The organism is Pseudomonas sp. 22490 (genome assembly GCF_052044465.1).
Classification (GTDB): Bacteria; Pseudomonadota; Gammaproteobacteria; order Pseudomonadales; family Pseudomonadaceae; genus Pseudomonas; species Pseudomonas aeruginosa.
This window is the reverse complement of sequence record NZ_JBQENS010000009.1, coordinates 1-111,475: the sequence shown is the minus strand read 5'-3', so window position 1 is coordinate 111,475 and position 111,475 is coordinate 1. Positions and strand designations below refer to the sequence as shown.

The 111,475-nt window shown below is 68.3% G+C and carries 102 protein-coding genes and 2 pseudogenes (1 of these 104 cut by a window edge); 61 read left to right on the top strand and 43 right to left on the bottom strand.

Going from position 1 to position 111,475, the window contains the following annotated elements; translation table 11 throughout:
• Positions 1-158 carry the 3' end of a bifunctional diguanylate cyclase/phosphodiesterase gene (locus ACTJJX_RS12565; RefSeq protein ID WP_003120255.1) on the top strand. Its footprint begins 2,437 nt before the window's first position, so only the last 158 of its 2,595 coding nucleotides appear in the window; the start codon falls outside the window, past its left edge; it ends in the stop codon at positions 156-158.
• Between the two features lie 160 nt (positions 159-318).
• Positions 319-522 (top strand): annotated as a pseudogene (locus ACTJJX_RS12560) (nitrilase-related carbon-nitrogen hydrolase); the annotation flags it as partial.
• Positions 523-550: 28 nt separating this feature from the next.
• On the opposite strand, the gene ACTJJX_RS12555 reads toward ACTJJX_RS12560, so the two are convergent.
• Together ACTJJX_RS12555 and ACTJJX_RS12550 are read right to left on the bottom strand one after the other, a co-directional pair.
• Positions 551-2,212: a hypothetical protein gene (locus ACTJJX_RS12555; protein WP_003142545.1), complete on the bottom strand. Its 1,662-nt coding sequence runs from the start codon at positions 2,210-2,212 to the stop codon at positions 551-553.
• A gap of 176 nt (positions 2,213-2,388) precedes the next feature.
• Positions 2,389-2,598: a hypothetical protein gene (locus tag ACTJJX_RS12550; protein WP_003088759.1), complete on the bottom strand. Its 210-nt coding sequence runs from the start codon at positions 2,596-2,598 to the stop codon at positions 2,389-2,391.
• A 513-nt stretch (positions 2,599-3,111) separates the two neighbouring features.
• On the opposite strand from ACTJJX_RS12550, the gene ACTJJX_RS12545 reads away from it, so the two are divergent.
• Positions 3,112-4,014 (top strand): LysR family transcriptional regulator, encoded by a 903-nt coding sequence (locus ACTJJX_RS12545; protein ID WP_004343377.1) that lies wholly within the window; start codon positions 3,112-3,114, stop codon positions 4,012-4,014.
• Positions 4,015-4,050: 36 nt separating this feature from the next.
• Here ACTJJX_RS12545 and ACTJJX_RS12540 read toward each other — a convergent pair whose 3' ends face one another.
• From ACTJJX_RS12540 to kynB, 5 genes are all read right to left on the bottom strand, one after another.
• Positions 4,051-5,955, bottom strand: a complete 1,905-nt coding sequence (locus ACTJJX_RS12540) for a 10S-dioxygenase (protein ID WP_003114857.1) — start codon at positions 5,953-5,955, stop codon at positions 4,051-4,053.
• Positions 5,956-5,994: 39 nt separating this feature from the next.
• A complete protein-coding gene (locus ACTJJX_RS12535; protein ID WP_003114856.1) occupies positions 5,995-7,869 on the bottom strand; it encodes a (7S,10S)-hydroperoxide diol synthase in 1,875 nt (624 codons plus the stop codon).
• 285 nt (positions 7,870-8,154) lie between these two features.
• On the bottom strand, positions 8,155-9,561 hold the full coding sequence (locus tag ACTJJX_RS12530; protein WP_003114855.1) for an amino acid permease: 1,407 nt from the start codon (positions 9,559-9,561) through the stop codon (positions 8,155-8,157).
• A 155-nt stretch (positions 9,562-9,716) separates the two neighbouring features.
• On the bottom strand, positions 9,717-10,967 hold the full coding sequence (gene kynU / locus ACTJJX_RS12525) for a kynureninase (RefSeq protein WP_003114854.1): 1,251 nt from the start codon (positions 10,965-10,967) through the stop codon (positions 9,717-9,719).
• 3 nt (positions 10,968-10,970) lie between these two features.
• Positions 10,971-11,612, bottom strand: a complete 642-nt coding sequence (kynB, locus tag ACTJJX_RS12520) for a kynurenine formamidase KynB (protein WP_003114853.1) — start codon at positions 11,610-11,612, stop codon at positions 10,971-10,973.
• Positions 11,613-11,744: 132 nt separating this feature from the next.
• Here kynB and kynR point away from each other — a divergent pair, with 132 nt between their 5' ends.
• From kynR to ACTJJX_RS12455, 13 genes are all read left to right on the top strand, one after another.
• Positions 11,745-12,221 (top strand): kynurenine pathway transcriptional regulator KynR, encoded by a 477-nt coding sequence (gene kynR, locus ACTJJX_RS12515; protein ID WP_003088777.1) that lies wholly within the window; start codon positions 11,745-11,747, stop codon positions 12,219-12,221.
• Between the two features lie 201 nt (positions 12,222-12,422).
• On the top strand, positions 12,423-13,697 hold the full coding sequence (locus tag ACTJJX_RS12510) for an aromatic ring-hydroxylating oxygenase subunit alpha (protein ID WP_003142518.1): 1,275 nt from the start codon (positions 12,423-12,425) through the stop codon (positions 13,695-13,697).
• Between the two features lie 87 nt (positions 13,698-13,784).
• The gene (gene asnB, locus ACTJJX_RS12505) at positions 13,785-15,617 is read left to right on the top strand and encodes an asparagine synthase (glutamine-hydrolyzing) (RefSeq protein WP_016851683.1); all 1,833 of its coding nucleotides are present in this window, start codon (positions 13,785-13,787) and stop codon (positions 15,615-15,617) included.
• A 27-nt stretch (positions 15,618-15,644) separates the two neighbouring features.
• Positions 15,645-16,154: an aromatic-ring-hydroxylating dioxygenase subunit beta gene (locus ACTJJX_RS12500; protein ID WP_003105327.1), complete on the top strand. Its 510-nt coding sequence runs from the start codon at positions 15,645-15,647 to the stop codon at positions 16,152-16,154.
• A 10-nt stretch (positions 16,155-16,164) separates the two neighbouring features.
• A complete protein-coding gene (locus tag ACTJJX_RS12495) occupies positions 16,165-17,067 on the top strand; it encodes an alpha/beta fold hydrolase (protein ID WP_003105331.1) in 903 nt (300 codons plus the stop codon).
• Positions 17,064-17,720 carry a hypothetical protein gene (locus tag ACTJJX_RS12490; protein WP_003118518.1) on the top strand — a complete coding sequence of 219 codons (657 nt, stop codon included), beginning with the start codon at positions 17,064-17,066 and terminating at the stop codon, positions 17,718-17,720. Before ACTJJX_RS12495 ends, ACTJJX_RS12490 begins: the two co-directional genes overlap by 4 nt.
• Positions 17,704-18,552 (top strand): class I SAM-dependent methyltransferase, encoded by an 849-nt coding sequence (locus tag ACTJJX_RS12485; protein ID WP_003105335.1) that lies wholly within the window; start codon positions 17,704-17,706, stop codon positions 18,550-18,552. The genes ACTJJX_RS12490 and ACTJJX_RS12485 overlap by 17 nt, the downstream gene beginning before the upstream one ends.
• 91 nt (positions 18,553-18,643) lie before the next feature.
• On the top strand, positions 18,644-21,295 hold the full coding sequence (locus tag ACTJJX_RS12480; RefSeq protein WP_003118516.1) for a TonB-dependent receptor: 2,652 nt from the start codon (positions 18,644-18,646) through the stop codon (positions 21,293-21,295).
• Between the two features lie 12 nt (positions 21,296-21,307).
• On the top strand, positions 21,308-22,387 hold the full coding sequence (locus ACTJJX_RS12475) for an LLM class flavin-dependent oxidoreductase (protein WP_003118515.1): 1,080 nt from the start codon (positions 21,308-21,310) through the stop codon (positions 22,385-22,387).
• Positions 22,384-23,664: an MFS transporter gene (locus ACTJJX_RS12470; RefSeq protein WP_003118514.1), complete on the top strand. Its 1,281-nt coding sequence runs from the start codon at positions 22,384-22,386 to the stop codon at positions 23,662-23,664. The genes ACTJJX_RS12475 and ACTJJX_RS12470 overlap by 4 nt, the downstream gene beginning before the upstream one ends.
• Complete coding sequence (locus tag ACTJJX_RS12465) at positions 23,651-24,844, top strand: MFS transporter (RefSeq protein WP_003118513.1); 1,194 nt, start codon at positions 23,651-23,653, stop codon at positions 24,842-24,844. Before ACTJJX_RS12470 ends, ACTJJX_RS12465 begins: the two co-directional genes overlap by 14 nt.
• A gap of 102 nt (positions 24,845-24,946) precedes the next feature.
• On the top strand, positions 24,947-25,456 hold the full coding sequence (locus ACTJJX_RS12460; protein WP_003107976.1) for a sigma-70 family RNA polymerase sigma factor: 510 nt from the start codon (positions 24,947-24,949) through the stop codon (positions 25,454-25,456).
• Entirely contained in the window at positions 25,453-26,409 is a 957-nt protein-coding gene (locus tag ACTJJX_RS12455; RefSeq protein WP_003118512.1) for a FecR family protein, read from the top strand. The genes ACTJJX_RS12460 and ACTJJX_RS12455 overlap by 4 nt, the downstream gene beginning before the upstream one ends.
• 1 nt (position 26,410) lies before the next feature.
• Here the strand turns inward: ACTJJX_RS12455 and ACTJJX_RS12450 are convergent, their stop codons facing one another.
• The gene (locus ACTJJX_RS12450) at positions 26,411-27,256 is read right to left on the bottom strand and encodes a CmcJ/NvfI family oxidoreductase (RefSeq protein ID WP_003107935.1); all 846 of its coding nucleotides are present in this window, start codon (positions 27,254-27,256) and stop codon (positions 26,411-26,413) included.
• A gap of 148 nt (positions 27,257-27,404) precedes the next feature.
• Complete coding sequence (locus ACTJJX_RS12445; protein ID WP_016851682.1) at positions 27,405-28,439, bottom strand: AraC family transcriptional regulator; 1,035 nt, start codon at positions 28,437-28,439, stop codon at positions 27,405-27,407.
• A gap of 146 nt (positions 28,440-28,585) precedes the next feature.
• Between ACTJJX_RS12445 and ACTJJX_RS12440 the strand changes: the two genes are divergently transcribed.
• From ACTJJX_RS12440 to ACTJJX_RS12430, 3 genes are read left to right on the top strand one after another with little or no spacing between them, the layout of a single operon-like run.
• Positions 28,586-30,061: a flavin-containing monooxygenase gene (locus ACTJJX_RS12440; protein WP_016851681.1), complete on the top strand. Its 1,476-nt coding sequence runs from the start codon at positions 28,586-28,588 to the stop codon at positions 30,059-30,061.
• 10 nt (positions 30,062-30,071) lie between these two features.
• The gene (locus tag ACTJJX_RS12435) at positions 30,072-31,001 is read left to right on the top strand and encodes an alpha/beta hydrolase (RefSeq protein WP_003142502.1); all 930 of its coding nucleotides are present in this window, start codon (positions 30,072-30,074) and stop codon (positions 30,999-31,001) included.
• Complete coding sequence (locus ACTJJX_RS12430) at positions 30,986-31,744, top strand: SDR family oxidoreductase (protein ID WP_016851680.1); 759 nt, start codon at positions 30,986-30,988, stop codon at positions 31,742-31,744. The genes ACTJJX_RS12435 and ACTJJX_RS12430 overlap by 16 nt, the downstream gene beginning before the upstream one ends.
• Positions 31,745-32,148: 404 nt before the next feature.
• Here ACTJJX_RS12430 and ACTJJX_RS12425 read toward each other — a convergent pair whose 3' ends face one another.
• On the bottom strand, positions 32,149-32,547 hold the full coding sequence (locus tag ACTJJX_RS12425) for a four-helix bundle copper-binding protein (RefSeq protein ID WP_003113280.1): 399 nt from the start codon (positions 32,545-32,547) through the stop codon (positions 32,149-32,151).
• 170 nt (positions 32,548-32,717) lie between these two features.
• Between ACTJJX_RS12425 and ACTJJX_RS12420 the strand changes: the two genes are divergently transcribed.
• Positions 32,718-34,490: a thiamine pyrophosphate-requiring protein gene (locus tag ACTJJX_RS12420; protein WP_003088823.1), complete on the top strand. Its 1,773-nt coding sequence runs from the start codon at positions 32,718-32,720 to the stop codon at positions 34,488-34,490.
• An 18-nt stretch (positions 34,491-34,508) separates the two neighbouring features.
• Here the strand turns inward: ACTJJX_RS12420 and ACTJJX_RS12415 are convergent, their stop codons facing one another.
• From ACTJJX_RS12415 to ACTJJX_RS12390, 6 genes are all read right to left on the bottom strand, one after another.
• Positions 34,509-34,985, bottom strand: a complete 477-nt coding sequence (locus ACTJJX_RS12415; protein ID WP_003106158.1) for a DUF4142 domain-containing protein — start codon at positions 34,983-34,985, stop codon at positions 34,509-34,511.
• Positions 34,986-35,052: 67 nt separating this feature from the next.
• Positions 35,053-35,994, bottom strand: a complete 942-nt coding sequence (locus ACTJJX_RS12410; RefSeq protein ID WP_003142496.1) for a biotin-dependent carboxyltransferase family protein — start codon at positions 35,992-35,994, stop codon at positions 35,053-35,055.
• Entirely contained in the window at positions 35,991-36,704 is a 714-nt protein-coding gene (locus tag ACTJJX_RS12405) for a 5-oxoprolinase subunit B family protein (RefSeq protein ID WP_003102104.1), read from the bottom strand. The genes ACTJJX_RS12410 and ACTJJX_RS12405 overlap by 4 nt, the downstream gene beginning before the upstream one ends.
• Complete coding sequence (locus tag ACTJJX_RS12400) at positions 36,701-37,444, bottom strand: 5-oxoprolinase subunit PxpA (protein WP_003113623.1); 744 nt, start codon at positions 37,442-37,444, stop codon at positions 36,701-36,703. Before ACTJJX_RS12400 ends, ACTJJX_RS12405 begins: the two co-directional genes overlap by 4 nt.
• A gap of 32 nt (positions 37,445-37,476) precedes the next feature.
• Positions 37,477-38,706 (bottom strand): OprD family porin, encoded by a 1,230-nt coding sequence (locus ACTJJX_RS12395; protein WP_009876361.1) that lies wholly within the window; start codon positions 38,704-38,706, stop codon positions 37,477-37,479.
• Positions 38,707-38,730: 24 nt separating this feature from the next.
• On the bottom strand, positions 38,731-40,002 hold the full coding sequence (locus ACTJJX_RS12390; protein WP_003102111.1) for an MFS transporter: 1,272 nt from the start codon (positions 40,000-40,002) through the stop codon (positions 38,731-38,733).
• A gap of 254 nt (positions 40,003-40,256) precedes the next feature.
• On the opposite strand from ACTJJX_RS12390, the gene ACTJJX_RS12385 reads away from it, so the two are divergent.
• On the top strand, positions 40,257-41,210 hold the full coding sequence (locus tag ACTJJX_RS12385) for a LysR family transcriptional regulator (protein WP_003102114.1): 954 nt from the start codon (positions 40,257-40,259) through the stop codon (positions 41,208-41,210).
• 106 nt (positions 41,211-41,316) lie between these two features.
• Positions 41,317-42,114 carry a putative hydro-lyase gene (locus ACTJJX_RS12380; RefSeq protein WP_009876362.1) on the top strand — a complete coding sequence of 266 codons (798 nt, stop codon included), beginning with the start codon at positions 41,317-41,319 and terminating at the stop codon, positions 42,112-42,114.
• Here the strand turns inward: ACTJJX_RS12380 and ACTJJX_RS12375 are convergent.
• The gene (locus ACTJJX_RS12375; RefSeq protein ID WP_016851678.1) at positions 42,099-43,079 is read right to left on the bottom strand and encodes a hypothetical protein; all 981 of its coding nucleotides are present in this window, start codon (positions 43,077-43,079) and stop codon (positions 42,099-42,101) included. The genes ACTJJX_RS12380 and ACTJJX_RS12375 overlap by 16 nt on opposite strands.
• Positions 43,080-43,270: 191 nt before the next feature.
• On the opposite strand from ACTJJX_RS12375, the gene ada reads away from it, so the two are divergent.
• Positions 43,271-44,347, top strand: coding sequence for a bifunctional DNA-binding transcriptional regulator/O6-methylguanine-DNA methyltransferase Ada (gene ada, locus ACTJJX_RS12370; RefSeq protein ID WP_003122790.1), 1,077 nt, complete (start codon positions 43,271-43,273; stop codon positions 44,345-44,347).
• 167 nt (positions 44,348-44,514) lie between these two features.
• Here the strand turns inward: ada and ACTJJX_RS12365 are convergent, their stop codons facing one another.
• The 4 genes from ACTJJX_RS12365 to bsrA form a co-directional block, all read right to left on the bottom strand.
• Complete coding sequence (locus ACTJJX_RS12365) at positions 44,515-44,754, bottom strand: DUF2790 domain-containing protein (RefSeq protein ID WP_003117330.1); 240 nt, start codon at positions 44,752-44,754, stop codon at positions 44,515-44,517.
• A 125-nt stretch (positions 44,755-44,879) separates the two neighbouring features.
• Positions 44,880-45,980, bottom strand: a complete 1,101-nt coding sequence (locus ACTJJX_RS12360) for an NAD(P)-dependent alcohol dehydrogenase (protein WP_003113628.1) — start codon at positions 45,978-45,980, stop codon at positions 44,880-44,882.
• A 332-nt stretch (positions 45,981-46,312) separates the two neighbouring features.
• Entirely contained in the window at positions 46,313-46,741 is a 429-nt protein-coding gene (locus ACTJJX_RS12355) for a nuclear transport factor 2 family protein (RefSeq protein WP_016851677.1), read from the bottom strand.
• A gap of 147 nt (positions 46,742-46,888) precedes the next feature.
• Positions 46,889-47,794: a LysR family transcriptional regulator BsrA gene (gene bsrA / locus ACTJJX_RS12350; RefSeq protein WP_016561855.1), complete on the bottom strand. Its 906-nt coding sequence runs from the start codon at positions 47,792-47,794 to the stop codon at positions 46,889-46,891.
• A gap of 125 nt (positions 47,795-47,919) precedes the next feature.
• Here bsrA and ACTJJX_RS12345 point away from each other — a divergent pair, with 125 nt between their 5' ends.
• The 4 genes from ACTJJX_RS12345 (at position 47,920) to ACTJJX_RS12330 (ending at position 53,237) form a co-directional block, all read left to right on the top strand.
• Positions 47,920-49,056: an SRPBCC family protein gene (locus ACTJJX_RS12345; protein ID WP_016851676.1), complete on the top strand. Its 1,137-nt coding sequence runs from the start codon at positions 47,920-47,922 to the stop codon at positions 49,054-49,056.
• Between the two features lie 36 nt (positions 49,057-49,092).
• Complete coding sequence (locus ACTJJX_RS12340; protein ID WP_003102145.1) at positions 49,093-50,025, top strand: LysR family transcriptional regulator; 933 nt, start codon at positions 49,093-49,095, stop codon at positions 50,023-50,025.
• Positions 50,026-50,129: 104 nt separating this feature from the next.
• The gene (locus tag ACTJJX_RS12335) at positions 50,130-51,767 is read left to right on the top strand and encodes a GMC family oxidoreductase (RefSeq protein ID WP_016851675.1); all 1,638 of its coding nucleotides are present in this window, start codon (positions 50,130-50,132) and stop codon (positions 51,765-51,767) included.
• A 21-nt stretch (positions 51,768-51,788) separates the two neighbouring features.
• Complete coding sequence (locus tag ACTJJX_RS12330) at positions 51,789-53,237, top strand: aldehyde dehydrogenase family protein (RefSeq protein WP_016851674.1); 1,449 nt, start codon at positions 51,789-51,791, stop codon at positions 53,235-53,237.
• 35 nt (positions 53,238-53,272) lie between these two features.
• Here ACTJJX_RS12330 and ACTJJX_RS12325 read toward each other — a convergent pair whose 3' ends face one another.
• Genes ACTJJX_RS12325 through ACTJJX_RS12315 form a run of 3 tightly spaced genes read right to left on the bottom strand, consistent with a single transcriptional unit; the run spans position 53,273 to position 55,561 of the window.
• Positions 53,273-53,908, bottom strand: coding sequence for an IbrB-like domain-containing protein (locus tag ACTJJX_RS12325; RefSeq protein WP_003088853.1), 636 nt, complete (start codon positions 53,906-53,908; stop codon positions 53,273-53,275).
• A complete protein-coding gene (locus ACTJJX_RS12320; RefSeq protein ID WP_003102153.1) occupies positions 53,826-54,338 on the bottom strand; it encodes a GNAT family N-acetyltransferase in 513 nt (170 codons plus the stop codon). The genes ACTJJX_RS12325 and ACTJJX_RS12320 overlap by 83 nt, the downstream gene beginning before the upstream one ends.
• Complete coding sequence (locus ACTJJX_RS12315; protein ID WP_014602965.1) at positions 54,335-55,561, bottom strand: phosphoadenosine phosphosulfate reductase; 1,227 nt, start codon at positions 55,559-55,561, stop codon at positions 54,335-54,337. The genes ACTJJX_RS12320 and ACTJJX_RS12315 overlap by 4 nt, the downstream gene beginning before the upstream one ends.
• Positions 55,562-56,414: 853 nt before the next feature.
• Here ACTJJX_RS12315 and ACTJJX_RS12310 point away from each other — a divergent pair.
• The 8 genes from ACTJJX_RS12310 (at position 56,415) to ACTJJX_RS12275 (ending at position 65,375) form a co-directional block, all read left to right on the top strand.
• Positions 56,415-56,966 (top strand): fimbrial protein, encoded by a 552-nt coding sequence (locus tag ACTJJX_RS12310; RefSeq protein ID WP_003120281.1) that lies wholly within the window; start codon positions 56,415-56,417, stop codon positions 56,964-56,966.
• Positions 56,967-57,053: 87 nt separating this feature from the next.
• Positions 57,054-57,800, top strand: coding sequence for a fimbrial biogenesis chaperone (locus ACTJJX_RS12305; protein ID WP_003088863.1), 747 nt, complete (start codon positions 57,054-57,056; stop codon positions 57,798-57,800).
• Positions 57,784-60,402 carry a fimbria/pilus outer membrane usher protein gene (locus tag ACTJJX_RS12300; RefSeq protein ID WP_003102159.1) on the top strand — a complete coding sequence of 873 codons (2,619 nt, stop codon included), beginning with the start codon at positions 57,784-57,786 and terminating at the stop codon, positions 60,400-60,402. Before ACTJJX_RS12305 ends, ACTJJX_RS12300 begins: the two co-directional genes overlap by 17 nt.
• Positions 60,399-61,760 carry a fimbrial protein gene (locus tag ACTJJX_RS12295; RefSeq protein WP_016851673.1) on the top strand — a complete coding sequence of 454 codons (1,362 nt, stop codon included), beginning with the start codon at positions 60,399-60,401 and terminating at the stop codon, positions 61,758-61,760. The genes ACTJJX_RS12300 and ACTJJX_RS12295 overlap by 4 nt, the downstream gene beginning before the upstream one ends.
• Positions 61,750-62,463, top strand: coding sequence for a fimbrial biogenesis chaperone (locus ACTJJX_RS12290; RefSeq protein ID WP_003113635.1), 714 nt, complete (start codon positions 61,750-61,752; stop codon positions 62,461-62,463). The genes ACTJJX_RS12295 and ACTJJX_RS12290 overlap by 11 nt, the downstream gene beginning before the upstream one ends.
• Entirely contained in the window at positions 62,460-63,317 is an 858-nt protein-coding gene (locus ACTJJX_RS12285; protein ID WP_003109869.1) for an EAL domain-containing protein, read from the top strand. Before ACTJJX_RS12290 ends, ACTJJX_RS12285 begins: the two co-directional genes overlap by 4 nt.
• Positions 63,318-63,457: 140 nt before the next feature.
• The gene (locus ACTJJX_RS12280) at positions 63,458-63,982 is read left to right on the top strand and encodes a DUF4142 domain-containing protein (protein ID WP_003088871.1); all 525 of its coding nucleotides are present in this window, start codon (positions 63,458-63,460) and stop codon (positions 63,980-63,982) included.
• Positions 63,983-64,010: 28 nt separating this feature from the next.
• Entirely contained in the window at positions 64,011-65,375 is a 1,365-nt protein-coding gene (locus tag ACTJJX_RS12275; RefSeq protein ID WP_003142470.1) for a cation:proton antiporter, read from the top strand.
• On the opposite strand, the gene ACTJJX_RS12270 is transcribed toward ACTJJX_RS12275, so the two are convergent.
• Both ACTJJX_RS12270 and ACTJJX_RS12265 read right to left on the bottom strand, forming a co-directional pair.
• Positions 65,353-65,802, bottom strand: coding sequence for a DUF421 domain-containing protein (locus ACTJJX_RS12270; RefSeq protein ID WP_003102168.1), 450 nt, complete (start codon positions 65,800-65,802; stop codon positions 65,353-65,355). The two genes, ACTJJX_RS12275 and ACTJJX_RS12270, sit on opposite strands and share 23 nt — an antisense overlap.
• A 25-nt stretch (positions 65,803-65,827) precedes the next feature.
• Positions 65,828-66,352: a hypothetical protein gene (locus ACTJJX_RS12265; RefSeq protein WP_003088874.1), complete on the bottom strand. Its 525-nt coding sequence runs from the start codon at positions 66,350-66,352 to the stop codon at positions 65,828-65,830.
• 248 nt (positions 66,353-66,600) lie between these two features.
• On the opposite strand from ACTJJX_RS12265, the gene ACTJJX_RS12260 reads away from it, so the two are divergent.
• From ACTJJX_RS12260 to ACTJJX_RS12235, 6 genes and pseudogenes are all read left to right on the top strand, one after another.
• Entirely contained in the window at positions 66,601-66,990 is a 390-nt protein-coding gene (locus ACTJJX_RS12260; protein WP_003102170.1) for a response regulator, read from the top strand.
• A 17-nt stretch (positions 66,991-67,007) separates the two neighbouring features.
• On the top strand, positions 67,008-69,530 hold the full coding sequence (gene ligD, locus ACTJJX_RS12255; protein WP_016851671.1) for a DNA ligase D: 2,523 nt from the start codon (positions 67,008-67,010) through the stop codon (positions 69,528-69,530).
• A 75-nt stretch (positions 69,531-69,605) separates the two neighbouring features.
• Positions 69,606-69,821 (top strand): PLDc N-terminal domain-containing protein, encoded by a 216-nt coding sequence (locus ACTJJX_RS12250; protein ID WP_016851670.1) that lies wholly within the window; start codon positions 69,606-69,608, stop codon positions 69,819-69,821.
• Between the two features lie 19 nt (positions 69,822-69,840).
• Entirely contained in the window at positions 69,841-70,080 is a 240-nt protein-coding gene (locus tag ACTJJX_RS12245) for a metallothionein (RefSeq protein ID WP_003100805.1), read from the top strand.
• A gap of 10 nt (positions 70,081-70,090) precedes the next feature.
• Positions 70,091-70,638: pseudogene (locus tag ACTJJX_RS12240) on the top strand (CinA family protein).
• The gene (locus ACTJJX_RS12235) at positions 70,635-71,495 is read left to right on the top strand and encodes an SDR family oxidoreductase (protein ID WP_003100806.1); all 861 of its coding nucleotides are present in this window, start codon (positions 70,635-70,637) and stop codon (positions 71,493-71,495) included. Before ACTJJX_RS12240 ends, ACTJJX_RS12235 begins: the two are co-directional and overlap by 4 nt.
• 19 nt (positions 71,496-71,514) lie before the next feature.
• Here the strand turns inward: ACTJJX_RS12235 and ACTJJX_RS12230 are convergent, their stop codons facing one another.
• On the bottom strand, positions 71,515-71,703 hold the full coding sequence (locus ACTJJX_RS12230) for a hypothetical protein (protein WP_003088902.1): 189 nt from the start codon (positions 71,701-71,703) through the stop codon (positions 71,515-71,517).
• Positions 71,704-71,945: 242 nt separating this feature from the next.
• Between ACTJJX_RS12230 and ACTJJX_RS12225 the strand changes: the two genes are divergently transcribed.
• Entirely contained in the window at positions 71,946-72,233 is a 288-nt protein-coding gene (locus tag ACTJJX_RS12225; RefSeq protein WP_003100808.1) for a DUF2513 domain-containing protein, read from the top strand.
• Positions 72,234-72,285: 52 nt separating this feature from the next.
• Complete coding sequence (locus tag ACTJJX_RS12220) at positions 72,286-74,724, top strand: glycogen/starch/alpha-glucan phosphorylase (RefSeq protein ID WP_016851669.1); 2,439 nt, start codon at positions 72,286-72,288, stop codon at positions 74,722-74,724.
• 6 nt (positions 74,725-74,730) lie between these two features.
• Here the strand turns inward: ACTJJX_RS12220 and ACTJJX_RS12215 are convergent, their stop codons facing one another.
• Positions 74,731-75,129 (bottom strand): hypothetical protein, encoded by a 399-nt coding sequence (locus ACTJJX_RS12215; RefSeq protein WP_003100818.1) that lies wholly within the window; start codon positions 75,127-75,129, stop codon positions 74,731-74,733.
• Positions 75,130-75,214: 85 nt separating this feature from the next.
• Complete coding sequence (locus ACTJJX_RS12210; RefSeq protein WP_003160214.1) at positions 75,215-75,379, bottom strand: hypothetical protein; 165 nt, start codon at positions 75,377-75,379, stop codon at positions 75,215-75,217.
• 248 nt (positions 75,380-75,627) lie between these two features.
• Between ACTJJX_RS12210 and ACTJJX_RS12205 the strand changes: the two genes are divergently transcribed.
• The 9 genes from ACTJJX_RS12205 to glgB all read left to right on the top strand — a co-directional run bounded on the left by ACTJJX_RS12205 (position 75,628) and on the right by glgB (position 87,530).
• The gene (locus ACTJJX_RS12205; RefSeq protein ID WP_003088912.1) at positions 75,628-75,795 is read left to right on the top strand and encodes a general stress protein; all 168 of its coding nucleotides are present in this window, start codon (positions 75,628-75,630) and stop codon (positions 75,793-75,795) included.
• An 80-nt stretch (positions 75,796-75,875) separates the two neighbouring features.
• Positions 75,876-78,005: a catalase HPII gene (katE, locus tag ACTJJX_RS12200; RefSeq protein ID WP_003144291.1), complete on the top strand. Its 2,130-nt coding sequence runs from the start codon at positions 75,876-75,878 to the stop codon at positions 78,003-78,005.
• 96 nt (positions 78,006-78,101) lie between these two features.
• Positions 78,102-78,236, top strand: coding sequence for a PSPA7_2676 family Cys-rich small protein (locus tag ACTJJX_RS12195; protein WP_003088917.1), 135 nt, complete (start codon positions 78,102-78,104; stop codon positions 78,234-78,236).
• Entirely contained in the window at positions 78,233-78,724 is a 492-nt protein-coding gene (locus tag ACTJJX_RS12190) for an MgtC/SapB family protein (RefSeq protein WP_003088919.1), read from the top strand. Before ACTJJX_RS12195 ends, ACTJJX_RS12190 begins: the two co-directional genes overlap by 4 nt.
• Before the next feature lie 13 nt (positions 78,725-78,737).
• Positions 78,738-78,980 (top strand): hypothetical protein, encoded by a 243-nt coding sequence (locus tag ACTJJX_RS12185; protein WP_003088922.1) that lies wholly within the window; start codon positions 78,738-78,740, stop codon positions 78,978-78,980.
• 22 nt (positions 78,981-79,002) lie between these two features.
• Positions 79,003-79,884, top strand: coding sequence for a non-homologous end joining protein Ku (ku, locus tag ACTJJX_RS12180; RefSeq protein WP_016851668.1), 882 nt, complete (start codon positions 79,003-79,005; stop codon positions 79,882-79,884).
• A 143-nt stretch (positions 79,885-80,027) separates the two neighbouring features.
• On the top strand, positions 80,028-82,022 hold the full coding sequence (locus ACTJJX_RS12175; RefSeq protein ID WP_003120192.1) for an alpha-1,4-glucan--maltose-1-phosphate maltosyltransferase: 1,995 nt from the start codon (positions 80,028-80,030) through the stop codon (positions 82,020-82,022).
• Positions 82,023-82,032: 10 nt separating this feature from the next.
• Positions 82,033-85,335: a maltose alpha-D-glucosyltransferase gene (gene treS / locus ACTJJX_RS12170; RefSeq protein ID WP_003088929.1), complete on the top strand. Its 3,303-nt coding sequence runs from the start codon at positions 82,033-82,035 to the stop codon at positions 85,333-85,335.
• Positions 85,332-87,530, top strand: a complete 2,199-nt coding sequence (glgB, locus tag ACTJJX_RS12165) for a 1,4-alpha-glucan branching protein GlgB (RefSeq protein WP_003113646.1) — start codon at positions 85,332-85,334, stop codon at positions 87,528-87,530. Before treS ends, glgB begins: the two co-directional genes overlap by 4 nt.
• A gap of 1 nt (position 87,531) precedes the next feature.
• Here the strand turns inward: glgB and ACTJJX_RS12160 are convergent, their stop codons facing one another.
• The 12 genes from ACTJJX_RS12160 to glgA form a co-directional block, all read right to left on the bottom strand.
• Entirely contained in the window at positions 87,532-88,527 is a 996-nt protein-coding gene (locus ACTJJX_RS12160) for a lysylphosphatidylglycerol synthase domain-containing protein (RefSeq protein ID WP_003113647.1), read from the bottom strand.
• Complete coding sequence (gene clsB / locus ACTJJX_RS12155; protein ID WP_004343467.1) at positions 88,524-89,729, bottom strand: cardiolipin synthase ClsB; 1,206 nt, start codon at positions 89,727-89,729, stop codon at positions 88,524-88,526. The genes ACTJJX_RS12160 and clsB overlap by 4 nt, the downstream gene beginning before the upstream one ends.
• The gene (locus ACTJJX_RS12150; protein WP_003118105.1) at positions 89,726-90,463 is read right to left on the bottom strand and encodes an endonuclease/exonuclease/phosphatase family protein; all 738 of its coding nucleotides are present in this window, start codon (positions 90,461-90,463) and stop codon (positions 89,726-89,728) included. The genes clsB and ACTJJX_RS12150 overlap by 4 nt, the downstream gene beginning before the upstream one ends.
• Positions 90,460-91,398 (bottom strand): DUF72 domain-containing protein, encoded by a 939-nt coding sequence (locus tag ACTJJX_RS12145; RefSeq protein ID WP_004343473.1) that lies wholly within the window; start codon positions 91,396-91,398, stop codon positions 90,460-90,462. The genes ACTJJX_RS12150 and ACTJJX_RS12145 overlap by 4 nt, the downstream gene beginning before the upstream one ends.
• A gap of 3 nt (positions 91,399-91,401) precedes the next feature.
• Positions 91,402-92,649, bottom strand: a complete 1,248-nt coding sequence (locus tag ACTJJX_RS12140; RefSeq protein ID WP_003088939.1) for a zinc-dependent alcohol dehydrogenase — start codon at positions 92,647-92,649, stop codon at positions 91,402-91,404.
• Positions 92,650-92,715: 66 nt separating this feature from the next.
• A complete protein-coding gene (locus ACTJJX_RS12135; RefSeq protein WP_003088942.1) occupies positions 92,716-93,132 on the bottom strand; it encodes a CBS domain-containing protein in 417 nt (138 codons plus the stop codon).
• Between the two features lie 99 nt (positions 93,133-93,231).
• Positions 93,232-95,382, bottom strand: a complete 2,151-nt coding sequence (gene glgX / locus ACTJJX_RS12130; protein ID WP_016851667.1) for a glycogen debranching protein GlgX — start codon at positions 95,380-95,382, stop codon at positions 93,232-93,234.
• Between the two features lie 12 nt (positions 95,383-95,394).
• Entirely contained in the window at positions 95,395-95,700 is a 306-nt protein-coding gene (locus tag ACTJJX_RS12125) for a DUF2934 domain-containing protein (protein WP_003113653.1), read from the bottom strand.
• Positions 95,697-98,477, bottom strand: coding sequence for a malto-oligosyltrehalose synthase (locus ACTJJX_RS12120; RefSeq protein WP_016851666.1), 2,781 nt, complete (start codon positions 98,475-98,477; stop codon positions 95,697-95,699). Before ACTJJX_RS12120 ends, ACTJJX_RS12125 begins: the two co-directional genes overlap by 4 nt.
• Positions 98,470-100,524: a 4-alpha-glucanotransferase gene (gene malQ, locus ACTJJX_RS12115; protein ID WP_003120183.1), complete on the bottom strand. Its 2,055-nt coding sequence runs from the start codon at positions 100,522-100,524 to the stop codon at positions 98,470-98,472. The genes ACTJJX_RS12120 and malQ overlap by 8 nt, the downstream gene beginning before the upstream one ends.
• The gene (gene treZ, locus ACTJJX_RS12110; RefSeq protein WP_016851665.1) at positions 100,517-102,268 is read right to left on the bottom strand and encodes a malto-oligosyltrehalose trehalohydrolase; all 1,752 of its coding nucleotides are present in this window, start codon (positions 102,266-102,268) and stop codon (positions 100,517-100,519) included. The genes malQ and treZ overlap by 8 nt, the downstream gene beginning before the upstream one ends.
• Positions 102,268-103,809: a glycogen synthase GlgA gene (glgA, locus tag ACTJJX_RS12105; protein ID WP_003115521.1), complete on the bottom strand. Its 1,542-nt coding sequence runs from the start codon at positions 103,807-103,809 to the stop codon at positions 102,268-102,270. The genes treZ and glgA overlap by 1 nt, the downstream gene beginning before the upstream one ends.
• 367 nt (positions 103,810-104,176) lie before the next feature.
• On the opposite strand from glgA, the gene ACTJJX_RS12100 reads away from it, so the two are divergent.
• The 9 genes from ACTJJX_RS12100 to ACTJJX_RS12060 all read left to right on the top strand — a co-directional run bounded on the left by ACTJJX_RS12100 (position 104,177) and on the right by ACTJJX_RS12060 (position 109,834).
• Positions 104,177-104,542, top strand: coding sequence for a DUF3509 domain-containing protein (locus ACTJJX_RS12100; protein WP_003113659.1), 366 nt, complete (start codon positions 104,177-104,179; stop codon positions 104,540-104,542).
• 328 nt (positions 104,543-104,870) lie between these two features.
• A complete protein-coding gene (locus ACTJJX_RS12095) occupies positions 104,871-105,968 on the top strand; it encodes a DUF3182 family protein (protein ID WP_016851664.1) in 1,098 nt (365 codons plus the stop codon).
• Positions 105,965-106,741 carry an alpha/beta hydrolase family protein gene (locus ACTJJX_RS12090; RefSeq protein ID WP_003113660.1) on the top strand — a complete coding sequence of 259 codons (777 nt, stop codon included), beginning with the start codon at positions 105,965-105,967 and terminating at the stop codon, positions 106,739-106,741. Before ACTJJX_RS12095 ends, ACTJJX_RS12090 begins: the two co-directional genes overlap by 4 nt.
• A gap of 125 nt (positions 106,742-106,866) precedes the next feature.
• Positions 106,867-107,319, top strand: coding sequence for a PA2169 family four-helix-bundle protein (locus tag ACTJJX_RS12085; RefSeq protein WP_016851663.1), 453 nt, complete (start codon positions 106,867-106,869; stop codon positions 107,317-107,319).
• 26 nt (positions 107,320-107,345) lie between these two features.
• A complete protein-coding gene (locus tag ACTJJX_RS12080; RefSeq protein ID WP_003113662.1) occupies positions 107,346-107,555 on the top strand; it encodes a PLD nuclease N-terminal domain-containing protein in 210 nt (69 codons plus the stop codon).
• Positions 107,556-107,629: 74 nt separating this feature from the next.
• Positions 107,630-108,100, top strand: coding sequence for a hemerythrin domain-containing protein (locus tag ACTJJX_RS12075; RefSeq protein ID WP_016851662.1), 471 nt, complete (start codon positions 107,630-107,632; stop codon positions 108,098-108,100).
• 3 nt (positions 108,101-108,103) lie between these two features.
• Complete coding sequence (locus ACTJJX_RS12070) at positions 108,104-109,180, top strand: M42 family metallopeptidase (protein WP_003088971.1); 1,077 nt, start codon at positions 108,104-108,106, stop codon at positions 109,178-109,180.
• A gap of 26 nt (positions 109,181-109,206) precedes the next feature.
• Positions 109,207-109,557: a YgaP family membrane protein gene (locus ACTJJX_RS12065; protein ID WP_003088973.1), complete on the top strand. Its 351-nt coding sequence runs from the start codon at positions 109,207-109,209 to the stop codon at positions 109,555-109,557.
• A 55-nt stretch (positions 109,558-109,612) separates the two neighbouring features.
• Positions 109,613-109,834, top strand: coding sequence for a hypothetical protein (locus ACTJJX_RS12060; RefSeq protein ID WP_003113664.1), 222 nt, complete (start codon positions 109,613-109,615; stop codon positions 109,832-109,834).
• A gap of 33 nt (positions 109,835-109,867) precedes the next feature.
• Here the strand turns inward: ACTJJX_RS12060 and ACTJJX_RS12055 are convergent, their stop codons facing one another.
• Together ACTJJX_RS12055 and ACTJJX_RS12050 are read right to left on the bottom strand one after the other, a co-directional pair.
• A complete protein-coding gene (locus ACTJJX_RS12055) occupies positions 109,868-110,176 on the bottom strand; it encodes a hypothetical protein (RefSeq protein ID WP_003144276.1) in 309 nt (102 codons plus the stop codon).
• Between the two features lie 261 nt (positions 110,177-110,437).
• Entirely contained in the window at positions 110,438-111,469 is a 1,032-nt protein-coding gene (locus ACTJJX_RS12050; protein ID WP_074183340.1) for a methyl-accepting chemotaxis protein, read from the bottom strand.
• Positions 111,470-111,475 lie beyond the last annotated feature (6 nt).

Sequence of the window (111,475 nt, the reverse complement as noted above, 5' to 3'; positions counted from 1 at the left end):
TGCATATCCTGCGCGACGAGCAATGCCACGAACTGCAAGGGTTCCTGCTCAGCCGGCCGCTGGATGCGCAGCGCCTGCGCGATCTGCTGGAGCGCGAGGCGGGGCAGACCCAGGCGCCACAGGTTTCCGCCGAAGGCCATGCTGCGCGCCGGCCTTGAGAGGGAGTCAGAAGGGCGCACGCGGTGCCTCGGCGGCCCTCGGTTCAGCGATCGCCCTGCGTATGGTTCAGAAAATGCTGAACTGATTATTTGACCTGACTGATTCCCTTCCCGTCTTCGCTTGCCGACACTCCGTCCTTCCCATGGCCTTGTGCCAGGGCCAGCGCCGGTGGTCGCTACCCGCTTCGGGCGAATCGCGGTGATGGTCTGCTGCGACCTGGAGTTTCCCGAATGGGTGCGCCTGCCGGCGCTGTCCGGCGCACAACTGCTCTGCGCACCGGTGAACTGGCCGGCGGCACCGCGTCCCGAGGGCGAGCGGCCAGGCGCGGCTGGGCGAATGAAAAAGGGCGCGGACCAGTATCGGCGCCGCGCCCTTTTGCCGGAGGAGAACCTTATTCCAGTTCGGCTGCGCTCTCTTCCTGGCGTTTCAACCCGGTATGACTGATGGCGTGCAGAGCGGTATTGAACTGCACGGTCTCGTTGAAACCCTTGACGATCTGCGCCAGCTTCTCGCGGGCGCTTTCCAGCTTCTTGAAGCGCTCGCCGAGTTCCAGGCTGCGCTGCTGGACGCTGGCTTCGCGCTTTTCCAGTTCGGCCTGGCGCAGGTTCTGCTGGCTGCGCAACTCTTCGAGGCGTTCCTGCTCGATCTGCAGTACCTCGGCTCGCCGCGCGCTGCTGCGCTCGCGGGCTTCGACGCTTTCCGCGAGTTGTTGCAGGGCCGCGCTGCGCTCGGCGAGGAGACGGTTGCTCTGCTCGGTTTCCCGCTCCAGCGCCTGGCGGTCGTCCTGCAGGCGCTTGTGCCACTGCCGGAGCTGCTTTTCCTTTTCCTGCAATTGCCGCTCCTTCTCGTGCAGTTGCGTCTGGAGCGACTCCAGCGACTCCTGCTGCTTGAGCGCTTCCTGCTTCTGCTGGCTCAGTTGCTGGGCCATGCCGGCGAGGTCGGCCAGGGTGCCCTGCACGTCCTGTAGCAGATGCTCGGTATCGTTGCCGATATCGAGCGCGGTATCCGTATCCACGTGGGCTTCATCCTCGGGTTGGCGAATGACGGCGGCGGCCTGGGTGGGCGCCTCTCTGGCGTTGGCCCCGCCCTCGGCGCCGGCCAGGCGTGCGGGCGGCACCCGGAGGCGCAGCGACAGGCTGGGGACCCTGGCCGATACCGGTTCCGGCGCGGGTGCGGCGAGGGGGGAGGGGCTCGGGGGCATGGAGGATTCCTCGGCGGCGTCTGGAGACGGAAGGTTGGCGCTGCCCGTGGCGTCGGCGGCGTGCAGCGCGGGGTGGAGCATCTGCGCCAGGTCGGCAAGCTCCTCGCGAAGATGACTGGCGTTGTCGACGAAGGCGCCGATGGCCTCGGCATCCGCTACCTTGGCGGACTGCTCCGCTTTCGCCGCGAACTCGGCTGGCGCCCCACCCTCGGGCGCTGCCGTTTCCGCCTCCGGCCGCGGCTCGGGCTCGACGCATCCGGCCTCGGTGACGGTTTCGTCTTCCGCCGCCTCGGGCTCGTCGATGGGCTCCGCCGGCCCGTCCGTGGTCTCGTCCGCATCGTCTTCGGCGAGGACATCGGGAGCGGCGTCTTCGAAAAGGGCCTCCTGGACGAGCGGCGGGACTTCCGCGCAGGGTTCCTCGCCATCCAGGGCGGGGCCGTAGCCATGGGGGGACTCGAAGGTGACGAGCTTCATCACCCATTCGCGTTCGAGCACCAGGGAGCGGTGTTCTTCCCGCCGCGAGGGGGCGATGGCCGCGTCCTGCAGGTCGATGAGGTGGTAGGCCAGATCGCTGGTCCGGCGGTTGCCGGTGGTGGCTTCGCGGACCAGTTGGCGGAACACCTGGATGGCCGCCTCGCAGGCCTCGTCGGTGTCGAGACGGCCCAGGCGGAAGCCGTCGTCGGTCTTGAACAGGGAGGCGATGTAGACGCGCGAGTCGTTTTCGTCGACCTGTTCGTTGAGGCTGTAGGCGATGAAGTTGCGGTCGCTGGCGGGAATGGCGAAACCACACAACAAGGCCGCATTCAGTTCCGTCTGCTCGGCAGTTTCCACACTGATGGTTCGAAGAAGCATAAGCCCTGGAGATCCCGTTGGTGCTTGAAAGGTGTAACGGGCAAGGGTACCGGGAGCTATGGGCGAGGTAACTTGGACGAGTCCTATTGCCTTGTAAGAAAAATCTTGAAGATTTTACTGCGTGCCGTGCCCAGCGCACCGCGCAGGCTCGTCCGCTCGTACGGGGCCGGCGCGCTTCAGCGATCCGCCATCAGGACGACGATGGCCTCGGCGACGAAGTCGGCGTTGCGCTCCAGGGTCTGCAGGTGGTTCATGACGACATCGTAGGTTTCGCCGCCTTCATGGCGCTTCGCCCAGATCGCCAGCTCCTCCAGGGCCATGCCGAGGGCACTCTGGTTCTGGTTGAGACGGCAGAGCAGGGCGACAGTCAGGTCGTGATCCAGCATGGCGGTACTCCTGATCCTGAAAAACTCAGCGTAGCCCCCCTGGCGCTCCGCCGACACGGAAGCGGTTCACGAAAAGACGAAACGGTTCAGCCGCTGCCGACGGGGTGGCCTGCGTTCGTGGCCGGTGCCCACGGCGCAGCGCTTTCGATAGCCCCCGGCAGCTTCGGACCGACCTGGCAAGGGGACCTATCCGAACGGCGAGGGTGGCCCGCGGTGGTGGCGCGCCGCATGGCCAGTTCCCCATGCCGCCTGGCTATACTGGCGGCGCGGGAACAAGACGCCGTCCATGAAGAGCGTCCCGGACCCGAACGTCGCGCTTCCTGTCATCTCCGCTACCTATCTTTCGTTCTTCTGCCGCGAAACGGCTTTCGGATGAAGGCGGCCGGCGGTCGCTCGTCGCGCCGTCCCGGGGTTTCCCTGTCCGTGCCGATCCGACCCGTGTTGCCAGCGAGGGGTATGTACGCAATGTCCGTGACCGATGCCAGTTTCCCGATCATCAATTGGTCGAAGGCGATGCCTTCGTTGCGCCAGCTGATGTATTTCGCCTGTGTCGCCGAGTACGGCAGCATCGGCCAGGCCGCCGAGGTGCTGCACGTTTCGCAGCCGTCGCTGTCGCGGCAGATCCAGGCGCTCGAAGTGCACATCGGCGAGGCGCTGTTCGTCCGCGGTCCGGCCGGGGTGAGCCTGACCGAAGTGGGCAGGGTGGTGCATTGCCGCGCGGTGAAGATCATCGCCGAGGCCAAGACGCTGACCCGCGACATCGGCGACGGCGACGACCGCCAGTTGCACATCGGTTTCAGCCGCTACCTCGATCCCGGCTGGTCCGGCGAGCTGGCCCGGCAACTGAAGGAAGCGCGGGTGTGCAGCGCCGTTTCGCCATCCTGGGCGCCATCGCTGGACCTGCTCAGCCTGGTCCGCGAGTCGTCCCTGGACGCGGCGATCATCGGCGCGCCGCCGAAGGTGGTGCGCGAATACGAGCTGATGGAGATCGGCAGCTACGAGCACGTCATCGCCCTGTCGGAAACCCTGCACCGGCGACTGGCGCCCGACTGGTCGCTGAACGACCTGATTGGCGAGCCGCTGCTGGTACCGAAGGACTCGCTGTTTCCCGCCTACAGCCAGTTCATGAACGATGCGATGGATGCCGCCGCCTTCGCGCCCCGGCGCAGCGTGCGGCCGAACGACCTGAGCATTCTCCTGGCCCAGGTCGCCAGCGGCGACGGCTTCGCCTTCCTGCCGTTGTCGCTGACCAAGTTCGCCTATCCGGGGGTGGCCTTCACCGCTCTGCCGGCGGCGGTCAACGAAGGCTTCCGCCTGCCGGTGGGGCTGGCGGTGTCGCCGACTTCGCGGCTTCGCGCCAGCGACACCCAGTTCGAATGCTTCGTCGAGACCGCGCGGCGGGTCGCCGCCGGTTGAGGGACGCGGCCGGGAGCGCCGGCCGCGCGAGGGGCTTCAGAGGGTCTTCATGTACTCGACCAGGGCGCGGCGCTGCTGCTCGTTGAACTGCGCGTTGCCGTAGTCGTGGCCGCCATTGGCGTTGCCCGGCTTGCCGCTGTCGAAGAGGAAGCGGTTGGCGCCGCCGGCATCGGTGATGTAGCCGACGTTGACCGGGTCGAACTCGACGCTGCCGGTATAGAAGGTCCGCGGCCGCAGGTCCGGCGGCAGCAGCAGGTCGTAGAGGGTCGCCACCGAGCCGTTGTGCAGGTAGGGCGGGCTGGCCCAGATACCGTTCAGCGGGCGCGCCTTGTAGGCCATCAGGTCGCTGGTCATCGCCAGGCACTGCTCCAGGCGCCGGGCCTTGTCGCTGTCGGCCGCGACGTTTTCGGCCAGGAGCAGGGCGCCTGGCGCGTCCGCGGCGGTCGCTTCGGCGCTGTCGGCGTCGGGGCTGTCCGGCACCGGACTGATCAGCGGCGGCAACTGCCCGTCGAAGATGCCCAGGGCGGCGGTCTGGAAGGCACCCAGGGCGACGCTCAGGCCGCGCGCGGCCAGGGCCTGGACCACCACTTCCTGGAGCACGTCCACCGCATAGGCCTGCTTGCCGTAGAAACCGCGCTGGCCGGTGCCGACGAAGGACAGGTAGGGCTTGCCGCGCACGTAGCCGGTCTTCAGTTGGGCGATGCTGTTGCAGGCGGTCCACGGGTCGGTGCCGATCGGCGCGACCTCGCCGCGCGCCTGCAGGTGGGTGAGCACGGTCTTCACCGGGGTCCGCAGGTCGTTGCGGTCCAGCGGCGTGTGGCAACTGGAGCAATGTTGCCGGTACAGCTCGCGGCCCTCGGCGACCCTGGTCGGCTCCGGGGCGCCGAACAGCTGGTTCGGCCAGGCCGGCGGCTTCAGTTGGCCGAGCTGGTCTTCGATGCGGATCAGGTTGTCGACGTTGATGCTCGACGGGTAGCCGATGTGCAGCGCCGACTGGATCGGGCTGAGCACCTTGACGTCGGCGAATACCCCGACCGCCTCGCCGGCGTTGCGCGCCAGGGCGCCGACGTCGAACTTGCGGTTGTCGATGTCGACCACGTTGATGTGGTTCGGGTTGAAGCCGGTCCACTGCACGCGGTCCAGCTGCGGTACGTTCCACAGGAACGGATAGCTCACGGGGGCGTCCTCGGCGCCGTAGATCTGCTCGTCGGCGTGCAGTTCGTAGCCCACCGAGTTGAAGATCGAACCGATGGCGTCCAGGCGGCCCGGGCCGAACTCGGGATCGTGCGGCAGGTTGAAGTGCGAGCCGTCGCGCAGGCGCACGATGGTGGCGTCCAGGGCTGCCTGCAGGCGCGCCTTGTTGGCGTCGTTGTAGCCGCTGACCAGGCCGTCGGCGCCGAGCACCTTGCGGGCGAAGCGCTCGAACTTGGCGGTGTCGGCGCGGGTGCTCTGCAGGGCGCCGAGGATCTCCAGCTGGAAGCCGGCGAGGTCGCCCATGGTCTGCCCGCCGTAGACGGTCAACTGGGTGCCCTGGTAGCTGATGTGCGAGGTGTGGCACATGCTGCAGGTCGGTCCGACCCAGGGTTCCCTGGAGCCCTGCAGGGCTTTCCAGCGCAGCTTGGTGAAGGTCAGGTCGCTGTCGTCGCTGCGGTCGACCGCGTAGCCCTGCACCACCTTCACGCTGGAACCGCCGAGGGTGTGCGGGACATAGCCGTACTGGCGGATCAGCGCATCGGACATCAGCGGTTCTTCGCTGGCGCGCTGCTCCAGCGCCACCAGCCAGGCCAGCGGCAGCATCCGCGAGCCCTGGCCGGCTTCCAGCCAGGCGGTCTTCTGGGTCTGGTTCCAGCCCTGGTCGAGGTCGACGCCGCTGTCGTCGGCGAATGCCGGGGCACCGGCGAGGACGGAAAGGATGGCAAGGCTGAGTCGCGATAGGGTCATCGGGCGGTTCTCTCTATTGGGCATGTGGGCGGGGCCGGCTCACAGGGTCTTGAGGTATTCGAGCAACGCCAGGCGCTGGCTTTCGTCGTACTCGCGGGCGAAGTCGTGGCCGGCGTTGGAGTTGCCTTCCAGGTGGGTGTCGAAGAGGAAGGCGTTGTCCGGGCCGGGCGCGGTGAGGTAGCCGACCCGGCTCGGATCGAACTCGTGGCTGCCGGTGTAGAAGGTGGCCGGCCGTTGCTCCTGGGGCAGCAGCAGGTCGTACAGCGACGGCACCGAACCGTTGTGCAGGTAGGGTGCGGTGGCCCAGATGCCGTTCAGCGGGCGAGCGATGTAGCCGAGGAATGGATGCTCGGTATTCAGGCAGTAGTCCTTGCGCGCACTCTTGTCGGTGGGGACTTCGCCGGCGGCGAGGCTCTGCGCCTGGCTGTCGGCAGGGGCGGCGCCGGCCAGCAGCAATTGTCCGGCGGGCACCGCTTGCAGGCTGTCGGAGCCGGGCAGGGTCTGCTGCCCGGTGACGATGGCGTGGATGATCTCGGCGATGCCGTCGGCCAGCTGGCCTTTCTTGCCGAGCATGATCTGGAACACCTCGGGGACCTGCATGTCGGCGATCTTCGAAGTCCGCCCGACGATGCCGACGCCGCTGGGGGTGCCGAGGGACGGTCGGAACAGGCCGAAGTAGTTGCCGCTGGGGCTGCTGAAGGTGAAGGTGTTGCAGGCCATCCACGGGTCGGTGCCGATCGGCGCGTCGTCGCCATGGGCCTTCAGGCGCACCTGGCGGACCTTGATCGGGGTTTGCAGGTCGTCGCGGCCGATGCTCGCATGGCAGGCCGCGCAGTTCTCCTCGTAGAGGCGCTTGCCCTGGGCCAGCCTGGCGCTGTCCGGGGCGCCGAACAGCTGGCTCGGCCAGGCCGGCGCCTTGAGCTTGTGGATCAGGCCCTCGACACGGGTCAGGTTGTCCACGCGGATGCTCGATATATAGCCCTCCAGGCCGGACAGCGGATGGCTGACCACGTCGCCGTAGTCGCCCTGGACCACGCCGATGTCGCCGGCCAGGTAGCCGAGGTCGAAGACCTGGCCGTTGAGGTCGAGGACCTTGACGTTGGGCACGAATCCGCTGGATTGCAGCTTGTCCATCTGCAACGTGTGCCACAGTGCCGGGAAGCTGGTCGGCGCGTCGGTCGGGTTCGCTTGCAGATGGCGGGCGCCGGAGTTGATTGCCGCGCGGTTGAGTGACTGGCCGGTGGCGTCGAGGCGCCCCGGGCCGGGTTGCAGGTCGGTCGCGGACATGCTCAGCAGGGTGTCGATCAGCGCCGCGCGTTTGACCAGGGCGGCCTTCAGCAGCTCGCGGTTGGCCGGGCTGTCCTCGCTGCCGAGGACGTTGCCGGCGAAGCGCGCGAACTTGTCGCCGTCGTCGCTGGTGCGGCGCAGCGCGGCGAGCACTTCGTCGAAGATCGCCTGGACGTTGGCCAGGGTGGCGCCGGCGTCGACGGTCAGTTCGCTGCCGCGGTAACTGATGTCGGTGGAGTGGCAGCCGGCGCAATTCAGCCCGACCCAGGGTTCGCTGGACGACTGGCGGGCTTTCCAGCGCAGGCGGGTGTCGGAGAACTGGCTGTCGTCCTGCTGGTCGAGGGCGAAGCCGCGCGGCAGGCGCAGTTCGCCGCCTTGCCAGTTGCGCAGGGGAAAGCCGAGGCGCCGGGCGTTGTCTTCGGAGAACAGGCGCTCCTCGCTGTCCGGACGCTCCAGCGCCTGGGCCCAGGCCAGCGGCAGCAGCCGTGAACCGAGCGAGGCGTCGTACCAGGAGGCGCGTTGCTCGGCGTTCCAGCCTTGCTCGAGCTGGATTTCGGTGGCGACGGCAGGGCTGCCGGCGGCGGCCAGTGCGGCGGCCAGCAGGACCCGCGAAAAGGTCGGATGCATCGTGTTCCCCTCATGGCTGACGACGTCTGCGTCCCCACAGGGCAGAGCGATGCAGTGCGCTCGATGGCTGGGCGTGCCGCCACTTCGTCCCTGACGGGAGCGCGCCGGCCGCGGCGCGCCGCGGGCCGGAACGTCCGGTTGGGCACTACGCTACGGAGTCGCGGCGGCCGGCGGGTAATGCTTTTTGTGCGACGGAAAAGGTATGGGAAACGGAACCGCCCGGTCCGGAAAGGGCGCGCCGGTCGGGCTTCGCCGTGCGCGCCAGGTTCGCAGGGCGGAGAGCGCCTAGGGCGTTGCCCGTTCTATCGGACAATCCCTGCCGGGCTTGCGGACGAAGACCAGGTAGAGTGCGCTGAGCAGCGCGAGGAACGGCACGCCGAAGACCAGGGTCATGCGGAACGCCTCGGTGAAGAAGGTGGTGACCAGGATCGCCGCCATCAGCGCCAGGCCGAGCAATGTCGACCAGGGCGCCAGGCGCATGCGGAAGGCCAGCGGCGCGCCGCCGTGGCGGGCGCGGTGGCGGCGGAAGCAGAGGTGGGTGAAGAAGATCATCAGCCAGGTGAAGAGGGCGCCGAACATCGACACCGCCATCATCAGGGTGAAGGACTGCTCGGGGTAGACCAGGTTGAGCAGGGTCGCCAGGGCGATACCGACGCTCGACAGCAGCAGCGCGTTCAGCGGCACGCCCTGGCGGCTCAGTTCGCCGAGGCCCTTCGGCGCGTGCCCCGCGCGCGACAGGCTGAACATCATCCGGGTGGTGATGTAGAGCTGGCTGTTCATCGCCGACAGCGCGGCCACCAGCACCACGAAGTTCATCACCCCGGTGGCGCCGGGCAGGCCGATCGCCTGCATCACCGTGACGAACGGGCTCTGGCTCTGCCCGGCCTGGTCCCAGGGGACGATGGCGAGCATCAGCGCCAGGGTCAGCAGGTAGAACACCACCAGGCGCACGATGGTCGAGCGGAACGCCGACCTCACCGCCTGTTCCGGATGTTCGGCCTCGGCGGCGGCGACCGCGATCATCTCCACGCTGAGATAACTGAAGATCGACACCACCACGGCGATCCACATGCCTTTCAGGCCGTGCGGGAAGAAGCCGCCGTGGGCGCTGTAGTTGTGCACGCCGTAGGCCGGGTTGGCGGAGCCGAACACCAGGTAGGCGCCGAGCAGGATGAAGGCGACGATGGCGGCGATCTTCAGTGTCGAGAAGCAGTATTCGAAGTTGCCGAAGGCTTTCACGCTGCTGGCGTTCAGGCCGATCAGCAGGGTCGAGAAGGAGATGATCCAGACCCATTCCGGGATACCGGCGAACCAGTACTTCATGTACATGGCCACCGCCGTGACCTCGGTGCCCACCGCCAGGACGATGGCCGCCCAGTAGGCGTAGCGCACCAGGAACCCGGCCAGCGGGCCGACGTAGTGCTCGGCGAAGGCGCCGAACGAGCCGGGGGTGGCATGGGCCACGGTCATTTCCGCCAGGCAGCCCATCAGCAGCAGGGTGATCAGCGCGCCGATGGCGTAGCTGAGCAGGACGCTGGGGCCTGCGAAACCGATGGCGAAGGCGCTGCCCATGAACAGGCCGGTGCCGATGGCGCCGCCGATGGCGATCATGCTCATCTGCGCGGCCGAGAGCCGCCGTTGCAGGCCCTGTTCGCGGCGCGAGATGGCCTCGAAGCCCTGGGGGTCGTTCATCTGGATGTCCTCTGGAATCTTATTGGGGTTCTTATGAATTGCCGAGGGAACGTCGGTGGCGATGTGCGGGTGCCGGTCGCGGGCTCCTGTGCGCGAGAGCGGTGGGTGCTCGCGGGCCGCCCCGGGAATACCGGCGCGGTCCGCGCGGGCGGGACTCAGGTCACCTTGTGCCGGACCTGGTAGCGCGGCTCTTTCCAGGCTTCGCTCTGGAGGATTTCCAGCAACGCCTGCACCGCATCCCAGACCTCGACGAAGCGGGTGTAAAGCGGGGTGAAGCCGAAGCGCAGGATGCCCGGCTCGCGGTAGTCGCCGATTACCCCCCGGTCGATCAGGGCCTGGACGATGGCGTAGCCCTGGGCATGCTCGAAGCTGACATGGCTGCCGCGCCGGGCATGCTCGCGCGGGGTCACCAGGGTCAGGCCGAAGCGTTCGCAACGGCTTTCCACCAATTCGATGAACAGATCGGCGAGGGCCAGCGACTTGTCGCGCAGGCGCTGCATGTCGGTCCGGGCGAAGATATCCAGGCCGCATTCGACCAGGGCCAGCGAGGTGATCGGCTGGGTGCCGCAGAGGAACCGGGTGATGCCTTCGCCGGGCTGGTAGCGCGGCTCCATGGCGAACTGGCGGGAATGACCGAACCAGCCGGACAGCGGTTGCCAGACACGCTCGCGCAGGCGCGGCGCGACCCACACGTAGGCCGGCGAGCCGGGGCCGCCGTTGAGGTACTTGTAGGTGCAGCCGATGGCGTAGTCGGCGTCGGCCGCGTGCAGGTCCAGCGGCAGCGCGCCGGCCGAGTGGGCCAGGTCCCAGATCGCCAGGGCGCCGTTTTCGTGGACCAGGCGGGTGACCTCGCGCATGTCGTGCAGGTAGCCGGTCTTGTAGTTGACATGGCTGAGCATCACCACCGCGGTATCCGCGTCGATCGCCGCCGGCAGTTGCTCCGGGTCATCTACCAGGCGTAGCCGGTAGCCGCGCTGGAGCATGTCGGTAAGGCCCTCGGCGATGTACAGGTCAGTGGGGAAGTTGCTCGATTCGGAAACGATCACCTTGCGCCCTGGCGCGTCTTCCTCCTGGATCCGCAGGGCGGCGCTGAGCACCTTGAACAGGTTGATCGATGTGGTGTCGGTGATCACCACTTCGCCGGCGCGCGCGCCGATCAGGGGCGCCAGCTTGTCGCCGAGGCGCTCCGGCAGGCCGCGCCAGTCGGCGCTGTTCCAGCTGCGGATGAGCCCCTCGCCCCATTCCGCGGCGACCACTTCGGCGGCGCGCTCCACGGCGGCCCGGGGGCGGGCGCCGAGGGAGTTGCCGTCGAGGTAGATCACGCCGTCGGGCAGGGCGAACAGTTGGCGCAGGTCGGCCAGGGGATCGCCGGCGTCGAGCGCCAGGCAGTCGTCACGAGTGGTCATCGGTTACTCCGCGGTAGGCAGGGCGCGCAGCACGGCACGCACCGGGCTGGCATCGAGGTGGGTGAATTTCAGCGGCAGGGCGAGCAGTTCGTAGTCGCCGGCGGGCACGTCGTCGAGGACCACGCCTTCGAGGATCGCCATGCCGTGGCGGCCCACCGCGTGGTGGGCGTCGAGGGTCTTGGAGTGCTGGGGGTCGAGCGACGGGGTGTCGATGCCGACCAACCTGACGCCGCGCTCGGCGAGGCACTCGATGGTGGCCGGAGCGATAGCGCAGAAGCCTTCCGGCCAGTTCGCCGGGACCCGTTCGAAGGTCCGTAGCAGCACCCGCGAGGGCAGGTCGTCGAGCTGGCCGGCGAGGTGTTCGGGGGTCACCAGCGGGTTAGCGCCGATACAGTGGATCACCCGGCACGGTCCCATGTAGATGTCCAGCGGCACCTGGCCGATGGGCAGGCCGTCGGCGCGGTAGTGCAGGGGGCCGTCGACGTGGGCGCCGGTATGCGGCGAAAGGGTGATCCGGCCGACGTTGACCGGGCACTGCTCGTCCAGCCGCGCCGCCCATTCCTGCTGGAACGGCGTGTCGCCGGGCCAGGTCGGCGTGTTCGGGTCGAGGGCGGGACTGATGTCCCAGTAGCGGAGCGAAGTCATTGTTTTTCTCCGGAAGTCCAGCGAATGATAATGAACGAGATTTCGGAGAATTTTCGTGCGAAATGCAAGGTCGCATGGCAATCTGTTCGCACAAAATTCGAAGATAGCTATTAATTCTGATAGGAATTGCACATGTCCCTGGACGCCATCGATCTGCGCATTCTCCGTCACCTGCAGCAGGACGGGCGGATGAGCAACCAGGACCTGGCGGAGAAGGTCTCCCTCTCGCCATCCGCCTGCCTGCGCCGGCTGCGCCTGCTGGAAAGCGAGGGGATCATCCGCGGCTACTCGGTGGAACTGGATGCCGAGCGACTGGGCGTGGAGCTGGAAGCCATCGTCCATGTGTCGCTGCGCCAGGACGTCGAGGGTTGGCACGAGGCGTTCATCGCCAGGGTCCGGGACTGGCCGGAGGTGGTCACCGCCTATGTGGTGACCGGCGCCACCAACTATGTGCTACGGGTCCGGGCGCGCAACCTCAAGCACTATTCGGACTTCATCGTGAACAAACTGAACCGCGCCGCCGGCGTCACCGATATCCGCTCGGAAATCGTCCTGCAGGAGATCAAGGCCGGTGCCGACCTGCTCGACCTGGTGAACCTGAAGAGTTGAACGGGGCGACCCCTCATAAAAGCATGAGTGCAATGAGCGGGAGGAATTTTCAGTCGTCGAGGGAAATAATTATTTTGTCTTTTTTCATGGGGTTACGAGTTATTAGCTAATGAATAAATAGTCTGCCGGAATTGATTTTCCCCGTGCTAGGTTTCCTCCGTCCCCGTTGCCGGGTTGTCAACGTTACACGGAGGTTAGGCGGTGAGTGAATATATCGAGACCGACGACGCAAGTTACTTCCGGGTCAGGCGCCAGGCCTATGTTTCCGCGGAACTGCACCGGCGCGAACTGCACGAGATATTCGACGACAGCTGGCTGTATGCCGCCCACCTCAGCGAACTGCGCGAGCCCGGCGACTTCATCACCCGCGACGTCGGCGGGCGCAACCTGATCATCCAGCGTCGCGCCGATGGCGAGCCGGCGGTCTACCTGAACGCCTGCGCGCACCGTGGGGCCAAGGTCTGCGCCGAGCGCCAGGGCAACAGCCAGCGTTTCACCTGTCCCTACCATGGCTGGACCTACGACAGCCACGGCAGCCTGATCGGTCTGCCGGACAAGGCCGCCTACCAGCATGCCGGGCAATGCCATCCGGAGCTGTCCCTGACACGGGTGAAACACGCGGTCTACCGCAACTTCCTGTTCATCCACTACGCCGCCCGGCAACCGTCCCTGGAAACCTACCTGGGCCAGGCGAAGGACTATATCGACCTGATCTGCGACCAGTCCGAGGCGGAACTGGAGATCATCCCCGGCGGCTTCGAGCATTCGATCAAGGCCAACTGGAAGCTGCTCGCGGAAAACGGCGTGGACGCCTACCACCTGCCGTTCGCCCACAAGCGCTACCTGGAATACCTGAATACCCTCGGCACCGATCCGGAGTCGCACAAGCGCCACGGTCGCGGCGAGGCGCTGGGCAACGGCCACGCGCTGATCATCAGCGGCCCGCCGTCCACCGGACGGCCGATCGCCTACTGGAGCCCGTTGTTCCCGGAAGCGCTCAAGCCGTCCATCGCCGCCAAGTTCGAACGCCTGGTGGAACGCTTCGGGCAGGCGCGGGCAGAGGACATCGCCCACACCAACAAAAGCCTGTTCATCTTTCCCAACCTGGTGATCAACGACATCCTCGGCCTGAACATCCGCTCGTTCTTCCCGACCGCCGCCGATGAGGTCAGCGTCACCGTATGGGGCGCCGGCTTCGCCGATGAGACCCGCGAGGAGCGGGCGGCGCGGATCAATGGGTTGATCTCGTTCATCGGCCCGGGCGGTTTCGGCACCCCCGACGACGTCGAGATCCTCGAATCCTGTCAGCGCGCCTACGCCCACGCCGCCCTCGGCTACAGCGATTTTTCCCGCGGCATGGGACCGGCAACCCGCCGCCACGTCGACGAGGAGCAGAACCGCGGCTTCTGGCGCGAGTGGAGCCGCCGGCTCGGGCAGCAGCCCGCCGCCCTGCGGCGTCTCGCCGTGGCCGTCTGAGCCGTCTTCAACCATCGCTCCCTGCAGATCCCTGCGCGCCGCCCTGGCTACGCGGGGAATAAAGGGTCACTGCAAGGAACGTCATCCATGTGTGGAATCACCGGCTGGACCGACTGGAGCCGCGACCTCGGCGAGCAGCGCAGCATCCTCGAACGCATGACCCGTACCCTGGCCCCGCGCGGGCCGGACGCCGAAGGCCTGTGGCTGTCGCGGCACGCGCTGCTCGGCCATCGGCGCCTGGCGATCATCGACCTGGAGAACGGCGCCCAGCCGATGCTTGCCGAGGCTGGCGGGCGGGTGGCGCTGACCTACAGCGGCGAGGTCTACAACTTCCGCGAGCTGCGCGCCGAGCTGGAGACGCTGGGCCAGGTCTTCCGCACCCGCTCGGACACCGAAGTGGTGCTGCGCGCCTATCTGCAATGGGGCGAGGCTTCCTTCGTCCGGCTCCGCGGCATCTACGGCTTCGCCCTGTGGGACGAGCGCGAGCAGAGCCTGTGGCTGGTGCGCGATCGCTTCGGGGTCAAGCCGCTGTACTACTACCCGACCGCCGGAGGCGTGCTGTTCGCCTCGGAACCCAAGGCGATCTTCGCCAACCCCGAGGCCAACCCGGTGCTCGACGCCAGCGGCATCGCCGAGCTGTTCGCCCTGACCACCGCGCCGACTCCCGGCCACGGCCTGTACAAGGGCCTGCGCCAGGTCCGGCCGGGCCAGGCGCTGCGCTTCGACCGCAATGGTGTGCGCGAGCTGGTCTACTGGGCGCTGCGCGCGGAACGTCACGAAGAGGGCGCCGAGGACAGCGCCGAACGCGCCGGCCAGTTGCTCCGCGAGGCAGTGGCCGAGCAACTGGTGGCTGACGTCCCGCTGGGCAGCCTGCTTTCCGGCGGGCTCGACTCCAGCGCCATCAGCGCCTTCGCGGTGGCCGCGCTGGATGGCGACGCGCGGCGCCTGCCGACCTTCTCCGTGGACTTCCCCGGCGAAGGCCGCGGCTTCGTCCCGACGCCCTGGCAAAGCAGCTGGGACGAACCCTATGCGCAACTGGCGGCGAACTTCCTCGGTACGCCGCACCGCACCGTGCTGGTCGCCCCGGAAGAGGTGCTGGAACAGGACGAGGCGGTGCTCCAGGCCCGCGACCTGCCCGGCTGGGGCGAGCTGGACGCCTCGCTCTACCTGCTGTTCCGCCAGGTCCGCGAGCACACCACGGTGGCACTGTCGGGCGAGTCGGCCGACGAGGTGTTCGGCGGCTACCCGTTCTTCCACGACCCGAGCGCCCTCGCATACGACGGCTTCCCCTGGCTGGCCGGCAAGAGCGGGCCCTGGCAACTGCTGCGGCGGGAGGTCGCCGAACGGGTGGCGGCGCCGGAATACATCCGGGCGCGCTACCGCGAGGCCCTCGCCGAAGTGCCGCGGCTGGATGGCGAGGATGCCGCCCAGCGACGCCAGCGCGAGGTCGCCTACCTGGCGCTGAGCCGCTGGCTGCCGGCGATGCTCGAACGCAAGGACCGGATGAGCATGGCGGTCGGCCTGGAAGTGCGCGTGCCGTTCTGCGACCACCGCCTGGTGGAGTACGTATGGAACCTGCCCTGGGCGCTGAAGAGCGTCGCCGGGGAAAGCAAGAGCCTGCTGCGCCGGGCCCTGCGCGGGCACCTGCCGCAGGCGATCCTGGAGCGGCGCAAGAGCGGTTTCCCGGCCAACCCCGACCCACGTTACCTGGCGCTGCTGCGCGAGCGGGTCGGCCGCCTGCTCGACGACGGCCGCTCGCCGCTGTTCGAACTGGTGGACGCCGGGCGGGTCCGCCAGGCTCTCGAACAGGGCACGCCGCTGCCCAGCCCGCGTGCCTCGGCGAGCCCGACCGCCGGCCTGGCCTACCTGCTGAACCTGGACCGTTGGCTGACCCGCCATGGGGTCGACATCAGCCTCTGAGCGGCACTTTCTTAGCGGAGGATACTCATGAGCCTTGCCTTGTCCCGTCCCGACAGCGACCTGCTGGCGCGGGTCAGCGATTTCCTCGTCGCCGAAGCCGAGCTGCTCGACGACCGCCTGCTGGATACCTGGTTCGCGCTGTTCGAGCGCGCCGCACGCTACCGGGTGCTGCCCTTGCAGGAGCAACTGGCCGGCCAGGCGCCGGAGGACAGCCTGTACATCATCGACGACGACCACGTGCGCCTGCGCGAGCGGGTCGACAGCATCCTCGGCGGGCATACCTGGATGGAGCAGCCGCGCTCGCGCACCCGCCGCCTGGTGGGCAACGTGCGGCTGAAGCGGGTCGAGGGCGAACTGGTCAGCAGCCGCAGCAACTTCGTCGTCCATCAGTTCCGCAACCGCGAGGCCTGGAGCTTCGTCGGCGAAGCCAGTCATGTCCTGCGCGACGGCCCCGGGGGCTTGCGCATCGTCTCGCGGGAGATCCGCCTGGACCACGAGACCATCAGCGCCCAGCGGCGCATCAGCATCATCCTGTGAGGCGCCGCCCATGAATACCGATCCGTTGCTGCCCGGCTTCGACTACCTGACCCTGCACACCTCCGCCGCGCGCCTCCGCGTCGCCGTGAAGGGCAGCGGCCCGCCGCTGCTGCTGTTGCATGGCTATCCGCAGACCCACCTGGCCTGGCATCGCATCGCTCCGCGCCTGGCCGAGGACTACAGCGTGGTCCTCGCCGACCTGCGCGGCTATGGCGAATCGCGGGCGCTGGACGAGGAGGGCGCCGACTATTCCAAGGCCGCGCTGGCCCGCGACCAACTGGAAACGATGGGCCAGCTAGGCTTCGAACGCTTCGCGGTGATCGGCCACGACCGCGGCGCGCGGGTCGGCTATCGCCTGGCGCTGGACCATCCGCAAGCGGTCGCGGCCTTCGTCTCGCTGACCGTGGTGCCGATCCTCGACAACTGGGCCGCGGTGAACAAGGCCTTCGCCCTCAACGCCTACCACTGGTTCCTCCTCGCCCAGCCGTACGACCTGCCGGAGCGCCTGATCGGCGCCGATCCGGAGCACTTCCTCGACTACACCCTGCGACGCATGGCCCAGGGCCGCGACATCTACCACCCGCAGGCGCTGGAAAGTTACCGCCGGGCGTTCCGCGACCCCGCCGTGCGCCATGCGATGTGCGAGGACTACCGGGCCGCGGTGGGCGTCGATGCCGACGCCGACCAGGCCGATCGCGACGCCGGCCGGCGCCTGCAATGCCCGGTCCAGGTGCTCTGGCAGGAGCGCCCCTACGCCGCCGGGCAGCATCCGCTGGAAATCTGGAAGACCTGGGCCGGGCAGGTCGAGGGCGCCGCCATCGGCGCCAGCCACATGCTTCCCGAGGACGCGCCGGACGCCGTGCTGGAGCACCTGCTGGGGTTTCTCGCCAGCCACCGGGAGGCGCTCCGATGAGCGCCGTCGAACGCGATCCGGCGGCGCAGGCGACGCTCTGGCGACAGCGGGTGTTCGAGGTGCACGCGGCGATGTCCGCCTACGTCGCCGAGCGCCATCGGCGTGAAGACCTGGGGGACTGGGTGGCGACCAGCGCGCGGATATTCGCCGATCTGCCGGCGACCGACGACCTGCGCGCCGAAGCCTGGCAGGCGGTGTTCTTCCGCGCCCAGGCGCTGATCGAACAGTTCATCGTCGCGCGCCCGGCGGATTACCGGCTCGACGACTGGGCGCGCGCCACCGCGCGGATCTATCGCGCGCTGGAACCGGCGGGGCGGGGCGATCCGGCCAGCGCCGCCGACCGTCTGGCACGCCAGGCCGCGCTCTACGGTTCGCGTTTCGAGGTGCAGGCCGAGGCTGACGGGCGCGCGGTATTCCACAACCGTCACTGCGCGATCTGGGACTACCGCGAGCGCGCCCGCGCCCGAGGCGTGCCGATCACCCTGGAGTCGGCCTGCACCTATTGCACCAAGCTGCTGTCGGCGTTCGTCGCCGCCAGCGATTGCCGCGCCGACTGGCGGCTCTACGAAGAGCCGCAAGGCCACGGCTGCGTATGGACCATCACGGCGGACAGCCTCAACCAAGGAGCAGGCGTACATGAACGCGATCATTGAACAGGCGCGCAGCCTGGACGGCTACCAGGATTCCAGCGAACTGCTGCAACGTCGCGACCAGGACTGGGTGCTCGACCGCGCCGGCATCGAGCCGCGCAGCCTGCTCGATCTCGGCTGCGGCATCGGCTCGCTGCTGCTCGGCGGCGCCCGGCGCTGGCCCGGCCTGCAACGGTTGTGGGGCATCGAACGTTCGCCGCTACGCCTGGAGCAGGCGCGCGCGCAGTTGCGCGGGGCTGGCGTCGAGGCGCGTCTGCTGGAGGGCGACCTGCTCGACCTGCCGCCGCTGGCGGAACGCTTCGAGCTGATCAGCATGACCGCCGTGCTGCACTGGCTGTATCCCGATGAAGAGCGGCTGTTCCGGTGGGTCGCGCGGCACCTTGAGGCGCAGGGGGTATTCCTGTTCACCTCGCACCATCCGTTCGCCGAGGATGGCCTCGGCGGCGAGGACGACCTGGTCGCCCAGGCCCTGGTCGAGATGGGCCTGGCTGCGCCGGAACGGGTGGCGGCGCTCTACGCGGAAGCCGGGCTGCTGCCGATGGGCACCCGCACCCGTGGCCGGGAGGCGTTGCGCGAACGCGTCGAACGACACTTCCGGGTCGACTCCATCGTCTCCCGCCCGGCGGTCCTGCGTGTCGCCGACTCCGCCGAATACCAGCGTTTCCACGCCGCCACCTTCGGCACCTATTTCGCACCGCTGGTGCCGGCGACGCGCCTGGAGGAATTCTTCGTCCGCCTCGGGCGGATCGCCGAGCGGCGCATGCAGGCCGACGGACAGGTCAGCGAAATCCCGGTCAGTGTCTGGCGCTGCCGGGCTCGGGAGGGCGAGGCATAACCTTATGCGCAATCGGTCTGCCGCGCGGCTGAAAATCGGTACGGGCAATTGCACTCGGTGGCATCCGCAACCGATCAAGGATGAACCGACCATGTCCAACCCGCGTTCGCCACGTCTTCGACTTGTCCCCGTGCTCTGCGCGGTCGGCCTGGCCTGCCTTGGCCAGCCCGGCGAGTCGGCGGCAGAGGAGGTCCGCGCCACCAGCAGCGCCGAGATCCAGCGCTTCGACATCCCGGCCGGCGAACTGGCCCAGGTACTGCTGAGCATAGTCCGCCAGAGTCGCACCCCGATCGCCTTCGACCAGCACCTGGTGGAGGGCCTGCCGGCACCGGCGATCCAGGGCTCCTACAGCGTCGAGCAGGCGCTGCAGCGGGCCTTGCAGGGCAGCGGCCTGGAATACATCCGCAGCGCCGCCGGCGTGCTCAGCCTGCAACGCGCCACGGCGCCGGATGCCGCGCTGCCGGCGGCGAAGCCCGCCGGGACCCTGGCCACGGTGGTGGTCACCGGCACCCGCAAGGCCGATGTCAAGGCCGGCGAGAGCCTGGCACCGATCGATGTGGTCAGCGCCGAGCAATTGCGCGACAGTGGCAGCGGCGACCTGCGCGACGCCCTGGTGCGCCTGCTGCCCTCGCTGTCGCGCCAGGCCCAGGCCTACAACGCTTCGGCGCTGACCAACGCGCAGTCGCTGCGCGGCCTGAGTCCCAACCACGTGCTGGTGCTGGTGAACGGCAAGCGCCGTCACGAGACCGCCAACATCAATGTCAGCGGCGGGCTGCAGAGCGGCTCCACCGGGGTCGACCTGGATACCATCCCGCTCGCCGCCATCGAGCGCATCGAGGTGCTGCGCGACGGCGCCTCGGCGCAGTACGGCTCGGACGCCATCGCCGGGGTGATCAACGTCATCCTCAAGTCGGCCGACCACGGCGGCCGGCTCGCCTACGACAACGGTCGCTACGGCGATGGCGACGGCCTGACCCAGAACGGCGGGGTGAATGGCGGCCTGCGTTTCGGCGAGAGCGGTTTCCTCAACCTCAGCGCGCAGTTCCGCGAACAGGCGCGGACCATCCGCGCCGGCATCGACCAGCGTACCGGGCACTACGGCAACCCGTCCATCGGCGACCCTTCGCTGCACCGCCAGGCGCTGGCCTACAACGCCGGCGTGGCGCTGGACGACAACGTCGAGCTGTACAGCTTCGCCACCTATACCCATCGCTCGGTGTCCTCGGCGCAGATCTACCAGTTGCCGTCCCTGGCGCCGCGACTCTATCCGAACGGCTTCACCCCGCGCATCACCAGCGACGAGGACGACTATTCGCTGACCCTCGGCGCCCGTGGCGGCGAGCTGTTCGGCGCCTGGGACTGGGACCTCAGTTCGACCTACGGTGCCGACCGCCCGGAGATCGGCATGGACCATTCGATCAACCTCGCCCTCTACGGCGAGACCGGCGATTCGCCGCGCTCCTTCGACCTGGCGCGCTACAAGGCCACCCAGTGGACCAACAATCTCGACCTGCGCCGCGACTTCGACCTCGCCTGGCTGCCGGCGCCGCTGAATTTCTCCTGGGGCCTGGAGCAGCGCCGCGAGCTCTACGAGGTCGAGGCCGGCGATCCCTGGTCCTACTACAACGGCGGTTCCAAGGCACTCCCCGGGCAGGCGCCGGCCACCGCCGGACAGTGGAGCCGCGACGTGCTCGGCGCCTATCTCGACCTGTCCATCGCCCTCGACGAGCGCTGGCAACTGGAGACGGCGGCGCGCTACGAGCACTACAGCGACTTCGGCAGCACCACCAACGGCAAGCTCGCCAGCCGCTACCGCTTCAGCCCCGAGGTATCGGCGCGGGCCAGTCTCAGCAGCGGCTTCCGCGCGCCGTCGCTGGCCCAGGAGAACTACACAAGCCTGGGCGTCTCGCCGACCATCGCCAGCGGCCTGCTGGCGGTCAACTCGCCGGCGGCCAGGCTGCTCGGCGCCGAAGACCTGGAGCCGGAAAAATCGATCAGCTACAACCTCGGCCTGGTGCTCGATCCCTTGCCGGACCTGAACCTGGCCATCGACGCCTATCGCATCGAGATCCGCGACCGCATCGTCGACGGTGCCACCTATTCCGGACAGCCGGCGATCGATGCGCTGCGCGCCGGCGGGATCAGCATCCCGGCCGGACTGACCCAGGTCAGCACCCACTACATGACCAACGGCGCCGACACCCGTACCCACGGCCTCGACCTCACCGCCAGCTACCTGACCCGGCTCGGCGAGTGGGGCCGGATCGACTGGCGCCTGGGCGCCAACGTCAATCGCACGAAGCTGGTCAGGAATCATCGCGGGCGCAACGGCCAGCCGCTGCTCAACGACCAGCAGCAGGCCTGGATCACCAGCTCCACGCCGCGCAGCCAGGTCAGCCTGCAGGCCGACTGGAGCTACCGGCGCTGGGGCCTGACCCTGCGCGAAACGCGCTACAGCAAGACGGTTTCCGAACTGGACTACTACACCGGCGAGCATGCCTATTCGACCACGGTCTTCAACCGCTTCGAGAACTCGCCCAAGTACATCACCGACGTTGCCCTGCGCTATGCGGCGAGCCGCAACCTGACCCTGAGCGCCGGGGCCAACAATCTGTTCGACGTGAAGCCCGACAAGCTGCCGGCCGAGAGCGCCTACCTCGGCTTCAACCAGTACGACACCTATGCCTCGCAGATCAGCTTCAACGGCGCCTTCTACTACCTCGGCGCGGCCTACACCTTCTAAGGAGGACGAACCATGAGCATCGAACTGCGCGGCGGCGTGCGCGCCTCCGCGGTCATCGGCGACAGTGCCTTCGCCCGCCAGGCCGCGCGTTTCCTGCCGGACACCCGCAGTCGCGCGGTGAGCGCCTTCGACATCCAGCAGAAGGCCCGCCTGGAAGAGGCGGACGGCCTCGACGGCGCGCTGTTCACCGTTTCCGCTGCCTGGCCCGACCCCTGGCTGGTCGCCGGCTGGGCTTTGGCCGCGGCGCCGCGCCTGCGCGCCACCGTCGCGCACCGACCGGGGAGCGCCCAGCCGACCGTTGCCGCGCGCGCCCTGGCCACTCTCGACGGCCTGTCCAACGGGCGCGCCGGCGTACACCTGGTGATCGGCTCCAGCGACGCCGACGTGCGCCGCGACGGCGACTTCGCCGACAAGGACGAACGCTACCGGCGCGCCGTGGAGTACCTGGAGGTTTTCACCCGCGCCCTGGAAAGCCGCGAACCCTTCGACTACCACGGCGAGTTCTACCGGCTGGAGGACGCCGGCAGCGGCTTCCTGCCGATCCAGCGGCCGCGCCCGCCGCTATCCGTTGGCGGCTCCTCGGCGCAGGCACAACGCCTGGCGGTGCGCTTCGCCGACGTCTACGCCGGCCACTTCGCCAGCCCCACGCAGACCGCGGAGCTCAAGCGCAGGCTGAACGAGGAGGCGGCGGAGCAGGGACGGCGGCTGAAGTTCTGGAAGCACTTCCAGGTGATCCTCGGCGACAGTCCGGCGGCGGCCCTGGACATCGTCGAGCACTACCGCCAGGCCGCTTTCGAACTGCTTCTGGCACGGCCCCTCGACGAACTGGCGGCATCGCCGCAGGTCGCCCGCGACGGCGAGCGCGACCGGCTCGCCCGGCTGGAGCCGGAGGCCTTGCGCGAATGGGTGGCGAATACCGTGCAGCGCAGCTTCGCCGGGGTGCTGGTGGGCAGCGTCGGCGAGGTGGCGGAACAGATCCTGGCCTTTCATCGCGCCGGCATCGAGATCGTCCAGCTCGAGGCCACCACCGAGAACGCCGAGGACATTCGCTTGCGCCGCCAACTGATCGAGCGCCTGAGGCGCGACGCATGAGCGGCGTCGCCCGCGAGGCCATGGAGGACGTCGCGCCGGCGCCTGGCGTCGGCGAGTTCGGCGTGGCCAGTTGTGGGGTGCTGCTGGCCTCGGTAGTGGGGGTGATCTTCGGCCCCACCGGGCTGGTGATCAGCAGCTTCTCGCTGTTCATCGAGCCGATCGCCGCCGACCTGGACTGGGACCGCGGCCAGTCGGCGCTGCCGGTGACCCTGCTGGGCCTGGCGGTAGCCCTGAGCAGCCCGCTGAAGGGCTGGCTGGTGGATCGCTGGGGCGCGCGCGCCCTGGTCCTGCCGCTGACCGCCGCGCTGGCCCTGTGCCTGGCCAGCCTGGCGCTGGCGCGCAGCGGCTGGCAGCTATACCTGCTGTTCGCGCTGCTCGGCCTGCTGACGCCGGGCAACATTCCCTATGCGCGGATTCTCGGCGGCTGGTTCGAGCGTCGTCGCGGCGCGGCCTACGGCATCCTCGGACTCGGCTTCGGCGTCGGCGGGCCGCTGGCGCTGTACCTGGGCAGCGCCTGCATCGACGCCTTCGGCTGGCGCGCCACCTTCCTCGTCTATGGCCTGCTCGAAGGCCTCCTGGCGCTGCCGCTGCTCTATGCGTTGTTCCGCGAGCGACCCGGCGACCTGCCGCAGGCGCGGCGCACGCCAGCCGACGCGCTGCCCGGAGCGACGCCAGGCCAGGCCTGGCGCTCGGCGGACTTCTGGCTGATCGTCGGCAACCTGATCCTCGGCGTGTTCGCCGTCACTGGCGTGATGGTGCATGGCGTGCCGCTGTTGCAGGAGCGCGGCCTGTCGCGGGAAGTCGCCACCGACGTGCTGGCGGCGCTGTGGGTCGGCATGATCGTTTCGCAACCGGCGCTGGGCTACCTGCTGGACCGCTACGACACCCCGCGCATCGCCTTGCCGTTCGCCCTGCTGGCGGCGCTCGGGCTGCTGCTCCTGCTCCTTGGCGGACCGCCGGCGCTGCTCTGGGGCGCGGTGTTCCTGATCGGCCTGGGCGCCGGCGGCGAGACCGGCACCACCCAGTACTTCGTCAGCCGCTACTTCGGCCTGCGCCATTTCAGCGTGATCTATGGCTCGATCCAGCCCTTCACCTTCGCCATCGCCATCAGCCTGGGGTCCTGGCTGCTGGGTTACTTCTACGACCGCGCGGGCTCCTACGCGGGCTCGACGCTGGTCCTGCTCGGCGCGTTCGGCGTGGCGGCAGGGCTGCTGGTCATGCTCGGGCGCTATCGCTACGCCATCGACGGGGAGGCACGCAGCCATGGGCGAGACTGAACGGAGCAGGGCGGAGGTCGGCGTCTGGCTGCTGGCCGGACTGGCCTTCGTGGTCGGCACGGTGGAGCTGGTGGTGGCCGGGGTGCTCGACGAACTGGCCGCCAGTTTCGCCGTCAGCCAGGGCCGGGCCGGATTGCTGATGAGCCTGTACGCGCTGGTCTATGCGCTGCTCGGCCCGCTGCTGGTCTACCTCAGCGCCGGTATCGAGCGCCGCCGCCTGCTGGCCGGCGCGCTGCTGGCGTTCATCGGCGCCAACCTGGCCAGCGCCGCCGCGCCGAGCTTCGCCCTGTTGCTGGCGAGCCGGCTGCTGGTGGCGGCCAGCGCCTCGGTCATCGTGGTGGTGGCGATCACCCTGGCGGTGGCCATTGTCGCGCCGGAACGGCGCGGCCGGGCGATCGGTCTGGTGTTCGCCGGCATCGTCGCCTCGCTGGTGCTGGGCGTACCGCTGGGCACCCTGATCGGCGAGTTCTGGGGCTGGCGTAGCCTGTTCCTGCTGCTCGCCGGGGTCGCGTTGCTCGGCCTGCCGCTGCTCCTGCGCCTGCTGCCGGCCATCCCCGGCGCGCCCGGCATCGCCCCGGCGGAGCAACTGCGGGCGCTGGCCCGGGGCCGGGTGCCGTTCGCCCACCTGGCATCGCTGTTGCAGATGACCGGCCAGTTCACCGTCTACACCTACATCGTGCCGTTCCTGGTCGGCAGCATGGCCCTCGACAAACCGACCATCAGCCTGGTCCTGCTGGTCTACGGGGGCGGCGGCATCCTCGGCGCGCTGCTCGGCGGACGCGCCGCCGACCGCTGGCCGGGGCCGGCCACCTTCGTCGCCTTCCTGCTCCTGCACGCACTGGCCCTGGTCCTGCTGCCGTTCGCCACCGGCGGCCTGCCGCTGCTGCTGAGCGCGGTGGTGTTCTGGTGCGTGTTCAACATGGCGCCGGGGCCGGCGATCCAGAAATACCTGGTGGAACTCAGCCCGGACACCGCGGCGATCCAGATCAGCCTCAACACCAGCGCGATCCAGCTCGGCGTGGCCCTGGGCGCCTTCATCGGCGCGATCCTGGTGGACCAGGTGGCGGTGCGCGCGCTCCCCTGGTGGGGCGCCGCGCTGATCCTCGGCGCCGCCGCCTGCGGCTGGCTGTCCGCGCAGCGGCCGGCGGGCACGGCGGACTGCCGGGAGCGCCTCGATTGATTCCCTACCGCGCGCCACGGGAACAGCCCCGGGCGCCGTTCCTCAACCTCCAGGCTCACTACCGCTATCCGTGGCGTGGCCTGCCAGCAGCGAACGCTTACCATGGATAGCCAAGGCTCCATCAAGAACACCCTGATCGCCCAGTTGTTCCAGCAGAACTACGACTGGCTGTGCAAGAAGCTGTCCTACCAGACCGGCTGTAGCCACAGCGCCGAAGACCTCGCCGCCGAGGCCTTCCTGCAGGTCTGGATGCTCCCCGACCCGGCGTCGATCCGCTCGCCGCGGGCGTTCCTCGCGACCATCGCGCAACGCCTGATGTACGAGAGCTGGCGGCGCAAGGACCTGGAGCGCGCCTACCTGCAGATCCTCGCCGAGGCGCCGGAGGCGGTGCAGCCGTCGCCTCACGAGCAGTGGATGCTGATCGAGAGCCTGCAAGCCATCGACCGCCTGCTCGACGGCCTGTCCGGGCAGGCCAGGGCAGTGTTCCTGATGAGCCAGCTGGAAGGCCTGACCTACGTGCAGATTGGCGAACGCCTCGGATTGTCCCTGGGGCGCATCCACCAGTTGATGAAGGATGCCTTGCACTGCTGCTACCGGGGATTCCAGGAATGAGCGAGAAGCCGGAACGGCAACGCATCGTCGAGGAGGCCATCGAATGGATGGTGCGCCTGCAATCCGGCGACTTCAGCGCCGCCGAGGGCGATGCCCTGGAACGCTGGAAGGCGCTGTCGAGCGAGCATGCCGAGGTGTTCCGGCAACTGCTTGGCAGCCTCGCGCCGCTACAGGACTCGCCCTGGCGCGGCCAGCCGAGCGCTACCGTGCTGCGTGCCCTGGAGCAGCCGTCGAGCCGCCGGCGCTTCGTCGGCGGCGCCCTCGGGCTGTTCGTCCTGCTCGCCGGCGGCGCCGGCCTGGAGCGCTGGGTCCAGGCCGGCATGGGTCTGCCCGGCGAACTGGCGACCGGCACCGGCGAGCGCCGCGACTGGTTGCTGGCCGACGGCAGCCGCCTGCGCCTGAACGCGCGGAGCAAGGCGCGACCGCTGCTCGACGGCGCCCAGCGACGCCTGGAGCTGCGGCGCGGCGCGATGCGCCTGGAAGTGAAGGAGGACCCGCGCGGCGCCTTCGCCCTCGACTGCGCCGCCGGACGGGTGGACTGCGCCAGCGGCAGCCTGCTGCTGGCCGAGGAGCGCGGGGCGATCCGCCTGGTGACCCTGCGCGGCAGCGCGCGGCTGACCACCGGCGAGGGACGCCAGCTGGCGGTGGCGGCACGACGTAGTCTGCTGTTCGATGCCGGCGGCCTGCTCGAACAGGGCCCGATGCAGGCCGGAGAGGATGCCTGGGCCAGCGGCTGGCTGGAGGTCCACGACCGCTCCCTGGCCTGGGTCGCGGAGGCCTTCCGGCCCTATCTGCCAGGCATCCTCCAGCTCGACGCGGAGATCGCCGGCAACCGCGTCAGCGGTCTGTTCCCGCTGGACGACATGCACACGTCCCTGGACATGCTCGGACGCAGCCTGCCGATCCGCGTGCTGCGCTACAGCGACTACTGGATCAGCCTGCGCCCCGCCTGACTCATTCGTCGAAGAACAGCAGGCAACGCAGTTCGATACTCTGCCGCGGCGGCGCATCGGCCGGGGTGCAGGGATCGTCGAAGGCGGTGTGCGCGCCGAGGCGGGCCTGCGCGTCCTCCCGCGAATCGTAGATCTTCAGCAGCAGCGCTTCCTCCGGCAGCAGGTGCGGGTAGTAGTACCAGCGGTGCTCCGGGTTGGGCTTGACCGAGTAGGTTTCGCCCACCTTGTCGCGGTACACCAGGTCACTGGCCACCAGGTCGTCGAACGCCAGGCTGCGGGCGTCCAGCAATGCCAGCGGCGCGCGCTGCGCCGGGTGGCCGAACGGACGCCACAGGTTGACGATCTGGAAGCGCCCGGCCAGGCGCCGTTCGGCGCGTTCCGCCGGCAGGTGGTCGCGGACCCGGCGCGGCGCCGAGCGCAGGGTCTGGTCGTTGTGCACGTAGCGCACCGGTTCGCGCAGGCCGCGTTCTTCGCGCCCGGCCTGGTCGACGCGCAGCGTGTGGTCGAAGATCACCGCCTCGGCGGCGCCGGTCAGGCGGCGGAGCAGGGCGATGCTTTCCGGGTAGTAGCGTTCACGAACCTGGGCTTCATCCTCGAAATCGCCCACCGCGCTCGCCTCGCGCACCAGTTGGAAACCCTCGCGCTCCAGGCTGGCCGGTTGCGCCAGCAGACGCGCATTGCGGATCGCCACCCGGGTCGGCTGCAACAGCGCGCTGCGCTGCGGCGTCCCGGCGGGGGCCGGATAGGTGTAGGCGACCGGCCGTTGGCCGTTGTCGCGGATATAGTTGACCTCGGCCTCGACCTGCTCCGGCGCGTGCGCCGGCCATGCGTGTTGCTGGCAACCCATGTGTCGTTCTCCCGTTGCCAGCGGAGATGCCTCCGCTGCCGCGCCGCCGGATGCCGCGCGTGAACGGCCAATCTAGCCGCTGGCAGGCGGCGGCGAAACGAACATCGAGCGCTGGCGTCCTGCCTTCGTGGAATAAGCCCGGAGCGGCTCAGGACATCGCGTCGAGTCGTCGCCGCTGGCGATACTGGCGCGGCGTCATGCCTTTCCAGCGCCTGAAGGCATGGATGAAGTTGGACACCTCGCCGTAGCCGAGGCGCTCGGCGATCTCCTCCAGGCGAATCGCGCCGGTGGCCAGCAGCTCTTCGGCGAGGGCCTGGCGCACCTCGTCGAGCAACAGGCGGTAGCTGCTGCCCTCGTCGTCCAGGCGGCGACGCAGGGTACGCACGGTGAGGTGCAGTTCCATGGCCAGGGTCTGCATGTCCGGCAAGTGGCCGGGCGTCCTCAGCAAGCGGTCGCGGATGCGTCCGGCCAGACCGCCGCGCACCTGGCGGCGAGCGAGCAGGGCGCGGCACTGCTCCTCGCAGGCGCGCGCCACCTCTGGATTGGCGCCGGGCAGCGGGAGGTCGAGGAAGCGCCGTTCGAAGACCACCCGGTTGTCCGCCTGGCCGAACGCCGGGCACAGGCCCAGCTCGCGCACGTAGGGCGCGGGATCGGCGGGCGGTGGGCGGCGGAAGCCGGCGCGGAGGATCGGCAGGCACTGCCCGGTGAGGTCGCGCTGGATGCGCAGCACGCCACCGGCGTCGCGTTCGAGGAGGAAAATCCGCAGGTCCTCGGGAATGCCGGCGTCGTCGAGCACCAGGTGCGCTTCATCGTCGTGTACCTCCAGGCGGATGCCATGGAAGGCGAAGGTCAGGTCGAGGTAGCGCAGGCCCAGTTGCGCGGCGCTGAGGAAGGTCGGGCTGCTGAGCAGGGCGAAGCCCCAGATGCCGTAGGCGTTGAGGTGATAGCGCAGGCCTGCCGCCAGGCCCGGCGCGCAGGCGTCGCCCAGGTGCCGGACCAGGTTGCGCACTACGCTCAGTTCCTGGGCCGCGTCGATTTCCCCGGAGGGATCGCCGAGCAGACGGATATCCAGGCCGCTACCTGCCAGGCACTGCTCCAGGCCGAGGCCGCGGTCGATGCCGAACTGGATCAGCAGGTGCGCGCTGATGGCGCTGCGGCGGGGAGACCAGGGCGGAGTGGGCATGGTGGCGTCCGAGGTTGACCGAAAATCACAACGTTATGTCCGGCCCGGCCATAACGCCAGTCGCCCCGGCGAACTAGGATGCTGCCATCCGCCGCTGGGCGGAATCGCGCCGGACGGCGTGGCAAGCAACAAACGGGAGCACAACAATGCACAACGAGTCCCGCCCTGAAGCCCCCTTGCGGGTGCTGGTGGTCGGCGCCGGCTTCGCCGGTCTCGGCTTGGCGATCCGCCTGCGACAGGCAGGCATCGACGATTATCTGGTCCTGGAAAAGGCCGCCGATGTCGGCGGTTGCTGGCGGGAAAACCGCTACCCGGGCGCCGCCTGCGACGTCCCCTCGCATCTCTATTCGTTTTCCTTCGAGCCGAAGGCCGACTGGTCGCGCAAGTTCGCCCCGCAGGCGGAAATCCTCGACTACCTGCGGCATTGCGCGGACAAGTACCGTCTGCGCGAGAAGATCCGTTTCCACTGCGAGGTGGAGGAGGCCCGTTTCGACGCCGGCAGCGGCGAATGGCAGGTGCGCTGCGCCGATGGCCAGACGCTGCGCGCACGGGCCCTGGTCTGCGCCACCGGCCAGTTGAGCCGGCCGCTGCTGCCGCGCCTGCCCGGCCTGGAGCGCTTCCAGGGTCCGGCGTTCCACTCGGCGAACTGGGACGCCGAGGTCGAGCTGGCCGGCAAGCGGGTCGCGGTGATCGGCACCGGAGCCAGCGCCATCCAGTTCGTCCCGCGGATCGCCCCGCAGGTGCAACGCCTGTCGCTGTTCCAGCGCAGCGCGCCTTACGTGATCGCCAAGCCGGACCGCACCTACGCCGACTGGGAACGCCGCCTGAAGGTGCGCTGGCCGTGGCTGCAACGCCTGGATCGGGGGCTCAAGTACCTGCACCACGAATCGCGGATGCTCGCCTTCGCGACCTTCCCGGCGCTGATGAAGGTGATGCGGCTGAGCTTCCATCGTCACCTGCACCGGCAGATCGCCGATCCGCAACTGCGCGCGCGGCTGGTTCCCGACTACCCGCTGGGTTGCAAGCGCATCCTGATCAGCAACGACTATTACCCGGCGCTGGCCAGGAGCAATGTCGAACTGGTCGACACGGGCATTCGCGAAGTCACCGAAGACGCCGTGGTCGGCCGTGACGGCCGCCGGCACGAGGTCGACGCGATCATCTTCGGTACCGGCTTCGCCGCCACCGAGTTCCTCGCCCCGATGCGCATCCTCGGCCTCGACGGACGCGACCTGCGGCAGGCCTGGGCGGATGGCGCGGAAGCCTACAAGGGCATCAGCGTCAGCGGCTTCCCCAACCTGTTCATCCTTTACGGGCCGAACACCAACCTCGGCCACAACTCCATCGTCTACATGCTGGAAAGCCAGTTCCCCTACGTGCTCGGCTGCCTGCGCCAGCTCCAGGAGCAGGGCTTGCGCTACCTCGACGTGAAGCCCGAGGTCCAGCGGCGCTTCAACCTGGAGGTGCAACAGGGGTTGCGCCATACCGTCTGGGAGCGTGGCTGCGACAGCTGGTACAAGACTGCCGCCGGCAAGAACACCAACAACTGGCCGGGCTACACCTTCGTCTATCGCTGGCGTACGCGCCGGCCGGAGCTTGCCGACTATGACCTGGCCCGCTGAAGCGCCCCTGATGTCGCCGCCGCAACGCCTGCGCGCCGGTCTCCTGCGCGGCTGCCTGCGCCTGTTGTTCCGCGGGCTGGTCCGTCCGCCCATGCCAGTGGCGCTGCAACGCGGCGTGTTGCGCGGGCTGAGCCTGGCGACGCTGGGCGCCGGCGGCGTCGTCCGCGAGCGCCGCAGCCTCGCCGGCGTGCCCTGCGAGTGGTTGCGGCCGCGCGGGGTGGAGGCGCGGCGCCGGGTGCTCTACCTGCACGGCGGCGCCTACCTGATCGGCTCGCCGGCGACCCACCGGGCGATCACCACGCACCTGGCCCGGCGCTGCGCCGCCGAGGTCTGCGCGGTGGACTACCGGCGCGCCCCGGAACATCCGTTCCCCGCCGCCCGCGACGACGCCCTGGCGGTCTACCTGGCATTGCTGGAGGCCGGCCATTCGCCGCGCCGGCTGCTGCTCGCCGGTGACTCCGCGGGCGGCCACCTGGCGCTGTCCCTGGCCCTGGAGCTGAAGGCGCGCGGCTTGCCGTTGCCGGCCGGGTTGCTGCTGTTCTCGCCCTGGACCGACCTCGGCTGCCAGCGCCTGCACACGCCGGCGGCCGGCGACCCGCTGCTGTCGCGGGCCTGGCTGGAAAGCGCGGTGCGCCTGCTGCTGCCGGCCGACGCGGAGCCAGGCTCGGCCGCCTTGTCGCCGCTGCATGCCGACCTGGCGGGGCTGCCGCCGCTGCTGGTACAGGTCGGCGAGGACGAACTGCTGCGCGACGACAGCCTGCGCCTGGCGCAACGGGCCGGTGAGCAGGGCGTCGCGGTGCGATTGCAGCGCTACGCCGGTTGCTGGCACGTGTTCCAGGCTCATGCCGGCGTGTTGGCCAGCGCCGACCGGGCGTTGGACGAGGCGGCCGCGTTCGTCGTCGAATGCAGCGCGGAGGGCGACAGGTGCAGAACATCCTGATCACTGGTGCCGCTTCCGGAATCGGCGCCGCCAGCGCGCGTCTGTTCCACCGCCGGGGCTGGCGGGTCGGTTTGCTGGACATCGATGCCGAGGCGTTGCGCTGCTTGGCCGCGCAACTGCCGGGCGCCTGGCAGCGTGCCGTGGACGTCAACGAGCCCGACGCGGTCGGCGAGGCGCTTGCGCAGTTCTGTGCCGATGGCCGCCTGCGCCTGCTGTTCAACTGCGCCGGCATCCTGCGTTTCGGCCGCTTCGAAGAGGTCGCCCTGGAGGACCACGCGCGGTTGCTGGCGATCAACCTGCAAGGCGTCCTCAACTGCTGTCACGCGGCCTTTCCGTTCCTGCGCGCGACGCCGCAGGCGCAGGTACTCAACATGGGCTCGGCATCGGGGCTTTATGGCGTACCGGAGATGGCCGTCTACTCGGCTTCGAAGTTCGCCGTGCGCGGGCTCACCGAGGCGCTGGAGCTGGAATGGCGCCGCCACGGTATTCGTGTGGCCGACCTGATGCCGCCGTTCGTCCGCACGCCGATGGTCGCCGGGCAGACCTACCGACCGCCGGTGTTGCGTCGCCTGGGGCTGAGACTGGACGCCGAGGATATCGCCGAGGCGGCCTGGCGGCAGGCGCACAGCCGGCGAGTACACCGGCCGGTGGGCGGGTTGTTCACGGCGCTGTACTGGGCTGGGCAGTTGTCTCCGCCGTGGGTGAACCGAGCGGTGATGGCGTGGTTGTCGCGGGACGAATAGGCACTTGCGTTTATCCGCCGCTTATCCGGGGTATTGGCGGATACCGCCTGTGGCTGTATTCGCCCTACAGGCCTGCGGAAACGCCGGCTGCCGCTCCAGCTCCGTAGGGCGGATAACCGCTCGCGGTTATCCGCCGCTTATCCGCGACATCGGCGGATAACGCCCGTGGCGTTATTCGCCCTACGGATCAGGACTTCGAAATGAACTCCTCTCTCAGGCTCATGGCGTCTCTCGTGGTCTTTCCCCGGCAACCCCGCACACCTGTCAGCTATGTCTCCGGTCCGTACAGACGCTTGCAAAAGGGACTCGCCTGGGAAGGCGAAACGAGAAGCCGGGGCAGGCAAGGAAATCAGCTTGCCCAGCACATTCAGACTCAACAGCACGAGGGCAGAAAGTGGCCAGCCTCAGGCCGGCAACAACGGCCGACAGGCCTCGACGAAGCGCCGGCAGGCACCCGCACATTCGCGCTCCAGCGGCTCGTCGCCATCGCAACGCTCCGCGCATGCCAGGGCATAGCGCGCCGCCAGCTCGCAGGCGGCCGGCGCCCATGGGCTGCGGCGCTCCAGTAGCAGGGCGGCGAGGCGGCAGAGGTCGGCGCAGTCGCCGGCGTGCTGGCGTTGTTCCCTGCTGGACTCGGTGCAGAGCGCCAGGTAGCGCTCGCACGCGCGGATGCAGGCCTGGGCTGCGAGCCGGCAGCGCTCTTCCGGCGCCTGGGCGGCGGCACCGCCGAGCAGGGCGTCGGCGTCGGTTTCCAGCAGGGAACCGGGGTCTTCGTTTCCGGGATCGTTGATGGCGCGGGTCATGGCGGCACCTCCTGGCGATTGCGCCCATGCGGGCCCTGTCCCTTGGGCCGGTCGCCCGCGCCGACAGTTCAGTCGATTTCGCCGTCGGCACCGCCGCTCGATTGCCTTGAACCCTCGCCTGCGGCGCCAGTCCTCATTGGTACGACCCCAGACACGACCAGGAGGCGAGAATGTCCAGCACGGTTGCCGATCAATTGCTCGAACGCTTGAGCCAGTGGGGGGTGAAGCGCGTCTTCGGCTACCCCGGCGATGGCATCAACGGGATCATGGGCGCCATGGGCCGGCGCGCCGAGGCATTCGACTATATCCGCGTGCGCCACGAGGAGATGGCGGCCTTCATGGCCGGCGCCCACGCCAAGTTCACCGGAGAGGTCGGGGTGTGCCTGGCCACCTCGGGGCCGGGCGCGATCCACCTGCTGAACGGGCTCTACGACGCGCGCATGGATCATCAGCCGGTGCTGGCCATCGTCGGCCAGCAGGCGGCTACCGCGCTGGGCAGCGACTACCAGCAGGAAGTCGATCTGCAGAGCTTGTTCAAGGACGTTTCCGCCTATGTCGAGACCGTGGTCAGCCCGGCACAACTGCTCCATGTGCTGGACCGAGCCCTGCGCGTGGCGGTCGGCGAGCGGCAGGTGGCGACGGTGATCGTGCCCAACGACGTGCAACAGATGGCGGCCCCGAAGCGCCAGCCCCACGAGCACGGCCACGTGATGTCGGCGGTGGGCTTCGTCCAGCCGCGACCCTACGCGCGCGACGCCGACCTGGAAGCCGCCGCGGCGATCCTCAATCGCGGCCGGCGCGTGGCGATCCTCGCCGGTGCCGGCGCCCTGGGCGCGCACCGGCAACTGGAAGCGGTCGCCGAGCGCCTGGCCGCCGGAGTGGCCAAGGCGCTCCTGGGCAAGGCGGCGGTTTCCGACGACCTGCCGTACGTGACCGGCTCCATCGGCCTGCTCGGCACCCGCGCCAGCAGCATGCTGATGGAGCATTGCGACACCCTGCTGATCGTCGGCAGCACTTTCCCCTACAGCGAGTTCCTACCCAAGGCCGGCCAGGCGCGGGCGGTGCAGATCGACCTGTATCCGCGCAACATCGGTATCCGCTATCCGATCGATCAGGCCTTGCTCGGCGATGCAGGGGAAACCCTGGAGCGCCTGCTGCCGCTGCTCGAGCAGAAAAAGCACGGCGCCTGGCGCCGCCGGGTCGAGCGGGCGGTGACGGCCAGTCGCGAGGAAGCCCGGCGCCAGGCCGAAGAGCCCGCCGACCCGATCAACCCGCAGCGGGTATTCCGTTCCTTGTCGGAGCAACTGCCGGACGATGCGATTCTCTGCGGCGACAGCGGCTCGCATACCAACTGGTACGCCCGCGACATCCGCATGCGCCCGGGCATGCTCGGCTCGCTGTCGGGCAAGCTGGCGACCATGGGCAGCGGCGTGCCCTACGCCATCGCCGCCAAGCTCGCCTATCCGCAGCGGCCGGTGGTGGCGATGGTCGGCGACGGCGCCATGCAGATGAACGGCAACGCCGAACTGGTCACCGTGCAGCAGTACTGGCAGCGCTGGGACTCGCCGACCTTCATCGTGCTGGTGCTGAACAACGGCGATCTCAACCAGGTGACCTGGGAGCAGCGTGCCCTGGCCGGCGACCCGGAGTTCAGCCCGGCGCAGGAAGTGATCGATTTCCCCTACGCGCGTTATGCGGACATGCTCGGCTTCAAGGGCATCCGCGTGGATCGCCCGGAGGACATCGACGCCGCCTGGGCCGAGGCCTTCGCCGCCGACCGCCCGGTGCTGCTGGAGGTGGTCACCGACCCGAACGTGCCGCCGCTGCCGCCGCACATCAGTTTCGAGCAGGCCAAGCACCTGCTTGGCGCCATGCTGCAGGACGATCCCAAGCGCTGGGGGGTGATTCGCCAGAGCGCCCGGCAGGTCCTCGCGCGGCACTGAGCAAGGCGGTCGCGGCGCTCAGTCGGCGCGGCCGCTACGCAACTGGTCGGCCAGTTCGCGGTGGTGGTAGAAGCGCGCCAGCCATTCGTCGGCGAAGCGGCGCAGGTCGGGATCGGCGGAGTCCCGGGCGATACCCTCGAAGCGTGCGACCAGACGGTCCTGCTGGCGAATCTGCGCGTCGAGGAAACCGCGCTCGTCGAAGCCGCCGGGAGCCGCGGCCTGCCGTTCGGTCTGGCGCGGCGAGGGCAGCGCCAAGGCCTTTTCCCCGGCCAGGGCGCGCAACTGATGGTCGAACTCCTGCTGTTCGGTGAGTACGCGCTTGGCATAGAGCTGCACCGCCTTGTTTTCGGAACGGCGCATGGCTTGCTCGGCTGCCTCCACCTGGGCCTGGCTGTCGGCCAGGCTGTCGGCGAGCAGGGCGCGGGTATCAGCGGGTTCGGCCTGGACGGCCAGGGGCAACAGCAGGGCGGCGATCAGTGACAGGCGACTGGGCATGGCGAACCTCCGGACGGGACGAGTGTGCGGTGGACGCTCGCCATACGGCGCCGTTCAAAAAAACCGCCTATGCGTCCCAGGCCGCCAGCACGCGTCGATGCTCGCGGTGCGCCGCCTCCTGCACCGTCGGCAGCAGCCGCACCCGCTGGCCTGGCAGGCATTGCGCCAGGCGCGCCAGCGCCAGCGGGGCGAGGGCGCCGAGACGGGGGTAGCCGCCGATGGTCTGGCGGTCGTTGAGCAGGACGATCGGCTGACCGTCCGGCGGCACCTGCACCGCGCCGAGGGCGATGCCTTCGGAAATCATCGACTGCTGCCGGCATTCCAGGCGCGGGCCGAGCAGACGTACGCCCATGCGGTCGGCGCGGGTATCCACCTGCCAGTCGCCGTTGAACGCATCGAACAGGCTCATGGCCGGGAAGTCGCCGATCTGCGCGCCGAGGATCAGCTCCAGGCGCGCTTCGCCGGTGCAGTCCATGATCCGTTCGCTGGGCAGGGGCAGCGCGCGCGGTCGCGCGCCATCGGCCAGCCAGCCGAGGCTGTCGCCTGCGGCCAGGGCCTTGCCGTCGGCGCGGGGGCCGCCCAGGCCTTCGCGGGCCACCGTGGCCAGGCTGCCCAACTGGCGCTCGCCGGCGAAGCCGCCGGGCGCCGCCAGGTAGGCGCGGGCGCCCTGGCGCGGGTGGGCGAAGGCCAGGCGCTGGCCGCCGCGCACGGCGAACGCGCCCCAGGCCGGTAGCGGCTGGCCATCGAGGGTCGCGCCGAGATCGCCGCCGGCCAGGGCCAACCAGCCGTCGGCACGGCATTCGGCGACGAAACCGCCGAGGGCGATCTCGATCACCGCGGCGTCCAGGGGATTGCCCAGCAGCCAGTTGGCCCAGCCCATGGACAGCCAGTCGAGGGCGCCGCCCTGGGTCACGCCGAGATGGCGGCAACCGAAGCGGCCGCGATCCTGCAACTGGACCAGCGGGGTGCTCTGGCACACCCGCAGGCCGCCGTGGATGGAGTCGTTCATGCCTGGACCTCCAGGGGCGTGTCGTCGCCGCCGAGGCGGACGAATTCGGCGTGTCCGATGGGTTCGAAACGCACCCGGTCGCCGGCGCGCAGCAGGCTGTAGCCGTCCAGGGTGAGGTCGAACAGGCGCACCGGGCAGCGCCCGAGCAGGTTCCAGCCGCCTGGCGAGGCCTGCGGATAGACCGCCGTCTGGCGCTCGGCGATGCCGACGCTGCCGGCGGCGATGCGTTGCCGGGGAGTCGCCAGACGGGGTGCCGCCAGGGCTTCCTCGACCAGCCCCATGAAGGCGAAGCCGGGGCTGAAACCGAGGGCGAAGACCCGATACTCGCGCTGGCTGTGGCGGCGGATCAGCTCGGCGACGCCGAGCTGCTTGCGCCGCGCCAGGGGTTCCAGGTCGGGGCCGACCCGCGGGTCGTACCAGGTCGGCAGGATGTGCAGACGGCCGCCGTCCTGGCGTTTCGGGCGCAAGTCGGACAGCGCCGCGGCGATCCGCGCGCGGGCCTCGCCAGGGTCGAGCTGGAGCAGGTCGTATTGCAGGAGCAGGGTGGTGTAGGACGGCACCAGGTCGAGCAGGGCGGCGCCGAACGCCGCCCGCAGGTTTTCCTCCGCCGCCAGCAGCCAGGGCATGTTGGCTTCGTCGATGCGCTCGAACAGGCGCAGGACGAAGCTGTCGATGGCGGCCACCTCGATGCGCGGTTGCGGTTGGCTCATGCCGCCTCCAGGGCGTCGCGGATGCGCCGCACCGCAGCCAGCGAGGCGGGGTTGTCGCCGTGTACGCAGAGGGTCTGCGCCTCCAGCGCCAGGGCGCTGCCGTCGCTGGCTCGCAGCGCCGCGCCACGGGCCAGCAGGAGGGCCTGGGCGAGCACCGTCTCGGCGTCGTGGTGTACCGCGCCGGGCTGGCTGCGCGAGACCAGGTAGCCGGCGCCGTCGTAGGCGCGGTCGGCGAACGCCTCGAACCACAGCTCGATGCCGTGGGCCTCGCCCAGCGCGCGCGCCGCGGTGTTGTCGCGGGTGCTCATCAGCATCAGCGGCAGGGTGCGGTCGTAGGCCGCCAGTGCGCGCAGCACGGCGGCGAGGATCGCCGGGTCGCGCATCATGTCCTGGTACAGCGCGCCATGCGGCTTGACGTAGCGTACCCGCGTGCCCTGGGCGCGGCAGAGTCCGTCGAGGGCGCCGATCTGGTAGAGCAGCAGGTCTTCCACTTCCTGCGCCGAGCAGGCCAGCGAGCGCCGGCCGAAGCCGACCAGGTCGGGGTAGCCGGGGTGCGCGCCGATGCGCACGCCATGCTCCACCGCCAGGGCCACGGTGCGGCGCATGGTGCCGGGATCGCCGGCGTGGAAGCCGCAGGCGATGTTGGCGCAATCGATCAGCGGCATCACCTCGGCGTCCAGGCCCATGCGCCAGGCACCGAAGCTCTCGCCGATATCGCAGTTCAACAACAGGTTGTTCATGCAGGTTCCTTCAGGTCATTGCTCGCCGGACCTCACCACAGCGTCAGGCTGTAGCTGAGGATCAGGCGATTTTCGTCGAGGTCGTTGGCGAAATTCGAACGCACCGTGGCGTTGCGCCATTTCACCCCGAGGTTCTTCAGCGGCCCGCTCTGCACCACGTAGCCGAGGTCGGTGTTGCGTTCCCATTCCTTGCCGTCGTTGGCCGCGCCGCGGGCGACGTTGTCGCCGGAGACGTAGCGGCTCATGAAGCTCAGGCCGGGCAGGCCGAGCGCGCCGAAATCGTAGTCGTAGCGCAGTTGCCAGGAACGCTCGTCGACGTTGCCGAAGTCGCCGATCTGGATGAAGTTGACCAGGTACGGGTCGCTGCCGGCGATGTAGGGATAGGGATCGTCGCCACTGATCCGCTGGTAGCCGGCGGCCACCGCGTGGGCGCCCAGGCGCAGGCTGAAGAGGGCGCCGAAGGCGCGGTTGTCCAGTTCGCGGAAGCCGCCGTCCTCGCTGGCCCGGGCGAAGCGCAGGTCGCTCTTGAGCGAACGCTGTCCGCCGAGGTCGAGGGTGTGTACCAGGCCGGCGAAGGTCTGCCGGTAGATGTCCCTGAGCCGACCCTGGTGCAGGCTGGCGGTCAGCGCCGGGGTCAGGCGATAGTCGCCGCCGGCGAAGTCGAAGGCATCGCTGCGCCCGCCGATGCGGTTGGCGCTGAACACCTGGTAGTCGCTGGAGCTGTTCAGCTTGTTGCGGTCCAGGTGCGCGCCGCGTAGGGTCAGGCCGTCGATCTCCTGCACGTCGAGCAGCGCGCCACGGAACAGTTCCGGCAGCAGGCGGGTGTCGTTGGCCGAGACCAGCGGGCTCTTGAAGTGCAGCGCGCCGACCTTGAGCAGGCTGTTGGAGACCCGCGCCTTGGCGGTCAGGCCGAGCTTGGCGTAGTCATCCTGGGAGCCGCCGGCGGAGCCGTCGGCCGGCAGCAGCCCGGTTCCTCCGCTGCCGCTGCCGGAGTCGAGCTTGAAGCCGAGCAGGCCGATGGCGTCGACGCCGAAGCCGACGGTGCCTTCGCTGAAGCCGGACTCCAGGCGCAGGAGGAAGCCCTGCGCCCATTCGTCGGCGTTGTCGCGCGCGCCGCTCTGGCGGAAGTCGCGATTGAAGTAGAAGTTGCGCAGTTCGAGGCTGGCGTGGCTGTCCTCGACCAGGTCGGCCTGGGCGAGCAGCGGCCAGCCCAGCCCGCTGCCGGCGAGCAGCGCGGCAGCCAGGCGGGGAGTGGGATGCATGCTGGGATTTCCTCGGTCGACGGCTCAGAGTTCCAGTTGCTTGCCGCGGGTTTCCGGCAGGCTGAGGGCGGCGAGGATCACCACGCCGTAGGAGACCGCGGCGAAGGCGCCGATCCCCAGGCCCAGCGAGAGCTTCTGGCCGAGCATGCCGATCAGCATCGGGAACAGCGCGGCGATGGCGCGCCCGGCGTTGTAGCAGAAGCCCTGGCCGGAGCCGCGGATGCGGGTTGGGAACAGTTCGGTGAGGAACGAGCCCATGCCGCTGAAGATGCCCGAGGCGAAGAAGCCGAGCGGGAAGCCGAGCCAGAGCATGGCGCCGTTGCTCACCGGCAACTGGGTGTAGAGCAGGACCACGGTGAAGGAGCCGACGGCGAACAGGACGAAGTTCTTCTTGCGCCCGATCAGGTCGGTGAGGAAGGCACTGACCACGTAGCCGACGTAGGAGCCGAGGATCACCATCGCCAGGTAGCCGCTGGTGCCGAGCACGGTCAGCCCGCGTTCGGTCTTGAGGAAGGTCGGCAGCCAGGCGGTGATGGCGTAGTAGCCGCCGAGCGCGCCGGTGGTCAGCAGCGAGGCGCGCAGGGTGATGCTGAGCATCCCGGGGGCGAAGATCTCGTAGAAGCTGACCTTGTCGGCGCCCTGGTTGCGTTGCCTGGCCTCGCGGTAGATCTCCGGTTCCTTGACCAGCCGGCGTACCACCAGGACGAACAGCGCCGGCAACAGGCCGAGCATGAATAGCGCGCGCCAGGCCTCTTCCGGTGGCAGCAGGCTGAACATCAGCGAGTAGAGGATGGCGGTGAGGCCCCAGCCGATGGCCCAGCCGGACTGCACCAGGCCGACCGCCTTGCCGCGGTCGCGGGCCTTGATCACTTCGCCGATGAGTACCGCGCCGGCGGTCCATTCGCCACCGAAGCCGAAGCCCATCAGGGTCCGTGCGACCAGCAACTGCTCGTAGTTCTGCGCGAGGCCGCAGAGGAAGGTGAAGAAGGCGAACCAGAGCACCGTCAGTTGCAGGGTCAGCACCCGGCCGATGCGGTCGGAGAGGATCCCGGCGATCCAGCCGCCGGCGGCGGAGGCGAGCAGGGTCATGGTGTGGATGAAGCCGGCTTCGCCGGTGCCGATCCCCCACAGGGCGATCAGGGTAGGGATCACGAAGCTGAGCATCTGGGTGTCCATGCCGTCCAGGCCGTAGCCGATCTTGCAGCTCCAGAAGGCCCGGCGTTCCTGCTTGTCGAGGGCGCGATACCAGCCGAAATGACCGTCCCGGGAAGCGTCCGGGCCGGCGTCGAGGGTCATGTGTTTTTCCATGGGGGCACCGATCGTCGTTATTGGTGTTATGAAGATTCGGTGGGCGCCGTCGCACCCGGTGGTCGCATTCTTCGAGGCTGGCCAGCGAGCGTCCAACTAATTTATGCGGCCGCCGGGGATAAGAAATTTCGATGGCGGAGCAGGCCGTCATGCGTCGATCATGTGCCGCCGGAAGGTGGGCGCTGGCATGGAAGCTGCTCGCTCCCGCCACCTTGTGTCCCTTGCCCGTCGGTACCCGCCACATGAACCTGAAATTCCTCGAGACCTTCGTCTGGGTCGCGCGCCTGAAGAGCTTCCGCCTCACCGCGGAGAAGCTGTTCAGCACCCAGGCTTCCATTTCCAGCCGGATCGCCGTGCTGGAGGACGAACTCGGCGTGAAACTGTTCGTCCGCGACTCGCGCGGCGTGACCCTGACCCCGGAAGGCGACAAGGTACTGGCCTACGCCGAGCGGATGATGGACACCATGCACGCGCTGAAGCAGTCGCTCGACACCGGCGCCAGCACCCAGGGACGGATTCGTATCGGCGCCATGGACACGGTCATCCACACCTGGCTGAGCCCGTTGGTGGCCAGGGTCACGGAAACCTTCCCGGCGGTGGAGATCGAGCTGATGGCGGACACCGCGCGCAACCTCTCCGAGCAGTTGCAGAAGGGCTACCTGGACCTGATCTTCCAGACCGACTCGCTGCGCCACGAGTCGGTGCTGAACCTCGAACTGGGCAGCTATCCGCTGCGCTGGATCGTTTCCACCGGCTCGATCTACCACCGCGACTACGCCTCGCTGGCGGACCTGGCGCGGGAGCGGGTGGTGACCTTCTCCAAGCACTCGCGGCCGCACCAGGACGTGCTTGGCCTGCTGCACGCCAACGGCGTCGCGGCGCCGCGCCTGAACTGCGTGAACTCGGTGGCGGCGATGACCCGCCTGCTGCGCGACGGCTTCGGCGTCGGCGCCTTGCCGCCGGCGCTGGTCAGCCAGGAGCTGGAACGCGGCGAACTGACCCTGCTGCGCCTCGGCCCGCCGCCGCCGAACCTGCCGGTGGTGGTGTCCTGGCGCGGCGGCACCGGCCTGGAACTGGTGGACGAAGTGGTGGAGCTGAGCAAGGCGGTGCTGGCCGACTACGCGGCCAACGTCGGCCCGGAGTGCATGCTCCTGGCGCCGCTGAAGAAAGGAGTGGGGCGGCTGCGTTCGCGCTGATTCGGATTTTCCGATCGCCCCTGGCGGAAAAATCTCGTTGGACGCTGACCGCCGTCCGCTTCTACAAACCTGCCAACAACGACGTCCGCCAGCGCACGGAGCCGCCATGCCCGAACCGACCTTCCACGAACTCGCGCAACTGCCGCCGCCGGTCCTGCGCCAACTGATCCGCCGCGGCGACTACACCGGCCATACCAGCGGCCTCGGCCAGCGCCACCTGCAGGCCAACCTGGTGATCCTGCAGAAATCCTGGGCCGACGAGTTCCTTCGCTTCTGTGCCCTGAATCCCCGGGCCTGCCCGCTGCTCGACGTCAGCGAACCCGGCTCGCCGCACTTCGCCAGGCTCGGCGCGGATATCGACGTGCGCAGCGACCTGCCGCGCTACAGGGTGCATCGACGCGGTCAGGAGCCCGTCGAGGTGAACGACATCGGCACCTTCTGGGAGGCGGATTTCGTCGCCTTCGCCATCGGCTGCTCGTTCTCCTTCGAACAGGCGTTGCTCGACGCCGGCATCGGCCTGCGCCACCTCGAGCTGGGGCGCAACGTGGCGATGTACCGCAGCTCCATCGCTACCCGGCCGAGCGGTCGCCTGGCCGGGCCCACGGTGGTATCGATGCGGCCGTTGAAGGCCGCCGAGACGATCCGGGCGATCCAGGTCACCAGCCGCTTCCCTATGACCCATGGCGCACCGCTGCACCTGGGCGATCCGGCGCTGATCGGCATCCGCGACCTGGCGCGGCCCGACTACGGCGACCCGGTGCCGCTCGCGGCGGACGAGATCCCGCTTTTCTGGGCCTGCGGGGTCACGCCCCAGGCGGTGCTCGCCGAGGTTCAGCCGGAGCTGTACATCAGTCACGCGCCGGGGCACATGCTGGTCAGCGACCGACTCTACGACGAGCTCTGAGGGGCGTCGTCCTTCGCCGGACCGGGGATGATCGCCAGGTGGCGCAGGGCATCCGGCTCCAGGCTGTAGCTCTTGCCGCTCGGCGCTTCGATGAGCCGCCCGAGGGCGTAGAGGGTGAAGTAGCGCACCGTTTCGGCGCAACCGAGGATGTCTTCGAGGTAGCGCCGATGCGGATAGCCCTGCAAGGTTTCCGGGGCGACGTAGAGGAATACCGGCTTGCCGTCGATGCGGTCGCGGAACTTGAAGCGGAAGCCCTGCGGCCGGCTCGGCGCACCGTAGCGCCGGACCAGGTCGGCGCCGCCGTAGAATACCTTGCCGGCGCTGCCCGGGGTGGCATAGCCGATGTGCTGGAAATAGGCGCGCAGCGCTATCCGGCCGAGGCCGCTGATGCGGATGTCCAGTTGCTTGAACTCTTCCGCCGGCAGCTCGGCGCGGGCCTGGCGGAAGGTGTCGACGAGCAGTTCGAAATCGCGGGTGCGCCGTGGCCGTTGCGTTCTCTGCCGAGGCGCGGCGGGAGCGTCGGCGCGCACTGCGGCGGAGGCCGGCGGGTGTTCCTCGGTGTCCGGGTCCGCTTGCGGCGGCGCGGCCTCCTCGGCAATGGCCGGGTCGAACTCCTCGACGTAGGCATCCAGCTTGTCGCGGATGCGCCGCTGGCCGGCATCCTCGGCGGACTCGCCCGGGCGCAGAGCGTCCTCGTCCTCCTCGACGAACCATTCGCAATCCGACAGGTGGGTGGAGTGCGGGAACTTGCTGAAGTGCGCGGCCTTGCGGGTGTCCTGCGGCAGCTTGTCGTAGTTGCTCGCCGATACCTTGATCCCCTGTGCCCGGCACCCTTCGCTGGAGCAGAGGAAATCGAAGCGTTTGCGCGGCTCGGCCTGGGAGAAGTATTCGCGGCGGGCGCTGGCGATGGAGATCACCCGATCCAGTTGCACGCAGTAGGCCAGTGCTATCCGTTTGAACGCCATGTTCCCAATCCTTCCGCCGGTTCGAGCGGGCCATTATGGCGCCTGGCGATGGGTAGGCAAGCCGACGGCCTTCCGCACCTGCCGAAGCCGGGCACATGGCCTTGCTCGAATTCAAGCGCAAGAACCGGAGTTCTTGCGCTTGAATGGCGAATTAGTCTGCGGGCATCATCCGCTCCCACAGGGGAAACGCCATGAGCCAGCAGCTCGATCCTTGCAACGCCTACCACACCGACGAACAGCGCTGGGCCGCCGTGCTGGCGCGCGACGCGGCGGCGGACGGGGCGTTCGTCTATGCGGTGAAGACCACCGGGGTCTATTGCCGCCCGAGTTCCTCGGCGCGTCGGCCCAGGCGCGAGAACGTCGAGTTCTTCGCCACTGCCGAGGCCGCCGAGGCCGCCGGCTATCGGCCCAGCCGGCGCGCCGCCGGCGACCGCAGCCTGGCGGCGGAGCAGCGCGCCGAGCGGGTGGCGCAGGCCTGCCGGATGATCGAGACGGCGGAGACGCCGCCGGCACTGGAGGCGCTGGCCGCCCGACTGGGCATGAGTCCGTTCCACTTCCATCGTCTGTTCAAGGCCGAAACCGGCCTGACGCCCAAGGCCTACGCCTCGGCCTATCGTGCCCGGCGCCTGCGCGAGCGCCTGGGCCAGGCGTCCGCCTCGGTGACCGAGGCGATCTACGACTCCGGTTTCAACTCCAACAGCCGCTTCTACGAGTCCTCGTCGCAACGCCTCGGCATGCGCCCGCGCGATTACCGCGATGGCGGCGCCGGCGCGGCGATCCGTTTCGCCATCGGCCAATGCTCGCTGGGCGCGATCCTGGTGGCGCAGAGCCAGCGCGGCATCTGCGCGATCCTCCTCGGCGAGGAGCCGGAGCCATTGCTGCGCGAGTTGCAGGACCAGTTCCCGCGCGCCCAGCTACTCGGCGGCGACGCCGACTTCGAACGGCTGGTGGCGCAGGTGGTGGGCTTCGTCGAGTCGCCTCAACTGGGACTGGACCTGCCGCTGGACGTACGCGGTACGGCGTTCCAGGAACGGGTCTGGCAGGCACTGCGGGAAATACCGCCGGGCAGCACGGCGAGCTATGCGCAGATCGCCGAACGGATCGGCGCGCCGCGAGCGGTGCGTGCGGTGGCCCAGGCCTGCGCGGCGAACCGGATCGCGGTGGCGATTCCCTGCCACCGGGTGGTACGTCGCGACGGCGACATTTCCGGCTACCGCTGGGGCGTGGAGCGCAAGCGCGAACTGCTGCGCAGGGAAGAGCGGGATTGAACCCAAGGCCAGGCGATACGCGGCCCGGAATGCAAAAAGCCCACTCGATGGTGGGCTCTATGCAATGGGGCGCTGGTCCTTCAGCTGGTTCCAGTATCCATGTCAGGGGTGAAAATTTCGTGAAATGAAACGACAACCCTGACCGTTCGTCCTTTCCTATCGTGGTTTCATTCGTTGCTGCACGCACGCGCCTGCTTCAGGTAGTGCAACACCTGGCGCTCGCCGTGGGAGTCCAGGTATACCAGGGTGGCGCGCACCACCTGGCAGGTATCGCTGGGCGCCTCGTCGACGCTCAGCACCCTGGCCACGTCCAGCGGCATGCCGTAGACGTAGTCGGCAGTCGCCGCGCCGGCGATGACCGGCGCCAGCAGCGTGACGCAGCAGAGGTAGAGCCTGGCTCGGTTCATGGACGGTTTCTCTCCATTCCCCCGCGAAGCGACGGCGCAAGGGCGCCGCCGACGCCATGGGTGGAACCCGCTTCGTCGTTCGCGACGGGTTCGCCACCTCCGTCCAGCAGTATAGGATGACGGTCTCAGTGCGGCTTGATCGCCACCTTCAGTACGTTGTCACGCTGGTTGGCGAACAGGTCGTAAGCGGCGACGATGTCGTCGAGGCGGTATTCGTGGCTGACCAAAGGCCCGAGGTTGACCCGGCCCGAAGCCACGATATTGAGCAGTCGGCGCATGCGCTCCTTGCCGCCGGGGCACAGCGCGGTATTGATCCGGTGGTCGCCGAGGCCGGCGGCGAAGGCCGACAACGGAATCGTCAGGTCTTCCGAATAGACCCCGAGGCTGGAAAGGGTGCCGCCGGGCTTGAGCACCCTCAGGGCGGTCTCGAAGGTCGATTGCGTACCGAGTGCCTCGATCGAAGCATCCACGCCGCGCCCGCCGGTGAGTTTGAGAATTTCCTCGATCACGTCGCACTCCCTGAAGTTCAGCGTGACGTCGGCGCCCATTCCACGGGCGATATCGAGGCGATGGGCGTTGCCGTCGATGGCGATGATCGTGCTGGCGCCCAGCAGCCGGGCGCCGGCGGTGGCGCACAGGCCTATGGGACCCTGGGCGAAGATCGCCACGCTATCGCCGATGCGGATGTTGGCGTTCTCCGCGCCCTTGAAGCCCGTGGACATGATGTCCGGACACATCAGCACCTGTTCGTCGCTGAGACCATCGGGTATGGGGGCAAGGTTGGCCTGAGCGTCGGGAACCAGCACATACTCGGCCTGGGTGCCGTCGATCAGGTTGCCGAAGCGCCAACCGGCGGTCGCCTTGTAGCCATGGCAGGCGCAACGGCCGGATTCCACCAGGTAGCTGCCGTCCTGCGACGGTACGCCGTCCTGGGCGGCATAGGAGTTGAAGTTGGGGCAGATGGCACCGGCGATCACGCGTTGGCCTTCGCGGTAGCCGACCACCGCGCTGCCGAGCTTTTCGATGATCCCGACCGGCTCGTGGCCCACCGTCAGGCCGGGCGCGACCGGATACTCGCCCTTGAGGATGTGCACGTCGGTGCCGCAGAGCGTGGTGGTGGTGATGCGCACCAATGCATCGTTCGGCCCCACGTCGGGAATCGGCTTGTCGACCAGCTCGATACGGCCGGGCTGGATGAATACGGCGGCTTTCATCATCTTGCTCATGGAGCATCCTCACGGGTGGAGGCCCTGGGGCGGCACGGGGCAGGAAAGAACGGACGGATGCCAGGACAGTGGCGGAATTGCCGTCCGATGTCCTTGATATGGGTCATGGCCGCGATGGACGCGGGTTCGCGAAGTACCGACCTGGCGTTTTTGCTGGGAAATGTCCTCGCCCGGTTCGCTGCGGAACTAGCCAAGCCCCTTCGCTGTGGCTTGGGTCGACGCTGAACGCGGGAGGGCGGGGGCGTTGCACCCATGTCGGGAGTTCGCCGCGGCGGGCCGACGCTGCGCTCTTGGCAAAGGCAGCGTCGGGCCTTGGCCCAAAGGCTATCGCCTCAGGCCTTGCTCGTGGCCAGATAGGAGGCCAGGCGCCGGCCCATCTCCTCGCCGAGGGCCTGGAGGCCGCTCATGGGACGGACCATCACTTCGAAGTCGACGATCCGGCCGTCGTCGTCGAAGCGGATCATGTCGATGCCTTTCAGTTCGCGTTCGCCGACCCGTGCGCTGAATTCCAGCACCACGCTGCGGCCGTCGGCGCTGGCCAACTGGCGGTGATAGGCGAAATCCTCGAAGACCGTGAGCACGGTATTCAGGATCATCGAGACCACCGGTGCGCCGGCATACGGCTTGTGCGCCATCGGCGAGCGGAACACGGCGTCGGGGTGCAGCAGGCGCGGCAACCCGGAGAGGTCGCGGCGGGCGATCAGCCCGTGCCATTCGGCGAGGGTGGCGGCGGCGTTGGCTTCGAGCGGCAGGCTGGTCATACGGTGGCTCCTCTGGCGGGTGCTGGACTGTATCCCCGGGGCGGCCTGGGGCCGGTTGCGGGGCGGAGCCTCACCATAGGTTGCGGGAAAGGCCTCGCTCAATGATCGAAAGTGACGGAAGACTGATCCTCGCGCGCAACCTATGACTCAGCCCTGTTCGATCTGCACGATCTGCTCGCGCAGCCATTGCAGGCCGGGCGTCGCTTCCTGCTGGCGATGCCAGATCAGGTTGACCTGCACCGGGGCCATCTCGAAGGGGACGTCCGCCAGTTGCAAACCATGGCTGCTGGCGAAGCGCTCGGCCAGGCGGCGTGGCACGGTGCCGAGCAGCTCGGTGCTGGCGACGATGGCCGGGATGGTCAGGTAGTGAGGCACCAGCAATTGCACCTGGCGCTGTACCCTGGCCGAGCCGAGGACGATCTCCAGCGGACTGCCGCGCCCGACCCGCGGCAGGATCGAGACGTGCTGCGCGGCCTCGTAGGCCGCGCGGTCGAGGCCGCCGCGGAAGGCCGGATGGCCCTGCCGGGCGATCACCACCAGGCGTTCCTCGCCGACCGGCCGGTAGGCCAGCTCGGGCTCGTCGAAGTACAGGTAGTCGATCGCCAGGTCGAGTTCGCCGCTGGCCAGTTGCGCCGGGATCGAGGCGCCTTCGTCGGGACGTACCTCCAGCGTCACCCGCGGGGCCAGGGTCTTCAGGCGGGTCACCAGGCCCGGCAGCAGGCGCAACTGGGCATAGTCGTTCATCGTCAGGCGAAAGGTCCGCGCAGTGTGCGGATCGAAGGTTTCCTGGGAGCCAAGGCCGGCCTGCAGCAGATGCAGGGCCTGGCGCACCGGCACGTACAGGGCGAGGGCGGCGGCGGTGGGTTCCAGGCCCTTGGCGGTGCGCCGGAACAGCGGCTGGTCGAGCTGTTCGCGCAGGCGGGCGAGGGCGTTGCTCACCGCCGGCTGGCTGCGATGCAGGCGGATCGCCGCGCGCGACAGGTTGCGTTCGCGCATCAGGGCATCGAAGACCAGAAGCAGGTTGAGGTCGAGCTGCTGCAAGTTCAGCTTCATGAATAATCCTCATTCTATTTATCCATTACCCTGATAAGACTGGCATCGCTACACTCGAATGCAAGCCCTTCCGCCCCGGCGGATCGGCCCGGTTCGCGGCCCAGCCAATAACAATCACACGCGAGATGCCGACCATGTCCTTCGATCCCCAACCCTTTCGCCAGCAGTACCGCGCGGCCATCCGGCCCGGCTACAACCCCTGGCTGCACGCCGGCTTCGTCCTCGCCTACGGCGGCGCCTGGATCGTCTTCTTCCTCTCCCGGCTCGAGCAGCCGAGCCTGCTGGAATGGCTGACGGTGCCGGCCGCGCTGGTGTTCTTCAACTGGGGCGAGTACCGCATCCACAAGTCCCTCGGCCACCACAAGCACCCGCTGGGGCGGATGTTCTACAAGCGCCATACCGGCGACCACCACAGCTTCTTCGTCGCCGGCCAGATGCGCTACGAACAGGCACGAGACTGGCGGGTGATCCTGTTCCCGGCCTGGCTGGTGGTGGTCTTCAGCCTCGGCGCGCTGCTCGCCTGGAGCCTGCTCGGCCTGCTGAACGACAACCTCGCCGCGCTGTTCGCCGCGACCCTGCTGCTGGGCTACCTCAGCTACGAGATCTTCCACGCCTGCGAACACCTGCCGCCGGAGCATCCGCTCAGCCGTCTGCCGTGGATCCGCCACATGCGCCGCCTGCACGAACTGCATCACCGTCGCGAGCTGATGCAGACGCACAACTTCAACCTGGTCTTCCCGTTGATGGACTGGTGCTACGGTACCCTCCACTGGGAAGCGGAAACCGCCGAGGAGCACGCCATGACCCGCATGCAGCACCGAATCGAGATCGCCCGCGAGCCCGAGGCGACCCTCGCCTACGCCGCCAGCCCGGGGCTCTGGCCGGAATGGCATCCCTCGTCGTTGCGGGTCGACGGCGCCGCTGGCCCGCTGCCGGCCGGCGCGCGCTTCGAGGAGGACATCCACGCCGGCGGCCGCGCCGGGCACTTGTCCTGGACGGTGGTCGAGTACCAGCCGGGACACCTGTGGCGCGCCAACGCCCGTGGCGACCGGGGGCTGCACCTGCGCCTGAGCTACGAATGCCAGCCGAGCGTGGCCGGCACCCGCTTCGTGCGCACCCTGGAATACCGCTTCGACGGCTGGTCGATGCGCCTGGCCAACCTGTTCCTGCTGCGCCGTCGCATCGAACGCGAGTCGGAGGAGTCCATGCACCGCCTGCGTCGGGTCGCCGAGGCGCGGATAGCGGCGGCGGAAAGCGTATGATCGGGGTCCGCGGGGGCGGATCGCAGAAGGACACCGATGAACAAGTTTGCCGAAATGACCACCTTCGTCAGCGTGGTCGACGCCCATAGCTTCTCCGAGGCCGCCCGCCGCCTGGGCACCACCAAGTCGCAAGTCAGCCAGCGTATCCAGCAACTGGAGAGGCGCCTGGGCCGGGTGCTGCTGAACCGCACCCGGCCGCTGAGCCTCACCGACCCCGGTCGCACCTACTACGAACATGCCTGCCGCCTGCTACAGGAGCTGGAGCAGGCGGAAGCCTCGGTGCTCGACGCCGATGACGACCTGCGCGGCCAGTTGCGCCTCTCCGCGCCGCTGGCCTTCACTCCGCGCTACCTGGCGCCGCTGCTGGCGCGCTTCGCCGAGCGCCATCCGCAATTGCGGGTGGACGTGCAGGCCGACGATCGTTTCGTCAACCTCCAGGAACCGCGCTTCGACATGGCCCTGCGCATGGGCCGGCTGGACGACTCCTGCCTGGTGGCGCGGCCGATCACCGCCAACCGCCACCTGCTCTGCGCCAGTCCCGACTACCTGGCGCGGCATGGCGTGCCGCAGCATCCCGAGGAATTACAGGCGCACGACGGGCTGGTCTACTACAACCGCGAGCCCGGCGGCATGCTCTGTCTGCCGGTGGACGGCGAACCGGCCTCGTTCCGCATCCGGGTGAGGATGCGCACCGACTCCGGGCACCAGTTGCTCGAAGGTGCGCGCGCCGGGCTCGGCCTGGCGATCCTGCCGAGCTTCCTGGCCGCCGATGCCTTGCTGGCCGGCGAGCTGCTGCCGGTCCTGCCTGGCTACTCGCCGGACGGCGGGCAGGTTTCCGTGGTCTACCGCAAGACCCAACGGACGCCCCGGAAGATCCTCGTCCTCGGCCAGTTCCTCGAAGAGGAAATCGGCGATCCGGCACCCTGGGACCGCGCGCTCATCGAGCGTGGCCTGTTGCCGCCGGGCTGAGTTCGGAAAAACCGAACCAGCGGTTCGCCTTCCGCTGTCTGTCGCCGAGGGCGCGCCGGGCATAGCGTTGCTCCCGTCAATCGATCTGGATACGGGAGAATCCCATGCACCAACCCGAAAACCCGGCGCGCCGCACCTTGCTGGCGCAGACCGTCGCCGGCTCCGCCGCGCTCGCCCTGGGCTCGCTGCTCGGCGGCGCGCCCGGCGTGGCCAGCGCCACGGCGGAAACGCCCCGCAAGGCCTTCGATGGCGGCAGGATCGATGTGCTGATCGTCGGCGGCGGCTCCGCCGGCGCGGTCCTCGCCCGGCGCCTGAGCGAGCGCGGCGACCGCCGGGTACTGTTGCTGGAAGCCGGCCAGGCCTATCCGGCCTGGGACTACCCCAGGATCATCGCCAGCAGCGACAGCGTCGGCGGCGACCCCTCCAGCGACTGGGGCTACCAGTCCCAACCGGGGGCGATCGGGCACCCGATCCATGCGGTCCGCGGCAAGGTCCTCGGCGGCAGCTCGGCGATCAACGGCGCGGTGGCGATCCGCGCGCGGCGCGAAGACTTCGCCCGCTGGAATCTGCCGGGCTGGTCCTACGACGACCTGCTGCCGGCGTTCCGCCGCCTGGAGACCCGCCAGGGCGGCGACCCGGCCCTGCAAGGCGGGGACGGACCGCTGCCGGTGCGGCAACTGAGCCGCGCCGATCTCTCGCCGATGCAGAGGGCCTTCGTCGACGCCACCCTGGCCAACGGTTTCAAGGCCATCGCCGATTTCGACGGCGCCGACGCCAACGGCGTCGGGCCGTACCCGATGAATGTCGTCAACGGTGTGCGCGTCAACACCGGCATGGCCTACCTCGACAACGCCGTGCGCGCTCGCGCCAACCTGTCGATCCGCGGCGACGCGCTGGTCGACCGGGTGCTCTTCGAAGGCAAGCGCGCGGTGGGCGTGCGCCTGGCCTCCGGCGAGGAAATCCACGCCGGCGAAGTGATCCTCAGCGCCGGCGCCTACGGCAGCCCGGCGATCCTGCTGCGCTCCGGTGTCGGCCCGGCCGACGAGCTGAAGGCGCTGTCGATCCCGTTGCTTGCCGACTTGCCGGTGGGCCGCCGGCTCAAGGACCATCCGTTCTACTACAACGCCTATGCCGCCCGGCCGGAGCGCATCGGCGCGCAGTCGCCGGTGATCGGCGCCAAGCTCTGGACCCATAGCTCGCGGGCGCAGAACGGCGAGCTGGACCTGCACATCACCGCCACCCACCTGTTCCCCGCCGAGATGAGCCCGACCGGGGTCGGCTTCGTCCTCGCCGTGGCCTTGACCCGGCCGCAATCGCTGGGCAGTGTGCGCCTGGCCAGCCGCGACCCGGCCGTCGCGCCGCTGATCGACCTGAACTTCCTCGCCGAGGCCGAAGACCGCGCGCGGTTGCTGGAAGGGGTCAAGCTGGCGCGCCGGATAGGCCGCAGCGAACCGCTCGCCGGGCTGATCCACGCCGAACTCGGGCCGGGGCCCGAGGCACGCAGCGATGCGCAGATCGAAGCGGCGATCCGCGCCACCCTCGATACCTACCACCACCCGACCTCCAGCGCGCCGATGGGCCGCGCCGGCGAGCGCTGGGCGGTGGTCGACCTGGAGGGCAGGGTGCATGGCCTGCAAGGATTGCGGGTGATCGACGCCTCGATCTTCCCCGATGCCATTTCGGTGGCCACCAACATCACCACCATCGCCGTTGCCGAGCACCTCGCGCAGCGCATCGCCTGACCGACCCAGGAGAACTTGCAGATGAACGGACACGCCAGACACTGGATCGACGGCGCATGGCTCGATTCCGCGCAGCGGGGACAATCCTTCGACCCGGCCAGCGCCCAGCCGATCGGCACCTACGCCGACGGCGGGCGGGCCGAGGCCGATGCGGCGATCGCCGCCGCTGTGCGCGCCTTCGAAGATGGTCCCTGGAAGGACGACCACGCGCTGCGCGCGAAAGCCCTGGAGGAAATCGCCGCGGCCTTCGAGCGGCATGCCGATGCGCTCATCGACCTGCTTGCCCTGGAGAACGGCAAGATCAAGCCCGAGGCTGCCTTCGAGGTCGGCATGGTGCCGGGCAAGCTGCGCTACTACGCCGGCCTGGCGCGCAGCGAACGGGGCGCCAGCGGCACGCCGCGCCCCGACGTGGTGTCGCTGGTGCTGCGCGAGCCGATGGGCGTCGCCGGCATCATCGTGCCGTGGAATTCACCGGTGGTGCTGATGATCCGCTCCCTGGCGCCGGCGCTGGCCGCCGGTACCACCACGGTGGTGAAGATGCCGGGGCAGACCGCGCAGACCAACGCCATGGTCGCGCGGATCATCGCCGAAGCGCCGTCGCTGCCTGCCGGGGCGGTGAACATCTTCAGCGAATCGGGTTCCGAAGGCGCCCGGCGATTGATCGACGCGGCCGAGGTGCCGGTGATCAGCTTCACCGGCTCGAGCGCCACCGGCCGAGCGATTTCCGCCGCCGGCGCGCGGCACCTGAAGCGCTTCGGCCTGGAACTGGGCGGCAAGACACCGCACCTGGTGTTCGACGACGCCGACCTGGACGCCGCCTTGCCCGTGCTGGAGAAGTCGCTGACGGTGTTCGCCGGGCAGTTCTGCATGACCGGTTCGCGCCTGCTGGTGCAGCGCGGCGTTGCCGAACGGCTACGCGAACGCCTGGCGCAGCGCCTGGAAAACCTGCGCGTGGGGCCGGCGGCGGACCCGCGCAGCGACATGGGGCCGTTGATCGACAAGGCCAACGTCGAGCGCGTCGAGCGAGCCGTACGCCAGGCCATCGCCGCCGGCGCGCGGGTGGTGGTCCGCGGCGGCCCGGTAACCGAGGGCGAGCTGGCGGCCGGCGCCTTCTACCGTCCGACCCTGCTGGAGGTCGATGATCCGGACCTGGACATCGTGCAACAGGAAACCTTCGGACCGGTGCTGACCCTGCAGGTATTCGAGCACGAGGAGGAGGGCGTCGCCCTGGCCAACCGCAGCGAGTACGGGCTGGCGGCCGGGGTCTGGACCCGCGATGTCGCGCGTGCCTTCCGGGTGGCGCGGAAGATTCGCGCCGGCACCGTGTGGATCAACGACTGGGCCAAGGTCTACGACGAATTCGAGGAGGGCGGCTACCGCCAGTCCGGCCTCGGCCGGCTGAACGGGGTCGCCGCCCTGGACGACTTCGTCGAATACAAGCACATCAGCCTGACCACCGGCGCGGCCTGAGCCTGGGCGAGCGGTGCGGCCGACGGCGCCGCCCGCTACTCCCAGGAGCGGGAATACACGTGTTCGCGGAACAGCTCGGGCAATCCGGAAACCTGCTTGAAACGCAGCACCTCGTCATTGTCCATGCCCAGTTCGCGGGCCACGTCGGCCTCGCTCCAGCCGGCCTTGAGCAGGGTCACCACGATCGCCGTCATCGGCAATACGCCGTGCACGCCGCGTGCTCGGTTGTGGCGGATGGTGGCGGCGATGCGCTCGCTGTCGCCTTCACGCCCGGCGCGTATCGCGGCGATCGGCAGGTAGCCGTGCAGACGCTGGCGCAGCGCGCCCTTGGCGCTGCCCACGCGCAGGCGGTGAAAGCCGTCGACCACCTCGTAGCGCCCGTCGGCCTGCGGATAGGCGACGATGGGCTGGGTGAATCCGTCGGACTCGATGGACAGCCTCAGCAGTCGCATCTCCGGTGGCGCGACGGTATTGGGGTTGTAGTCGTTGCCGGCGACGCGCTCGGCACGCACCCACTGCACGCAATCGACCGGCTCTTCGGCGAACGGACTGTGCGCGTGGAGCAGCCGGCGGATCCGGTTGATGGCTTCAATCCGCTCGGCAAGCGGCAACCCGTGCAGTTCGCCGAACAGCGCCTCGGCTCGCTCCGTCAGTGTCTTTGTCTGTGCCATGGGCTTTCCTCATGAGCGTCACCCAGCTACCCCGGGTGGAATGCACGGCGAAGCCGTGCGGTTCGAGAAGGCGCGCGCAGGCCTGGGGCGCGCGGGTGGTACAGGCCAGCCCGAGTTGGTCGACATGCCCGAGGACCCGCTCGCGCAGGGTGCGGAACAGCCCGCGACCGCGCGCTTCCGCACGCAGGTAGGCATCGCGCAGGCGAACCACGTCGGGATGTTGCTCCAGGCTGACGAACCCCAGTATCCGCGTGTCCCCCTGGCGGCGGAGCACGAACCAGCGGTGGTAGGGACCGTCGCTCAGCGGGTAGCCGCCGCATTCGCGGCGCACCCGGGCGCTGGCGAAGAAGCGGCCCATGCTGGCGAAGAAGGCGGCCTCGTCGTCGAACGAGCGCCACTGCAGGATCTCGCAGTCTTGCGGGCGGATCACGAGCGCTTCTCCCGACCGGGGACCAGTCTGTCGATATCGGCCTGGGAGAAGCCGAAGGACAGCGAGCGGGCCATGTCCTGCTTCAGCAGGGATAGCGCGATACGCCGCCAGGACGGCTGCTTGCGACGATTCTCCAGGGCCGGGATCCCCGCGTCCGGCCAGATGGCAAGGGGATAGTCGTGCTGCTTCCACCAGAGGATGAAACGCTCGATGCGCCGCTGGTAGATGCCGCGCAGAGGCGGCGGCATGCTGCGCAGGAGGAACTGGCTGTACTCGCGCCAGGTGCCGAAGGAGGGCGGCAGGCCAAGGCCGCCACGGTAGCCGAGGAAGCGCTGGCGACAATAGCGCGCCCCATAGTTGGCGCCGGCGACGCGCCGGACTACCTTGAACCAGGTGCGTGGCTCGATCCGGTGGAACAGGTCGAGGCCCTTGCGCTGGTCGTCGCCATAGGGCTGGCAGATGCGCATCTGCGAGAACGGCACGCCGGCGCGGTACATCTGGTCGTAGAGGCGGTTATAGGCGTAGCCGTGGTCGGCGACGCAACGCCAGAGATCCTCGAAACGCCAGTCGTAGATCGGGAAGAAGCTCACCGCCTGCGGGTTGGCCCGGTCGCGCGCGCTCCAGGCCAGCGGCGCGCAGCCGCCCGGCGGCGTCCAGGCGCATTGTTTCGCCCGGCTCCTGCGCTTGACCGCCAGGTAGCGATTGAGCGATTCGTCCGAACGGATGCCGACCAGGAACGCGGTAGGCTCTTCCCTGGCCAGCCAGGCGTTGAAGCCGGCGACGAACTCCTCGAACTCCATGCGGTAGCGGTAGAAGGGGAAGAACGCCGGGTCGCTGATCACCCCTCGCTGCTTCGGTAGCGGGCGCACCCAGTCGGCCTCGGCGCCGGGCTCCCAGCAGCACCAGTAGGGTTCCTCCAGGCTGGAGGCGTTGCGCAGGTTGAGTGGCAGACAGACCCACCAGGGGCGTACGTCGGGACGCCCGAGCATCTCGCTGACGTGATCGATGGTGGCCTGGTACTGCCCCTCCAGGTCGATGAACAGTACGTCCACCGGGCTGCGTCCCAACTCGCGTGCCACGTCCAGCGCCAATTGCAGGGTGACCGAGCTGTCCTTGCCACCGGAGAAGGCGACACAGACGCGCTCGAAGTTCCGGAATACCAGTCGGAGGCGGGATAGGGTTGCGGCATGCACATCGGCATCCTGGTAATGCTTGCCTGCCATGGGTGCGAACCTCTTCTTTTAATAACTATTGAGGGAGACCGTTGCGACGACGGTCCATGTGCAATGTTTGTTTCGGAGTTTCTCCAGGCTATTTTTTCGAGAGTCGCGGCAGCCGGCACGTTCGGCGACGTTGGACTCCGAATCAGTGGATAACGGAAATATGTCCAGGCACTTGGCAGAGCGACGACCAACAGGCCCGACAACTGTCGTGCAGGAACTTTTTCAATGCTAGGCGAAGCCGTGGTTCGAGTTGTTGACTTGTCGCAAGACGGATTCTCCGAACAGCATCGGCGCAGCGCCCACTTGCAACGAGAGTGCGCACGCCGCCGTTGGCACTCGTCTGCGCACCGGACTTCTGAGCGGCGGCGGAAAAAGCTTGCTGCGCAAGGAGAAGCGCCTGCGGGTGAACATGGAAATTGCCCGGGAAAAGTCGACGGTAATTATTCGTTGAATAACAGGGAAGTGCATACTTCCAACTTGGAAGTTAACTGCATGGCACCATCCATGCATTACACGGATGACGGTTTTTATTATAAGTCCAAACTGGCGAAGACAAGCAAGAGAGGCCGGGATGCCAGAGTTCCATAGTCGGAAATACAAGCGTTGCAATGTCGACGGATAGCGCGAAGAGGCAGCGGTACCCTGCGAAACGAGGCAATTCCCCGAATGGCGGGCACTCGAACGGATTTATAAGTCCGCCGTTCGGCGTTCACCTCGACGCCTGTGCACGGGATACTTATATCGGTGGTTCGCACCACTGATTATCGATTTGAACTCGTTCGAGTCTTTACCGCGTTCCCGGCCGAAATAAAAGGCGGGTGGACGATTATTGCCTCACACAAGGAACATAGGCATGACCAGAACTTCGAACCCATGCGCAGTGGTATTGGCCTTTGCGGCAATTGCCGCTTCGGGAACCGCGATGGCGGCAAACACTATCACATTCAGCGGCGAAGTGACCGACCAGACCTGCCAGGTCGCGGTCAACGGCTTCACCGACCCCACGGTGATCCTCGACAGCGTACCGGTGAGCGCCCTCGATGGCGCAGTGGGCCGCAGCGCCGGCGAAACCGCCTTCACCCTGCAACTCACCGATTGCGTCGCGCCGACGGCCGACGAGCATTTCACCACCCTGTTCCAGGCCACCAACCCCAGCGCCGCCGGGAACCTGGTGAACACCGCCGCCAGCGGCGCGACGGGCGTGGCGCTGCAATTGCTCGATAGCGTCGGCGGCAACCCGGTCGACCTGGCCGGCGGCGCGGCGGTGCCCGCCGGCGATATCGTGCTCGCCAACGGAGCCACCAGCACCAGCTACGACTACGCGGTGCAGTACGTCTCCGAAGCGGCGACCGTGACGCCCGGTCCGGTACTCGGCGCCGTGACCTACACGCTGCGTTACGAGTGAATGCCGGCGGCGCATGCGCCGCCCCTTCCTTTTCCCAGCACTAAAGCCGGGCCCGGTCGCTGGACCGTGTCCGGCCAGGTAAGCCGCATGCCCAGACATTCGTACCGATCCGGCAGGACATCGGCGCTTCTGCTCGTCCTGCTGGCGAGCATCGCCCAGGCGCGGGCAAGCGTGGTGGTGACCGGGACCCGGGTGATCTATCCCGGCGAGGCACGGGAGAAGACCGTGCAACTGAGCAATCGCGATGCGTTTCCCAACGTCGTCCAGGCCTGGGTCGACATCGACGCCCCGGACGCGCCGCCGGACCAGGCGGACGCGCCGTTCCTGGTCAACCCGGCGGTATTCCGCATGGCCCCGGACAGCGGCCAGACGCTGCGCATCGTCTACACCGGGCAGGGCCTGCCGGGCGATCGCGAATCGCTGTTCCATCTCAACGTCCTGCAGATCCCGCCACGCAACAGCAGCCATGCGGATCGGAACCAGATGCTGCTGATGCTGCGCAATCGCCTGAAGCTGTTCTACCGCCCGGCGGGCATCCAGGGCCGTCCCGAGGACCTGCCCGGGCAACTGCGTTTCGCACTGGTCCGGCGCAGCGCCGGCTGGGCGGTGCGGGTGGACAACCCGAGCGGCTACTACGCCTCGTTCGCCAGCGCCACGCTCAGCGTCGGCCAGCGCCGCTGGCGCTTGCGCAGCGGCATGCTGGAGCCGCGCAGCCATGCCGAATGGCAGGCCGAAACCCGAGAAGCCCTGCCGCCGGGACGCGTGCGCCTGCACGCGCTGCTGATCAACGACTACGGCGCCCATATGGATATCCGTCATGACCTATCGCCATGAACGCCGCTGCCGCACCGGCACGGCCCTGATGGCGGGCGGCATGGCGCTGGCGGCGAGCGCCTTCGGTCATGCCCAGCCCGGCTACGAATTCGATGATCGCCTGTTGCTCGGCTCTTCCCTGGGCGGCGGCGACCTGTCGCGCTTCAACCAGGACGGTCGGATCGATCCGGGTCGCTATCACGTCGATGTCTACCTCAACGAGCGCTTCGCCAGCCGCAGCGAAGTGAGTTTCCGCGCCAACCCCGCCAGCGGCGCGGTGGAGCCCTGCCTCGACGAAGACTTCCTGCGCCAGCGCCTCGGCGCCAAGCCTGGTGACGATCCGCGCAAGAGCGGCGACGGGCGCCACTGCGCCTTTCTCGGTGCACGCCTGCCCGGCTCGCGGTTCAGCCTGGACGTCGCCCGCCTGCGCCTGGATCTCTCGGTGCCGCAAGCCTTGCTCGACCTCAAGCCGCGCGGCTACGTCAGCCCCGAGGAGTGGGACGCCGGCGACAGCATGGGCTTCGTCAACTACGACACCAACCTCTATCGCTCCGAATACCGCGGCGGCGAATCGGGACGATCGGACTACGCCTATGTCGGCCTGAACAGCGGCATCAACCTCGGCCTGTGGCGTTTGCGCCACCAGTCCAACTACACCTATTCCCGCTACAACGGGCAGGCCAGGCGCAAGTGGAACAGCATCCGCACCTATGCCCAGCGCGCCTTGCCGGCCTGGCGCAGCGAACTGACGGCGGGGGAGAGCTACACCGCCGGCAACCTGCTCGGCAGCATCGGCTACCGCGGCCTGAGCCTGGCTACCGACGACCGCATGCTGCCCGAGTCCCTGCGCCGCTATGCGCCGCAGGTGCGCGGCACCGCGGCCACCGCGGCGCGGGTGGTGATCAGCCAGAACGGCAGGAAGATCCGCGAGGTGAATGTCGCCCCCGGTCCGTTCGTCATCGACGATCTCTACGACAGCGCCTATGCCGGCGATCTGGATGTCCAGGTGTTCGAAGCCGATGGCAGCGTATCGAGCTTCAGCGTGCCGTTCGCCTCGGTCCCGGAGTCCATGCGTCCCGGCCTGTCGCGCTACAGCTTCACCCTGGGCCAGGCGCGCCAGTATGGCGACGGCGACGACCTGTTCGCCGACTTCACCTACCAGCGCGGCATGAGCAACGCCCTGACCGCCAACCTGGGACTGCGTGTCGCCGACGACTACCTGGCCATGCTGGGCGGCGGCGTCCTCGCCACCCGCTTCGGCGCCTTCGGCCTGAACAGCACCTATTCCAGCGCACGCGTCGAGGATGGCGCGCGCAAGCAGGGCTGGCGCATCGGGCTCGACTACAGCCGGACCTTCCAGCCCACCGGCACTACCCTGACCCTGGCCGGCTACCGCTATTCCACCGAAGGCTACCGCGAACTCGGCGACGTGCTCGGCTCGCGCGACGCACTGCGCCACGGGGACACCTGGGATTCCGGCAGCTACAAGCAGCGCAACCAGTTCAACCTGCTGGTGAGCCAGGCCCTCGGCGGTTACGGCAACCTCTATCTTTCCGGCTCCTCCAGCGATTTCTACGACGGCAAGAGCCGCGACACCCAATTGCAGTTCGGCTACTCCAATACCTGGGGGCAGTTGAGCTACAACCTCGCCTGGTCGCGGCAGACCACCACCTACTACCAGGAGCAGGGCGACCAGGACCCTGGCGTCGAGCTGCTCCGGCGCGACCGGCGCAGCGGCCAGCGCAACGACACCCTGACCCTCAGCGTCTCCATGCCGCTGGGTTCTTCCAGTCGGGCGCCGACGCTCAGCGCCATGGCTACCCGGCGCTCCGGCGACAGCCGTGGCGGCAGCCTGCAAACCGGGCTGAACGGTACGCTGGGCGACGAGCGTACCTGGAGCTACGCGCTGTCCGCCAACCGCGACAGCGAGGTCGCCGACACCACATGGAACGGCACGTTGCAGAAGCAGGCGGCGCTGGCCACCGTGAATGCCGGCTATGCCCAGGGCGATCGCTACCGGCAATACAGTGGCGGCATCCGTGGCGCGCTGGTCGCTCACCGCGACGGGCTGACCCTTGGCCCCAGCGTCGGCGATACCTTCGCCCTGGTCGAGGCCAAGGGCGCCAGCGGTGCCGCGATACGCGGCGGGCAGGGCGCGCGCATCGACGGCAACGGCTATGCGCTGGCCCCCTCGCTGTCGCCCTATCGCTACAACCCGATCTCACTCGATCCCGTTGGCATCGATCCCGACGCCGAACTGCTGGAAACCGAGCGCAAGGTCGCGCCCTACGCCGGTGCCAGCGTGCGCGTGACGTTCAGGACGCTGACCGGCCATCCGCTGCTGATCCAGGCGCGGCGCGAGGACGGCAGTGTGCTGCCGCTCGGCGCCGTGGTGGTCGACGACGGCGGGGCGGCCATCGGCATGGTCGGGCAGGGCGGCCAGGTCTATGCGCGCGCGGAAAACCAGCGGGGCAGGTTGCTGGTGCAATGGGGAACGGCGCGCAAGGAGCGTTGCGAGTTGCCCTACGACCTGGCCGGTGTGTCTCGCGACCAGGCGCTGATCCGCCTGCGCGGCACCTGCCGGGCAGCCACCACCGACTCCAACCTGGAGAACGCCAGATGAACCGCACGCTTCCCCTGCTGCCCGCGCTGGCCCTCGGCGTGTTGCTGGGGCTTCCCGCCAGTGGCCAGGCGACTTGCTACCGGGTCACCTCGGTAGGCAGCGAGACGACCACCTCGAACACCCAGATCCGCCCAGGCGAAGGTACCGCCGGCAGTTGGACCGGCGCCTGCGACACCTGCAATGGCTCGCTCGGCCTGCCCAGCGTGGTCAACGTCAGCGACGAGAGTTTCCAGCCCTATCCGACGCTCATCGCCAGCGCGGTGGCGCCGCTGACCCAGTACGGCGCCACCGGCGGCTACGACCCCGAACGGGTGTTCTTCCGCTGTAGCGCCGGGGACGCCGTCTACGAGATGTTTTCTACCAACGGCGACGATCTCTATAGCGGCTACTACACCGGCGCCGATACGGTGGGCAACGACATCGGCCTGCAGGATGCCTACCGGACCGCCTGGCCCAACGTGCTGCTGCGCCTGACCAACGTCGAGACGGGGGAAACCATCACGCCGATCTGGAAGGAGCGCCAGCTCTCCGGGCTGGACATAGACTCGCGCGGCTTCCAGCTGGTCAAGGCGAAGAACCTCGCAGCGGTACGCGCCGAGCTGTACAGCGCGCCGCTGGAGGCGATCCGCTACTACTCGCCGACGATCCTCTCGCAGCCCTATTCCTACACCCAGCCGGCGGCCTACATCGCCATCAAGGGGCCGGGCCTGACCGCGCCGACCGTCGGCCAGGCGCACGTGGGCGGCAACTGGGGCGGCTGGTACAGCAACTGGCCGGGTGCCATCGGGCTGTACCGCTACGTGACCCTGAAACGCTATCCCACTTGCGCGGTGATGACGGTCACCCCGCACGTGCAGTTCCCGTCCATCACCCTGGCCGAGATCGATGGCGGCGGCGTGCGCGAGGCGCCCTTCGAACTCACCTTCAAGTGCCAGAGCGGCATGACCAACGGCACCGGGGCCGGCGCCACGGCGCTGGGCATCCGCGTGTCCAGCGGGGCCCTGGCGGCCAGCCCGGCGCTGGGCCTGGTCAACGCCAGTGGCGGACTGTCCTACCTGCTCTCCGACCGTTACGGGGAGCCGGGCATTGCCCGTGGGGTCGGCATCCGCATCTACCGCGACGGCACGCCGATGACGCTCCTGGCCAACGAGAACTCCGCCGGCGGCAGCAACGCCGAGGCCACCGGCTGGTACCCCGCCATCGGTGGCGCGACCCAGGCCAACGGCGGTAGCGGCGGCATCGACCTGTACCGCGAAACCTTCCGCGCGCGCCTGGAGAAACTCGCGCTCGGCAGCCAGCCCGGCGTCACGGCGGGGCGAGTCGAGGCCACGGCGCAGGTGGTTATCCGTGTCCAGTAGGCGCGCGCTCGCGCTGCTGGCCATGCTTTGCCTCGCGCCGACGAGCGAGGCCGGAGTGACCGCGGAGCGCACCCGCCTGGTGTTCGTGGAGGGCCAGCGCGAGGCCTCGTTGCTGCTTGTCAACCAGAATCCCTACCCGGTGCTGGTGCAGGCGTGGGTCGATGACGGTGCCCTCGACGGCGAACCGGATACCGCGCTGGCTCCGTTCCTGCCGCTGCCGCCCGTATTCCGCCTGGAGCCGGGACGCCAGCGCAGCCTGCGCCTGCTGGCTACCGGCCAGGCCCAGGCACGGGATCGCGAATCGCTGTACTGGCTGAACATCTACGAGATCCCCCCGCAAGCCACCGCCGAGGCCGCTGGCCGGCCCCGGCTCACGGTCACCCTGCGAACCCAGATGAAGGTGCTGTACCGCCCGCACGGCCTGCATCCGCACGCTGAGGACGCGGCTGCCGAACTGGGCTTCGCGCTGCGCGACGAGACCCTGCGGGTGGACAACCCGACGCCGTACTTCGTGTCCCTGGCGGGGCTGGCGCTGGAGATAGGGGAGACGCGCCTGGATCTGCCCGGAACGCTGCTGGCTCCGCGCTCGCAACGACGCCTCGGCCTGCCGCGGCGGGTGGATGGCGGGACGCGCGGCGAGGTGGCGTTCGACTGGATCGACGACAACGGCGTCAGCCGCCAGGAAAGGAAAGCTCTACAGTGAACAGTTCCCCACAGGCTCGCCAGCACGAGCACCCGCCGGCCGTTGCCGCCTCCCTGGCCGGCGACCTGCGCCTCGCCCGGCGTTTCCAGGCCGCCCTAGCGCGCGGTCGGGTGCGCCTGGACTGGCAGGCCGTACGGCATGCCGGGCATCCGGAATGGGAGCCGCTCTACCGGGAAACCCTGCTCAGGGTCACGGCCGCCAGCGGCGAGCCGCCGTTGCCGACCCAGGAACTGATCCTGGCGCTGGAGCGGCTCGGCCTGATACGCCTGCTCGATCGCTGCGTGCTGGGCACGGTCCTCGACCGGCTGAACGCCGAGCCTACCTTGCGCCTGGCCTGCAACCTGTCGCGCCAGAGCGCGGCGATGGATGCCTGGTGGGAAGCGGTCTGCCGATGGCTGGCCGCCCGTCCGCAGGTGGCACGGAGGCTGACGCTGGAGCTGACCGAGACCGCCGTGGGCGAGAGAGTCGCGACCCGGGAGTTCATCCGACGCCTGCGCGAACATGGCGTGCGCATCGCGATAGACGACTTCGGCGCGGCGCACAACAACCTGGACTTCGTTCTCGATGCCCGTCCCGATGTGATCAAGATCGATTGCCGGTATACCCGCGAAGCACGTCGCTCGGCGAAGGGCGCCGAAGTGCTGCGCCATCTGCTGGCCCTGTGCCGCGAACTGGCGCCCTGCGTGGTCCTGGAAGGTCTCGAGGAGGACGATGCGTTCGCCCGGCTGCCGACCGGGGACGTCTATCTCCAGGGCAACGCGATCGCGCCGCCGATGCGGGTCGAACCGCCGCTGTCCGTACGCCGGCCGAAGAGCCGGGCGCGGATCGAGGCGCTGGCGAGCCGCCAGGGGTGACCGGGGAGGGCGCCCGGCCTGGCACGGTCGGCGAAAAATCTGAACGGTCGGCCGGCGGCGCCGTCACAGCAGCGACGATGCCGAGGTGCGTTGTGCCGAAGTCCCGGCATTTTTTCCCTGTCACGCCAACGGAGTCGACCATGAACAGAGCAATCAGCCTTCCCCTCAAGGGAGCCGCCTGGCTCCTGCTGGTCCTGGCCCTGCCTTTCGCCAACGCCCAGGACATGAACAAGACCGCGCCACAGACCTTCGTCAGCGAGGCCTCGGCGGCCGGCGTAGCGGAAATCGAAGCCGGCAAGATGGCGCTGGAAAAGAGCACCGCCGCCGATGTGAAGGTATTCGCCAAGCAGATGATCGACGACCACGGCAAGGTCAACGCCGAACTGCGCAGCCTGGCCGAGCGCAAGAAACTGGAGGTCGAAGACGACGCCAGCCTGACCGACAAGGCCAAGGCGACCCTGCTCGACCTGCGCGACGCCTCCTTCGACCCGGCCTACGCCAATAACCAGGTGGCGGCTCACGAAAAAGCCGTGGAACTGTTCACCCAGGCCGCGGACAACCTGACCGACCCGGAACTGCAGGCATTCGCCAAGACCCATCTGCCGGCCCTGAAGCATCACCTGGAGATGGCCCGCGCGCTGGCCAAGGCGCACCCATCCAAGTAACGCCCCCGCGGGCGGAGCCTGGCCAGGCATGAGTTTCAGCCTGTGGTTGCTGGTACTGGGCTGCATCCTGCTGACGCTCGGCCTGGCCTCGGCCTACCTGCGCCTGCTGCCGGTCAGCACCTCGTTCATCTACCTGCTGTTCGGCCTGGCCATCGGCCCGGCCGGGCTGCACGCCTGGCGCAGCGGCCTGGCGGACATCAGCGGCTGGTTCGAACACCTCAGCGAGGCGGCGTTGCTGATCTCGCTGTTCATCGGCGGCCTCAAGCTGCGCCTGCCGTTGCGCTCGCCGGCCTGGACCGCTGCCTGGCTGCTGGCCGGACCAGTCCTGCTCGGCTGTATCCTCGGCCTTACCCTGGGCGCGCATTTCCTGTTCGGCCTGGACTGGGGGCTGGCCTTGCTGGTCGCGGCGATCCTCGCGCCCACCGATCCGGTGCTGGCCAGCGACATCCAGGTCAACCACGCCGGCGACGACGACCGCCTGCGCTACGCCGTATCCGGCGAGGCGGGACTCAACGACGGCATCGCCTTTCCCTTCGTCATCGCCGCCCTGCTGCTGATCGGTCAGGGCGGCGGCCTGCCCGGGGAGTTCGACCGCAGCGGCCTGGACTGGCTGCTGCGCGACGTGCTCTGGGCGATTCCGCTCGGCCTGCTGGTGGGCTATTGCCTGGGCCATGGTCTCGGCCGCCTGGCCATCCACCTGCGGGCGCGGCACACCGACACCTCGGTGTCGGCCAACGACTTCCTCGCCCTGGCGCTGATCGCGCTGTCCTATGTCGGCGCCGACGCGCTGGGCGGCTGGGGCTTCCTCGCCAGCTTCGCCGCCGGGATCGGCCTGCGCCACGCCGAGGTGGCGACGCTGGGGCGCGCCTCGGCACCGGCCGAGGCGCAGGCGGCCGCCGCCGACGTGCGCGAGGCAGGGCAGGCCAGCGGCGCCATCGAGTACGGCGCCGACCGCAGCGAACACCCGAAGGTGGCGGCCGGCGCGGTGATGCTCGACGTGCTCTCCTTCGGCAACCTGCTGGAGCGCTCGCTGGAAGTGCTGCTGGTGACCCTGCTCGGCGCCATGCTCTACCAGCACTGGGACTGGCGCGCGCTGCCGCTGGCGCTGCTGCTGTTCTGCGTGTGCCGGCCGGCGATGGTCTGGCTGCTGGTCGGCCGGCGGCTGATGCACCCGGCGCAGCGGCGCCTGCTCGGCTGGTTCGGCATCCGCGGCATCGGCAGCCTGTACTACCTCAGCTACGCGCTGAACCAGGGGCTGCCTACGGCGCTCGCGCATACCGCCAGCGACCTGGTGCTGAGCCTCGTCGCCCTGAGCATCTGCGTGCACGGCCTGAGCATCCAGCCGCTGCTGATGCGCCAGGCGCGCAGCGTCAGTCGCCGCGATCGGGAATGATCGAAATCTTGCCGTTCTTCTCGAGGATGGCGAAGCGGATCTGCTCCATGCGTTCCAGGCCCTGGGTCTCGCGGGCGGCCAGGAGAATGTCTTCCTCGCGCAGGCGGGCCTCGGCCAGGCGTGCGTGCAATGGCCTGCCGTACTCGACGATGAGCGTCGGGGAGCCCTCGATCAGGGTGTCGAGCTTCGGATGGCGCAGCTTGAGCAGGGACAGACCGACGTCGATGACGATCAGGGTGATGATCACCAGTACCGCGTTGACCAGCGAGAAGTCGTCGCCCAGCAGCGCCTGCTGGGTGGCTTCGCCGATGATCATCAGCAGCAGCAGGTCGAAGGTGGTGATGTCGGTCAGTGAACGCCGCCCGGCGATGCGGAAGAGTACCAGCAGGACCAGGTAGAGCGCGGCGGCTCGCAGTATGGAATCCATCGTACGCCTCCTCGGAACGGATGACTCAGGGGTAGATGAACTGGTCGAAGGCCAGGCTCTCGCCGGCGAACTCCAGTCGACTGGCGACTTCGCCGAGCTGGTTCGGCAACAACGTCAGGAACAGGCTCAGGCGACCGTCTTCGTCGAGCCTTCCCTCCAGTTCCAGGCCACCCCGCCAGCTGTGACTGCGCAGCGGTTGCGGTTGCAGGCTCTGGATGCTGTGCGCCTGTAGCAGTCCGCCGCCCAGGCGCACGCCAACTTCGGTGCCCGGCGCGCCGCGCAGATCGATGCGCAGGCGGCTGGCGGCGCCGCTGCGTTCGAAACGCTCGTAGGCCAGGGTCAGCCTGCCGCTGTCGCTGACCAGCGTCCGCGAACTCAGAGGCCCGCCGGCGAACACCCCGGTCAGCGCCAGGAGGATCACCCCGAGCAGGACCCACAGGCCCGCCCGTTCGAAACGCCAGGCGCGGCGCTGGCTTTCCAGGCGCTCCGGGATCGGATACTCGCGCTGGTCGAACGCATCGTCTGCGGCGTCTTCTGGGGCAGGGCGCATGGCTGGCTCCTTCGCTCGCGGTCTCTCAGGCTGGACCCCGGTCGACGCGGTTGGTGCCGGCGGGCTTACCAGCGGTCCGCGCGGGTCGGGCAATCTGCACGATGAACAGGCGCCTTCCGGGCACTCTGCTGATCGCACTTTGCGATCAGCCCGCGCCCAATCGCCGTGGTCACGCTGCTCCGGCGCAAGCGGGGCGGACGGCGCGAACCTTGCAGCGAAGCCTTCCTGACAATCCGACAGGGAGAACCATGGTGAACGGAGAAAACAAGATCGTCCTGGTCCTCGAAGAACACGCCGACCAGCTCTGGCGGATCGAGGAATTCCTCCTCGATCGAGGCTACGCGGTGCTCAGCGCGGCGAGTCGCGACGAAGCCCTCGACCACCTGGCCTCGGACGCGGTGATCGACCTGTTCCTGCTCAGCGAGCAGCTCGAAGGTCCTCTGAGCGGCAGCATGCTCATCGAAACCAGCCTGCCGGTGCGCCCGCGGATGCGGGTGATCCTGCTCAGCGACAGCGCTCGCGTCGGCATCGACCCGGCGGCACCCTATCCGGTGCTGCTCAAACCGGTGACCCTGGAGGAACTGGGGAAAGCCATCGACATGGTCCTGCACAGCGCGCCGGTCTGCCCCGGCGTCTGAGCACCGAGGAGCCCACCATGCCCAGCAGCAAGCCGCTCGCCGAGTACGCCCGCAAGCGCGATTTCCGCCAGACCCCGGAGCCCAGCGGCCGCAAGCCTCGCAAGGACAGCACCGGGCTGCTCCGCTATTGCGTCCAGAAGCACGACGCCAGCCGCCTGCACTACGACTTCCGCCTGGAGCTGGATGGCACCCTGAAGAGCTGGGCGGTGCCCAAGGGGCCGTGCCTCGACCCGGCGGTGAAGCGGCTCGCGGTGCAGGTTGAGGACCATCCGCTGGACTATGCCGATTTCGAAGGCAGCATCCCCCAGGGGCACTACGGCGCCGGCGATGTCATCGTCTGGGACCGAGGCGCCTGGACGCCTCTGGACGATCCGCGCGAGGGCCTGGAAAAGGGCCATCTCAGCTTCGCCCTGGATGGCGAGAAACTCTCCGGGCGTTGGCACCTGATCCGCACCAACCTGCGCGGCAAGCAGCCCCAGTGGTTCCTGGTCAAGGCCAAGGACGGCGAGGCGCGCAGCCTGGATCGCTTCGACGTGCTGAAGGAGCGTCCCGACAGCGTGCTCAGCGAGCGTACGCTGCTGCCCCGCCATGGCGAAACCGCCACGCCCGCGGCCAGGCCGGCGCGACGCGGCAAGAGCGGGGGGAAGACGCCGATGCCCGAATGGATCGCCCCCGAGCTGGCCAGCCTGGTCGAGCAGCCTCCGCGAGGGGAGTGGGCCTACGAACTCAAGCTGGACGGCTATCGGCTGATGAGCCGCATCGAAGACGGCCACGTGCGCCTGCTGACCCGCAACGGCCATGACTGGACCGAACGCCTGCCGCACCTGGAGAAGGCCTTGGCCGGGCTCGGTCTGCAGCGCAGTTGGCTGGACGGCGAACTGGTCGTCCTCGACGAGGAGGGTCGACCGGACTTCCAGGCCCTGCAGAACGCCTTCGAGGAAGGTCGCGGCGAGAACATCCTGTACGTCCTCTTCGACCTGCCGTACCACGCAGGCGAGGATCTGCGCGATGTCGCCCTGGAGGAGCGCCGCGCGCGCCTGGAGGCGCTGCTGGAAGGGCGAGACGAAGACCCGCTGCGGTTCTCCGCGACGCTCGCGGAAGACCCCCGCGACCTGCTGGCCAGCGCCTGCAAGCTCGGTCTCGAAGGCGTGATCGGCAAGCGTCTGGGCAGCGCCTACCGTTCGCGCCGCAGCAACGACTGGATCAAGCTGAAGTGCCAGTTGCGCCAGGAGTTCGTGATCGTCGGCTATACCGAGCCGAAGGGCTCTCGCCGGCATATCGGCGCCTTGCTGCTCGGCCTCTACAGCCCTGACGAGGAGCGCCGGCTGCGCTATGCCGGCAAGGTCGGCAGCGGCTTCACCGCGGCCAGCCTGAAGAAGGTCCGTGAGCGCCTGGAACCCCTCGCGGTCCGCTCCAGCCCATTGGCGAAGGTGCCGCCGGCGCGCGAGACCGGGTCGGTGCAGTGGGTGCGCCCGCAACAGCTGTGCGAGGTTTCCTATGCGCAGATGACCCGTGGCGGGATCATCCGCCAGGCAGTGTTCCACGGCTTGCGCGAAGACAAGCCGGCGCGCGAGGTGACCGGCGAGCGTCCCGCCGGCCCGCCGCCGCTGCGCGGCGCGCGCAAGGCCGGCGCCGGTGCGTCGCGGGCGGCCACCGCCGGCGTGCGCATCAGCCATCCGCAGCGGCTGATCGACCCGTCGATCCAGGCCAGCAAGCTGGAACTCGCCGAGTTCCATGCGCGCTACGCCGACCTGCTCCTGCGCGACCTGCGCGAGCGCCCGGTGTCGCTGGTGCGCGGCCCCGACGGAATCGGCGGCGAACTGTTCTTCCAGAAGCACGCGGCGCGCCTGAAGATCCCCGGCATCGTCCAGCTCGACCCGGCGCTCGATCCCGGTCATCCGCCGCTGTTGCAAATCCGCAGCGCCGAGGCGCTGGTCGGCGCGGTGCAGATGGGCAGCATCGAATTCCATACCTGGAACGCCAGCCTGGCCAACCTGGAGCGGCCCGACCGTTTCGTCCTCGACCTCGACCCGGACCCGGCGCTGCCGTGGAAGCGCATGCTCGAAGCGACCCAGCTGAGCCTGACGTTGCTCGACGAGCTGGGCCTGCGCGCCTTCCTCAAGACCAGCGGCGGCAAGGGCATGCACCTGCTGGTGCCGCTGGAGCGCCGGCATGGCTGGGACGAGGTCAAGGATTTCGCCCAGGCCATCTCCCAGCACTTGGCGCGCCTGATGCCGGAGCGTTTCTCGGCGGTTTCCGGGCCGCGCAACCGGGTCGGCAAGATCTTCGTCGACTACCTGCGCAACAGCCGCGGCGCCAGCACCGTGGCTGCCTACTCGGTGCGCGCCCGCGAAGGGTTGCCGGTGTCGGTACCGGTGTTCCGCGAGGAACTCGACTCGCTGCAGGGCGCCAACCAATGGAACCTGCGCAGTCTGCCGCAGCGCCTCGACGAACTCGCCGGCGACGATCCCTGGGCCGACTACGCCGGCACCCGCCAGCGCATCAGCGCGGCCATGCGGCGCCAGCTCGGGCGCGGCTGACCGTCCGCGAAAAAGGCGGAACTCCCCCGGCGCACAGGGCCTCCACCGTGCAACGAGATGCCGAGGAGGCCCCCGATGGAGACCGCCTACCTGATCCTCGCGCTGCTGGTCCTGTTGCTCCTGGTGGATGCCTGGGCCATCAACAGCGTGCTCCGCAGCGACAGCTCCGCCAGTCGCAAGCTCGGCTGGTCGCTGCTGATCCTGCTCCTGCCCGTGCTCGGCCTGGTCCTCTGGGGCTGGACCGGCCCCCGTGGCTTGCGCCCGGTGACCTCGCCGGAACACAGCAAGTGAACCCCACTGGAGACTGCCCATGAACAGCGAAACCTGTGCCTGTCCCAAATGCACCTGCCAGCCCGGCGCCGATGCCGTCGAACGCGACGGCCAGCACTATTGCTGCGCGGCCTGCGCCAGCGGCCACCCCCAGGGCGAGCCGTGTCGCGACGCCGATTGCCCCTGTGGCGGCACCACCCGGCCCCAGGTGGCGGAGGATCGCCAGCTGGACGACGCGTTGAAGGAGACCTTTCCCGCCAGCGACCCGATCTCGCCCTGAGGAGCGTGCCATGCCCGACCTGCAACTCGCGGACGAGGCCTCTCGCCTGGTGGCCTACCTGCGTAGCGCCGACCTCAGCCTGATCACTGCGGAATCCTGTACTGCCGGGCAGATCAGCGCCGAACTGTCGGCGGTGGCCGGCAGCGGCAAGGTGATGGAAGGCGGCTTCGTCGTCTATTCGCCGGCGGCCAAGCTTGCCCTGCTGGGGCTCGACCCGAACTGGCTGGAGCGTTTCAACCTGACCAGCGTGGAGGTCGCCGAGGCCATGGCCAGGGCGGCCCTGCAACGCAGTCCGGCGAGCGCCGCGCTGGCGGTCACGGGGTTGCTCGGCAGTGAAGCGAAGGACGGCATCCCGCCCGGTACCGTGTGCTTCGCCTGGGCCTTCCGGTTGCCCGCCGGCCTCGCCCTGTTCTCGCGCCGCGAGCGCTTCCACGGCGACCCCGCGCGGATGCGCCGGGAAGCCACCCGCTGGGCGCTGCGGCGCCTGCCCGAATTCCATCAACGCGCCTTGCGCGGCGAACGCGCCTGAGGCGTCCGACAGAGAGGAAACCACCATGAGCGAACAGCGACAGACCCTGCCGGCGCAGCACCAGGACCAACGTCCCGGCCACGAAAGCGAGATGCAGCCGAAGCCGGAGTTCGTTTCCGCCGATTACCGTCCGGCGGCCAAGCTGGAGGGTAAGGTGGCCCTGGTCACCGGCGGCGACAGTGGTATCGGCCGCGCGGTGGCGGTGGCTTTCGCCCGCGAGAAGGCGGATGTGGTGCTGGTCTACCTGGATGAGAACGAAGACGCGGCGAAGACCCGCGAGATCATCGAGTCGCTCGGCCGCCAGTGCCTGGCGTTCGCCGGCGACGTCGCCGACGCCGGCTTCTGCCGCCAGGTTGTGGACACGCTAAGGCAGAAATGGGGGCGCCTCGACGTGCTGGTCAACAACGCCGGCGAGCAGCATCCGCAGGCGCGCCTGGAGGACATCAGCGAAGAGCAGTGGGAGAAGACCTTCCGCACCAACATCTTCGGCATGTTCCAGTTGACCAAGGCGGCCCTGCCGCTGATGGGCAAGGGCGGGGCGATCATCAACACCACCTCGATCACCGCCTACAAGGGCAACCCCCAGCTGATCGACTATTCCTCGACCAAGGGCGCGATCACCTCGTTCACCCGGTCGCTGTCGATGAACCTGGTCAACCGCGGCATCCGCGTCAACGCCGTGGCCCCGGGCCCGATCTGGACGCCGCTGATCCCGTCCACCTTCAGCGCCGAGAAGGTCGCCCACTTCGGCGCGGATACGCCGATGGGCCGGCCCGGCCAGCCGGAAGAGCTGGCCGCCAGCTACGTCTACCTGGCCTGTAACGACTCGTCCTACGTCAGCGGCCAGGTGCTGCACGTCAACGGCGGTACGGTAGTCAACGGCTGAGGCGCCCCGGCGGCCGCGTTCACTCGCGTGCCGCCGCCGGCAGCAGGGGGTAGACCCGCACCGCGCTCAGACGCTGCGGGAACAGCAGGGGATAGCAGAGTTGCAGGCGAACGTGCGCCTCGCTGGTGCTGAGGGTTGGCGCGAAAGTGGTGAGCACGGTCCGGCCGGGTTGTCCGGCGTCTGAGAAATGAACCATGAAAGCCTGCATCGGAGCGCTCCTGCCGGGATACGGGAAAGGTCACTGCTCAGTGAAGCTGCGCTCCAGCTCTCGCGCCAGTCCGCACACCGACCGTTGGCAACGGCATTCCTCCCGACTGACGCCGGCGCCCGGCGGTTCCGTCGTGCGGACAGGCGGGCCGCCGGCGAAAAAGAATGAACCATCGCGGCCGCCGCGACTCCGCTTCTAGGTAGCCGGAACGGCCGGCCGCGACGCAGACAAGGAGCATGCCGATGAAACGCGACTGGGGGTTGATCAGGGATCTGCTGGAGCATCTGGAAAGCCTTGGCTTCGGCCAGCACTGGGAAGCACGCGAGCTACCCGGTCATTGCCGCGAGGCGGTGGCCTACCACTTGCAGTTGCTCAACCAAGCGCAACTGCTCTGCGGCAGCGTCCAGCATTCCTGGACCGGCCAGGAGCAATGGGTGGTCCACCACCTGACCCTGGCCGGCCACGACCTGCTCGACCGCCTGCGCCAGGAAAGCGCGGCGGCCGCCGTGCCGGTACGCAAGAGCGCCTGAGAAAACCCCGCAAGCACCGGCCTGCAGCGGCGGGCCGGAAGGAAGCCCGGCGATGCCCGACAGCCAAGACCAGACCCCAAGTGCGGTCCAGACCCTGAAAGCCAGCATCCTCGCCAAACTGCGCTACAGCGTCGGCCGCGACCCATCCACCGCCTGCCCGCACGACTGGTTCGAAGCGGTGGCCCTGGCGGTGCGCGACCACATCATCGACCACTGGGAGGAGGCCACCCCGCAAGGTGAAGCGCCCGCGCGCAAGCGGGTCTACTACCTGTCCCTGGAGTTCCTCATCGGTCGCCTGTTGCTGGACAACCTCGGCAACCTCGGGCTGCTCGAGGAAACCCGCCAGGCCCTTGCCGAGCTGGGCGTCGACCTGCAGCGGATCGTTGCCCTGGAGCCGGACGCGGCGCTCGGCAACGGCGGCCTCGGACGCCTGGCGGCATGCTTCATGGAAAGCATGGCCAGCCTCGACATTCCCGCGCATGGCTATGGCATCCGCTACGAGCATGGCCTGTTCCGCCAGGTGCTGACCGACGGCTGGCAGCAGGAGCAGACCGAGACCTGGCTGGATTTCGGCAATCCCTGGGAGTTCGAACGACCCGAGGTCAGCTACTACATCGACTTCGGCGGCAGCGTGCAGGTCGACAGCGAGCACAGTGGCCGAGCCATCTGGCGGCCGGACGAGCGGATCCGGGCGATCGCCTACGACACGCCGATCGTCGGCTGGCGGCGTGCCAGCGTCAATACCCTGCGCCTGTGGCGCGCTCGCGCCGAGGAAGACCTGCAACTGGACCGTTTCAACGCCGGCGACCATATCGGCGCGGTGGTCGACGTGGTCAAGGCGGAGAGCATCTCGCGGGTGCTGTATCCGGCCGACAGCACCGAGGCCGGTCAGGAACTGCGCCTGCGCCAGGAGTACTTCTTCGTCTCAGCCTCGCTGCAGGACCTGCTCGACCGCCACCTGCGCCATCATCACGACCTGCGTAGCCTGCCGGAACAGGTGGCGATCCAGCTCAACGACACCCACCCGGCGATCGCCGTCGCCGAGCTGATGCGGCAACTGGTGGACGTGCACCAACTGGCCTGGCCGGACGCCTGGGCGCTGAGCGTGGCGACCTTGTCCTACACCAACCACACGCTGCTCCCGGAAGCCCTGGAATCCTGGCCGGTGGCGCTGATGGAGCGCCTGTTGCCGCGCCACATGCAGATCATCTACCTGATCAATGCCTTCCATATAGACGCGCTGCGTGCCCAGGACATCCACGACTTCGACCTGTTGCGTTCGGTCAGCCTGATCGAGGAGGGCCACGGCCGACGGGTGCGCATGGGCAACCTGGCGTTCCTCGGTTCGCACCAGATCAACGGGGTATCGGCATTGCACACCGAGCTGATGCGCGAAACCGTGTTCCATGACCTGCATCGCCTCTATCCGCAGCGCATCAGCAACAAGACCAACGGCGTGTCGTTCCGCCGCTGGCTGTTCCAGGCCAACCCGGGGTTGACCGAGCTGCTGGTGGAGACCCTCGGCGCCGACCTGCTGGACACCCCGGAACGGCGCCTGCCGGACCTCGAGGAGCACGTCGAGGACGCCAGGCTGCGGGCGCGCTTCGCCGAGCAGCGTCGGCAGAACAAGACCGCCCTGGCGCGCCTGGTGCTGCACAGCCTCGGCGTGGCGATCGAACCGGAAGCGCTGTTCGATGTGCATATCAAGCGTATCCACGAATACAAGCGGCAGTTGCTCAACCTGCTGCACACCGTGGCGCTGTACCAGGAGATCCGCAACGACCCGACCGCCGACCGCGTGCCGCGGGTGAAGATCTTCGCCGGCAAGGCTGCCGCCAGCTACCACCAGGCCAAGCTGATCATCAAGCTGGCCAACGACATCGCCCGCACCATCAACGACGACCCCACCGTGCGCGGCCTGCTCAAGCTGGTGTTCCTGCCCAACTACAACGTCAGCCTGGCCGAGGCGATCATTCCCGCGGCGGACCTCTCCGAGCAGATTTCCACCGCCGGGCTCGAGGCCTCCGGGACCAGCAACATGAAGTTCGCCCTCAACGGCGCGCTGACCATCGGCACCCTGGACGGCGCCAATGTCGAGATGAGCCAGCGGATCGGCCTGGAACACATGTTCATCTTCGGCCTCAGCGCCCAGCAGGTGGAGCAGCGCCGGCAGGCCGGGGAGCTGGAGATGGGCGGGGTGATCGCGGCCTCGCCGCGGCTGGAGGAAGCCCTGGAGGCGATCCGCAGCGGGCTGTTCTCGGCCGACGACCGCAGCCGCTACGAAGGGCTGGTGGACGGCCTGGTGCACGACGACCGCTTCATGCTCTGCGCCGACTTCGAGGCCTACTGGCATGCGCAGTGCCGGGTCGAGGAAGTCTGGCGCGAGCCCGATCGCTGGTGGCGCTCGGCGTTGCTCAACGTGGCGCGGATCGGCTGGTTCAGCGCCGACCGGACGATCAGCGAATACGCCCGGGATATCTGGAAGCTATGAAGGGCCTTACCAGAAGCCGGCCGGGTGACGGCGTTCGGGGCCCTCCAGGCGAAGGTCGAAGGCGCGGCGGAAGAATACCGCCAGCTCGCTGTCCAGCACCATCGGGTTGATCGACGCCAGCTCGGCCGGCAGGCTGTGCCATTCCTGGGCCCCGGCCAGGTACTGGCGATGGATGACCCGCTCGCCGGGAATCGCCAGCAGGCTGTAGTGGCTTTTCTCGCCTCCCGGCTCGCCGACTTCCAGGCGCAGGCGAGGATGGCCGTCCTCGTCGAGGTCGAGGTCCACGTTGCAGTCCAGGCCGTAGCTGCGCGCCTCTTCGCAGGAGTCGACGAAAAGCGGTTTCGCCACCTGTTCGACGAGAGAAATGAAATAGTGCTGGAATCGCACTTCGTCACTGTTTTCCATGGCGAGTTCCATTTGTTTTAAAGTTCGACGATTAATTATTGAATGGGTCTATCGGAATGTCAGGGATTGCAATAGAAAAGAATAATTAAGTGCCTCCGCCTGGGCATTCTTCGGTATTCGCTCCATGATATTCGGGGTAGGGTTCCTGATCACTGTCTCCCGGTTCGAAATTCCATTCATGGCAATCGCGATCGGGTTCTTCGTTGCTTACCACGGGATCGCTGTAGGCCGGATGCTCGTAGGGTTTCATGGTGCTCCTCCGAGATGTGCGGGCTTTCATCTGACGCAATTCGGGGATTCCTGTCAATGCTGGCAATGGAATAAGGCAAGGATCTTTGAACCCTATGGATTGCGCTCGAAACATGCTGGCAAAGCGCTTCGCTTTCATTCGCTGAAAATAATCTGAACCACTGGCGAAACACCCTCTCAGAGTTAGGGCATGCGCAACGCATGCGTCCATGAAATCTGTTCTGAAGAGATTATTCGGAGGAAATAGAAATGGCACAGCATCAAGGTGGTAAAGGCAACTTCGCGGAAGACCCGAAACGTGCTTCGGAGGCCGGCAAGAAGGGCGGCCAGGCCAGCGGCGGCAACTTCAAGAACGATCCGCAGCGGGCCTCCGAGGCTGGCAAGAAAGGTGGCCAGCGCAGCCACGGCGGGAACTGATAACCGCGCAGTGAAGTGAATGGGGCGGAGCAGGGAGGCATCCGCCCCATTTTCATGCCCAGGATGAGGAGAGGAAACCGATGAGCGAGCAGAACAACGAGCAGCGCAGCCAGGCGGCCGGCACCGACACCGTCGACCGTGGCAACAGCAACGCCAAGCTGGAACAGCTGGAGGCCTATCGCGAGGACGCCACCGGAGAGGCCCTGAGCACCAATACCGGCACCCGCATCGCCGATAACCAGAACACCCTGAAGGCCGGCGAGCGCGGACCGTCGTTGCTCGAAGACTTCATCATGCGCGAGAAGATCACCCACTTCGACCACGAGCGCATTCCCGAGCGCGTGGTCCACGCTCGTGGCTCGGCGGCGCATGGCTACTTCGAGGCCTACGAGGACCTCAGCGACCTGACCAAGGCCGGCTTCCTCGCCGAGGCGGGCAAGCGTACCCCGGTCTTCGTGCGTTTCTCCACCGTGCAGGGGCCGCGCGGGTCCGCGGATACGGTGCGTGACGTACGCGGCTTCGCCGTGAAGTTCTATACCGACGAAGGCAACTTCGACCTGGTCGGCAACAACATGCCGGTATTCTTCATCCAGGATGCGATCAAGTTCCCCGACTTCGTCCATGCGGTGAAACCCGAGCCGCACAACGAGATTCCCACCGGAGCGTCTGCCCACGACACCTTCTGGGACTTCGTTTCGCTGACCCCGGAGTCGGCGCACATGGTCATGTGGCTGATGTCCGACCGCGCCATTCCGATCGCCTACCGCAACATGCAGGGCTTCGGCGTGCACACCTTCCGCCTGGTCAACGCGGCCGGCGAGAGCGTGCTGGTCAAGTTCCACTGGCGACCGAAGTCCGGGACCTGCTCGCTGGTCTGGGACGAGGCGCAGAAGCTCGCCGGCAAGGACCCCGACTTCAACCGGCGGACCCTCTGGGAGGACATCGAGAAGGGCGACTATCCCGAATGGGAGCTGGGCCTGCAGGTGATCCCGGAGAACCAGCAGGACAGCTTCGACTTCGACCTGCTCGACCCCACCAAGCTGGTGCCCGAGGAGTTGGTGCCGGTAAGGGTGGTGGGGCGGATGGTACTCAACCGCAACCCCGACAATTTCTTCGCCGAGACCGAACAGGTGGCGTTCCACGTCGGCCACGTGGTCCCCGGAATCGACTTCACCAACGACCCGCTGTTGCAGGGTCGGCTGTTCTCCTATACCGACACCCAACTGCTGCGCCTGAGCGGGCCGAACTTCAACGAAATCCCGATCAACCGCCCGCTGTGTCCGTTCCACAACAACCAGCGCGACGCGCCGCACCGGCAGACCATCAACCGCGGCCGGGCTTCCTATGAACCGAACTCGATCGACGGCGGCTGGCCGAAGGAAACCCCGCCGGCGGCGCGCAACGGCGGCTTCTCCACCTACCACGAGCCGGTCAGCGGCAGCAAGCTGCGCAAGCGCGCCGACTCCTTCGCCGATCATTTCAGCCAGGCCGCATTGTTCTGGCACAGCATGAGCGAGGCCGAGCAGGCGCATATCGTCGCCGCCTACAGCTTCGAACTGTCCAAGGTCGAGCGGCAATCGATCCGTGAGCGCGAAGTCAACCAGATACTCCTCAACATCGATCCGCAACTGGCCGCCAGGGTCGCGGCGAACGTCGGTGTGCAGCTCGCCGCGCCGGCCAACCCGGCACCGCAGCCGAAGCCGTCGCCGGCGCTGAGCCAGATGAACCTGCTGTCCGGCGACATCCGTTCGCGCAAGGTGGCGATCCTGATCGCCGACGGCGTCGCCGAGAGCGACGTCAGCGACCTACGCGACGCGCTCCGCCAGGAGGGCGCGGACGCCAAGCTGATCGCGCCCAGCGCTTCGCCGGTGCAGGCCGAAAACGGTGCCGAACTGATCCCGGAGGGAACCTGGGACGGCCTGCCGTCGGTAGCCTTCGACGCGGTCTTCGTGCCTGGTGGCGCGGCCAGCAGCCAGGCCATCGGCGCGGACGGACGCGGCCTGCACTACCTGCTGGAAGCCTACAAGCACCTGAAGCCAGTGGCCTTCGCTGGCGATGCCCAGGCGCTGGCCAGCCAGCTTTCGTTGCCTGGCGACCCCGGCGTGGTGCTCGGCGCCACGGCCACCGATGTCTTCCCCGGTCTGCGCCAGGCATTGATGCAGCACCGGATCTGGCAGCGCGAGGCGGCGACCAAGGCGATCCCCGCCTGAGGAGCGCCGCTGGCGAATCCGATCGCACCTTCCCGTCGTCTCGTCGGTCACAGCTGGAAAGGGCGGCTGGCCGAGCGATTCGGCGGGAGGACCCGGATGACCTTGCGTTGCCTGATCGGCGGTTGCGATTGGTGCCGGCAACCGGCGTTGCGACTGGGTGAGGAAACCTTCGACTGCGAGCGCTGCCTGCGTTGCGGTGCCCTGCGCTACAGCGGGATACAACGCCGATGAGCGCCTGGGAGACGCTGTGGAAGATCCTCGGCGAGGAGTTCGCCGATCTCGCCGACTTCGAGCAGACCGCCCGCGCCGCGTTGCGCCTGCTGCTGGCGGCGGCGCTCGGCGCGGTACTCGGCTACGAGCGCGAGCAGAGCGGCAAGGCCGCCGGCCTGCGCACGCACATGCTGGTAACCCTCGGCGCGGCGCTGTTCGTCATGCCGCTGCAATTGCAGGGTGGCGGGGCGGACGCGCTGAGCCGGGTGATCCAGGGCACCGTCGCCGGCATCGGCTTCCTCTGCGCCGGCACCATCCTCAAGGCAGGTCGGGAAAGCCGGGTCAGGGGCCTGACCACCGCGGCGGGTCTCTGGGCCAGCACCGCCATAGGCGTCGCGGTCGGACTCGGTCACCAGGGTACCGCGGTGCTCGGGACGGTCCTGGCGCTACTGGTGCTGCATGTCCTGGCCTGCCTGAACCGTTCGCCGCCATCTTCCGATAGCCATTGAGGAGAGTTCCGTCATGTTCAAGGACTTCGACGCCTGTACCGCCTGGACCGACGCGATGCAGGAGCGCTGCCAGCCGGTCGGCCTGATCCTCTATCAGCCCAAGCGGCGTGGCGCGGCGGTACGCATGCTGTGGGTAGTGACCCCGGGTTGCAGTTGCCTGAGCGACGCCGAGACCGCCGCCGACAACCTGCTCCAGCGCATCACCGACATCGCCGCCGACGGCCGCGTGCGTTACGCGGACGGCGGCACGCTGTAACCATCAAGAGGAGGAAACCGGCATGGCGCGTGCGATCTGGAAAGGCGCGATCAGCTTCGGCCTGGTGCATATACCGGTGAGCCTGTCGGCGGCGACCTCGTCGCAGGGCATCGATTTCGACTGGCTCGACCAGCGCAGCATGGAGCCGGTCGGCTACAAGCGGGTGAACAAGGTCACCGGCAAGGAGATCGAGCGCGAGAACATCGTCAAGGGCGTGGAGTACGAAAAGGGCCGCTACGTGGTGCTGAGCGAGGAAGAAATCCGCGCGGCGCATCCCAAGTCGACCCAGACCATCGAGATCTTCGCGTTCGTCGATAGCCAGGAAATTCCCCTGCAGCACTTCGATACCCCGTACTACCTGGCCCCCGACCGGCGCGGAGGCAAGGTCTACGCGCTGCTCCGGGAGACCCTGGAGCGCACCGGCAAGGTCGCCCTGGCCAACGTCGTCCTGCACACCCGCCAGCACCTGGCGCTCCTGCGGCCTCTGCAGGACGCCCTGGTGCTGATCACCCTGCGCTGGCCGTCGCAGGTGCGCAGCCTGGATGGCCTGGAGCTGGACGAAAGCGTCACCGAGGCGAAACTCGACAAGCGCGAGCTGGAGATGGCCAAGCGCCTGGTGGAGGACATGGCCTCCCACTGGGAGCCGGCCGAATACAAGGACAGCTTCAGCGACAAGATCATGAAGCTGGTCGAGGAAAAGGCCGCCAAGGGCCAGCTGCACGCGGTGGAGGAAGAGGAGGAGGTGGCTGGCAAGGGCGCCGACATCATCGATCTCACCGACCTGCTCAAGCGCAGCCTGCGTTCCCGCGCCGGCGGTGGCAAGGACAAGGGCAGCGAAAAGGCCGGGGCCGACGCGAAGGGTCGCGCCAAGTCCGGTGCCTCGCGTTCGCGGCGCAAGGCCTGAGGCGAGCCGCTGGGTAAATCAACCTGAACCAATCGGTCGCCGGCGGGCTCGGAATCAATGACCGTCCGCGCCGCCGGCCACTCGAGGCCGGCGGAAGCCTCGCGACCCATCGCCGAACCCACGTCCCGGAGGAGCGCGCCTCGATGAGTTCGATTGTCCGCAACAGCGACGATGATCCGCTGGTCATCGCCATCCAGCAGCCCCGTATCGCCATCGAGTCGGTCAGCCCTGTGGTGGAAGAGGGTGCCTATCCCGCGAAGACCGAGAGCGACCGCGACCTGCGCCTGGCCGCGCGAATCTTCGCCGATGGCCATGAGGTACTCGGTGCCGAGGTGGTCTGGCGGCGTGTCGGGGAAACCGCGGAGCGGCGCCTGCCGCTGCTGCCCGAAGGCAACGATTTCTGGAGCGCGCAGTTGCGCACGCCGCCCTGCGGCCGCCTGTACTTCCGTATCGAGGCCTGGATCGACCGTTTTGCCGGCTACCGCCGCGAATTGCGTGCCAAGCATGGCGCACGCCTGCCGCTGGACCTGGAGCTGCGCGAGGGCGACGAACTGCTGCAGCGCTGCGCCGAGCGCGGCGGTCCGGAGATCGCCGCCGCCTGTGCGCCGCTGGCCGAACGCCTGCAGGCCTGCCAGAGCGTCGAGGAGCGGGTGGCGCTGTGGCTGGCGGCGCAGACCGGCGAACTGTTGCGTCTGGTCGGCCCGCGCGAGCACCTGGTGCGCAGCCGCGAATACCCGGTGGAGGTGGAGCGACCGCTGGCGCGCTTCGCCAGTTGGTACGAGCTGTTCCCTCGCTCGGAAAGCGGCGACCCGACACGCCACGGTACCTTCGACGACGTGATCCGGCGCCTGCCGCAGATCGCCGCGATGGGCTTCGACGTTCTCTATTTCCCGCCGATCCACCCCATCGGCCGCACCCATCGCAAGGGCCGCAACAATTCCTTGCGTGCCGAGGCCGGCGACCCCGGCAGCCCGTATGCGATCGGCAGTGAGGATGGCGGCCACGAGGCGATCCATCCCGAACTGGGCGACCGCGAGGATTTCCGCCGGCTGCTCGTTGCGGTGCGCGAGCACGGCATGGAACTGGCGCTGGACTTCGCCATCCAGTGCTCCCCCGACCACCCCTGGCTGCGCGAGCATCCCGGCTGGTTCGCCTGGCGTCCGGACGGTAGCTTGCGCTACGCGGAGAACCCGCCGAAGAAGTACGAGGACATCGTCAACGTCGACTTCTACGCCGAACAGGCCCTGCCGAGCCTGTGGGAAGCCTTGCGCGACGTGGTGCTGGGCTGGGTCGAGCAGGGCGTGACGCTGTTTCGCGTCGACAACCCGCACACCAAGCCACTGCCGTTCTGGGAGTGGCTGATCGCCGAGGTGCGCGGCCGCCATCCGCAGGTGATCTTCCTTTCCGAGGCGTTCACCCGCCCGGCGATGATGGCGCGCCTGGGCAAGGTCGGCTTCAGCCAGAGCTACACCTATTTCACCTGGCGCAACGACAAGCAGGAACTGGCGGAGTACTTCGCCGAACTCAACCAGCCACCCTGGCGCGACTGCTACCGGCCGAACTTCTTCGTCAACACCCCGGACATCAATCCCTGGTTCCTGCAACGCTCCGGCCGCCCCGGCTTCCTCATCCGTGCCGCCCTGGCGACCATGGGGTCGGGGCTGTGGGGCATGTACTCCGGCTTCGAGCTGTGCGAGGCGGCGGCCTTGCCGGGCAAGGAGGAGTACCTCGACTCGGAGAAATACCAGTTGCGTCCGCGCGACTACCAGGCGCCGGGCAACATCGTCGCCGAGATCGCCCGGCTCAACCGCATCCGCCGGGAAAACCCGGCATTGCAGACGCACCTCGGGTTCCAGGCCTACAACGCCTGGAACGACCGCATCCTGTATTTCGGCAAGCGCACCGCGGACCTCGCCAACTTCGTTCTGGTGGCGGTCTGCCTGGACCCGCACGAAGCCCAGGAGGCGCATTTCGAACTGCCGCTGTGGGAGTTCGGCCTGCCCGACGACGCCAGTCTCCAGGGCGAGGACCTGATGAACGGGCATCGCTGGGTCTGGCACGGCAAGGTCCAGTGGATGCGCATCGAACCCTGGCACCTGCCGTTCGGCATCTGGCGCGTGCGGCGCGTCGACGCATAAGGAGAAACCCATGGCCAGACGCGAGAAGCCGGTCTTTCTCAACGACCCGCAATGGTACAAGGACGCGGTGATCTACCAGGTCCACGTGAAATCCTTCTACGACGCCAACAACGATGGCATCGGCGACTTCGCCGGGCTGATCGAGAAGCTCGACTACATCGCCGACCTCGGCGTGAACACTCTCTGGCTGCTGCCGTTCTACCCGTCGCCACGCCGCGACGACGGCTACGACATCGCCCAGTACCGTGGCGTGCACAGCGACTACGGCAGCCTCGCCGACGCCCGCCGGTTCATCGCCGAGGCCCATCGACGCGGTCTGCGGGTGATTACCGAGCTGGTGATCAACCACACCTCCGACCAGCATCCCTGGTTCATCCGCGCCCGCCACGCGAAGAAGGGGTCGCGCGCCCGCGACTACTACGTCTGGTCGGACAGCGACGAGAAATACCAGGGTACGCGGATCATCTTCATCGACACCGAGCAGTCCAACTGGACCTGGGACCCGGTAGCCCAACAGTACTACTGGCACCGCTTCTATTCCCACCAGCCGGACCTGAACTTCGACAACCCGCAGGTCCTGCGCGAGGTGCTCGGGGTGATGCGCTACTGGCTGGACATGGGCGTCGACGGCCTGCGCCTGGACGCGATTCCCTACCTGATCGAACGCGACGGCACCAGCAGCGAGAACCTGCCGGAGACCCACCAGGTGCTCAAGCGCATCCGCGCCGAGCTGGACGCGCACTATCCCGACCGCATGCTGCTGGCCGAGGCCAACCAGTGGCCGGAAGACACCCGGCCGTACTTCGGCGGCGAGGATGGCGGCGAGGGCGACGAATGCCACATGGCCTTCCACTTCCCGCTGATGCCGCGCATGTACATGGCCATCGCCCAGGAGGATCGCTATCCGATCACCGACATCCTGCGCCAGACCCCGGACATCCCGGCCAATTGCCAATGGGCGATCTTCCTGCGCAACCACGACGAGCTGACCCTGGAGATGGTCACCGACGACGAGCGCGACTATCTCTGGAACCACTATGCCGCCGACCGCCGCGCGCGCCTCAACCTGGGCATCCGCCGGCGCCTGGCGCCGCTGGTGGAGCGTGACCGGCGGCGCATCGAGCTGCTGCACAGCCTGCTGTTGTCGATGCCGGGCACGCCGACCCTGTACTACGGCGACGAGATCGGCATGGGCGACAACATCTACCTCGGCGACCGCGACGGCGTGCGGACCCCGATGCAGTGGTCGGTGGACCGCAACGGCGGCTTCTCCCGCGCCGACCCGGCGAAGCTGGTGCTGCCGCCGATTCTCGACCCGCTGTACGGCTACCAGACGATCAACGTCGAGGCGCAGGCGCGCGACCCGCATTCGCTGCTCAACTGGATGCGCCGCCTGCTCGCCGTGCGCAGCCAGCAGAAGGCCTTCGGCCGCGGCAGCCTGAAGATGCTCGCGCCGAGCAACCGACGGATCCTCGCCTACCTGCGCGAATACGCCGAGGGCGAACGGCAGGACAGCATCCTCTGCGTGGCCAACCTGTCGCGCGCGGCCCAGGCGGTGGAACTGGACCTCGCCAGCCATGCCGGCAAGGTGCCGGTGGAGATGATCGGCGGCATGTCGTTCCCGCCGATCGGCGAGCTGACCTACCTGCTGACCCTGCCGCCCTACGGCTTCTACTGGTTCTACCTGGCCGACGCGACGCAGATGCCGAGCTGGCACGTGGCCGCCGACGAGCGCCTGCCGGAACTGCCGACCCTGGTGGTCAAGCAGCGCCTCGGCGAGCTGCTGCAGGGCGCATCGCGGAACATCCTGGAAGGCGAGACGCTGCCGGCCTACCTGCCGAAGCGCCGCTGGTTCGCCGGCGAGAAAGGCCAGCCACGGCTCTGCTACATCGTTCCGCTGGACGAGGCGGAGCCGCGCTGTGCGTTGTGCGAAGTGGAGATCGACGGGCTGCGCTACCAGTTGCCGTTGGGCTTCCTCGACGCCGACCAGCGCGGCGACAGCCTGCCTCAGTTGCTGGCCCTGGCGCGCCTGCGGCGCGGTCGCAAGGTCGGCCTGCTGACCGACGCCGCCAGCCTGCCGCTGTTCGCCCGCAAGGTCCTCGCGCAACTCCGCGCCGAGGCGGTGATCGCCCACGGCGACGGCGAGATCCAGTTCATCCCGGCGGCGGGACTGGCGGAAATGGACGACATCGCCGACGAAGACGTCCTGCCGTTCTCGGTGGAGCAGTCCAACAGCTCGATCCGCTTCGGCGAGCGCATGGTCCTCAAGGTGCTGCGCAAGATCCTTCCGGGGCTGCACCCGGAAATCGAGGTCGGCGGCTACCTGACCCGCCACGGCTACCCCGGCATCGCCCCGTTGCTCGGCGAGGTACGGCGGGTCGGCGCGGATGGCGAGCCGCACACGCTGATGATCCTGCAGGGCTACCTGAACAACCAGGGCGACGCCTGGAACTGGACCCTGGACAACCTGGAGCGAGCCGTGCGCGACGAGATATCCGCGGCCAGCGAGGCGCTCGAAGGGCAATACGACAGCCTCGCCGAACTGCGCGGCTTCGCCGCCAACCTCGGCGCCCGGCTCGGCGAGATGCACAGCGTACTGGCCGGCGAGTCGGACGATCCGGCCTTCGGCAGCCGCGAGAGCGACGAAGCCAGCGTCCAGGCCTGGGCGCTGCGCATCGCCGAACAGTTGCGCGAAGCCGGCAAACGCCTGAGCGAGCCGCCACGGCCGTTGCAGGGCGAGGCGGCGGAACAGGCGCGGCGCCTGCTGGAACGCCTGCCGGCGCTGCTCGAACGCCTGCCGCTGCTGGCCCGGCAGGCAGCCGGCGGGCTGCTGATCAGGGTTCACGGCGACCTGCACCTGGGCCAGGTGCTGATGGTCCAGGGCGACGCACGCTTCATCGACTTCGAGGGCGAGCCGGCGCGCAGCCTGGAAGAGCGCCGCCAGCGCCACAGTCCGATGAAGGACGTCGGCGGCATGCTGCGCTCGTTCGACTACGCGGCGGCGATGGTCCTGCGCAACGCGCAGAGCACCGATAGCTCGGAACAGGCCGACAGCGCCCGGCGCAAGGTCGCCATGCGCTATCGCAGCGAAGCCCGCGACGCCTTCCTGGCCGGCTATCGGGCCGCCGCGGCGGGTCTCATGCACGCCTGGCACGGTCGCGAAGGCGAGGGGGCGGCGCTGGCCCTGGCCTGCCTGGAAAAGGCCGCCTACGAACTGCTCTACGAAGCCGACTACCGCCCCGACTGGCTGGAAGTGCCTCTCGCCGGTCTGGCCGAACTCACCGAACACCTCCTGAAGGGCAAGAACCGATGAGCGAACCGATGTCCGAACGCGAACGCTGGCAACTGGAGCTGGACAAGCTGCAGCGCGGCCTGCAGGGCGATCCATTCGCCTTCCTCGGCCCGCAGCGCGACCCCGGCGGCGAAGGCGGCGTGCTGCGCGCCTACCTGCCCGGCGCGCAGCGCGTCGAGCTGCTCGACGAAGACGGCGCGACGCTCGCCGAACTGGAGCAGAGCGACCCCGGCAGCGGCTTGTTCCAGCGCCACCTGGAGCGCCTGCCACCGCGCTACCGCCTGCGCGTGCACTGGCCGGACGGCGTGCAGGAAAGCGAAGACCCCTATGCCTTCGGGCCGTTGCTCGGCGAACTCGACCTCTACCTGTTCGCCGAAGGCAACCACCGCCAACTGGCCTCCTGCCTGGGCGCGCAACTGACCCGTCACGAAGGCGTGGAGGGCGTGCGCTTCGCAGTCTGGGCGCCGAACGCCGTGCGCGTCTCGGTGGTCGGCGATTTCAACGGCTGGGACGGGCGCCGTCACCCGATGCGACGACGCTATCCATCCGGCGTCTGGGAACTGTTCGTCCCGCGCCTCGGCGAGGGCGAACTGTACAAGTACGAGTTGCAGGGCCACGACGGCCTCCTGCCGCTGAAGGCCGACCCCCTGGCGCTGGCCTGCGAGACGCCGCCCGGAACCGCTTCGAAGACCTGCGCGGCGTTGCGCCACGAGTGGCGCGACCAGGACTGGCTGGCCCGGCGCGCGGAGCGCCAGGGCTATGCGGCACCGCTGTCGATCTACGAAGTCCACGCCGGCTCCTGGCGCCACCGCGACGGCCGGCCGCCGCACTGGTCGGAACTGGCGGAGGAGCTGATTCCCTACGTGCGCCAGCTCGGCTTCACCCATATCGAGCTGATGCCGGTGATGGAACATCCCTTCGGCGGCTCCTGGGGCTACCAGCCGCTCGGGTTGTTCGCCCCCACCGCGCGCTACGGCACGCCGGAGGACTTCGCCGCGTTCGTCGACGCCTGCCACCAGGCCGGCATCGGCGTGATCCTCGACTGGGTGCCGGCGCATTTTCCCACCGACGCCCACGGCCTGGGCCGTTTCGACGGCACGGCGCTGTACGAGTACGAACATCCCTTCGAAGGCTTCCACCAGGACTGGGATACCTACATCTACAACCTTGGCCGCAGCGAGGTGCACGGCTTCATGCTGGCCTCGGCGCTGCACTGGCTGCGCACCTACCACGTCGACGGCCTGCGGGTGGATGCGGTGGCCTCGATGCTCTATCGCGACTATTCGCGCAAGGAAGGCGAATGGCTGCCGAACCGCCATGGCGGCCGGGAGAACCTGGAGGCCATCGACTTCCTCCATCACCTCAACCAGGTGGTCGCCAGCGAAACCCCCGGCGCGCTGGTGATCGCCGAGGAATCCACCGCCTGGCCCGGCGTCAGCCGTCCGGTGGCGGAGGGCGGCCTGGGCTTCAGCCATAAGTGGAACATGGGCTGGATGCACGACAGCCTGGCGTACATCGGCGAAGACCCGCTGCACCGGCGCTATCACCACCACCAGTTGACCTTCGGCCTGCTCTACGCCTTCTCCGAGCATTTCATCCTGCCGATCTCCCACGACGAGGTGGTACATGGCAAGCACTCGCTACTGGACAAGATGCCCGGCGACCGCTGGCAGAAGTTCGCCAACCTGCGCCTGTACCTGAGCTTCATGTGGTCGCACCCGGGCAAGAAGCTGCTGTTCATGGGATGCGAGTTCGGCCAGTGGCGCGAGTGGAACCACGACGGCGAACTGGACTGGTACCTGCTGCGCTATCCGGAGCATCAGGGCGTACAGGACCTGGTGGCGGCCCTCAACCGGCTGTACCGCGAACTCCCCGCACTGCATGCGCGCGACGGCGAGGCGCTCGGCTTCGAATGGCTGATCGGCGACGACCAGGCGAACAGTGTCTACGCCTGGCTGCGCCACGCGGCCGGCGAGCCATCGCTGCTGGCGGTACACAATTTCACCCCGGTGCCGCGCCAGGGCTATCGGATCGGCGTACCGCAAGGCGGCGACTGGGACGTGCTGCTCAATAGCGACGCCCAGGCGTTCGCCGGTTCCGGCGCAGGCAGCCAGGGCCGCGTCTCCAGCGAGTCGTGCGGCGCCCATGGCCAGGCGCAGTCGCTGGTGCTCGACCTGCCGCCGCTGGGCACGCTGCTGCTGCGTCCGGCCGGCTGATTCACGCCTGGCCCTGGCGCAGGCGGCGCTGTTTGCGGCGCAGGCGGATCGCCCGGCGCTCCAACAGCAGGTAGACCACGCAGGCCAGCGCCAGGGGTAGGAGGAAATACAGCACCCGGTAGCCGATCAACGCGGCCAGCAGCACGCCCTGGGACAGGCGCCCCTGGAGCAGGGCGATGAACACCGCTTCGAGCACCCCGAGCCCGGCCGGGATATGGGTGATGACCCCGGCGATGCTGCTGATCAGGAGGATCGCCAGGACGCTCGGGTAATCCACGCTGTGCGGCAGCAGGCTGTACAGCAGGAGCGCCATCAGCGACCAGTTGCTCGCTCCGAGCAGGCCTTGCAGGGCCGCCAGCCGCCAGGACGGCAGGGTCAGCCGATGCTCGCGCCAGCCCCAGGCGCGGCGTCGGGCGAAACGGCAGGCCAGCAGGTAGCCTGCGGCCAGCGCCAGGAGCAGGGCGCCGATCAGGCGCAGGCCGTCGCTGCCGAGCTTCCAGCCCGGCGGCAAGGCCGGCAGGCCGCAGCTGAACAGGATGCCGGCGAGCAGCAGGTAGCCGAACCAGTTGGTCACCAGGCTGAAGGTGAGGATCCGGGTGATATCGGCGATGTCCAGGCCGAGCCGACTGTACAGGCGATAGCGCAGCGCCACGGCGCCGACCCAGGAACTCAGGTTGAGGTTGAACGCATTGCACACGAACGCCACGGTGAAGACCCGCCGCTTGGGCAGCGAGTGGCCGATGTAGTAGCGGCTGAGCAGGTCGAAGCTGCTGAACACCGTATAGCCGGCGGCCGCCAGCAGCAGCCCGAGGAACAGGGTCGCGGGGCGATACTCGCCGAGGGCGTGGCGGACTTCCTGCCAGTCGAGATTCTTCACCAGCAGGAACAGCAGCACCGGGACCAGCACGAAGAACGCCAGGGTCAGCAGCCTGCGCAGCCAGCGCCAGTGAGAGCGGCGCGGCGGCGTCGAGGTGGCTTCGTGACCGCTGCCGTTCATGGGTTGCCCCGCTGGCCCTGGCGTTCCTGCCAGCGCCGCGACGGACGCGGCTCCAGCGATTTCAGGCGTGGCAGATGGGCGGGTACCCAACCGGCGATAGCCGGAAAGTGCCTGGAAAAGTGGAAGCCGAGGAAAATCAGCGGCGCTCGCCACCAGTAGCCGCGCCTCGCGTGGCGGCGGCTGATGCGCCGGCAGTGGCGGCGCGCCAGCTCGCGCAGGTGCTGGTAGAGCTGGCCGTTGAAGGCGACGTCGCGGATCACCAGGTTGGCCTCCAGGTTCAGCGACAGGCTGAGGGGATCGAGATTGCTCGAACCGATGGTCGACCAGTCGTCGTCGATCACCGCGACCTTGCCGTGCAGCGGACGCTGGCAGTATTCGTGGATACGCACGCCCTCGCGCAGCAGGTAGTCGTAGAGCAGCCGGCTGCACAGGCGCACCAGCGGCATGTCCGGCATGCCCTGTAGTACCAGGTCGACGCGCACGCCGCGGCGCGCCGCATCGCGCAGCTCGCGAAGCAGGCGGTAGCCGGGGAAGAAATAGGCGTTGGCGATCAGCAGGCGTCGCCGCGCCTGGCGGATCGCCTGCAGGTACTCGTGCTCGATGTCGTCGCTGGACTGGTCGTTGTCGCGGATCACCAGGCGCACCCGCGCCGGCTGCCCGGCGCCCGACGGCCGCAACGGCGGGTAGTCGGCGTCCGGTTCGAGCAGCGCCAGGCAGGCCTGGCGGATATCGCGCACCACCGGGCCCTCGACGCGCACCGCGTAGTCCTGCTTGGCCATGTTGCCGCGACGTACCAGGTGGTCCTCGCCGTAATTGATGCCGCCGACGAAGGCCTGCCGGCGATCGATCACCACCAGCTTGCGGTGCAACCGGCGAAACAGGTTGGTGCGCATGCCGAGCAGGCGCGGGCGCGGGTCGAACAGGTGCACGCGAACCCCGGAGGCGGTCAGCCTGGCCAGGTAGTCCGGGCTGAGCGAGGCGGTGCCGTAGCCGTCCACCGTGACCTGCACCTCGACACCGCGCTCGGCGGCGGCGCTGAGGGCTTCCTGCAACTGCCGGCCGACCTCGTCCTCGAAGATGATGAAGGTTTCCAGGAGGATCTCCCGGCGCGCCTCGGCGATGCACTGGAACAGGCGCGGAAAGTACTCTTCGCCGTTGATCAGCAGTTCTACGCGGTTGCCGTCGCGCCAGGGGAAGTTCATGGCTCCACCTCCACCGCCAGCGGCAGGTGGTCGGACAGGTGCGACCAGGGCCGCCGCGAGAGGATGCGCGGCTGGCGCCCGCGGGCATTGCGCAGGTAAATGCGGTCCAGCGGCAGCACCGGCCAGCGCGCCGGGAAGCTGCGCGCCGGCCGGCCCTGGGCGCCGACGAAGACTTCGCGCAGGCCGCAACCGGCGAGCAGTTGGTCAGCGCGCTGGCGCCAGTCGTTGAAGTCGCCGGCGACCACCACCGGCTCGCGCTCCGGCAGGCCCGCCACCAGTTCGCAGAGCAGTTGCAACTGGCGCTGGCGCTGCGCCTCGCGCAATCCCAGGTGCACGCAGACCGCGTGCAGCGGACGGCCGATGTCGATCACCGCATGCAACAGGCCGCGTTCCTCGTTGCCCGCCACCGAGACGTCGAGGTTGCGGTGGGCGAGGATCGGATGCTTGGAGAGCACGGCATTGCCATGGTGGCCTTCGGGATACACCGCGTTGCGCCCGTAGGCGAACTGCGGCCACATGCTGTCGGCCAGATACTCGTATTGCGGCGCCGGCGGCCAGGACGGCAGGCGCGCGGCGTGCAGGCTATGGGAGCCGAGGACCTCCTGGAGGAACACCAGGTCGGCACCGACGCTGCGCACCGCTTCGCGCAACTCCGGCAGGATGAAGCGCCGATTGAACGGGTTGAAACCCTTGTGGGTGTTCACCGTCAGCACCTGCAGGCGTGGCAGGATCATGCGGCACTCTCCCGCAGGTCATCGGGCAACTGTCCGGGCACCGTGCGCAGGCCGCCGTCGAGTTCCAGCAGCTGCAGGAGGCGCCGGGCGTCGTAGGGTGCGCGCACCTTGACGTCGTTGTCGAAGTAGCAGTACAGGTCGCGCGCCGTCGCCTTCGCCGGTGCGTCCTGGCTGGCCCGGCGCAGGTCGTCGGCCTGGCCGCCGCCGGCCCAGGCGCGGATCCGTGCCTGCCACTGGCCCAGGGCCGCTTCCGAATAGCCGCTGCGGTACAGTTCCTTGTCGCCATGCAGGCGCAGGTACAGGAAGTCGGCGCAGACGTCGCCGAGCAGCGGCCACTTGCCGGCGGTATCGGCCACCACCAGGGCAACCCGGTATTCGCGCAGCAGCTCGATGAACGTCGGGTCGACGAAGCTCTCATGGCGGATTTCCACGGCATGCCGCAGGCGCTGCGCCGGATCGCCGTCGAGGTAGCCCTCGCGGTGCAGGCGCGCGGCGCTGTGCCGGGCGAGCTTCTGCGCGGCGGCGCCGTCGCGCGGCAGGCGGGCGAGGAAATCGGCGAACAGCTCGCGGTCGAAGCGCATGCTCGGCGGGAACTGCCAGAGGAACGGGCCGAGGCGCTGGCGCAGGGCGAGGGGGCCGGAGGCGAAGAAGTTCGCCAGCGGCTCTTCGATCTCGCGCAGGCGCCGCACGTGGGTGATGTAACGCGGGGCCTTGACGCTGAAAACGAAGTCCTCGGGGGTGTCCTCGGCCCAGCCGCGGAAGCGCTCGGGCGTCTGCAGGGCGTAGAAGGTGCCGTTGATCTCGATGCTGTTCACCGCCCGCGAGGCGAAGCGCAGTTCGTCCTTCTGGCGCAGCCCCTCGGGATAGAAGTCACCTCTCCAGGGGGCGTAGCGCCAGCCGGAAATGCCGATGCGCAGGCGTGCCGGTGCGCTCATGCATCACCCCCGGGCGCCGCTTTCCGGCGTCGGCCGGCGCGCCAGTTCGTCCACCGCGCGTTCGTCGAGGCGTTCCTCGCTGCCCTCGACCTGGCGCTTCTGCGGCACCAGTTCGACCTTGATCCAGCCGGTCTCGCGGCGGTCGAAGGCTTCGAAGGCCTCGATGGCGTCGCCGATCGGCTTCACCTGGGTGAGGATCTTCGCCGGGTCGATGCGTCCGCTGAGCACATGTTCGAGCAGCAGCGGAATGTACTTGCGGTGGTGGCAGTTGCCCATGCGGATGGTCAGGTTGCGGTTCATCGCCAGGCCGATGGGAAACTGCCGCGAGTCTTCGGCGTAGACGCCGATGATCGACAGGGTGCCGGCCTTGGCCAGGCCCTGCACCGCCCACTCCAGGGCCTGTGCGGGGGCGTTGCCGGGACTCCAGCTGGTGCCCTCCTGGCGCGGCGCCGGGGTGGCGGTGCCATGGCTGTGCTCGGCGTCCACGCCGACGGCGTCGATGGCGCGGTCCACGCCGATCCCGGCGGTCAGCCAGCGCAGGGCCTGGACCGGATCCTCGCGCTCGAAGTCGATCACTTCGGCGCCTTGCTGGCGGGCCATGTGCAGGCGGTCCGGGTGGCGGTCGATGGCGAACACCCTGGCGGCGCCGAGGAGCAACGCGCTGGCGATGGCGAACTGGCCCACCGGACCGCAGCCGAACACGGCGACGGTGTTGCCGGGGGCGATACCGGCCAGTTCGGCGCCGAAGTAACCGGTGGGGAAGATGTCCGACAGGAGTATCGCCTGGTCGTCGCTGATGCTGCTGGGCAGGCGGATCAGGCCGATGTTGGCATAGGGAATCCGTGCTTTCTCGGCTTGCAGCCCATGGAAGCCGCCGTTGGCCCGGGGGCCGCCGAAGAACGCGGTGCCGGCCTGGCTGCCGCCGGGGTTGGCGACGTCGCACTGGGCGTAGTAGCCGGCTCGGCAATACACGCAATTGCCGCAGGCGATGGTCGAGGGAATCACCACCCGGTCGCCGACCTGAAGGTTGCGCACTTCGTCGCCGAGCGCCTCGACGATGCCCACGCCCTCATGGCCGAGGATGGTTCCCGGACGCATGCCGCCGACGCTGCCACGGACGAAGTGCAGGTCGGTGCCGCAGATCGCCGAGGCGGTCAGCCGCACGATGGCGTCGGTGGGCTCCTGCAGGCGCGGCTCCGCCACGTCTTCCAGGCGGATGTCGCCGATGTCATGGAATACCACGGCTTTCATGGCGTTCTCCCGGTTGGGGCCCGGCCTCGGCCGGAACGGCAAAGGCGGGCCGGGTGGAAGAAAGGCTCAGTAGTGGGCCTGGGCGACGCCCTGCAGGACGGTGGCGCTGGAGGCCTGGTCGCGGCAGCTGGCGATGTTGCCCAGGGAAACCACGCCGACCAGCCGCTTCTCGCGGTTGAGCACCGGCAGGCGGCGCATCTGGATGTCGGCCATGTTGCGGGCCACGTGCTGGACGTCTTCGTCTTCGAAGCAATAGTGGATGTCGCCGCTCATGATGCGGCCCAGCGGGGTATCCCCGGACAGGCCGCCGGCTACCGCGCGGATGGCGATGTCGCGATCGGTGATCATCCCGACCAGGCGGTCGCCTTCGCCGACCAGCAGGGCGCCGCTGTCGATCCTCGCCATGGTGGCGGCCGCCTCGCGGATGCTCTGCTGCGGGTCGGCGACCTGGACGTTGCGGGTCATGATGTCGCTGATCTTCATGCTGTCCTCCTGTGTAGGGTGGATGTGCGGGCGCCGCGTGCGGCACCTACAGGTTCCGACTGGAGGTGCCAGGGGCGGTTCAGCTTTTTTCCCCGCCGTTCATCCTTCCGCTCCGGCGCCCGGCGGTTGTAGCTCGAATAGCAGGAAACTGCGGCCGCCGACCAGGAACTCGCTGGCGAACGGGTAGCGTTCGCCGAGCGGGTCCTCCGGCCGTTGGGTATCCAGCAGGCAGGTCCAGCCGCTGCCCTCGGCCACCTCGGGAAGACGGAAGGACACCGCGTCGTGGTAGGCATTGAGGATCAGCAGCAGGGTGGCATCCTCACCGCTGCGCAGGATCCCGGTGGGTTGCGCGCGGCCATCGAGGAGCACGCCGAGACAGCGGGCGTGCTCGTCGTGCCAGTGTTCCTCGGTCATCTCCTCGCCGCCGGGCGCCAGCCAGGTGACGTCCTTGACACCCAGCGCCTCGTTGTACTCGCCGATCAGGAAGCGCCCCCTGCGCAGGATCGGATAGCGTTGGCGCAGGGCCAGCAGGCGCTGGGTGAAGGCCAGCAGCGAACGGCCCTCGTCGTCCAGCCGCCAGTCGATCCAGCCCAGTTCGTTGTCCTGGCAATAGACATTGTTGTTGCCCTGCTGGGTGCGGCTGAACTCGTCGCCGGCGACCAGCATCGGGGTGCCCTGGGACAGCAGCAGGGTGGACAGCAGGTTGCGCATCTGGCGCAGGCGCAGGGCGCGGATCTCCGGGTCGTCGGTGGGGCCCTCGCAGCCGTGGTTCCAGGACAGGTTGTGGTCGCTGCCGTCGGCGTTGTTCTCGCCGTTGGCCTCGTTGTGCTTGTGATCGTAGGAAACCACGTCGCGCAGGGTGAAACCGTCGTGGGCGGTGACGAAGTTCACCGACGCGTAGGGCCGCCGTCCACGCTGGTCGTAGAGATCGCCGGAGGCGGTTAGGCGTCGCGCCAGTTCCGGCAGCATGCCGTCGTCGCCGCGCCAGTAGGCGCGCACGCAATCGCGGAAACGGTCGTTCCATTCCGCCCAGCCGGGCGGGAAGCCGCCTACCTGGTAGCCGCCGGGGCCGCAATCCCAGGGTTCGGCGATCAGCTTGCACTTGCTCAGCACCGGGTCCTGGCGGCAGGCGACGAGGAAGCCGTGGCGCTCGTCGAAACCGTCCGGATGGCGGCCGAGGATGGTCGCCAGGTCGAAGCGGAAGCCGTCCACGCGCATCTCCGTGGCCCAGTAGCGCAGCGAGTCGGTGACCATCTGCAACACGCAGGGGTGGCTGAGGTCGAGGGTGTTGCCGGTGCCGGAATCGTTGATGTAGTAGCGGCGCTGGTCGGGCATCAGGCGGTAGTACGAGGCGTTGTCGATGCCGCGCATGCACAGGGTCGGACCCAGCTCGTTGCCTTCCGCGGTGTGGTTGTAGACCACGTCGAGGATCAGCTCCAGTCCGGCGTCGTGGAGGTGCGCGACCATCTCCTTGAACTCGTTGACCTGGCCGCTGGCGAGGTAGGCCGGGTGCGGGGCGAAGAAGGCGATGCTGTTGTAGCCCCAGTAGTTGCTCATGCCGTTTTCCAGCAGGTGCTTGTCGTCGACGAAGCCGTGGATCGGCAGCAGCTCGACGCTGGTCACCCCGAGCCGGCGGATGTGCGCCAGCAGGTCGGCGTTCATCAGCCCGGCGAAGGTCCCGCGAACCGCCTCCGGGACCTGTGGATGGCGCATGCTGAGGCCGCGCAGGTGGGCTTCGTAGATCACCGTGCGGTCCCAGGGGACGCGTACCGGCGGGCGCTCGGCCCAGGTGAAGGCCGGATCGATGACCTTCGACTTGGGCACGAAGGGCGCGCTGTCGCGCTCGTCGAAGCTGAGGTCGGCGTCGGCCGAGCCGATGGTGTAGCCGAACAGCGCCTCGGACCAGCGCAGGCGGCCGACCAACTGCTTGGCGTAGGGATCGAGGAGCAATTTGTTGGGATTGAAGCGGTGGCCGGCATCCGGCTCGTAGGGACCGTGCACCCGGTAGCCGTAGATCTGCCCCGGGTGGGCGTCGGGCAGGTAGCCGTGCCAGATCTCGTCGGTGTACTCGGGCAATTCGATGCGCTCGATCTCCTTTTCCCCGCGCGCGTCGAACAGGCACAGCTCGACCTTGGTCGCGTGGGCCGAGAACAGCGCGAAATTGACGCCGAGGCCGTCCCAGGTGGCGCCAAGGGGGAAGGGGTGCCCTTCGCTGATCCGCGAAGGGGCGGGGCTACGCTTTCTGCTCATGCACTGGACTCCTCATTCGCCCGCTTCGGGCTTGCGGCGGCTGCGCGGCTTGGCCGCCGCCGGTTTTTCGCTGGCGGGCCGCGCCGGGGACGCGGCCCTCGGCTTGCGCGGCTTGGCGGCCGGCGCTTGCAGCAGGGCCGGGGTTTCCTTGGCGGCCTTGGCCCGACCGCGGGTCTTCTTCGGTGCCGCCGCGGCGGCTTCCGCTTCGGCCAGTTGCCGGGCCATGGCCCAGTGGCGTTCGGCCTGGCCGTCGGGGCAGCCCTCGGATTCCCAGATCTGGTAGGCGAACTCTCGTATGCGTTTTTCGTCGGCGCTCATGGGGTGTCCTCCTGGGCGAGGCGGTAAAGCAGGTTGACGGGAAAGTCGGCGAGCACTTCGGACAGGCTCAGGTGCCCGTCGCTGGGCAGCGGCATGGTGGAAAACAGGCCGCTGTAGGTGCATTCGGAGAGACTCGGCGGCAGCAGCAGGCAGGTGTCGCCCCAGGCCTCGGCCGGCACCTGCGGCTGCGTGGCGTGGCCGAGCAGGGCGCAGGCCAGGCGCGGGACCACCACCAGCAGGCAACCGTGACGACTGCGCCGGGCGAAGGCCAGGACCCGCTCGGCATGCTCGCCGCTGACCTCCAGGGGCAGGTAGTCGCCGTCGCGGAACAGGCCCGGCTGCATCCGCCGCAGCCCCAGCACGCGGGCGATCAGGGTCTGCTTGATGCGACCGTCGCGCCAGTGCTCCAGCAGTTCCGGGAAGGGCGTCGGCGCGGCCAGGGCGGCGGCGTGCCGGGCGAAGTCCACCGGCCTCCGGTTGTCCGGGTCGACCAGGCTGAAGTCCCAGTCCTCGCGCCCCTGGTAGAGATCGGGGATACCCGGGCAGGTCAGGCGCAGCAGGCATTGGGCGAGGCCATTCAGGGCCCCGGCCGGCATCAGTCGCGCCGCCGCGTTGCCCAGCGACTGGCGCAGGGCCTGGGCCAGCGGCGCGCGCAGGAGCTGTTCCAGATAGTCGGCGCAGGCGCGCTCGTAGTCTTCGTCGGGCGCGGTCCAGCGCGTGCGCAGCTTGGCTTCGCGCAAGGCCTTGCATTGCCATTCGCGCATCCGCGCGAGGAACGCTTGGTCCAGGGCGGCGCCGTCGCAAGGCGCGTCGAGCGGCCAACTGCCGAGCAGGGCCTGGAACAGGATCAGCTCGTCGCCGGGACTCGGCGCCGGCCCCTCGGCGAGGTCGCGGCGCAACGGCGTGGCCAGGCTTTGCCAGTGCTCGACGTTACGCGCGAACCAGGGCGCCAGTTCACTGAGCGCCGCAAGACGGGCGCGGGCGTCCTCGCCGCGCTTGTGGTCATGGCTGGCGGTGGCCAGCAGGGCGCGCGGGCTGGCCAGGCGCCTGGCTTCGCAGGCGGCATGGAATTCCTCGGCGGAAGCGGCGAAGCGCTGCGGGTCGAAGCCGACGTCGTTGCGCGAGAGCAGGGCCGCCGAGCGATAGCAGGCGGTATCCTCCACGGCCTTGGCTGCGGTCGGCGAACTCAACTGCTGGAAGCGCGCCAGCAACTCGCCGCGCAGGCGCCGCAGCGGACCGGGCGGCAGCTCGCACAGCGGCTGCCCGCCGAGCCAGCGTTCGAGATGGTCGAGGACCGCCCGGTCGGCTTCGTCGAGATCCTCGCGGGCCGCCTCTGCGGCATAGCGGAACACCTCGCGATCCTGCACCGAGCGACCGCAGGCCCCGGCGTAGGTACGGTAGACCGGAAAGCGCGCGAGCAACTGGAACAGCGCGCGGCGGATACCGCCCAGGGTCAGGTCGCGGCTGGCCAGGTCGGCCCGCGCCACCCGCAAAAGACCCTGGGCGAGGTTCTCCAGGTCACCGGCGAGGCTTCCCGCCAGGACCAGTTGGCGAGCCTGGTAGACCTCGTCGAGAAACGCCTCCGGGCGTCCGCTGACCCGCTGCCAGAGTTCGCGCAACGGTCGTTCGCCGCGCGGATCGTGCTGCAACAGGCTGACCTGGTTCATGAAGTCGTAGCCGGTGGTGCCGTCGCACAGCCAATCCTCGGGCAGGCGCTCCTCGCCACCGAGGATCTTCTCAACGTACAGCAGCATCGGCGCGCCGCCGCGACGGGCGCGGATCCGCTCGCTGCGGCGGCGCAGGCGTCGGCAATAGCCGCGCGGATCGGCCAGGCCGTCGACGTGATCGATGCGCAGGCCATCGAGCAGACCGTCCTCGAGCAACTGGAAGACCTTGCCGTGCACGGCCTCGAACACCTCGCCGCGCTCGACCCGCAGGCCGACCAGTTCGCTGATGTCGAAGAAACGGCGCCAGTTGATGTCGTCCGCCGCGGTGCGCCAACTGGCCAGGCGGTAGTGCTGCGCCTCGAGCAGGCGGTGCAGGCGTTGGCGAGCCTCCTCGTGGCGTTCCTGGAGTTCGCCCAGCGTGCGCTGGAGGGCTGCGCGCGGAGCGCTCTCGGCGAGCGCAGCCGCCAGTTGACGCTGCATCTCGCGCAAGGCCTCGCGGTCCTGCCGGCACTCGCGGAAACCGCCGGCCAGGGCTGACAGGCGCGGCTCGCCGCTGTCTTCCAGCAGCTCCGGGTAACTGCCCGGCCAGAGGGGGAAGCGCTGCTCGCCGTGGCTCGCCAGCAGGCGGCCGGCCTCGCGGTCCAGGCTCAGGCCGATCTCCCCGGCAGCCAGGACCTCGCCGTAGTCGCTGCGCAGGAACGGCAGCAGCACCTGGCCGCGCAACGCGGCGTCGTGGGATTCCCACTGAATGTCGAAGAAACTCGCGTAGGGACTCTCGCGCCCCCATTCGAGCACGTCCTGCCACCAGGGATTGGCGCCGCCGCCGATGCCCATGTGGTTCGGCACTATGTCCATGAGCAGGCCCATGCCGCGTTGCCGCAGCCCCTGGATCAGGCGCAGCAGCGCCGGCTCGCCGCCCAGTTCCGGATTGATCCGGGTCGGGTCGACCACGTCGTAGCCGTGGCTGGAGCCGGGCCGCGCGCGGAACAGCGGCGAGGCGTAGAGATGGCTGATGCCCAGGTCGGCGAAATAGTCCAGCCAGGGCAGGGCATCGTCGAGGGTGAAGCCGGCGTGGAATTGCAGGCGCAGGGTAGCGCGGGGCTCAATCATGGGCGGCCTCCTCGGCATCCCGGCGGCTGCGTTCGAGCAGGCGCAGGCGCCGGTCGACCTGCGGCGTTCCGAGCATCTGCGCGGCGTTTTCCGGCCAGCGCCGCCGCCAGTTCGGGTGGGCGTCGCCGGGGCCGGGCAGGTTCGGCTGCTCCAGGCTGCCCAGGGCGTCCTCCAGGGGCAGTAGCACCAACGGCGCGGGGGTTGCCCCGACATAGCCGATGCAGGCGTCCAGCGGTACTTCGGCGGCGGGGTCGGGATCGACCGGCGGTTCGAGGCTGGCGGCCAGGGCCCGGCGCTCCTCGGCGCGCAGTTCCAGGTCGGCCGCGCATTCCTCGGCGCTGCGGTGTCCGGCGCGGCCGCGCCAGTGGATGTCCTGGCCCCGCCACCAGCCGGACAGGCTCGGCAGGTCGTGGGTGCTGGTGGTGGCCATGGCGTCCGCCGGCCATTGCGCCGGGGGCACGAAGCGTTCGCCGCGCCGCTCGAAGAGCAGCACGCGGGTACCCAGCACTTGGCGGCGTGCCAGTTCCTCGCGCAGGCCTTCGGGCACGGTGCCGAGGTCCTCGCCGATGACCAGCGCCGAGGCGCGACTGGCCTCCAGCGCCAGCAGGCGCAGCAGCTCGCGTTGCGGGTAGCGCAGGTAGGCGCCGGCGTGGGGCGGCTGGCCGCGCGGGATCAGCCAGAGACGTTGCAGGCCCATCACATGGTCGATGCGTAGCCCTCCGGGCCAGGCCAGGTTGGCCCGCAGCATCTCGCGGAATGCCCGGTAGCCGTGGCGGCGCAGGCCTTCGGGATTGAACGCGGAAACGCCCCAGTCCTGTCCGGACTGGTTGAGGATGTCCGGCGGCGCGCCGACATTCACTTCGGCGAGCAGCTCTTCCTGCCGCGACCAGGCCTGGCTGCCGCCGCCGTCGGCGCCCACCGCCAGGTCGGCGACCAGACCGATGGCCATCCCGGCCTCGCGCGCCTGGCGCTGGGCATGTTGCAGGCAACGTTGGGTCAGCCACTGGCCGAAGGCACGGAAGTCCACTTCCTCGGCGTGATCGGCGCAGAACGCGGCCACCGCCGGCTCGCCGGGGCGGCGCAGCGGCTCCGGCCAGCGTCTCCAGTCGGGGCCGGCGCCCAGGTGCGCCTGCAGGGTCTCGAAGCGGCAGTGGTGCAGCAGGGCCTCGCCGGCTTCGCGGCGGAATTCGGCGAGGTCGTGGCGCAAGGGACTGGCGCGCTCGGTGAAGTCGCGGTGGAGTTGGCGCAGCAGGCGCATGCGCAGGTCCGCCGCCGCTGTCCAGTCGATCAGCTCCAGGCTCTCCAGGCGGGCCATCTCCGCGGCCAGGCCGGCGCGACGGATCGCCTGTTCCACCGCCGCCGCGCCGAGAATGGTCGCCGGCGCGGCGTGCAGGACATTGAAGAACAGCCGGCTGGACGGCGAGTAGGGGCTGTAGGCATGTCCGTTGGCCTCGGCCAGGGCGTGCAGCGGGCTGATCGCCAGCGCGTCGGCGCCATGCCGCGCGGCGCTGCGCAGCAGGTCCTCGAGGGCGGCGCTGTCGCCCAGGCCGCCGTCGCCGGGGCGGCGCAGGGCATAGACCTGGGCGGCCAGACCCCAGCGACGCGAGCGACCCGGGGCGAGGCTGGCCAGGGACGGGCAGCTCGGCGGCGCCATCGCCACCGCCCATTCCCGCTGCTCCAGCGACAGCTGCGCATAGCCGCTGCGGGCCTGCGCCGGCAGGCGGCCTTCGGCGTCCAGGCGCAGGGCGATCCGCGTGCCGTCCTCGTAGACCAGCTCGCCCGGGGTGCCGGCGGGGCCGAGCGCTTGCTCCAGCGGCTGGCCGCATTCGCCGACCAGCAGTCCGAGGTTGGCGCTGTCCTCGCGCAGCCGGGCCAGCGCGGCCAGGCTCTGTTCGATCTGTTGCGGACTCTGCGCCGGATAGCCGAGTGCTTCCAGCAGGCCGCGCTGGACCTCCGGGTCGACCCGCTGCGGCCGTCCGTTGGCGTCCTGCCAGTCGAGTTGCAGGCCCACGGCGGCGGCCAGTTCGGCCAGGCGTGCGTCACTCATGGGCGGGCTCCAGGCTGACCGCGATGCTGCGGGGACTTAGGCGGCCGCGGCGATACTCGGCACAGGCGAGGTTGTCGAGGAACAGCACCCAGGTGGCGGCCGCCGGCGGCTCGACTTCCGCTTCGAGCGGAGAAGGGTTGAAGTCGATTCGCCAGTCACTGCCGTCACCGAGTCGCCAGCGCGCCGACAGCGCGGCGCCGGCGATGGTGGTAACGCCCAGCGAACGGGCGCCGCGCAGGCGCGGGATCAGGTGTTCATGACGGATTTCCAGCAGTTGCCGGTAGAAGCCGCGCCAGGCCGGGTCGCAATCGGCCAGGCCGGGACGCGAGCGCTCGAAGGTCTCCACCGCGTTTGGGTCGGGGAGCGAAGCCAGGATGGCGCCCTCGCCGAAGCGGCCGAACTCGCCGAACTCCTTGCGTCGTCCCTCGCGGACCGCGTCCGCCAGTTCGCCCTGGTGATCGGTGAAATACAGGAACGGTTCGCGCGCGGCGCATTCCTCGCCCATGAACAGCAGCGGAATCATCGGCGCGAGCAGTTGCAGCGCTATCGCCAGGCGCAACGTCTGGGGTTCGGCGAGGACGCTGAGACGCTCGCCGAAGGCGCGGTTGCCGACCTGGTCGTGGTTTTGCAGAAACAGCACGAAGGCGTCCGGCGCCAGGTCGGCACTCGGTTCGCCGCGCGGCCGGCCGTGGCGGTTGGCTTCGCCCTGGTAGACGAAGCCTTCGGCCAGGCAGCGCGCCAGGCAGCGTAGCGGCTCGGGGTAGTCCTGGTAGTAGCCGTCGTTCTCGCCGGTGAGCAGGACGTGCAGCGCATGGTGGCCATCGTCGTTCCACTGTGCGTCGTAGCCCTGGCGCAGCAGGCTGGCGCGGTTGTCGTCGTTCTCCAGGACCAGGTGCACATGGCGCTCGGGGCCGGCGGCGCCGCGCAGGCGGCGGGCCATCTCGACGAGGAACGCGCTATCGGGAATCGCGTGCACGGCATCGAAGCGCAGGCCGTCGACGCGATAGTCGAGCAGCCACATCAGGGCGTTCTCATAGAAGAACTCGCGGACTTCGCCGCGACGGAAATCGATGGCCTGGCCCCAGGGCGTCTGCCGGTCGTCGCGGAAGAACGCGGCGGCGTACTGCGCGAGGTAGTTGCCGTCCGGGCCGAAGTGGTTGTAGATCACGTCGACGAAGACCATCAGGCCCATGCCGTGAGCGCTGTCGATCAGATGCTTGAGTTGCTCGGGCGTGCCGTAGGCCGACGCCGGGGCGAACGGCAGCACGCCGTCGTAGCCCCAGTTGCGGCGACCGGGAAACTCGCCCAGCGGCATCAGCTCCACGGCGGTCACGCCCAGTTCCACCAGGCGCGGAAGGAAGCGCTCGACCTCGGCGTAGGAGCCGAACAGGCCGACGTGCAGCTCGTAGATCACCGCTTCGTGCCAGGGCCGCCCGCGCCACTCGTCGACGCGCCAGGCGTAGGCGCCATGGTCCAGCACCTGGCTGTGTCCATGCACGCCGTCGGGCTGGAACTGCGAGGCCGGGTCCGGCACCCCGGGGCGACCATCGATGCGGTAACGGTAGCGGGTGCCGGGCGGACAGGGCAGGGTCGCCTCGAACCAGCCGCTGTCGCTGCCTTCCAGCGGCCAGTCGCGGCCGTCGGCGGTCTCGACCCGGACCTCACGGGCGTCCGGAGCCCAGAGGCCGAAGCAGGTCCGGCCGTTGCCTTGGAACTGGGCGCCGAAGCGGCGCCGGATCGCCATCACTGGCGTACCCCGCGCAGGGCCGGAGCGGTATTCCTCAACAGGCGCCGGTACAGGCGGTTGTAAGGCTCCACCGAGTCGCTCCAGAACATCGGCGCGGCCATCGCCTTGCAGCGCATGGCGTTGAGCAGCGAGGGACAGTGGTAGACGTTGATCGCGCGCATCACCGCATCGAGGTAGCTCTGCGCGGTTTCCTCACGGAACAGGAAGCCGGTGACCCCGTCGACGATGGTATCGGCGAGGCCGCCGGTGCAGCGCGCGATCGGCAGCGAGCCGAAGCATTGCGCATAGAGCTGACTGAGCCCGCAGGGCTCATAACGCGAGGGCATGAGCAGGAAGTCGCTGCCGGCGTAGATACGGCGGGCCTCGGTCTCGTCGAAACCGATGTGCACGCCGACCTGGCCGGGATGACGCCGGGCGAGTTCGAGCATGGCCTTCTCCAGGTTCGGCTCGCCACGGCCGATGCTGACCAGACGGCCGCCGGCCTGGAGCAGGGCATCGCTGATCTCCAGGGTCAGGTCGATGCCTTTCTGCTGCACCAGGCGCGAGACCACCGCGAACAGCGGCCCCTTGCCCGGCTCCAGGCCGAAACGCTCCTCCACGTAGCGCGTGTTGGCGCGCTTGCCGGCCCATTGGCGGGCGCTGAAGCAGGCCACCAGGTGCGGATCGCAGTGCGGCTGCCAGCTATCGTCGATACCGTTGACGATGCCGCTGAGCTGACGCTTCTCGACCTTGTACTTGAGGATGCCGTGCAGGCCGCAGCCGTATTCCGGGGTAGTGATTTCCTGGGCGTAGGTTTCGCTCACAGTGGTGATGTGGTGGGCATGGGCGATGCCGGCCTTGAGGAACGACAGGCGCCCGTGGAACTCCATGCTTTCGTGGCTCAGCGCTTCGTCGGGGAGGCCCAGTTCGGCGCTGCATTGCAGGTCGCAGAGGCCCTGGTAGGCGAGGTTGTGGATGGTAAACAGGCTCGGCGTGCGCACGCCGTTCCAGGCCATGTAGGCCGGCGTCAGCGCCGACGGCCAGTCGTTGGCGTGCACCAGGCCCGGTTGCCAGCCCTGGGCGCCGCGTCCACCGGCGATCTCGGCGGCGGCCAGGCACAGGCGGGCGAAGCGCAGGTGGTTGTCCGGCCAGTCGTTGCCCTGGTCGTCCATGTACGGCGTACCCTCGCGCTCGTAGAGCAGCGGGCAGAGCACCAGCATGACTTCCAGGCCGTCGTCGAGGGTCACCAGGCCGATCTCGCAGGGCGGGATCGCCGCCCGGCCGGGCAGGCTGCCGATGATCCGCAAGTCGCGGCAGCGCTCCAGCACCTGGCGATAGCCGGGCAGCAGGACTCGCACCGAATGCTCGCGCTTGAGGACCCTCGGCAGCGCGGCGGAAAAGTCGCCGAGTCCGCCGACCTTGACGAAATCGCTGAGCTCGGCGGTAACGAAGAGTATCCGATCCCTCTGTTGCGGCGGGTCCTGCGGGTGCAGCAGCGACGGAAAAGCGGTCAGTACCGCGGGTTCTTCCAGGCAAACGCCTGCAACAGAATGTCCCATGTCATCCTCCGGTCGTACGTTGTCCTTGGCGTTGGTCGGTCGGACTCCGTCGCGCCGTGGCATGGGCGAAGTCCTTGCTAGGGGTGACCGGAGGGGAGCGCCGGAAGTTTAGTTTTTTTTACCGGCGGCTCGGCTTTCGAGAAGCCGCGCCAGGGGGTTGCAGGCGAGACGACGGGCGCAACGGGTTGCCGAATGCAAGGCTCGGCAGGGGCTTTCTTGCAAATTGCAAATATCAATTCGCCGCTTTGTTTTTCAACCTATTGATTTATAAGAAATTAATTTTCAAGAAGAATTGGTACGCCTTCTGCTCGAAAGGGATGCGCCTGATTACCGGCGTCAAAGAATCTGATGAGACAGGAGGCCAGCAATGCTAGATACCGATGAAAACGTGGTTGAGTACCTGGAAGAGCATTTCAAGGATGTGCGCGTCAGTTGCGAACCTCGCCCTGACGGCGCGTTGCTGGTGACCTTGCGTAATAACCAGGGCAAGCGCCTGATGAGCCGGGCGATCTCCGGCCAGGAGCAGAGCAGCCCGCTGTTGCTGAACCAGGTGCTGGAACGCATCCGCCGGGACCTGATCATCGACCAGGGGCCGTTGCAGACGCGCGACAGCGACTATTTCCGCAAGCGCATCGACCTGCTCACGTTCCGCGACAGCGACAACCAGCATCTCACTCATCGCAAGGTCCTGGTCGCCGGCGGCAAGCTGCGTACCATGAGCCTGGCTCGCTGAGCAGGCTGTTTCAGCTCCGGGTCGGTCAGTCGCCGACCCGGCCTTCCGACGCATGGTCCGAACCAAATCCGTCTTCGCCCCCTCCATCTAGAAGTCATCCCTACGATGGAGGCGGACATGCGTTTTCCCACTTCTGCATCATCGGGCGCGACAGCGACCACTCCACGCAACCCCTCGAGGGATCCGGACGAATATCCGGTTCCTGACCACGAAAGCCACGTCCCCCAGGAATTCCCGGAAGAGATTCCGATGGAACAGCCCAACGAAGAGCCCCTCTCGCCCATACCGGAGCCCTGAATGCCCGGTTTCCATCCAGGAGGAGCGGAACATGAGCGCAGACCCTCGGCAGAGACTGGTGGTGGCCCATAGCGTCGATCCCGCGGCCGCCGAACATGAAGTGCAGGGCAACCTGGCCCTGGCGCGCTGGCTGGCGGAAGTCCAGAAGCTGGAGTTCGGCGGCCGCTACGAACCCGAATTGCACCAGCGAGGCCCCCTCTACCTGGTCCCGACCCGCACCCTGGTCGGCAGGGAGACCGCCGTGCGCCTGGGCGTGAACAGTGACGAAGATCTGCTCGGCGGTTTCGTCGAGCACGCGTTCATCGCCGGCAAGGCCATCGTCCATCCGCTGCCGCGCGGCGGCGTGGCGCCGGAAGGCTGGAACCCGCTGTTCGCGGAGAAGGTCCGCGACGTCGTGCTCAACGGCGTCAGCGTCTTCAGCCTGGCCGACGCACACCGCGCCGGCGCCCGCCTGCTCGCCGAAGGACCGGTGCGGGCCAAGCTGGCGGAGGCCTGTGGCGGCCTCGGCCAGTACGTGGCGCACGACCTCGACGAACTGGACGGCTGGCTCGGCGGGCTGGAGGAGCGCCAGTTGGCGCAGGGCCTGGTACTGGAAGCCAACCTGGACGGGGTCGTTACCCATAGCGTCGGCCAGCTCCGGGTCAACGGCTTCCTGCTGAGCTACCACGGTCAGCAGCACCAGACCCGCAACGCGCGCGGCGAACTGGTCTACGTCGGCTCTGACTTGCTGGTGGCGCGCGGTGGCTATGCCGAGCTGCTGGCCCTGGACCTGGCCCGCGAGGTGCGCCAGGCCATCGAGTACGCGCGGATCTTCGACACCGCCGCGGCGATCTTCTTCCCCGGCTGCTTCGCCTCGCGGCGCAACTACGACATTGCCCAGGGCCGGGACGGCAACGGTCGGGAGCGCTTCGGCGTGCTCGAGCAGTCCTGGCGGGTCGGCGGCGCGAGCAGCGCCGAGATCGCCGCGCTGGAGGCCTTCCGCGCCGACCCGGGACTGCCCGCGGTGCGCGCCGCGTCGTTCGAGATCCACGAAGACAAGCGCCTGCCGGACAACAGCCGGGTGATCTATCGCGGCCCCGACGAACACGGCGACTTCCTGCTCAAATATGCGATGACGGGGGAGGCATGACGGCGAACAGCGAACGCATCCGCATCGGGGTCGGCGACGACCGGATCGAAGGCACCTTCCTCAGCCCCCGGGCGAAGGTCCCCGGCGTGCTCTTCGTGCACGGCTGGGGCGGCAGCCAGCAGCGCGACCTGAAGCGCGCCCAGGGCATCGCCGGGCTCGGCTGCGTGTGCCTGACCTTCGACCTGCGCGGCCACGGCGCGGAAAGCGGGCGCCAGGCGCTGGTGACGCGCGAGGACAACCTGCAGGACCTGCTCGCCGCCTACGACCGGCTGGTGGCCCACCCGGCCATCGACAGCGAGGCGATCGCGGTGGTCGGCACCAGCTATGGCGGCTACCTGGCGGCGATCCTCAGCCAGTTGCGCGCGGTGCGCTGGCTGGCCTTGCGGGTGCCGGCGATCTACCGCGACGAGGATTGGCTGACGCCCAAGCTGCTGCTCGACCGCGAGGATCTCAGCGAATACCGCAGCAGCCTGATCCCGGCCGCCAGCAACCGAGCCCTGCAGGCCTGCGCGGGATTCCGCGGCGATGTGCTGCTGGTGGAGTCGGAGTTCGACAGCTATGTGCCGCACTCGACCATCATGAGTTTCCGCGCCGCCTTCCAGCAGACCCATTCGCTGACCCACCGGATCATCGACCACGCCGACCATGCGCTCAGCAGCGAGGCGGCGCAGGACGCCTATACCTCGATCCTGGTGGACTGGATCACCGAGATGGTGGTCGGCGAACGTCTCAGCATCACCCCGGCCTACGCCACCATCCATCCGGCTTTCTGAACGCTCCGCGACGGCGAGCCTCCCACCTTCCGTGGGCGCTGGTTGCTGCCCACGTTCCGTGCCGGCAGGCGCCGGCGCCGACAGACGCGAGAAATCCCGGACAGCTCCGGGCCAAGGAGAGCGAAATGAACCAGACCAACCTCGACGACACCCTCGACGTACTCAACGACCTGCTGCAAACCAGCAAGGATGGCGAGGCCGGTTTCCACGCCTGCGCCGAGGACCTGCGCGACCCGCAGTTGAAGGCGGCGATGCTGGAGCAGAGCCGCGACTGCGCCGCGGCCGCCGACGAGCTGGAGCGGATCGTCCTGGAACTGTGTGGCAAACCCAAGGACAGCACCAGTTTCGCCGGTGACCTGCATCGGCGCTGGGTCGACCTGAAGTCACTGGTCACCGGCAAGGACGAAGAGGCGGTGCTCAACGAATGCGAGCGCGGCGAGGATGTCGCCAAGCACCGCTACCAGGCGGCGCTGGAAAAATCGCTGCCGGCGGAGATCCACCAGGTGATCGAGCGCCAATACCAGGGCGTACTCCGTCACCACGACCGGGTCCGAGCCCTGCGCGACGCCCGCGCCTGAGCCGACCCCGCGAGGAGGAGCGCGCCATGAGCCAGTCCCTGGCTTTCCTGCTCATCGGCCTGGCCACGCTGGTGGGTTTCTACGACCTGTGGGCCTTCGTCAGCGTGTTCCGCAGCGATCGCAGCGTGAATTCGAAAGCCCTGTGGTCGTTGCTGATCGCGGTGCTGCCGGTGCTCGGCGTGCTGATCTGGGCGGTCGCCGGCCCGCGTGCGGCGACCGCCCGTCCTCGCGACTGAACTCGGCGGAGGAACGCGCGCTCAGCCAGAGAGAGTGCCGGAGCACTCGGATAACAAACCGATGAGGAGCGACCATGAACGCCATCGAATTGCTGGTCCATGACCACGAGACCGTGAAGAAACTGCTCAACGAACTCAGCGAGACCACCGAACGGGCGCTGAAGAAGCGCAGCGAGCTGCTGGGCAGGCTGGAGCTGGAACTGATGCTGCACACCGCCATCGAGGAAGACATCTTCTATCCGGCGATCAGGGAAAGCGGCGGCAAGGAAGAGCTGAAAATGTACTACGAGGCCAAGGAGGAACACCGCACGGTGGATTCCCTGGTCCTTCCCGACCTCAAGCGCACCCGCCCGGATACCGTGCAGTTCGCCGGCCGGGTCAAGGTGCTCAAGGAACTCCTCGAACACCACATCGAGGAGGAAGAGGGCGAACTATTCCCACGCGCCCGGCAATTGCTCGACGCCGCCGCCCTCAAGCAACTCGGCCAGGCCATGCAGCAGCACAAGAAAGAGCTGAAAGCGCGCCTGGAAAAACGGGCGGCCTGAGGCATGCGCGAAGAAGACCGCGCCTTGCTCGAGGAACTCCTGCTGGCACGTGGCCCCGGTGGCCAGGAAGACGAGGTCAGGGCCATCTGCCAGCGGGAACTCGAGGGCTGTTGCGACGAGGTCGGCAGCGATGCCGCCGGCAACCTGGTCGCGCGCATCAGCCCGCCGCACCTGCCGCGCGAGCAGGCGCGGCGGGCCGCGGTGCGGCTGCTCGCGCACCTCGACGAGATCGCCATGATCGTCAAGCGCGTCGAGGCCGACGGTACCCTGCGCGTAGTGGCGCTCGGCGGCGCCCAGCCGGTGAGCTTCGGCGTCTGTCCGGTACAGATCCTGGCCGGCGAGGCGGTACTCGACGGCGTGCTGTCCTACGGCAGCATGCATGCTACCGGCGAGTCGCCGCAGGGCTCCGACGTGCTCTCGGGCGCGGTGCACTGGCGCGACGTACACGTGGTCACCCGGCGCAGCGCCGAGGAGCTGGCGAACCTGGGCGTGCGACCGGGTACCCGCGTGGTGCTCAACCGTCTGTGGCGGCGCCCGTTGTACTTCCAGGATTGCGTCGCCGCGCACTTCCTCGACGACCGCGCACCGCTGCTCGCAGTGCTCGGCGTGGCTCGCGAGATCGCCCGGCGCCGCGATGAGTTGCACGGCGACCTCTACCTGGTGCTCACCACCATGGAGGAGGAGAGTAACGCCGGCGCGCTGTTCGCCGCGCGCCGACTGCCGGGCGACATCAGCATCGCGGTGGAAGTCGGCCCAACGGTAGCCGAATACGGCACCCGGCTGTGCCGCGACCCGATCGTCAACAGCGGCGACTCCAAGGGTTATTACAGCCGCCATGTCACCGACCGCCTGTTGCGCGCCGCCGAACGCTGCCAGTACCAGCCGCAGGCGGCGCTGCTGGTGGACTTCGCCTCGGACGCCAGCGCGCTGCTGAGCCACGGCGAGGCCGCGCAGGTCGGCTGCATCGGCATTCCGACCGAGAACACCCACGGTTTCGAGATCGTCCTGGAAGAGGGCATCGAGGCTTGCCGGCGGACGCTGGTCGAGTTCCTCGTGCAACCGCCGGACGACGAAGCCTGACCGATAACCGAAGCAAGGAGAATTCCATGAACGAATACCTGCCGACTTCGACGGCCAATGGCCTGCCGCACAACCTGCAGCGCGGCGAGCGACTCGCTTCCATCGGCGCCGGACTGGTCCTGGCCGGCTTCGGCCTGGCCCGCGGTGGCTTGCCCGGCGCCTGCAAGGCGGTCGCCGGCGGCCTGCTGGTCAGCCGCGGGTTGAGTGGGCATTGCCATGTCAAGGGCCTGCTCAATGAACCGCGGGAAGAGTTGCAGTTGCTGCGCGAAGAGGTGCAGCACCTGACCCGCCGCCTGCAGCGCCTGCAGGAGCGCCAGCGCGACGACTCGCGGCAGGACGCTGCGCTGGACGCCGAACTGCCGCCGAACCTGCCGTGATAGCCATGGGCCCTGCGCCTGGCGCAGGGCCCATCGAAGAGAGGAGGGCGAGACGATGGCCAGCCATCTGTTCCTGATCAGCTACATCCTCGACGACCAGCCGATGACCTGCGAATTGCACAGCGAGGCGGATACCCTCAGCCGCGAGGAGGCCCGCCGCCACTTGGAGGCACTGCATCGACCGCACGACGCCGAGGCGATCAGCGATATCCAGGTCAGCAAGGTGGAGCGTACCCATGAACCGGGCACCACGCCGGGACACTACCAGCAGCCCTGACGGCGGGAGGGGGAAAAAGAAGGGGGGAGGGGCTCAGCCGGTGCCGGTCTGGAGTTCCGCCTCGAACTCGCCGAAGCGCCTGATTTCCTCGCGCAGGTTGAGGATGAAGGCGCTGAGGTCGCTGAAGCTGCTGCTCTTCAGGAAGTCGCTGTTGGGCACGATGTAGAGCGCGCCGTGGGGGCCGTCGACGCGGCAACTGATGGTCACCGTGAAGTCGGGGTTCAGTTGGCACTGGCAGTCGTGGTCGCGCAGTTCCTCCTCGAGGATCTTCTTCAGGTACAGGTAGGAAAGGTTCATCTGGTCAGGTCTCCCCAGTTCGCGAAGCGCAAGAAAAAGATCCACTCCGTCCCTGGAGCGGGATTAGCCTGAATCAGAGAGAAACCGTCGATACGTACAACGGTAGGGATAACTATAGGGGGAACCGCAGAATTCGGAAAAAATCGTACGCTAAGCTAACGGTGTTCTCGTGACAGCTCTTTGACTAGGCTTTCTAAGGCCATTCTGATAGCCCTGACTTCCTGAAAAGCCATGGCTAAAATTTGTGCGGCTAAAAGGGATAACCGATGGTAAAGTAAGTTATCCCTGTCGAGATACTGAAAAGCGTTATCCTCGTTTTTCCCAAAACTGTTTTGCCAGTTCGCTCAGAGCGCTAGTTAACTGAGCGACAGATTTCGCACTTTGCAAATTATTCTGCCCGGTCTGTACATTGGTATCAGCAGCATCGCGTATATTGATAATACTGCGGTTTATGTCTTCACTTACTGCTCCCTGCTGCTCGACCGCAGTCGCTATTTGCGCGTTCATGTCGGTAATTTCGTTAACGCGTTGGCCAATTCCATCAAGAGCTGTAGCTGCTTCCTCTGCGTGAGCTACACTCGTGTGCGCTTGCCGACTACTTTGCTCCATGACTGTAACAGCGGATTGCGCTCGCTCTTGTAGAGCGCTGATCATGCTTTGAATATCCGTTGTCGATTGCTGTGTGCGAGCAGCAAGACTGCGAACCTCATCGGCGACAACAGCAAAACCACGCCCCTGCTCACCAGCACGCGCGGCCTCAATTGCTGCGTTGAGTGCCAACAAATTCGTTTGCTCGGCGATCCCTCGTATAACGTCAAGAACTTTTGATATCTCGTTACTTTGACCTTCAAGCTCATGAATAACCTGAGCGGCTTGCCTAATTTCACCTTCAGGGGCAGTGATTGACTGGCTTGTGTGGGCTACCAGACGCTGGCCAGATGCCGTCTCAGTGTCTGCTCTTCCGGCCGCATCTGCAGCATGCTGTGCATTGCTCGCAACCTCTTGAATGCTTGCCGCCATTTGGTTTACTGCCGTTGCTATTTGATCTGTCTCTGCCTGCTGCTCAACTGTAAGTACATTGCTTGACTCAATATCCTTTAGTAGGCCTCGGGTGTGTTCGCTAAGCCGATTTGATGCATCACCTATGCGACCTACTATGGCGCCTGTTTCAGCTTGCATCATTCGTAAAGCAAACTCTATTTGGCCAAACTCATCGGTGCGCCCAGTGTAGAGGGATTGACTTAATGGGTTATTGGAAATATTCCTGGCTCTTTCAACCAGTCTTCCAAGAGGAGAGAGAATAGCCAAAACACTAACAGAGCTTAAGCTTCCTGACATTAAAGT

Excerpts from the sequence above, each read along its gene's own strand:
- ACTJJX_RS12555 (WP_003142545.1), bottom strand. The coding sequence starts at position 2,212 with ATGCTTCTTCGAACCATCAGTGTGGAAACTGCCGAGCAGACGGAACTG.
- ACTJJX_RS12550 (WP_003088759.1), bottom strand. The coding sequence starts at position 2,598 with ATGCTGGATCACGACCTGACTGTCGCCCTGCTCTGCCGTCTCAACCAG.
- ACTJJX_RS12545 (WP_004343377.1), top strand. The coding sequence starts at position 3,112 with ATGCCTTCGTTGCGCCAGCTGATGTATTTCGCCTGTGTCGCCGAGTAC.
- ACTJJX_RS12540 (WP_003114857.1), bottom strand. The coding sequence starts at position 5,955 with ATGACCCTATCGCGACTCAGCCTTGCCATCCTTTCCGTCCTCGCCGGT.
- ACTJJX_RS12535 (WP_003114856.1), bottom strand. The coding sequence starts at position 7,869 with ATGCATCCGACCTTTTCGCGGGTCCTGCTGGCCGCCGCACTGGCCGCC.
- ACTJJX_RS12530 (WP_003114855.1), bottom strand. The coding sequence starts at position 9,561 with ATGAACGACCCCCAGGGCTTCGAGGCCATCTCGCGCCGCGAACAGGGC.
- kynU (WP_003114854.1), bottom strand. The coding sequence starts at position 10,967 with ATGACCACTCGTGACGACTGCCTGGCGCTCGACGCCGGCGATCCCCTG.
- kynB (WP_003114853.1), bottom strand. The coding sequence starts at position 11,612 with ATGACTTCGCTCCGCTACTGGGACATCAGTCCCGCCCTCGACCCGAAC.
- kynR (WP_003088777.1), top strand. The coding sequence starts at position 11,745 with ATGTCCCTGGACGCCATCGATCTGCGCATTCTCCGTCACCTGCAGCAG.
- asnB (WP_016851683.1), top strand. The coding sequence starts at position 13,785 with ATGTGTGGAATCACCGGCTGGACCGACTGGAGCCGCGACCTCGGCGAG.
- ACTJJX_RS12500 (WP_003105327.1), top strand. The coding sequence starts at position 15,645 with ATGAGCCTTGCCTTGTCCCGTCCCGACAGCGACCTGCTGGCGCGGGTC.
- ACTJJX_RS12495 (WP_003105331.1), top strand. The coding sequence starts at position 16,165 with ATGAATACCGATCCGTTGCTGCCCGGCTTCGACTACCTGACCCTGCAC.
- ACTJJX_RS12490 (WP_003118518.1), top strand. The coding sequence starts at position 17,064 with ATGAGCGCCGTCGAACGCGATCCGGCGGCGCAGGCGACGCTCTGGCGA.
- ACTJJX_RS12485 (WP_003105335.1), top strand. The coding sequence starts at position 17,704 with ATGAACGCGATCATTGAACAGGCGCGCAGCCTGGACGGCTACCAGGAT.
- ACTJJX_RS12480 (WP_003118516.1), top strand. The coding sequence starts at position 18,644 with ATGTCCAACCCGCGTTCGCCACGTCTTCGACTTGTCCCCGTGCTCTGC.
- ACTJJX_RS12475 (WP_003118515.1), top strand. The coding sequence starts at position 21,308 with ATGAGCATCGAACTGCGCGGCGGCGTGCGCGCCTCCGCGGTCATCGGC.
- ACTJJX_RS12470 (WP_003118514.1), top strand. The coding sequence starts at position 22,384 with ATGAGCGGCGTCGCCCGCGAGGCCATGGAGGACGTCGCGCCGGCGCCT.
- ACTJJX_RS12465 (WP_003118513.1), top strand. The coding sequence starts at position 23,651 with ATGGGCGAGACTGAACGGAGCAGGGCGGAGGTCGGCGTCTGGCTGCTG.
- ACTJJX_RS12460 (WP_003107976.1), top strand. The coding sequence starts at position 24,947 with ATGGATAGCCAAGGCTCCATCAAGAACACCCTGATCGCCCAGTTGTTC.
- ACTJJX_RS12455 (WP_003118512.1), top strand. The coding sequence starts at position 25,453 with ATGAGCGAGAAGCCGGAACGGCAACGCATCGTCGAGGAGGCCATCGAA.
- ACTJJX_RS12450 (WP_003107935.1), bottom strand. The coding sequence starts at position 27,256 with ATGGGTTGCCAGCAACACGCATGGCCGGCGCACGCGCCGGAGCAGGTC.
- ACTJJX_RS12445 (WP_016851682.1), bottom strand. The coding sequence starts at position 28,439 with ATGCCCACTCCGCCCTGGTCTCCCCGCCGCAGCGCCATCAGCGCGCAC.
- ACTJJX_RS12440 (WP_016851681.1), top strand. The coding sequence starts at position 28,586 with ATGCACAACGAGTCCCGCCCTGAAGCCCCCTTGCGGGTGCTGGTGGTC.
- ACTJJX_RS12435 (WP_003142502.1), top strand. The coding sequence starts at position 30,072 with ATGTCGCCGCCGCAACGCCTGCGCGCCGGTCTCCTGCGCGGCTGCCTG.
- ACTJJX_RS12425 (WP_003113280.1), bottom strand. The coding sequence starts at position 32,547 with ATGACCCGCGCCATCAACGATCCCGGAAACGAAGACCCCGGTTCCCTG.
- ACTJJX_RS12420 (WP_003088823.1), top strand. The coding sequence starts at position 32,718 with ATGTCCAGCACGGTTGCCGATCAATTGCTCGAACGCTTGAGCCAGTGG.
- ACTJJX_RS12415 (WP_003106158.1), bottom strand. The coding sequence starts at position 34,985 with ATGCCCAGTCGCCTGTCACTGATCGCCGCCCTGCTGTTGCCCCTGGCC.
- ACTJJX_RS12410 (WP_003142496.1), bottom strand. The coding sequence starts at position 35,994 with ATGAACGACTCCATCCACGGCGGCCTGCGGGTGTGCCAGAGCACCCCG.
- ACTJJX_RS12405 (WP_003102104.1), bottom strand. The coding sequence starts at position 36,704 with ATGAGCCAACCGCAACCGCGCATCGAGGTGGCCGCCATCGACAGCTTC.
- ACTJJX_RS12400 (WP_003113623.1), bottom strand. The coding sequence starts at position 37,444 with ATGAACAACCTGTTGTTGAACTGCGATATCGGCGAGAGCTTCGGTGCC.
- ACTJJX_RS12395 (WP_009876361.1), bottom strand. The coding sequence starts at position 38,706 with ATGCATCCCACTCCCCGCCTGGCTGCCGCGCTGCTCGCCGGCAGCGGG.
- ACTJJX_RS12390 (WP_003102111.1), bottom strand. The coding sequence starts at position 40,002 with ATGACCCTCGACGCCGGCCCGGACGCTTCCCGGGACGGTCATTTCGGC.
- ACTJJX_RS12385 (WP_003102114.1), top strand. The coding sequence starts at position 40,257 with ATGAACCTGAAATTCCTCGAGACCTTCGTCTGGGTCGCGCGCCTGAAG.
- ACTJJX_RS12380 (WP_009876362.1), top strand. The coding sequence starts at position 41,317 with ATGCCCGAACCGACCTTCCACGAACTCGCGCAACTGCCGCCGCCGGTC.
- ACTJJX_RS12375 (WP_016851678.1), bottom strand. The coding sequence starts at position 43,079 with ATGGCGTTCAAACGGATAGCACTGGCCTACTGCGTGCAACTGGATCGG.
- ada (WP_003122790.1), top strand. The coding sequence starts at position 43,271 with ATGAGCCAGCAGCTCGATCCTTGCAACGCCTACCACACCGACGAACAG.
- ACTJJX_RS12365 (WP_003117330.1), bottom strand. The coding sequence starts at position 44,754 with ATGAACCGAGCCAGGCTCTACCTCTGCTGCGTCACGCTGCTGGCGCCG.
- ACTJJX_RS12360 (WP_003113628.1), bottom strand. The coding sequence starts at position 45,980 with ATGAGCAAGATGATGAAAGCCGCCGTATTCATCCAGCCCGGCCGTATC.
- ACTJJX_RS12355 (WP_016851677.1), bottom strand. The coding sequence starts at position 46,741 with ATGACCAGCCTGCCGCTCGAAGCCAACGCCGCCGCCACCCTCGCCGAA.
- bsrA (WP_016561855.1), bottom strand. The coding sequence starts at position 47,794 with ATGAAGCTGAACTTGCAGCAGCTCGACCTCAACCTGCTTCTGGTCTTC.
- ACTJJX_RS12345 (WP_016851676.1), top strand. The coding sequence starts at position 47,920 with ATGCCGACCATGTCCTTCGATCCCCAACCCTTTCGCCAGCAGTACCGC.
- ACTJJX_RS12340 (WP_003102145.1), top strand. The coding sequence starts at position 49,093 with ATGAACAAGTTTGCCGAAATGACCACCTTCGTCAGCGTGGTCGACGCC.
- ACTJJX_RS12335 (WP_016851675.1), top strand. The coding sequence starts at position 50,130 with ATGCACCAACCCGAAAACCCGGCGCGCCGCACCTTGCTGGCGCAGACC.
- ACTJJX_RS12330 (WP_016851674.1), top strand. The coding sequence starts at position 51,789 with ATGAACGGACACGCCAGACACTGGATCGACGGCGCATGGCTCGATTCC.
- ACTJJX_RS12325 (WP_003088853.1), bottom strand. The coding sequence starts at position 53,908 with ATGGCACAGACAAAGACACTGACGGAGCGAGCCGAGGCGCTGTTCGGC.
- ACTJJX_RS12315 (WP_014602965.1), bottom strand. The coding sequence starts at position 55,561 with ATGGCAGGCAAGCATTACCAGGATGCCGATGTGCATGCCGCAACCCTA.
- ACTJJX_RS12310 (WP_003120281.1), top strand. The coding sequence starts at position 56,415 with ATGACCAGAACTTCGAACCCATGCGCAGTGGTATTGGCCTTTGCGGCA.
- ACTJJX_RS12305 (WP_003088863.1), top strand. The coding sequence starts at position 57,054 with ATGCCCAGACATTCGTACCGATCCGGCAGGACATCGGCGCTTCTGCTC.
- ACTJJX_RS12300 (WP_003102159.1), top strand. The coding sequence starts at position 57,784 with ATGACCTATCGCCATGAACGCCGCTGCCGCACCGGCACGGCCCTGATG.
- ACTJJX_RS12295 (WP_016851673.1), top strand. The coding sequence starts at position 60,399 with ATGAACCGCACGCTTCCCCTGCTGCCCGCGCTGGCCCTCGGCGTGTTG.
- ACTJJX_RS12280 (WP_003088871.1), top strand. The coding sequence starts at position 63,458 with ATGAACAGAGCAATCAGCCTTCCCCTCAAGGGAGCCGCCTGGCTCCTG.
- ACTJJX_RS12275 (WP_003142470.1), top strand. The coding sequence starts at position 64,011 with ATGAGTTTCAGCCTGTGGTTGCTGGTACTGGGCTGCATCCTGCTGACG.
- ACTJJX_RS12270 (WP_003102168.1), bottom strand. The coding sequence starts at position 65,802 with ATGGATTCCATACTGCGAGCCGCCGCGCTCTACCTGGTCCTGCTGGTA.
- ACTJJX_RS12265 (WP_003088874.1), bottom strand. The coding sequence starts at position 66,352 with ATGCGCCCTGCCCCAGAAGACGCCGCAGACGATGCGTTCGACCAGCGC.
- ACTJJX_RS12260 (WP_003102170.1), top strand. The coding sequence starts at position 66,601 with ATGGTGAACGGAGAAAACAAGATCGTCCTGGTCCTCGAAGAACACGCC.
- ligD (WP_016851671.1), top strand. The coding sequence starts at position 67,008 with ATGCCCAGCAGCAAGCCGCTCGCCGAGTACGCCCGCAAGCGCGATTTC.
- ACTJJX_RS12250 (WP_016851670.1), top strand. The coding sequence starts at position 69,606 with ATGGAGACCGCCTACCTGATCCTCGCGCTGCTGGTCCTGTTGCTCCTG.
- ACTJJX_RS12245 (WP_003100805.1), top strand. The coding sequence starts at position 69,841 with ATGAACAGCGAAACCTGTGCCTGTCCCAAATGCACCTGCCAGCCCGGC.
- ACTJJX_RS12235 (WP_003100806.1), top strand. The coding sequence starts at position 70,635 with ATGAGCGAACAGCGACAGACCCTGCCGGCGCAGCACCAGGACCAACGT.
- ACTJJX_RS12230 (WP_003088902.1), bottom strand. The coding sequence starts at position 71,703 with ATGCAGGCTTTCATGGTTCATTTCTCAGACGCCGGACAACCCGGCCGG.
- ACTJJX_RS12225 (WP_003100808.1), top strand. The coding sequence starts at position 71,946 with ATGAAACGCGACTGGGGGTTGATCAGGGATCTGCTGGAGCATCTGGAA.
- ACTJJX_RS12220 (WP_016851669.1), top strand. The coding sequence starts at position 72,286 with ATGCCCGACAGCCAAGACCAGACCCCAAGTGCGGTCCAGACCCTGAAA.
- ACTJJX_RS12215 (WP_003100818.1), bottom strand. The coding sequence starts at position 75,129 with ATGGAAAACAGTGACGAAGTGCGATTCCAGCACTATTTCATTTCTCTC.
- ACTJJX_RS12210 (WP_003160214.1), bottom strand. The coding sequence starts at position 75,379 with ATGAAACCCTACGAGCATCCGGCCTACAGCGATCCCGTGGTAAGCAAC.
- ACTJJX_RS12205 (WP_003088912.1), top strand. The coding sequence starts at position 75,628 with ATGGCACAGCATCAAGGTGGTAAAGGCAACTTCGCGGAAGACCCGAAA.
- katE (WP_003144291.1), top strand. The coding sequence starts at position 75,876 with ATGAGCGAGCAGAACAACGAGCAGCGCAGCCAGGCGGCCGGCACCGAC.
- ACTJJX_RS12195 (WP_003088917.1), top strand. The coding sequence starts at position 78,102 with ATGACCTTGCGTTGCCTGATCGGCGGTTGCGATTGGTGCCGGCAACCG.
- ACTJJX_RS12190 (WP_003088919.1), top strand. The coding sequence starts at position 78,233 with ATGAGCGCCTGGGAGACGCTGTGGAAGATCCTCGGCGAGGAGTTCGCC.
- ACTJJX_RS12185 (WP_003088922.1), top strand. The coding sequence starts at position 78,738 with ATGTTCAAGGACTTCGACGCCTGTACCGCCTGGACCGACGCGATGCAG.
- ku (WP_016851668.1), top strand. The coding sequence starts at position 79,003 with ATGGCGCGTGCGATCTGGAAAGGCGCGATCAGCTTCGGCCTGGTGCAT.
- ACTJJX_RS12175 (WP_003120192.1), top strand. The coding sequence starts at position 80,028 with ATGAGTTCGATTGTCCGCAACAGCGACGATGATCCGCTGGTCATCGCC.
- treS (WP_003088929.1), top strand. The coding sequence starts at position 82,033 with ATGGCCAGACGCGAGAAGCCGGTCTTTCTCAACGACCCGCAATGGTAC.
- glgB (WP_003113646.1), top strand. The coding sequence starts at position 85,332 with ATGAGCGAACCGATGTCCGAACGCGAACGCTGGCAACTGGAGCTGGAC.
- ACTJJX_RS12160 (WP_003113647.1), bottom strand. The coding sequence starts at position 88,527 with ATGAACGGCAGCGGTCACGAAGCCACCTCGACGCCGCCGCGCCGCTCT.
- clsB (WP_004343467.1), bottom strand. The coding sequence starts at position 89,729 with ATGAACTTCCCCTGGCGCGACGGCAACCGCGTAGAACTGCTGATCAAC.
- ACTJJX_RS12150 (WP_003118105.1), bottom strand. The coding sequence starts at position 90,463 with ATGATCCTGCCACGCCTGCAGGTGCTGACGGTGAACACCCACAAGGGT.
- ACTJJX_RS12145 (WP_004343473.1), bottom strand. The coding sequence starts at position 91,398 with ATGAGCGCACCGGCACGCCTGCGCATCGGCATTTCCGGCTGGCGCTAC.
- ACTJJX_RS12140 (WP_003088939.1), bottom strand. The coding sequence starts at position 92,649 with ATGAAAGCCGTGGTATTCCATGACATCGGCGACATCCGCCTGGAAGAC.
- ACTJJX_RS12135 (WP_003088942.1), bottom strand. The coding sequence starts at position 93,132 with ATGAAGATCAGCGACATCATGACCCGCAACGTCCAGGTCGCCGACCCG.
- glgX (WP_016851667.1), bottom strand. The coding sequence starts at position 95,382 with ATGAGCAGAAAGCGTAGCCCCGCCCCTTCGCGGATCAGCGAAGGGCAC.
- ACTJJX_RS12125 (WP_003113653.1), bottom strand. The coding sequence starts at position 95,700 with ATGAGCGCCGACGAAAAACGCATACGAGAGTTCGCCTACCAGATCTGG.
- ACTJJX_RS12120 (WP_016851666.1), bottom strand. The coding sequence starts at position 98,477 with ATGATTGAGCCCCGCGCTACCCTGCGCCTGCAATTCCACGCCGGCTTC.
- malQ (WP_003120183.1), bottom strand. The coding sequence starts at position 100,524 with ATGAGTGACGCACGCCTGGCCGAACTGGCCGCCGCCGTGGGCCTGCAA.
- treZ (WP_016851665.1), bottom strand. The coding sequence starts at position 102,268 with ATGGCGATCCGGCGCCGCTTCGGCGCCCAGTTCCAAGGCAACGGCCGG.
- glgA (WP_003115521.1), bottom strand. The coding sequence starts at position 103,809 with ATGGGACATTCTGTTGCAGGCGTTTGCCTGGAAGAACCCGCGGTACTG.
- ACTJJX_RS12100 (WP_003113659.1), top strand. The coding sequence starts at position 104,177 with ATGCTAGATACCGATGAAAACGTGGTTGAGTACCTGGAAGAGCATTTC.
- ACTJJX_RS12095 (WP_016851664.1), top strand. The coding sequence starts at position 104,871 with ATGAGCGCAGACCCTCGGCAGAGACTGGTGGTGGCCCATAGCGTCGAT.
- ACTJJX_RS12090 (WP_003113660.1), top strand. The coding sequence starts at position 105,965 with ATGACGGCGAACAGCGAACGCATCCGCATCGGGGTCGGCGACGACCGG.
- ACTJJX_RS12085 (WP_016851663.1), top strand. The coding sequence starts at position 106,867 with ATGAACCAGACCAACCTCGACGACACCCTCGACGTACTCAACGACCTG.
- ACTJJX_RS12080 (WP_003113662.1), top strand. The coding sequence starts at position 107,346 with ATGAGCCAGTCCCTGGCTTTCCTGCTCATCGGCCTGGCCACGCTGGTG.
- ACTJJX_RS12075 (WP_016851662.1), top strand. The coding sequence starts at position 107,630 with ATGAACGCCATCGAATTGCTGGTCCATGACCACGAGACCGTGAAGAAA.
- ACTJJX_RS12070 (WP_003088971.1), top strand. The coding sequence starts at position 108,104 with ATGCGCGAAGAAGACCGCGCCTTGCTCGAGGAACTCCTGCTGGCACGT.
- ACTJJX_RS12065 (WP_003088973.1), top strand. The coding sequence starts at position 109,207 with ATGAACGAATACCTGCCGACTTCGACGGCCAATGGCCTGCCGCACAAC.
- ACTJJX_RS12060 (WP_003113664.1), top strand. The coding sequence starts at position 109,613 with ATGGCCAGCCATCTGTTCCTGATCAGCTACATCCTCGACGACCAGCCG.
- ACTJJX_RS12050 (WP_074183340.1), bottom strand. The coding sequence starts at position 111,469 with ATGTCAGGAAGCTTAAGCTCTGTTAGTGTTTTGGCTATTCTCTCTCCT.